The sequence below is a fragment of the Vibrio ezurae NBRC 102218 genome (genome assembly GCF_000467185.1).
GTDB lineage: Bacteria > Pseudomonadota > Gammaproteobacteria > Enterobacterales > Vibrionaceae > Vibrio > Vibrio ezurae.
Genome location: NZ_BATM01000045.1, coordinates 1 through 112,764, shown reverse-complemented (window position 1 = coordinate 112,764; position 112,764 = coordinate 1). Strand labels below are relative to the sequence as shown.

Sequence of the window (112,764 nt, the reverse complement as noted above, 5' to 3'; positions counted from 1 at the left end):
GTGATTGGTATGACTGTCAAACGGAGATAGGGCGGTGCTAGCACTAGGCGAGCAGATAAGCAGCTATGAATATTTTATAGGGATACTCAGTTCGTAAGGAAACCTAGGAGGCCATGAGCTTCCTAGGTTCTTAGTAAGGGACTTTACGCACCAGGTGGGATTGCTAGGCTATCAGCGATCAGTTTTATCAGTAGATCTTCTACTTCAAACCTAAGCTCAAGTACTTCGCCAACCTTCGACATATCACTTTCAAAATCATGTAGGTCGTCATCACTAATTTCTGCGTATTTATCAGTAAAGCTCAGCAAAGGCTCTGTAGTGAGTACAATCTTCGCGTAGGTCTGGCTGATTTCTTCTGTGGACTGAAACCCAGTAGAGCTCCATTTGTCCATGACCATATCATAAATCTTAAAATGGCCTTCAGAGATGTAATCGACGAGATGTTGAGAAAACTCGTGAAGCTCTTCTTTAGACGGCAAGGTAACAACATTTGATGACGCTGAAGCAGGCTGTAATGCGGCAAGTTTCACGTACTGAACGAGCAACGCTTGTCGAGTTTCTAACCAATGGTCAATGACTTCACTTGAGCCACCCCATTCTTCTTGTACTTGTCTGAATTTATTTAGCATGACCATGTCCTCATGATCCTTTACCGGTCAGGTAAAGCTCTCGAATACTCCGAGAGGGTTCCATGTTAATAGCAAAATTATGTGTAACACCAATAGCTTTGAATCAATTCACTGTGCGACTGGTATAGATTTAGATTGCCAGTAAAATGGTAGAACTGCAAGCAAAGAGATGATGAGATGTTAAAAAAAAGTAAGCGTCAGGTAACGGCTTATTGGCTGGTGGTTAATGGTAGCGACGTGTGGATACAAGATAAGTGTATTCCATTTGGATGTGCGGATTCCCTTGGGCACGGACTTGAACAAGCCATTGATAGTGCTATCAGAATCGGTTGGTATGAAGGGCACCCAGTATATTGGTTGAATGATAGCGACATTGATAGTGAATTGCCGATGTTGTCATTGCGAGCGCTATTATACCTCCCAGAAGCATTATTTCTGTTAGTAAGCAAAGCCGTTCAATATGGTCATATGACTCAAACGATGAGGTTCTGTGGTTGTTGCGGTGGCCGAAACAGTTTCAATCACAATCAATTGGCTATGCAATGTCAGCAATGTCGTACTTTGCATTATCCGCGCATCTTCCCCTGCATTATTGTCGCAGTCCGAAAAGAGAACCAGATTCTCTTAGCTCAACATCCTCGTCATAAAGGGAATATGTACACTGTGATTGCAGGGTTTCTTGAGGTGGGAGAAACACTGGAGCAATGTGTCGCTCGAGAAGTGAAGGAAGAAACGGGCATTGATATTCAAAATATTCAATATTTTGGTAGCCAGCCATGGGCATTCCCTAGCAGCATGATGATGGGGTTTGTGGCTGAGTATCAAGGGGGAGACATAAAGCCGGATTACAATGAACTGAGTGACGCTAAATGGTGCGATTACGATGATCTACCAGAGGTTGCTCCACATGGCACTATCGCTCGATCCCTTATTGATGCAACGGTAGAGACGATAAAGGATAGCAATAGCTAACCTTCAGTTTTTAGTACTGATAACATGATCAACTGCTCAATCCTTCGTTACAGGTGAGAAGTGAAAAGTGCTAATATAACGCTTTCGTAGTTAGGGATTAAGCAAGGCTTAGAAATGACTGAATTAAAAAATGATCGTTACCTGCGAGCTTTATTGAAGCAGCCGGTTGATTACACGCCTGTATGGATGATGCGTCAAGCAGGTCGTTACCTACCAGAGTACCGAGCAACAAGATCAGTTGCGGGTGACTTCATGTCTCTGTGTAAGAATGCTGAGTTGGCCTCAGAGGTAACATTACAACCTTTACGTCGTTTTCCTTTGGACGCCGCAATCCTATTTTCGGATATTTTGACTATTCCTGATGCAATGGGATTGGGCTTGTATTTTGAAACGGGTGAAGGTCCAAAATTTGAGCGCCCAATTACTTGTAAAGCGGATGTCGACAAAATTGGTCTACCTGATCCTGAAGGTGAACTGCAATACGTGATGAATGCCGTTCGACAAATTCGTAAAGACCTACAAGGTGAAGTGCCACTGATTGGTTTTTCAGGAAGCCCTTGGACTCTTGCTACATACATGGTTGAAGGTGGAAGCTCTAAGGCATTCACCAAAATCAAAAAAATGATGTATGCAGAACCTGCGACATTACACTTGTTGCTCGATAAGCTGGCAGACAGTGTGATTGAGTACCTAAATGCCCAAATTAAAGCGGGTGCGCAGTCAGTAATGGTCTTTGATACATGGGGTGGCGTACTGACTCCTCGTGATTACAATGAGTTCTCATTACGTTACATGCATAAAATTGTCGACGGTCTGATTCGTGAGAATGAAGGACGCCGCGTGCCTGTGACCTTGTTTACTAAAAATGGTGGAATGTGGTTAGAGTCTATTGCTGCAACAGGTTGTGATGCCGTTGGGCTTGATTGGACCATTAACATTGCCGATGCGAAGAAGCGCATTGGTGACAAAGTTGCTCTGCAAGGCAATATGGACCCATCCATCTTATATGCTCAACCAGAACGTATTCGTCAAGAAGTGGGTACTATCCTTGAAGGATTTGGTGAAGGTACAGGTCATGTGTTTAACCTTGGTCATGGTATTCATTTGGATGTGCCACCTGAAAATGCCGGTGTGTTTGTCGAAGCGGTACATGATTTATCTAAGCCGTATCACAAGTAAAAACGCATAGAATAAAATAAGGGTCGGAACTTGCGATGGCAGGCTCCGACCCTTTTTATATTGTGTCAAGCAAACAGGTGTTTTTATGACTCGCTTACTTATATAAAAGCCCTTTGGCTTGGTTTTCATCTTTGGGTGTTTTAAAGCGCTTATGTAACCACATCCATTGTTCTAACTTACGTAAGATGGCTTTCTCTATGGCTTTATTCATGTAGGTCGCACCCGCCTCTACATCATCCTTAGGGAAGTTTTCATGGATAGGGTCATCAAAGTACAACTCCCACTTTCTATCGCTGTCACGATAGCCTGTCATTGGGATTATCGCGCAATCGGTAGCTCGAGCGAGAATATTAGCCCCTGTTACCGTACATGCTTCTTTTACCGCAAAGAAAGGCACAAATACCGCTTTTTTACGGCCATAGTCATGATCCCCTAAATAAAAAAGGCGCTCACCCGTTTTTAAGGTGCGAATCATTTCTTTTAAATTCTTTCGGTCAATGACTTTATTGCCGTTATGAGTGCGTCCCCAATATTGAATTAAGTTATACGCTGGATTGGAGTGGGGGCGATAGACGCCATGTCCGGGATAACCCAAAATGGCAAAAGCTCGCGCACTGACTTCTAAATTGAGAGCATGAGGATGGCATACCAGCACCCCTTTCTTTTGTTTAGCGCATTCAATAATGGGCTCAGCATTGTGCACTTTAATATGACGTTTTAGTCGCCAAGTTGGCCAAAACCAAGTAATCCCCGTTTCAAACAGCGCAAAGCCAGTGTTCTTAAAATTCTCTAAGACAATTCGCTCAATCTCATGTTGAGGCATGTCAGGGAAGGCGAGCTCAAGGTTTCGTTTTGCTACTTTGACTCGGCTTTTGGCAAATGGCATTGCCATTTGGCCTAAAGAACGCCCTAAAGGAAGTAGCAGAGCCAGTGGCAAGATATTGACAATGAAGGCCAGTAGACCAAACCCGAACCAAACTCCCCAATAGGCAGGGTGTAGCAATTTAATGCTAAAGGTGGGGTTATCATATTTACTCATAAGATCCTAATGGGGGGATAAGTGCAAGCTGACTAGACTGGCGAATAGGTCACTTAGTGACAAAAATTAAGTGGCTCTATGTAGAGAGCCACTTACGTTAGACGTTCTGATTCAGCTTAACACTTTTGAGTAGGTAGCCGTACTAATTATGTGGGAAAACTTACGTTAAAGCGTGATTTGGTCGCTATTTGTAGCGAACTCCTCTAGGCTGGTTTTCATCTTGCATGGTTTTATAGCGCTTATGTACCCACATCCATTGATCAACTTGGCGTAAGATGACTTTTTCATACGCCTGATTCATCAAGATAGCACCCGCCTCTACATCATCCTTAGGGAACTGCTCATGAATTGAGTCTGCAAGATTCAGTTCGTATTGCCCCTTTTCATATCGGAATCCAGTCACCGGAATCATGGCGCAATTTGTCGCTTTAAACAGCAGGTTAGCTCCCGTTGTCGTACAGGCATCGGGCACGCCAAAAAAGGGAACAAAAACAGACTTATTACGTCCATAATCATGATCTCCCAAGTAAAACAAACGTTCACCACGGTTGAGAGTACGAATCATCTCTTTGAGATTCTTACGATCGATGAGTTTATTTCCATTGTGTGTTCGACCCCAGTATTGGACTAAGTCATAGGCTGGGTTGTTGTTTGGTCGATATACACCACTGCCCGGATAGCCTAAAACAGCAAACGCTCTTGCGCTAATTTCTAGATTAAGAGTGTGAGGGTGGCAGAGTAGAACACCTTTACCTTCATTCTCAAAATCGATCGCTTGTTGTAAGTTGACGGTGCGGATATGGCGCTTTAGGCGCCACGTAGGCCAAAACCAAGTCATTCCCATTTCCATAAAGGCAAGACCGGTATTTTTGATGTTTTCTTCGACTAAAGGGTCGAGTTCCTCAGCCGATTTTTCTGGAAAGGCGAGTTCCAAATTACGTCGTGCAACTTTAACTCGGCTCTTTGCCAGCACCATGCCTAGTTTGCCTAAACCATGACCTGCCTTAAGCAAAATGAAATAAGGCATTAGGTTTACAAACAAAGCGAGAACACCAAAACTAAACCAAACTAACCAATACCTAGGGTGAAGCAGTTTGATTGAAAACTTAGGTGGGGCGTATTTATTCATATTCCTTCCAACAGATTAAGCTAGTTGCTGACTTAGCATGCTCCAATATTCATCAAAATCAGCGGATGGTTTAATTACAAAATCACTACGAACAAAGCGATTTAAGCGGCCTTCGGCATAGCTTAGTACTATGGATGCCAGTATCTTTTCATCAGTTGCAAAAGCTTGGCCTTCACGAAGTACGCGCTCTCGTAAAATCTGCTTTATTTGGCTTTCTATTTTGCTAAATAATTGATTGATACGATCTCTTAGTCGCTCATTCTCAAACATTAGTGCATGACCTGAAAGGATGCGAGAAAGTCCTTTGTTATGTTCAGTAAATAACAAAATAAAGCGCAGTACTTCGTATAAACGCACCATGGTATCTTTTTCTTGATCCATGATTTGATTGATGCGAGATAAAATGGATTGCTCGATAAATTCAATCAAGCCTTCAAACATACGAGCTTTACTAGGGAAGTGGCGATAAAGAGCCGCCTCTGACACCCCCACTTGTTGCGCTAATTTAGCCGTAGTAATTCTGGACGTTCCATCACTGGATTCCAGCATCAAAGCAAGAGCTTGCAAAATCTCATCACGACGATTTGAACTACGTTTGCCTGTCATTTATTACGTCCTTTTTGTTTATTCTTTCGCTGTAGAAATAGGTCTAAATTACTGTTTACCAGAGTGACCAAAACCGCCTTCACCTCGTTCGGAGGCATCAAAATCATCCACAAGGTTGAATTTGGCTTGCACGACAGGCACAAAAACCAGTTGTGCGATGCGATCGCCTGGCTCAATAGTGAAGGTATCTTGACCACGGTTCCATACTGAAACCATTAGCTGTCCTTGATAGTCAGAATCAATTAGGCCGACCAAGTTACCTAATACGATACCGTGCTTATGCCCAAGACCTGAGCGAGGAAGAATCGTCGCGGCTAGACTTGTGTCACCAATGTGGATAGCAAGGCCTGTGGGAACTAAATGAGTTTGCCCTGGAGTGACAATTAATGCTTCATCTAAACACGCTCGAAGATCTAAGCCTGCAGAGCCTTCGGTTGCATATGCAGGCAGCGGAAATTGCTGACCAATACGAGAATCTAGAATCTTTAAATCAATTTCTTTCATTACGTTACGCTTATTGAGTAAGTTCGTTAATTTGCTCTAGGATGTTCTTAGCGAGCGTTTGCTTGCTGGCTAGAGAAAAGTGCTGCTGTCCATTTGCCCAATAAAGGCTAACAACATTATCGTTAGAATTAAAACCAATACCAGTTTGCGAAACATCGTTTGCACAGATTAGGTCTAGTTTTTTTCTAGTCAGTTTGTCCATTGCATAGCGTTCAACATCTTGTGTTTCAGCAGCAAAGCCAACGGTAAAAGGTCTGTTTTCGGATAGGCTTGCAACAGTGGCAATAATATCTGGGTTTTTCACCATACGAATAACCAGCTCATCAGTGCCAGCCACTTTCTTCATTTTTTGTTCTGCAACTTCGGCCGCACGATAATCCGCAACCGCGGCACAACCAATAAAGATATCGTGCTCAGTTGCTTGCTCAACTGCGGCTTGGTGCATTTGCTGGGCACTCAATACATCAATACGTTTGACATTGCTTGGCGTAGGCAGGTTAACTGGACCACTAATTAGGGTAACTTCAGCGCCAAGTTTTGCCGCTTGGTCGGCTAACGCAAAGCCCATTTTTCCTGAGCTATGGTTTGAGATAAATCGAACTGGGTCGATTGCTTCTTGGGTTGGACCAGCGGTAATTGCAATCTTTTTACCTTGCAGAATCTTCGGTTGAAAATGGCTAATGCATAAGTCGACCAATTGCATGGGTTCCAACATACGGCCAGCGCCTATATCACCACAAGCTTGTTCACCAGAAGCAGGGCCCCAAATTAACATCCCACGACGACGTAAAGTGGCGATGTTTTCTTGCGTGGCAATGTTGCTGTACATCTGTTGATTCATAGCAGGAGAAACCGCAACAGGTGCATCAGTAGCAAGTACAAAAGTGCTTAACAGATCATTGCCCATTCCCGCAGCCATACGTGCGATAAGATCCGCTGTGGCTGGAGCAAGAAGTACAAGGTCTGCCCACTTTGCGATTTCGATGTGTCCCATAGAAGCTTCTGCTGCGGGGTCTAACAGGCTTTCTGCAACAGGATGCCCCGACACGGCTTGCATGGTTAATGGAGTAATAAATTCTTTTGCGGCTCTAGTCATAACCACTTTGACTTGAGCGCCTCGTTCAGATAAGCGTCGAGTCAATTCCGCACATTTATACGCTGCGATACCACCGCTGATACCGAGAACTATTTTTTTACCTTCAAGAGGTTGCATGCTCATTTTCTCAATTAAATTAATAAGGTAACCATACCATATATTGCACTGGAGTTAGAGTTTGACGCATCGACGGATGCTCTGCGATCTTGATACCAACTTTGTTCCATATACAGTTCAATGGATTCATTCTGCGTCAATACTACCTGTCTGAATAGGTTCAGCAAGGAGTAGAGATGACATTAAAAGATTTGCCAAAGGAGTCTCTCCCCCGGGAAAAACTCATCAACCAAGGCCCCGGTTCATTAACGGATGCGGAACTATTAGCGATTTTTTTGCGTACGGGTTGCCAAGGCATGAATGTATTAGAGCTGGCCGATTATTTACTAAAATCGTTTGGTTCACTCAGGCATTTGTTAACGGCATCAGAAGCATTGTTTTGTCAGCACAAAGGATTAGGGCAAGCAAAATATGTGCAACTACAAGCGTTTATAGAGATGACGCAACGTTACTTAGCGGAAACATTAGAAAAAGGCGATGCCTTAACCAGCCCTCAGCAAACGAAATTGTTTTTGCTGAGCTTGTTGCGAGATAAACAGCGAGAAGTGTTCTACGTGTTATTTTTAGATAATCAGCATCGAGTAATTAATCATGAATCTATGTTTGAAGGGACCATAGATGCGGCCAATGTCTACCCTAGAGAAGTGGTTAAGCGCTCTTTACAACACAATGCATGCGCACTGATTTTGGCACACAATCACCCTTCCGGAGTCGCTGAGCCTAGCCAAGCGGACAAACGAATAACACGACGTCTCATTGATGCACTGGCGCTGGTGGATATACGAGTATTGGACCACTTTGTCGTCGGAGATGGTGAAGTCGTATCGTTTGCAGAAAGAGGTTGGATGTAAAAGGGAGCCCGTATGAAGTGATACGCTATTTACGTTGCATTTCTGCCCACCAATGCGGGTCAGCCATAATTTGCCCTGCATCATCAAGAGGCGGATACGGCAAGTTTTTACGTTTGGCGACTTTAGCAAGAACAGGGTGACCACGCTCAAATAACGTTTTTTGGATCACTTGCTCTGGCAGTTTTACTGGAGGGTTGTTATACATGTCTTTGTTGTGACGTTGACGTTGCGCTTCAAATAAAATCAAAGCACTTGCCACTGAAACATTCAATGACTGGACCATTCCAAGCATAGGGATCACGATATCTTGATCGGCCATTTCTATAGCGATATCACTGGTGCCGTATTTTTCTCCGCCAAGTACGATAGCGGTAGGGATAGTGTAATCGACTTCTCTAAAGTCAACGGCTTTATCGGAAAGGTTGGTGACCAGTATTTGCATGCCTTGAGCTTTTAGACTCTGATAGGCCTGTTGAGTCGTCTCATGAGTTTCTACTTCAACCCAGTTTCTTGCACCTGCTGAAGTGTGGCCTAAGGTTTGCATTCTTTCATTTGGCCACACCGCATGAATCTTATGCAAACCTACCGCATCTGCAGTACGAACCACTGCAGACACGTTATTAGGCTTATGGACTTGCTCTAAACAAAGAGTAAGGTCGGCCTGACGAGAATTAAGAACCGAAACAATTTTTTGATAACGTTCTGGACTCATTACTACCTACGGCGACGACGTACTCTTAATACTTGTGGCATAACACGAATCTTCTTCATGATGCCAGCAAGATCCACTCTATCTTTTGTCGTTAAAGAAAGCGTAATCATATACAAACGACCGTCTTTCTCTTCGGTTGAGATACCGTGGATATTGGACCCTGTGCGAGAAATAACATTGGTTAATCCAGCGAGCGCACCTTGGGTGTTTTGCATATCAATTTGCAGAGCAGTAATAAACTCTTGCTCATGGCTATCGGCCCATTCAACCGCCATATATTTATCAGGTTCTTTCTGATAACCGCGAATGTTTGGACACGTTTCTCTATGAATGACCAGACCTCTACCCGGAGAGACATGCGCCAAAATATGGTCACCAGGGATCGGGTGACAACAGTTAGCGTAAGTCAGCAGAATACCATCAGCCCCTTTGATAGAGAGTTTCTTCTCTGAACGAGGTTCTACTGAACTGGTTTCTGTGAGGGAGTCGGCATCGCCAAGCAATCTACGCGCTGCGATAATACTCATTAACTCACCAAGACCAATCGCCGCTAACATATCGTCAACGCTTTCTAGTTTTAGATCGCTAAGGACTTGAGTGACGTTTTCTGGGTAAATCGTTTCAATAGAGTGACGACCAAGCGCATGATTCAGAAGTCTACGGCCTAGAGCCACAGAATCTTCTCGGCGCATCGTTTTAAGAACCTGACGGATCTTGGTACGTGCACGTGAGGTAACCACATAGTTTAACCATGCGGCATTAGGTCTTGCCCCCGGCGCACTAATGATCTCTATGGTTTGTCCACTTTTCAGCGCTTTGCTTAAAGGATACGGATTACGGTTTACACGTGTACCAACACAAGTATTACCGACATCAGTATGTACTGCGTATGCAAAATCGACCGCAGTCGCACCAACAGGGAGCTCTACAATACGGCCTTTTGGCGTAAATACGTAGATTTCATCAGGGAACAGATCGGACTTAACGTTTTCGATAAATTCGAATGAGTTACCCGCGCTTTGCTGTAGCTCAAGCAAACTTTGCATCCAACGTTGAGCTTTCACCTGCGCTGTCGTACCAGAGCGTTGACCGTTGCTCTTATATGACCAGTGCGCTGCAACCCCTTTATCGGCCATTTGGTCCATGTCTTCTGTACGAATTTGTACTTCAACAGGAACGCCGTGTGGGCCAACCATCGAGGTGTGCAGTGATTGATAGCCATTGGCTTTCGGTACCGCTATATAGTCTTTCATCTTACCAGGGCGTGGTTTGTACAAGCTGTGTGCTTGACCCAATACGCGATAGCAAGTATCTACATCATCAACGATCACTCGGAACGCGTAAATATCCATAATGGTATGGAAACGCTGCTCTTTGGTTTTCATTTTGTTGTAGATGGAATAGAGGTTTTTCTCGCGACCCAATACCTTAAATTTGATACCACACTCTTCCATACGTCCCTCAATTTCTGAGTGGATACGTTGGATCATCTCTTTACGGTTACCACGAGCATTCTTAACCACTTCTTTTAAAACACGATAGCGGTTTGGATAGAGGGCTTCAAAGCCAAGCTCTTCAAGCTCTGTTTTGATATTGTGGATACCCAGACGATGGGCAAGAGGTGAGTAGATCTCTAATGTTTCTCGAGCAATGCGGCGGCGTTTATCTGGACGAAGTGCTCCGAGGGTGCGCATATTGTGCGTACGGTCAGAAAGCTTAATCAAGATAACGCGAATATCCTGAACCATAGCCAGCACCATTTTACGGAAGTTTTCCGCTTGGGCTTCTTTACGGTCTCGGAATTTCAATTTGTCGAGTTTAGAAACACCATCAACCAGCTCTGCTACAGCAGTACCAAAGAGGTTTTCAAGTTCTTCTTTGGTGACTTCGGTATCTTCAATCACATCATGAAGAAGAGCCGCTTGGAGGGTCTCGAGATCAAGGCGCATTTCAGCGAGAATTCTTGCAACAGCCACAGGGTGGATGATGTAAGGTTCACCGCTTGAGCGAGTCTGCCCTTCATGGGCATCTTTTGCTACCGAATAAGAATGTCGTAGAGCCTCAATTTGAGGCTCTGTTAGATATTCTTTGGCAACGTCTTTAAGGCTATCAAATAGATACAAATTACGGGCCTAAAAGGTTACGAAATGTTGTGCAGATTAGCGAGTGTGAGCGATGCTGCTTACGGCTGCTAGTTCTGCGGCTTCCTGCTCTTGTTGCTCTTGACGATCTTTAGCGTCCAAGATTTCCTTAGTAATCAAACCTTCTTCGATTTCACGAAGAGCGATTACTGTTTGCTTATCGTTCTCTTCTGGCACTAGGGCATCTTTGCCGCCAGTTTGCATTTGACGTGCGCGACGAGCCGAAATTAGAACAAGGTCGAAACGGTTACCAACTTTTTCAACAGCATCTTGTACAGTTACGCGTGCCATGAGGACTCCAATTACTAAATTACATTTTAAATGACGGGAAATTATACAGCTTTCTAGATTACTCTGCTAGTAAAGCTGATAGCATTCCACTGTATTTTGCTGTTTGTTTGTCTTGTTTAAGGCGTTCTGCTCGCAGAATGGCCCTAAAATCCATCAAAGCAGCGTCAAAATCATCGTTCACTATGATGTAGTCATATTCATCATAGTGCGACATTTCTGATTTCGCCTCACTCATTCGTTTGGCGATAACTTCTGAACTATCTTGACCACGCACATTTAGGCGACGCTCCAGCTCACCATTTGATGGTGGTAGGATGAAAACACTTTTTGCGTGTGGCATCTGTGCACGAATTTGACGCGCACCTTGCCAATCAATATCTAAGAATACATCGATACCTTTATTTAGATTTTCTTCAATCCAAATACGAGAGGTGCCGTAGTAATTGCCAAAGACCTCAGCGTGCTCTAAGAAAACACCGTCTTCAATCAGGCTTTCAAATTCACTTCGCTCTACAAAATGATAATGAACGCCATTTTCCTCACCAGGACGCACTTTACGCGTAGTATGAGACACAGAAACCTTCATTGCGTATACCGGATTTTTTTCCAGCATCGCTGATATCAGGCTAGATTTTCCCGCTCCGCTAGGTGCAGAAACGATATAAAGGGTGCCTTTTCCCATTCGTAGAGCTCCGAGATAGTGATTAACAGTGTTATTGAGCAAGTGATTGTTGCGCAAGTCCAATAATGATAGCACTAGGGCTTACATAGAAGTAACCCTAGAAAAATGGTTGCGAAGAATAGCATGGAAATGCATCAATTCTCAATATTACTTTTGTACAGATAAAGCTGCCAGAAATGAAAGAGCGAGTTTTTATGCAAAACTCGCTGCTGCCCAAGCCAGTATGAACGCTGGAAACTGGAAAGAGTTATGGCATGTTACGCACTGCGCGAGCGTAGTTTTCAATTCGGATAACATCACCTTGGGGGCCAAAACCGTTCGGGTAGTCTTTAGCATCTCCCTGTTTAGGTTCTGCTCGTTGTGCTCCTGCGCCATGAACATCAAGTAATGTTCGCTGGCTTGATTTAGGACGTTTCATATAGCCAAGGCACTCACCAAAGCAAAAATACGCGGCTTGTGATTGAGATTTGCGACCGGTTTTCTGATGAGTTGTACTGCTCCAAAAGGCAGGGTAGTTGTCATTCCCTTGCTCATCTTTGATGGTAGTGATGGAAAATATAGGGTCAATCGCTGCTGACTGCGTCGCTTGCGGTGAGCGATCATAGTTAACAATAGTCTGTAGCTCTTTAATATCTGGTAGACGCCAATCGTTATAACCTAAGTACTTCTCTTTATTGAGCTTAGCCACCCATTGTTTGGCATCAGACCAGTCCAACCCCATTTGACTGTCTTGCTTAGACCACATTAGTTGAGTGGCTGAATCACTAATTGTGCCGTCGTTGTTATCTGTAAAATGGTTTTTGCTGTAGTCAGGATTACCTCGTACTAAGCGCACAGTAAATTGATTGTCTTCTTTCGTGCGAGGTTGCACCAACGGATAACCTTTAATGCGCCCATCGGCAAAGTTGACGCCAAATACCGCTTTGTCTTTGCCCATCACTTTACCTGAGTAAATAGAGGTAGAAAGGTATTGTGAGTCAATCACGCGCTTGCCATTAGTGCCGTAGGCGAAATCGAATACATCAGTATCAATAAATGGTTTAGAACCATTAGGAACCTTGTACATATCGCGACTACTGGCATCAACACCAGTAAATAAAATCAGCGAATACAACTCTTTGATATTGGGTACGCGCCAGTCATTGTGCCCACCAATTTTTGCTGATTTAGCGTATTTTATCGCTTCGTTAAAACTCATCACCTTATAGTCTTTTTGCCACATTAAACCGGTAGTTTTATCGGTGATGGTATCGTCGTTGTTGTCTTGATAGTGCCCTTGCTCTACAGAGATCACCGGATAGTTGTGAGTAGTTGCTGCATTCGCCACGGGTAGCATTGCCGAGCAGCAGCTGATTGCGACAGTGAGATTTCGGAGTAGGGAAGACATAGGTATCCTTATTGCTTAACGTATTTTTATTGATGGATTCTAAGCTTGATTCTTCGTTTATCTCACCACGTTCAAAATAGGTATAAGCCAGTTTATCGGCATTGATAAATTAATCAGTTCAGTGAGCTTAGTTGAGGTAAACGATAGCAACTCAAATAATAAAAGGTATGAGCTTTACTTGAATTTACAGAACGCTGAGAGTTGGGTCTTAAACTGTGTCCTCAGATTCTAAGTAGGAAGAAGGGGGACGCTTGAAATACACACTTCCTTACATTTGCTGGGGCGATAATTGAAATAAAAACATGAGGTTATAGGTCTCATTAAGCGGACGTCACAAGACTCACTTACTCTAGCTCTTTTATTATTGAGCGATTTAAATAGGTATCTCAATGGACCGAAAACTGCAAACCAAGCTATCCATTAGCTTGTTATCACTACGAATTACCGTCTTTATCGTATTCTTATTCTGGGGGTTGGATAAGATAGTTGTGCCTGAACACGCTGTTAGAGTGATGTCTGGGTTTTATGGCCTGAATGTCTCTATTAATGCCATGATTGTATTAGGTATTGCGCAAATGCTGTTTTTAGCGGCGTTTGTATTGGGTATGTGGAAAAAGGTGACTTACGGAGCGGTATTTATCCTGCATGGCGCTTCAACTTTGTCTTCATTTGCAAAGTACTTTGACCCATTCAACAATCTACTGTTCTTTACCGCTTGGCCAATGTTGGCTGCCTGTTTGGTACTTTTCTTATTGCGTGACTACGACACTTACACCATAGGGAAAAAGTAAGCGACCAAAAACACGGTAACTTAAGTCAAATAATGAGGGGCAGATCAGGATATTTGTCCCTCGTTTTTTGTGTGGATTACTGGGTAGCTAATACAGAGGGTAGTCTTAAAGGATAGAAAAATAAGGCATAATGGATGGACAGATTATGCCTTATTTTCGATGGTGATAATTTTAATTTGCGCTTTTTTTATAGTGCGGCTTTTTTCTTTTGATTACGTTTGGCAACCCAAGTCGTCAACAACGGAACTGTGAGCGCTGTTATAATTGTTGATGCAGCAACTTGTGCTGTTGCAATAGCGGCAAGATGGTGCAAGCTTGGATCGACTAAAGCAATTGCTGCTGGTGTGGCTACAGCGTTCCCTGACGTTGAGGAAACAGCAGCCCCCGCAATTCCAGACCCCCCCGATGCTTTATCTGCAAGGATATTGAAAAAACCACCTAGAAGTAGCGTTAAAAGACCAAGCAATATACCTGATGCACCAGAGGTAAGAAGCATATGGAAGTTAATGCCAACACCTAAACCAAATGCAAAAAATGGGATAAGCATATTTGCGCCAGTACGTAAAAAGTCGCGCATTTCTTCGTCAAGGTTACCAAGGATCATACCAATAATGATCGGCACAATAACACCAACAAGATTCATAAATGGGATTGAAACTAATCCTGCAGAACCTAATGCAACAAGTGTTAAGAATGGACCATCATTCAGAGATACAATGGCAATTGCGCCTACGTCAGTTTCTGAACCGTATTGACCCGTTAGTGCTGCATACAAGCCACCATTACTATTAGTCATACCTGAAATAATAGCTAATGCGGATAGGCCAAATAAACCATCAGGACCAAAGCATTTAGCGATGACTAAGCCAAGTACGGTACCAATAATAAACTTAGACAGTGTGATCGTAACACCGGTACGGATTGCCTTCGGTGCTGCATTTAAACGAATGTCAGCCCCCATACAAACAAGGAATACCCCAAGTATAGCCATTGCCCCATGAGAGATTGAGGTTACAAACCCTCCAATTTCAAGTGCTTGTGGTGCAAATGTTTTAAAAAGAGCCCCAAGAAGTAGAGGAATAACCATCATTCCACCAGGAAATTGCTCTATTTTCTGTTTTATTTTCATTATTTTATTCACCCTGAAATATCTAAGCTGAACGGTGTCAGCTTAGATAGGTTTTATTTTTATTAGAATGTTGGTGCAGTTTTATAAATGCAGAACTCTTTGTGACCAAGCGTTTCTGATTTAGTTGGTTTACCGTTCGCTACTGCGATAATTTCTTTAAGTAGCACTTCACCCATATCTTTGATTGATGAATCACCATCCATGATTGGAGAAACATCTAAATCGATGTTGCCTGGCATTTTGTTGTATGTTGTCTTATTACCAGTGATTTTGATTACTGGTGAAATTGCGTTACCTGTTGGTGAACCACGACCTGTGGTAAATGCCATTAGGTGAGCACCGCCAGCGGCCATACCGGTCATAGATTCTACATCCTGTCCTGGGCTATCCATAATGAATAGACCTTTGGCTTCAGGAATATCAGCATATTGAAGAACGCCTGTGATAGGTGCGTGACCCGATTTATGGATGCAACCAAGAGATTTTTCTTCGATTGTGGTCAAGCCACCTTCGATGTTACCTGGTGTTGGCTGGCCACCACGGATGTCTTCACCTAGAGCGATAGCGCGAGCTTCACAACTGCGAACTAGTTCAAGAATCGCTTCAGAACCTTCTTCTGTTACTGCTCGGCCTGCTACAACATGCTCAGCACCGATAAATTCAGTTGTTTCAGAAAGCATTGATGTGCCACCGTTATTTACGATGAAGTCAGATGCTTCACCAACGGTTGGGTTTGATGCAAGACCAGATGTTGTATCTGAACCACCACATTCCATACCTAAGATCAGTTCACTAATATCACATTCTTCGCGAACCTGTTGAGAGAGTTCTTGAGCAAAAACACGTGCATATTCAGCACCCTTAGCAAATGCACCTAATGTGCCACCGTCACCTTGGATGGTAACCATTTCAACAGGCTTACCTGTTTTTTTAATTTCGTCATAAACGTGTGTTGGCTCAGTACCTTCACAGCCAAGACCAACCACAACAACGGCACCAATATTGCCATTTAATGCGGTATTGATAACGGTTTTAGTGGTTAAGCGTGCATCAGAGCCAATTTGGCAGCAACCAAAAGTGTTATTGATGTGTGTACAACCTTGTACTTTTTCTGCAATTTCACGTGCAACCAGATTAGAGCAAACACTTGTTGCTAGGATAAGAACGTGGTTACGAATACCAACTTGTCCGTTCGGACGACGATAGCCCATAAATTTCATGATAAATTCTCCTATTAATTCTTATTATTGTTGGTCGCCACGACCACGAGCACTTTCTACATTGTGCACATGAACCCATTCACCAACTTTGATATCTTGTGTTGCTAAACCGATTGATTCGCCGTATTTAATAACGTGCTCACCCTTTGCGACGGGTGAAATGGCAATCTTGTGACCAAATGAAATGTCATCTATTAACGTCACTTCTTTTTCTGAGTCACCAATAAACATACTTGCGATGTCACCCGCTTTTAGTTCAACCGTAGCAACAGCGATAGAGTCTTTTGTCGTAATAACGACTGCATTCTTTTTCATATTTAATGTCCGTTTTAGATTTCTGTTCTTAGTAGGGCAATTAGCGTGCCAACTTTTAAATCCTTGTATTTACTAAGGTGAAAGGAATTCAGGACTTTAAAACAAATAGAAATTGATGTATTTTGCATCACTCGCTACAGCAATTTGCATCACCTAGGTGGGGAAGAAGATGAATAACAGTGAAAAAATGTGTTTGGTTGCACCCTATGAAGAACTCGCCATCGCCGCAGAACGTTTACAAGCTATTTTTCCTGTACCTGTAGATATCTATAGAACGGATTTAACGCATGTCACATCCGATATTGCCTATTTAGAAGATAAAAATTATGGGATGCTGATTAGCCGTGGTGGGTGTGCAGAGATTTTAAGAACTCGCTCTTTATTACCTGTGATGGAAATAAAAATTTCATTGTTTGATCTCTTTGACGCTTTATCACCTTTTATGAACACGTCAATGCGGATCGCTATCATAGGCTTTCGTAGTGTAATTTATAGTTGTATGGCCGTTGCAGAAAAACTCAATGTAAATTGTGAGTTATTAATTATTGAAGACGATAATGTTAATAATATCGACCAGCAAATAATGCAAATTAAATCTCAGCTAAGTAATAATAAGTTTGACTGGATTATTGGCGATGCAGTGTATAAGGATTATTTTGAATCTAGTTTTTCAAAATACACCATTATAGAGTCAAGTGATGATTCTATTTTACGGGCGATTGAAGATGCAAATGAACTGTGCAAAAGTATAGTTTCAAGAAATAAAGAAAGTACATATTATCAAACTTTATTTGACCATTACCATAATGGATTAATTTCTATTGATACAGCAGGCGAAGTTATTCACATTAATACGCAGGCAATGGAAATTCTAGGGTTTGAAAGTACAACTTATCGTACTTTGAGCTGTATTCATCAAGATTTTCACTCAGCTATCGATTGGGATAAACTTAATCAAGGTTTAAAGGTGATTGGTAAAATAGTAGAAACAAGCAAAGGATCTATTATTGTTAGCCAAATACCGATGTTAAGTAATGGTCGTCTTTATCGAGTATTGTTAAATATTCAGACCACGGGTGATATTCAAGGCATGGAATATAATGTCCGCCGGCATGAAATAGCGAAACGTGGCCTAGCAACACGTTATACATTTGATGATATTTTAACGAACAATTCAGAGGTGAAACGTCGCTTAAAAATGGTGAAGGAATACGCAAAAACAGATGCCACTATAATGATTTATGGTGAGAGTGGCACGGGCAAGGAAATGGTTGCGCAAAGTATTCATGGTGCAAGTAACCGCTGTCACGGACCTTTTGTTGCCGTCAACTGCGGTGCATTGGCATCACAAATATTAGAAAGTGAGCTATTTGGTTATGTTTCAGGAGCGTTTACCGGCGCTTCAGCAAAAGGCAAAGTGGGATTGTTTGAACTTGCTCATGGCGGCACTATTTTCTTAGATGAAATTAGTGAATTAGACATGAACCTTCAATCTCGTCTATTACGAGTGTTGCAAGAGCGTCAAATTATGCGCCTAGGTTCAACACAAGTTATTCCGGTTGATATTAGAATTATTTCAGCAAGTAATAACCAATTAAAAATGCTAGTGAAAGAAAATAAATTCAGAGAAGATTTATATTATCGATTGAATATACTTAAAGCTTCGCCATTACCCTTAAGAGAAAGAATAGAGGATATTGAGTTTATTGGACGACATTTATTGAAGTCCTTTGCTAAAAAATATAATAAACCTCAAATTGAGTTAAGCAGAGAGCTTTGGGGGAAACTACGTCAATTTCAATGGTCAGGGAATGTTCGTCAGCTTAGTAATATTATTGAGAGAATTGTTTTATCTAGCAACTTAAGCCCCGTCCCTTTAGAAGAAGCCAGCTTACTTTTAGAAGATATTGATTATAATGAAGAAGTTGAAGTTAATGACTGTAATCAATCTTGTCCTTTAACACAGGGTACTTTTAAAGAAATTCGACATGAAATTTTGGAGCGAGTATTAGCAGAAGAAAACTTCAATAAATCCAAAGCATCGAAACGTTTAGAGGTTGACCGAACTTCTATAAATCGCTGGCTTAAAAAGAATCAGGACTAAAATTTTCACATTATGCTGTGTGAATGGGGACGTGACCTATGAAATGAGATCGTCCATAAACAACGGTCTCAGATTCAGCTTTATGGTCATTTAACTTTCAATAATTTATACACCTTTATGCTTTCTATAGGACAGCTTTCGAAATTTGCATAGAGTTTCAAAGCCTGTTCCTTTGCCTTGCGGATAACCGCGAACTTTTGGAATCCACATCTCACAATATCAAACCTGCCACTTTGGCATGCTTCATACACTGACTAGCAAATCAAAGGATGGATTGAGTTGGTAGAGCATGAAAAAGTGGTTTGGATTATGGGTTGTTTTTTTCTTACTGGTGTATTCAGGTAAGCACGCGTATGCCGTAGAAATATCGGTTTTAACGGAATGTCAGGGGGCATTATCGTGTGATGGTCCCAATGAACCCAATATCCCCGACAACGATGATGACGATACTACTGGCGGTGATCATGATGTTGATCCTACCCCCGACCCCGTTGAGGCTGATGTCTCGGCGATTCAATCTGAAGTTTCTGATATTAAAGCCAATACAGTTGACGCCGCTGAGGCAGCTGGACTAGAAGCCGATAAAAATGCACTCGCTGCGGATGCCCAAACAGATGAGTCGCAAACTGCTCATGAGCAACAGCAACAACAAGCTAGCGAAGCAAGTGCAGAAGGCGATGAGAGTGATTGTCCTGTTGAATTATATTCTGGGTGCAAGATAACGCGTGAGATTGATTATTCCCACCCTGTATTTTCTTTGGTTAGACAGCATCGTATCAGTCAAGGATCAGCTTGGTCTTTGGGGGCGGGGTGGCATACATCTTTAGATAGCCGAATTATTTGGGGGGTGGATGTTGAACTACAGCCCTTGATCGAACTTAACCAAAATTCAGTCAATCAATATCAGCTGATTATCGATGGCATTGAGCAAGGCATCGATAAGTTAACTTACTCATTTAAAGACCGCCTTGCTTACAATGAGCAGCAGGTACAACAACAGATATCAGCAGCGATTGCTGAACTGGAAACACAGCAAGCCGTTTATATTGCGAGCAGAGATCAAGCTCAAGCGAAGTTAGAAGCGTTAACAAAGCGAAATCAAACCTCCCATAACTATCGAGAGCGTAATCGCTACGTGGTAGATAAGGCGTATTCATTTGAATATGAAATTGGCCTAAATAAGTTAAAGTGGATCGCCCCAAATGGCAGTCGAAAGTTATTTAGTATTGATGCCACAACCTCTAGCATTGCACCGATTCAAGGGCACAATGCGCATTTACAGATTGATGAAAACGGGGCGTTTATCGTCTCTACTCCTGAGGGAGTAACCTATAAATACAATTCCCAAGGCTTGTTAGTCACCGTTGAGCAAAACAATGGGCGCAGCGTGACAATTTTTCGAGACAGTCAACAGCAAGCAGTCCGTATGAGTGATGAGCTGGGGCGTTCTGTGTCTTTCACTTACGTTGACGGGCGCTTAACGGAAATAATCGATCAAGCAGGTCGAACCGTTAGCTATGCATATCAACAAGGAAAACTCAGTGATGTTATTCAATTTGATGGCGCTAAGCATCACTATCAATACCAGTATCAAGATCATCCTTTAGCTCTAACTTTGAAATCAGACGCTGAAGGAAATACTGCTTTTTATCTTTATCGACAACAAGACAATAAAACGGTGGTAGATACGCAGATCGACCCTTCTGGGAATTTGTTTCGCTATCAGTATGACTTTCCAAATCGAACGACTACGGTGATAAACCGAAATCATACCCGCACTCGATATCAGTACAGCATCAACAACCAAATCTTATCCAAAGTGTATGAATCCGATGGTAGCGAAATCAACAATGTTTATGACGACAACGGCAACTTAATGGTTGAGTACGATGAGTTAGGGCAAACAACACAATATCGTTATGACCTATATGGCCGAGTGCTATCGAAAACAGACTCTATGGGGCGCACTATAGACTACGAGAGAGATGAGGCGGGCAGAGTTGTCTCTATGATCAACAATGCCGGTGATGAAACTCAGTTTGTCTATGATCAGAGCGGCCGAGTAGAAACAATTGAATTAGCCGATGGTTCAGTGGTTGAAGAGCATTGGGTTAATGATGTACTCATCCGACGTATCGATGAAGAAGGTCATTATACAGAATATCAGTACAACGATTTAGGGTATCCCACCCGCGTAGAACAGTTCGACTCGGAAACGCCGATAGAGCAAAGGTATGTTCGAGACACCGAGTTTGACCAAATAGGTCGAGTATTAACGGTTTCTGAAGGGACCCGCGCTCTTCCTTCAGCGCAATGGCGAGTGACACATTATGAGTATCTCAGTGATGATGGTCGAGATTTAGACTCTCCAACACGCATCATTGACCCGTTAGGCCGTGAAGCGATTATGCGCTATGACTCCAATAGCTTGCTGACCTACCGACAAGATTTCTCGGGCGTTAAAACCTACTTAACTTATACCCCAAGAAAGAAGATTGCGACTAAGAAAGTGCTCATGCCTTCTTTAAAGGGGGAGGTCGAATATTTTACTCAATATCATTATGACTCAGAAAATAATTTAGTGTCAGTAACGCTTCCGCATGGCGCAGTGTGGCAATACCAATATGACTCACGTAATCGGTTGATTCACTCTTCGATTGAAGGTACCGAGATCAGTCGATCATACACTTATGACGCTGCGGGTAATCGTATTGCGGAAGTCGATAGTCATGGCAGTACAACTTATTTTCAGTATCACCCTGATCGACAACTGCAATCCATAGCCAATCCTTTAGGGAATGTGGTTGAGCACTATTACGATGATGTAGGACGGCATAATGCCACGTACGATCATGAAAGAGGATCGTATGTAGAGCACTATCTATATAACGCGCTAGGACATGTGATTCAAAGCCGTGATGGTAATGGTAACGACACATATTTTACACTCAATGCGTTGGGTAATCCGCTGTCAGTCTCGTTGCCAAATAGCACACAAGCTCGTGTATCCAGTGAATACAACTGGCAAGGGGAGCTCATCCATTACAACGATGCGAGTGGTGGTGAAATACACTTGCAATATGATGCGTTTGGTCAAGTCGTTTTAGTGACGGATTCAGAAGAAGGGGTTGAGCAATATCAATACGATGCATTAGGTAGAAAAACCTTACACATCAACAAATCAGGGCTACTCACTCAATGGCAATACGATCAGCAAGCCAATCAGCTGGTGGTCACGCAAACTCAATCTGATACAGACAAAAGCATTCTATTGATTGGTAACCATCGCCAAAGTAGTAAAATTTATGATTTGCTAGGACGCTTGATTGAATACCATGATGCGGCTGAGCAACGTTGGCGGTTTGAATATAATCAGCAGGGATTATTGTCTTCCATCCACTTTCCTGACGGTAGTCAAACATCTCGGCAGTATAGCCTGGCAGGGTTTATGACGGCAGAAATCATCACTCATGCTCAGCAGTCGAGAGAAAGCTATTTTACCTATGATGGCGAAGGACGATTATTGACTGAGCAACTGCCTTATTATCGCCTTGGTAGCGTGAATCGATATCGTTACAACGATTTAGGCTTACTAAGTTCAGTGACAATGCCTGATGGTACGTCTTATCAGTTTTACTATGATAGGGCAGGGCGAAAGGTTTCCCAAGTTAACCCTCTTGGGTACCAAGAATCTTGGCAGTATGACGCGAATGACAACGTGGTCAGTTACACCGATGCAGATGGCTATAGTTGGCACTATTCCTATAATGCCGATAATCAAATTGTCCAAGTAATTGATCCTGAAAATGGGCACCATGCAGCCACTCAATATACCTATGATGCAATGGGACGATTAACATCCAGTACCAATCAACTTGGTCATACCCAGCATAGGCTATTAGATTCACTCGGTCGCCTGATTGGCTCTCAAGATGCATCTGGCAATACGACCCGTATTCAGTTAGATAGTGCAGGTCGGGCAATCGCGATAACTGATCGTTTGGGAGAAGCCAGATATCAACAATATGATGCTTTTGATCAATTGATTTCACAAACCAACCCTCTAGGCCACACCACCACTTTTGAATATGATGCACTTGGGCGGACATCCCATCAAACAGGCGCGCTCAACGGTAGTCAGCATTGGGGATACAATTTCCGCAATCAGGTGACGAGTTATTCCGATCCACTCCATCAGACAACCCGTTATCAATATGATGGCTTCGGTAATGTCTCAGAAATAGAGCAGGCAAATAGCACCGTTACTCGCTACTCCTATAACGCTGCAAATAAGTTGATAGAGATTACTTCAGCGACAGGCTCACAGCAGTCATTTACTTATGATGATATGGCAAGGCTAACGACATTTACTAACGAATTAGGTGAGCAGTGGCACTACGACTATGACTTAGCTGGGCAGGTAACACACGCTTATCAGCCTGAACAAAATACCAATATTCAGTTTCAATATGATCAGCGAGGTCATCTTACTGAGCGTCAGTACGTCCATCAAGGGCAGTGGCATAGTGAGGTATTGAACTACGATGGGTTAGGGCGCCTTGCTAATATTGATAGTCCTGAGTTAGCGGAAAATTATCATTATGATCCGGCAGGTCGACTCATTCAGGTTGATAATCTCAAACTGGGGCAAAGTTTTAGTTATGAATACAACACTCTTGGAGAAAGAACGTATAGCCAAGTGGGCACTGATGAAGGTGTGTATTATCATCGTGATGCAGAGGGGAGAGTAGTCAGCCTTGAACGTAATACAGCTGATGGCACCCTTTCATTTGAGCTTAGCTATGATGCAAGTGGTCAGCTTTTACAGATCGATTACCCAAACCGAAGTCGCCGAAGTTTAGAATACGATGCCGTCGGTCGAATTATCCGTATTGTTATCGAACAGCAGGAATATAAAGGTAATCGCTGGCGAGACAGTTGGAGCACCATCGAGGTTCTGACTTACCAATACGATGGGGCTGGCAATGTTATTGCACAGAACAGAAAGTCTGAACACGGCGATAGCGATCAATGGGCGTACTTTGAATATGATCAAGTAAATCGAATTATCAGCGCCGATTACCCGAATCAAGATGATATCGAATTTAGTTGGGATGATGTAGGGAATCTTACGCAAAAACAGACTAAAACAACCACGTATACATACAGCTATAACCAAGCCAATCAGCTAGTAGAGATGCAAGGGCATAGACTACCGGGTTTCTCTTGTGACGATAATAGCTGTGAAAATGACGAATCAATCGACTCTCATAACTTTGTTTATCAATACGATGCCAATGGCAACCTGGCGAGTGTTAGCAATGGCAATGAAGTGCAGATCTATCAGCATGATCCGCTAAATCGAATGACTGAAGTGATAAACCCCGATGGGTCAAGTGTTCAGTATGGATATGATGCGAGATCTCGCCGAGTGAAGACGGTGCGTACAGTCCAAACTACCATCAAACAAAACGGGAACTCTAATCAGTCAGCTCAACTCAATCAAACCACTTTATATAGTCATTATGATGGTCGCCAAGAGCAAGGACAGTGGCAAGATAACGATGCAGGGCTTACTCCATTTAGATCTCTGACTCTATTGCCTGATTCAAATCACCCCTATGGAAAAGTCCTACATCAAACCCTATACGAATCAACCTCAAGCCTAGTACAAGCCAGTGGCACTAAGGGCGCAGATACCAGACACCTTTACAATCATCATGATCGCTTAGGTAGCACTATCCAAGTGTTAGACAGCACTGGCACTTCAGCGATGCGACTAGGCTACAGTCCATTCGGCCAGACCTATCGTAAGCACAATGATAAAACCTTTTGGAAAGAAAACGCGGGTGTTAATGCGAACAAGCAGTTGGGCCAACTCATGCCATACCAATACACAGGCAAGTACACCGAAAGCAGTACAGGATTAGTCAACTTAGACGCCCGTTGGTACAACCCGCACAGCAGTCGTTTTATCCAACCTGACTACTGGAGTTTAAAGAACACATACCTCCCTACTGAAATTCAACATGAGCTAATAAAAGCAACCAGTCTTAATACCGACATGCTGCTACGTGATCCTAACCAACAAATGTCCTATGGTTATGTGAGTGGCAATCCGTTTTTCTGGGTGGATCCGTTTGGGTTGGCGGCTTATCACAATTATGGAGCCGTAAAAGAAACCAATTATAGTTACTCTACAGCTAAAGATTATATAGGGTTCCATACTATAAGGGATGATGAAACCAGAGAGCGCTTACGAGAGATATATGATTCTGCTGGGTTCAACTTAAGTACTTTAGGTGTTGTCATCTCATTTTTTCCCGGAGGAGCTGTAGTTGGTGTCGCGGTTAGTGGTGTTGGATTTGCTTCTAGTATTGGCGCTGCACTTTTAAGTGATGACCCAAGTGAAGCTTTATCGAAAGAGATATTTTCCGCTATCGTACCTACTAAAGCTATTGAGCGACCAGTGGCTTTTTATAAGGGAGCTAAATCTCTTTCAGAATCTATTGGGCGTTGGTTTGACGGTGGTGTTGAGCTAGTAAAGCATGTATTTAGTGAAGGGTTATCTCTAGTACTAGATAAGGAGCCTGACTGTTGAAAATCGAAAGAATTTATTTAAGTCCTATTGCAGCATATTTGTTTAGACTAATTTTATTATTGCTTGTTGGGTGGTCTTCATATGTTGTTATTGACCTTGTTGTGAATGAATTTGAGCAGCCACAGACAATCAAATGGGGCATTGAAATTGATTTCTATAGCTACTTGATGCGACATGTAGCTGTAGACTTAATAGGGTTATATATGTTGTTTTTTGTAGTAAAGGTCAAGAGGTAGGGTTATGTCTCCTTCTAAGAAGGAAACAGTACTTAATTTGAAATATTATTAATCCCTATTTTTTATGATAGATATAATTACATGTTTATACTTTAATAAACAATGGTTTTAAATATGAAACTAACGATAATTTATTTAAACAAAAATAAGTTGATATTTGTAAAGATTGCTCTTTTTTTTGTATTTTGTCATTTAGCAATCAACTATATGAATCAGTAGTTACAGGGATTACACCTAATATAGATAGGTACGAAGCATGGAGCTTGGGTGATACAGGGTATGTATTAAAATATTCAACATTCGTATTTGTATCCTGTTATTTTTTGATATTAGGTTTTCGTTCTAAATAGAATTACTATTTAAAAATGAGCCTTACACTTGAAGATAAAGAAACTGTATTTGACGCTTAAATTTGCTTTCATACAGAGAGATTGTTTAAAACTCTAATAGAGTGATTTATCTTAAAAGAATATGGAATATTTTAGAGTTTAGCCAGGCTGAGGGAGTTTTAGTGTGTTATTAAACAGATTTTTATTCACGCTCTTGTTATTTTGGTTTTCTGGAAACGGGCAAGCTGATGACTCAATAGAAAATTATATCAATGGCCAAATGAATAACTTTGTTGGAGTTCCTTTACTTCAAGCAAGTGAAAAGGTTTTTGGAAGCGCACCTCCTGAATTTAATCAATACATTAAAGGTCTGGAGGATACTTTTGGTAGGTATGAAGAACACAGTATTGTATTGGTTAAAAAGATCTCTAATCGCTCAAACTACATATATATTGAAATGAACTTAGAGAAAGGTGCTGCATATTTAAAGCTACTAGTTTATAAGGAGAAGAATGCACAATGGAGGATTAACTTAGCAACAGTAGATAAAGTTCCTGAAAATGTAATTAATGATCTTGATTTGTTGAATTGTAAATGATTTTTCTATTACTACTAAAGGTTATTTTGACGATATGAAACTTACTGTAATTTATGTATCAGCTAATAAATTGGTGTTAATTAGAATGTTGTTAGTTTTAATAACATGCTTTACTGCTTCTCAGTTATATGAATTAATTGTTACTGGTGAAACCTTGGGTCGAAGTAAATATAAAGCTTGGGAAATGCCATACATAGCTTCTTTTATTCAATATATAACCTTTATTATTATGAGTTGTTATTTTCTGTTTTATGGTTGTAAGCGTAAGTGATAATATTTATATTTTGTACTATTAATAGTGCAGGTGTATAACTTACTGATTATTAAAAAGGCTATAGTGTTTTTACTATTCGCTTGGTTGAGACTATTTAGTATAAGAAAAAGTAAATATTACTTTGTTAGATTAAATATAGGATTCATATGTTATTAAGAGTAATCACATTATTATTAATCATAAATTTTTCTCCTTTCACCCTTGCTTCTGATTCGGTAAAAGAATTAGTCAATGATAAAGTGAGTTATTACTTCACCCATTCAGCTGAAAAGACAGCAAAGTATTGGTCTCCATTCAGCGATGCACCTGCACCCGTTATTGATGCTTTAAAGCGCTATGAGTCACGATACGGGAAGCCAACTTCTTACGATACGATAGCAATAGAGGAGGTAACTCCTAGAGTTTCTATAGCCTTTGTGGCGATTAATTATGAGAAAGGGGCAAGCTTTCTTCGACTACAAGTATATCTAGATAACAATAATAAGTGGTCTTTGATGTTTGTCAGTCTAAATCCTGAACCGTTTGGGTTAGTGCCAAACGTGATTACTTTTAGTAAGAGATTTAGTCACTAGGGGTCAGACCCTTCCCCTATCATATGATGGTTTTTATTTATAATGGACATTATTGTATCCATAATTAAGAGTTAAACGCTATAATGGGTGTTATTGTGTCCATTTTTGGTTGCTTATGAACTTTTTGCTTTTAGATGATGCCGATGTAAGTCAAGCCTTTGCTATTCACCTGCGTAGATTACGTAAGCAAGCGAAGCTATCGCGAGAGGCACTTGCCCTACGTAGTTGTGTACCAGCTTCGACAATTAAAAAATTTGAACTCACTGGGCAAATCTCATTTCGCCAACTATTGCTTTTATGGCAATCGTTGGATTCATTAGACAGGCTTTATCAACTGACACAAGCAACTACTGATCGTGCCACTTTACCAACCAGTATAGAAGAGGTACTTAAAGATGAGTTTTAAATCCATTTAAAAGCTGAATGTGGAACGAACTCTCACAACGGGAGAAATCGTATCGGTGGGTGTACTAGCACAAAACCATCAAGGTGTTTTCTTTCAGTATGATAAAAGCTATCTAAGTAGATTTGGCAATTTATCACGATATGTCATGAGATTAGATTCGCTTCTTCGATTACAACCTGGTGTAATAAATCAAAATATCGAGATAGAAGTAACGCATGCAACAGATTGGCATTTATGAACAACTCATTACTCAATTGATAGAAAATAGAGTAGATCGTGAACGTTATTATGTTGGTGAACGCGCGTTAGATGGAGCAGAGGCATCGGTTTGGCTTTCGCGTTTTTTATCGCAAATTATTGAATATGCGATTGATGCAGTGCCTGCTAGTGATGACAGATTACACCATCAAATAGCACTCTCTAATCAACTGCTTTTGTGGCTAAAAGAGCAGATTCAAGACAAAGATCTGATAGAAGATAACTTACTCAATAGTCAGGGAAAAATCTTAACGGCTCTGTATGAACTAGAGAACCCTGTTTCTGCGGATCTAAAGAACTACATTGACGATATATTCCCTTTGACTGGGCTAACTCAAAGTGAGCTTTTCTGTGGGAGTAATGCGGGTTTATCTCTAGAGTCTGAGATAAAAAGAGAAATCTTATCTGCGAACAAAATTTATTGGTTGGTCTCATTTATCAAATGGACAGGGATACGCATTTTTCGCAAAGAGTTGGAAGCATTTACCAATAGTGGTGGTGAACTTAAAATTATCACTACTTCGTACATGGGGGCGACAGATGCCAAAGCGGTAGAGTATTTGGCGAGCCTACCTAATACCGAGGTTAAGCTCAGCTACAATACTACTCGCGAACGTTTGCATGCGAAAAGCTATCTATTTTTGCGCGATACAGGTTATCACACCGGTTATATAGGCTCTTCTAATTTATCTCATTCGGCTTTAACCAATGGATTAGAATGGAACTTAAAAATCACCTCACAAGAGATACCTCATATCATTCAAAAGTCTTTAAGTACCTTTGAAACGTACTGGGCATCCCATGATTTTGAAGTTTTTACTGGTGATACGGTAAGTGTCGAAAAACTTAGGCATGCTTTAAAGCAGGAGAGAGGCGAAACCCATAAAGAAGTCTCTCACTTTTTTGATATCACCCCTTTTCCTCATCAAAACGATATATTAGAACAATTAGCTGTCGAACGAAGCATTCATAAACGGTTTAGGAACCTTGTCGTGGCGGCTACAGGGACAGGAAAAACCTTAATCTCTGCATTTGACTTCGCTCGTTTTAGAAAACAAAACCCCAATGCTACTTTTTTGTTTATTGCCCATAGAGAAGAGATTCTAAAGCAAGCTTGCTCTGCCTATCGTGGTGTACTGAGAAACAGTGATTTTGGTGAGCTTTGGGTTGGCAATTATAAACCTGAACACTATCGACAGTTATTTGTGTCAGTACAAACATTTAACCGAAATATTGAACAGTTAAATCTCACCTCAGATTACTATGATTATATCGTTGTCGATGAAGTGCATCACATCGCGGCTCGTAGTTATCGAGCCATCTTAAAGCTCTTTCAACCTCATGTTTTACTTGGATTAACCGCTACTCCTGAGCGCCATGATGGCGGTGATATTTTAAGTGACTTTGGTGGCGTGATAGCCGCTGAATTGCGCTTACCCGAAGCCATAAATCAACGTCACCTTTGTCCATTTCAATACTTTGGGATCGATGACGATACAGATTTAAGAACAATCCCTTGGAGTCGTGGTCGCTACGATATTGCACAACTTACCAATGTCTATACTCACAATCAAAGTCGCTTTAATAAGATATTACTGAGCCTACAAGAGATCATTACAGACTTAAGCGGTATGAGAGCATTAGCTTTCTGTGCAAGCCGTGAGCATGCTCAATATATGACTCAGCAATTCCTATTGAAGGGAATTAAAGCCGATATCTTAACAAGCGATAATAGTGATGAGCGCCAACAAAAGCAGCAAAGTCTACGTATTGGTGACATTAATGTGCTTTGCGTTGTTGATATATTTAATGAAGGTGTCGATATTCCAGAAGTGGATACTTTGCTTTTTTTAAGACCTACCGAGAGTTTGACTATATTTTTGCAACAGCTTGGTCGAGGTTTGAGACTAGCAGATGGAAAAGAGTGTTGTACGGTTTTAGATTTTGTGGGTAATTCTCGTCCTGAATATGATTTTGCCAATAAATTTAGAGCTCTCGTAGGAAAAAGTAAACGCGCGATTACTGATGAGATTAAGCAAGGATTTCCTGATGCACCTCTGGGTTGTCGTATCGAATTGACTAAACAAACTCAAGCGATGGTATTGCGAAATATTCGACAAGCATCCATGACGCTAGCTCGTTTGGTGAGCATGATAAGGCAGTACCCGCAACACTCAGAGTTACCTTTGACTCTATCTAACTTTTTAATCCAACACCCTCATGTTGATTTGAACGATATGTATAAAAAGGGTTGTTGGGAGGAGCTAGTTGATAAATCGCAAGATAAAGTGAGTGAGTCATCATCAAATAACCTACATTGGAAGATGTTCCAAAAAGCGGTTTTTAATCGTATTTTAGCTTGTGATGATCATGATTATTTGAGCTTTTTAAAACATCTCTGTCTTACCAATTTTGAGTTAGCTGAAAGTAATAATCGGCAGGCACTTATGTGTCACTACGATTTCTGGCAAAACACAGGGCCTACTGTAGGGTTTGATTCATTAGCCGAGAGCTTCTCTTCTTTGCGAAAGCTAGATATCGCGTCTGAGCTTGCGAGTGTTTTAGATTGGTTGTTGAGCAAAACCAAATATCAACAATTAACTATTTCTGATTTGCCAAGTGTGCCTTTGAAGCTGCATGCTCGGTATGCGCGCGACCAAATTTTGGTGGCTTTTGGCGCAACAACGTTTGAACGAAAATCTCCGGCAAGAGAGGGAGTGCTTGTTCTTCAAGATCAAAATATTGAATTACTATTTGTGACGTTGGAAAAAGATGGAAAGCAGTTTTCACCTACAACTATGTATCATGATTATGCGATTAATGAGCACTTATTCCACTGGCAATCTCAAAATAGTGCCCGCCCGGATCGTGGTAAAGGGTTAAGCTATATACAGCACAGACAGAATAAAAAACGCTTGTTCTTATTCGTGCGTGAGCAAACAAAAGATCAGTACGGTCGTACCATGGGTTTCGTGAATTATGGGGAAGTTGACTATGTCAGTCACACAGGTTCACAACCTATGAGTATCACATGGAAATTAAGGCATGCCATGCCAAACTTCATGTGGCAACAAGCTGCAAAATTAGCGGTGGGATAATTTAAAAATAAAAAGCGGGGTCAGGTCTTGAAATTTGCAGATGCAAATTTCAAGACCTGACCCCGCTTTAGCTATTAATTAGATTCATACTTGCTTTTTTATTCTCTGGGTTGTGATGTCTTGAGAGGTGAATTCGGGCTGTTAATAGTCCCTATTTGATTTGTACAACTTATCAAAATGCTTATTTGCTTCTTCAGCATTGAGACGTTGCCGTTCTTCCAGTAGCCGAGTGTTGTATTCCAGCAACTTTTGAATAAATACATCAAAGAAGCCGAGTGGTAACACTAGGCAGGTCAGCAGAGCAATGATCATTAATTCAGGAAGCCACTCAAAGCCACTGAAATAAGCTGTGGCGATAGCGAAAGCGAGTATGACCTTAAGCCATTTAACGTAGCGACAGAGTTTTAGTGCTTGCTGAATGTTGTCTTTATGGTGTTGTTCTTCATTAGGGTTCACGGACTTTCCCTCATTTTATTCTTTTGCTTGGTGGGATGATCTTGTTGTCACCATTAACTATTGGTGCCAGCTTTTCAGAGAGCTTGTTTAATGCTTTTCTGCGCCTGTCCAGATAATCATGGCGGTTGTAGATTCCTTCCACGCCTTTGAGCTTGTGGTTGAGGCAGCGTTCAGCAATATGCCCCGGTGTCCCGACTGCCGCTAACAGGCTTCGACAAGTGCGGCGAAGATCGTGAATAGTGAAGTGTGTGACCCCTGCTTTGCCAAGTGGGTTGTCATAAGGTTGTTTATTGCTATCGACTTTCTGCCCAAAGAGCTTTGCCAGTGCGTGATTCAGTGTGTCATCAGAGATATAGGCACGGCGCTTACTTGCTCGTCTTGATGGAAATAGATAATCGGAACCACAGGCGCGAATGTTTAATTCCTCAAACCACGGAATTGTTGCTTGGGGTAGAGGGGTAGTAGTCACTAAGGGGTCAGGTCTTGAAATTTGCATCTGCAAATTTCAAGACCTGACCCCGCTTTTAGCAATTAATTCAATTACTCAATGTTCTGGATCTGCTCACGCATCTGCTCAATCAACACCTTCAGTTCAACGCCAGAAGCGGTGATATCTGTGCTAATAGATTTAGACGCTAGCGTGTTCGACTCACGGTTGAATTCTTGCATCATGAAGTCTAGACGGCGGCCTACTGCGCCACCTTTTTTCATAATGCTGGTGGTTTCTTTTACGTGAGAGTCTAGGCGGTCTAGTTCTTCTGCTACGTCAGATTTTTGTGCTAGAACGATAAGTTCTTGCTCAACGCGAGATGAGTCTAGTTCGATAGAGGCTTCTTCAAATTTGTTGAGTAGACGGTCACGTTGCCATTGTAGGATTTCTGGCATGCGAGCGCGCACTTTAACCACTTCGTCGGTGATGGCGGCTAAGCGTTGGTCGATTAACGCTTTCATGTTTTCGCCTTCACTTGCACGAGCGTCAAGGAAGTCAGCTATGGCACCTTCAAAGCCCGCTAACAGATCTTTGTTTACGCTGTCCATGTCTTGCTCTGGTGTTTCCATCACGCCTTGCCATTGCATCACTTGGAATGGGTTGATGCGGTTGTCTTCACCGGTCATTTCCATTACTTGTTTAGCGGCATTGATGACTTGTTGTGCTAGGTCTTCATTGATGCTTAGCTCACCTTTAGCGCTTGGGTTTGCTTCGAAGCGTAGGTGACATTCCACCTTACCGCGAGCTAAACGCTTACGAAAGCGGTCGCGAAGGATAGGCTCAAGGCCACGGAACTGCTCAGGTAAACGGAAATAGGTTTCTAAATAACGTTGGTTCACAGAGCGGATTTCCCATACTGCGTTACCCCAATCGCCTTTCACTTCTTTACGCGCGTAAGCGGTCATGCTGTAGATCATTGAATTACCTTTATTCATCACATCGGTGTGCGTCTATATTGCGGGCAATCTTAGCACAAAACCTAGCGACTCCCTAAAGTCGCATCCTGTTTCATGATGCTATATAATCTCGAACAATTTCATACCCAATAATTTAGGTGACTTTCAATGCGTCCAAACGATCGTGCAGTAGATCAGGTTCGTCCTATTAAAATGACTCGCAACTACACCGCTTATGCAGAAGGTTCTGTATTGGTGGAGTTTGGCAATACCAAGGTATTGTGTAATGCCTCTGTTGAAGAGAATGTCCCTCGTTGGTTGAAAGGCAAAGGTAAAGGTTGGGTAACTGCGGAATACGGTATGTTACCTCGCGCGACGCACACTCGTAACCGTCGTGAAGCGGCCAGTGGCAAGCAAGGCGGCCGCACTATGGAAATCCAACGTCTGATCGCTCGCAGCCTACGTGCTGTGGTTGATTTAGAAGCGATGGGCGAAATCATGGTCACCGTGGATTGTGATGTAATCCAAGCTGATGGCGGTACACGTACTGCATCAATTTCTGGTGCTAGTGTAGCTATGGCGGATGCGTTCCAAAAATTGGTTGCAGCAGGCAAGCTAAAAGCGAACCCTATGAAAGGCCATGTATCAGCATCTGTGGGTATTGTTGAAGGTGAGGGTCGTTGTGACCTTGAGTATGTTGAAGATTCAGCCGCTGACACTGATATGAACGTCGTTATGACCGAAGAAGGTAAAATGATTGAAGTTCAAGGTACAGCCGAAGGCGAACCGTTCTCGCACGAAGAGTTGATGGAACTATTGGCTCTGGCGCAAAAGGGCATCGCTGATATCATCGAAGTGCAAAAAGCGGCACTGGCAGAATAGTTTTTTTAAATAGCTCCTAGCGGGGCTATTTTTTTGTCTCCGTTTGGAGATGCGTTAATCCAGTATAGAAATACCGAAATATTTAGATCCTATAAGAGAGAAAAGAATGAAAGCATACCAGCGTGAATTTATTGAGTTTGCACTTGAGAAACAAGTTCTTAAGTTTGGAGAGTTTACTCTAAAATCGGGCCGTACGAGCCCTTACTTCTTTAACGCTGGCCTGTTTAACACTGGTCGTGATTTGGCACGTTTAGGCCGTTTTTACGCCGCTGCATTAGCTGATTCTGCAATTGATTATGATGTGCTATTTGGCCCTGCGTACAAAGGCATCCCAATTGCTACAACGACTGCAGTTGCACTAGCGGATCATCATGATACCGATAAGCCATACTGTTTTAACCGTAAAGAAGCCAAAGATCACGGCGAAGGTGGCAACCTTGTCGGTAGCCCACTAGAAGGCCGTATTATGCTGGTGGACGATGTAATCACGGCAGGCACTGCTATCCGTGAATCTATGGAAATCATCCAAGCTAACGGTGCAGATCTGGCTGGCGTATTAGTTGCCATTGACCGTCAAGAAAAAGGCAAAGGCGAGCTTTCAGCTATCCAAGAAGTGGAACGTGATTTTAACTGTTCAATCATCTCTATCGTTAGCCTAACTGACCTTATTACCTTCCTAGAAGAGAAGGGTGATAATGCTGAGCAACTTGAATCAGTAAAAGCTTACCGCGCGCAATACGGCGTATAAGTTTTCGCTTAAAGCATAAAGAACTAATAAAAAACGCCACTACTGTGGCGTTTTTTTCGTTTTAATAACCTTTCTTAAAATCGACCATCGCCCGCAAAGGCTTTTCTTCTAACCAGCGTTGATAATTGTCTTTAAACAGCCCCATAACCTGAGGTGGAAAACTGTGCGCGGCATTGTGCGGAGTGACTGTGACTTTTGGGTTTTGCCAATATGGGCATTGCTGAGAAATTGGTTCATTCACGAACACATCCAAAAAGGCATGCTCTAGGTGCTCTTCCTCTAAAGCACTCAGTAGCCCTTGTGCATCAATAGCATCGCCGCGCCCCACATTAAATAGTAGCGCTTGTTTACAGTGGCTTAAACTCTGTTTATTGAGTATTCCTTTAGTTTGCGCGGTATTGGGTAATACTGACACTACAATATCCGCCAAGCTCAAAGCACGATTCAGCTCAGAAATAGGCAGTACTTCATCAAATTGTCCATCCGCCGGTGTGTTTCCACTAGAGTTTACGCCGATCGTCGTTAAACCTAACGCTTTAGCAGAAACGGAAAGGTGCGTACCGATAGAGCCTGTTCCTAATATCACCATGCTCTTTTCATTGAGACAGACATATGGATGTGGTTGCCATAATTGTTGCTTTTGTTGTTGCTGATAAAGGTCAAAGTGGCGAAAGTGTGCGATAGAGTACCCCAGTACATACTCACTGATTGGTTGGCCAAATATGCCTTTTACATTGGTGAGCAGATAGTCTTTACGTGGTGCTGGTTGAGTCAGAGGGTCGACACCCGCATAAATTGATTGCAGCCATTCTAGTTTGGGAAACTGATGAATTACTTCAGCGGCCATGGGTGGAGAGGCTAATAATATATTCGCTATTGATGGATCTTCAGTAATTTCAAGTTGCGGTAAATCCGCGTTTTTCAGTAGTTGAAGATATTCTGCCTTGTTTTTCGACAGGACATAGAGGTATTGAATAGCAGTTTTCATCGAAAGCGCGTCCCTGTTTCTTTGTTATTTGGGTGTTATCAAGTACACTTTTGCTGTTTTCCCACAATTGTGAGTCGTTATGTTACAGAATCCTCTTCAGGTTCGTATTGAGAAACTAGAACCTTGGCAACAAATCACTTTTATGGTCAGTTTGTGTGAACGTATGTACCCAAACTATGCCATGTTTTGTCAAACAACGGAATTTGCCGAGGCACGAATCTACCGAGATATTCTCGATAGCATTTGGGAGCTACTGACCGTCAAAAGTGCGAAGGTAAATTTTGAGCGCCAATTAGAGAAGCTTGAGGAGTTGGTGCCAAACGCTGATGAATTTGAGTTTTACGGTGTTTATCCAGCTATCGATGCCTGTATGGGGCTTGCTGAGTTAATACATGCGTTATTGGATCGCGATCTTTTGTCTGAAGCGGTACAAAACATTAGCCAACAGTCAGTGATGACAGTAGCTGACCTTGAAGTTGCGCAAGGTAGTGATGAAATTACTAACGACAATCAAAAACAAAACGAAGCCGTTTGTGAAGAGTGGGATGTACAGTGGGCAATTGCCCGTCCGCTACGTGAATGCACTGAGCGTGATATCGAATTGATTAAAGATTTGCGTGCAGAATTACGCGATGACGGCATTAGTAACATTGGTGTGCAGCTTTAACCTGCCTGCCCAATGAAGTGAAAAATAAAACGGGAGCCTATTAAGGCTCCCGTTTTGCTTATTTACTGTTGGAACCTGAGTGTGGGTCGGTCTCGCTATTTGGGTTTTTATCCGTATTGGGCACTTCATCGTCATTGCTGATAATCACGCCGTGTTTTTTGGTCCATTGCTCCCAGCGCTCGTGAGCGACTTGTTGCATGTCTCGATTTTTATCAGCCTCATCAACAATCTCTTGTCCTAATAAAAACTCAAAAATATCTTCTAGTGTGACAATACCTTGCACCGTTCCGTATTCATCAACGACTAACGCAATGTGCAGTCTTTGCGCCAGCATATTGGCAAATACTTTGGGCAAAGTGCTGTTGTTCAAAAATACATGAATGGGACGCATCACATTGCCTAATAGCTCAGTCCCTTTATGTTGCTGTTGAAGTTTGAATAATTCTAATCGATGCACAAAACCACAAATATTGTCTTTTTGCTCGACATACACCAAAGGTCTAGAGAAGGGAGTGTCTTGATGTTTCTCTAAAAACTCATCAATAGACAATGAGGCGTTGACACGAAAAACGACGGGGCGAGGTGTCATGGCTTTAGTGACTGATACATTTGGCAGGTTGAGTAAATTATTCAGAATGCGTGTTTCGTCTTCACCAAATTCATCCGATTCTTCTGCCAAAATCGCCATAGCTGACATTTCTTCACGCAGTTTAGGTTCAACATTACCACGAGAAAGGCGTTTGGTGATTTGCTCAGAAAACCACACAAAAGGTCTTAGCCCCCAAACCATCCAATTTAAAATATTGGCCGATAACGGCGCAAGTTGACGCCAGTAAGTTGCACCTATGGTTTTTGGCACAATTTCAGAGAGTACTAAAATACCCAAAGTCAGTACCGCAGAGAAAACGCCAAGCCATTCGCTACCAAACACAATGGAGGCTTGAGCGCCGGCACTGGCAGCCCCTATGGTGTGTGCAATTGTATTGAGCGTGAGTATGGAAGCAAGAGGGCGATCGATATCTGACTTTAGGTTGCTCAATCGGCTCGCCGCAGGGTGGCCTTGTTGTCTTAATTGCGCAATGTAACTGGGGGAGATGCTTAGCAGAACAGCCTCTAACACCGAACAGATGAACGAAACTCCAATGGCGATAGAAACATAAATTGTAAGAAGTAACATAGTACCTTATGTGAACATTTAGTGAACAAATTGGCTGTATTCAAAGTGGTGACAGCCAATAATAGATAGTTTGTAAGTAGGTGCTTAGTGTTGAAAATTCAAGCATCAAGCACGTTGATGCTGGTGAATTTGTGAGTTGAATTGCAGAATGAGTTAAAAAATGTTCGCTTGAACCGAAAGATCACCCGCAACCCTTTGCCAGATGGAGCCTTTATGATTTAGAGTGGCTTTGTTCTCAAACATTTTAGAAGGGAAACCCTAATGAACAAGACCCAATTAATCGATGCAATTGCAGAAAAAGCAGATTTGTCAAAAGCTCAAGCAAAAGCAGCTCTTGAAGCGACTTTAGAAGGCGTAACTGGTGCTCTTAAAGAAGGCGACCAAGTTCAACTAATTGGTTTTGGTACATTTAAAGTATCTCATCGTAACGCACGCACTGGTCGTAACCCTAAGACTGGTGAAGAGATTCAAATTGCAGCGGCAAATGTTCCTGCATTTACCGCAGGGAAAGCGCTGAAAGATTCAGTGAATTAATGTAAAATACGCCGAGTGTCATCGCTCGGCGTATTTTTTATGAAACACCTCATTACTTCTGCTTTAGCTATTTTAACCCTAGCGGGTTGTTCTTCTGCTACTACTCCATTGCGTCAAGCAAGTTCACTTACTGAATACTCAGGCGGTTACGCCGACGATTCTAAAACTGCTCTATATTGGTTAACACAACGTGTTGATTCCCCAGAGACCAGTGCCGATAGTGTGACTTTTAAAGATAAGACTTGGTACAAGAGCCACTACATTTGGGGTGACAATAATCTCCAAGAAATTATCCGCACTGGCGAAAAACTCTCAAGCTCCGACAAACTCGTGCCTTATCAAATGAGATTGCGTTTTAGTGGCAACGGCGAGGCGGTTTATCAACGCTTGCGTCTCAACGGCAAAGTTATCCCAATGGATAAAAACCAGATTGCGGAAGTGAAACAACAAGCGAACGACTTAGTGAGTACCGGTAAGGTGCAACAAAAACAAGGGGTCGAGTTGATTCAAGGTTACTGGGAGCGTGGAGTCTTTATGACTTGTGAAGGTCGTGCATTCAACAATATTGAATTGAAAGACAAATTACCTACAGTCGTGATTGACCGCTTAAAAGATGAAGAAAACTTTGCTGCCTTTGTGGGAGAGTATCAAAGCAAAAAAATCGTAGTCGATAAATTGCTGATACTGAAACATGGCAATGTAGATTGTATCGAAAAGCCGAACTTAAAAAGCTAACCGTTAGCGTCACGAATTTTTAAGTACGCTTGATTGCAAAGCATCATTTATTAAAAAAGCCACTTCAATGAAGTGGCTTTTGTCGTTTTAGCGTCGCGAGACTATTTTTGCTGTTCGCGAGCAATCGCGCGGTAGCCAATATCGTTGCGATGGAACATGCCATCCCAAGAGACTTGTTTAGTTAGCTCGTAAGCGCGCTGTTGAGCTTCAGAAACGCTATTACCCAGCGCTGTAGCACAAAGTACGCGTCCGCCGTTAGTCACTACATCGCCCGCTTCGTTGTTTGCCGTACCTGCATGGAAGATCTTTTGACCTTCAACTTCAGTGCTAGGTAGAGAAATTACATCGCCTTTTGCGTAGTCAGCAGGGTATCCGCCAGCGGCAAGAACCACACCGATAGAAGCGCGAGGGTCCCATTTAGATTCGGCTTCATCCAGTTTCTCGTCAATTGCCATTAGGCAAAGTTCAACAAGATCCGATTCCATACGCATCATGATAGGTTGAGTTTCTGGGTCACCAAAGCGGCAGTTGTACTCGATTACTTTTGGTGTACCGTCAGCATCAATCATTAGACCTGCGTATAGGAAACCTGTGTAAGGAGCGCCTTCTGCATCCATACCGCGTACGGTAGGGTAGATGACTTCTTCAAGAATGCGATTGTGGATTTCTGGAGTGACTACTGGCGCAGGAGAGTAAGCACCCATACCGCCAGTGTTAGGACCTGTATCCTTGTCACCCACGCGTTTGTGGTCTTGGCTAGTCGCCATAGGCAGTACGCTAGAGCCATCAACCATAACGATGAAGCTGGCTTCTTCGCCTTCTAGGAATTCTTCGATCACTACGCGGCTGCCAGCATCGCCAAAGGCATTACCGGCTAGCATGTCTTTGATTGCGTCTTCAGCTTCAGTAAGAGTCATCGCAACGATAACGCCTTTACCTGCCGCAAGGCCGTCAGCTTTCACTACGATTGGCGCGCCTTGCTCACGTACGTAAGCAAGTGCTGGTTCAATTTCAGTGAAGTTAGCGTAAGAACCCGTAGGGATCTTATGGCGAGCTAGGAAATCTTTAGTGAACGCTTTTGAACCTTCAAGCTGAGCTGCTGCTTGAGTTGGGCCAAAGATAGGAAGACCGGCTTCACGGAAGGCATCAACCACACCGATAACCAATGGTGCTTCAGGGCCAACGATAGTTAGCTCGATGCTTTTTTCTTTGGCAAAAGCCACTAAAGCTGCGATATCTTCAACGCCAATGTTTACGTTTTCAAGTTTTGGTTCTAGCGCTGTACCTGCATTACCTGGTGCAACAAAAACAGTTTCAACATTTGGGTTTTGCGCGGCTTTCCAGCCTAGAGCGTGCTCACGACCGCCAGCACCGATGATTAATACGTTCATGTTTAATCCTCAACTTTTAAATTCTTAAAAGCCTCTCAAATCTGAGAGGCTAATTTTAATTGCATTGCTAATCGTCTAGAAAACTCAGAACAATTAGTGACGGAAGTGACGCATACCAGTGAAGATCATCGCCATGCCGTGTTCATCAGCAGCATCGATAACTTCTTGGTCACGCATAGAGCCACCCGGTTGGATAACACATTTAATGCCAGCTTCTGCCGCCGCGTCGATACCGTCGCGGAATGGGAAGAATGCATCCGATGCCATTACGCAACCTTCAACTTGTAGACCTTCGTCTGCGGCTTTAATACCTGCGATTTTCGCAGAGTAAACGCGGCTCATTTGGCCTGCGCCCACACCGATAGTCATGTCACCTTTCGAGTAAACAATCGCGTTAGATTTCACGTATTTTGCTACTTTCCAGCAGAACAGTGCATCTTTTAGCTCTTCAGCCGTTGGCTGGCGTTTTGATACCACTTTAAGGTCAGCTTCAGACACCATGCCTTGGTCGCGGTCTTGCACCAACAAACCACCGTTAACGCGTTTCACGTCAAAGCCAGTTGTCTTAGTTGTCCACTCACCACACTCTAGAAGGCGTAGGTTTTTCTTCGCCGCTACGATGGCTACTGCTTCAGCAGAAACAGAAGGCGCAATAATCACTTCAACAAATTGACGTTCAGTGATTGCGGTTGCAGTCGCTGCATCAAGTTCGCGGTTGAAGGCGATGATGCCACCAAATGCAGATGTTGGGTCTGTTTTGAATGCACGGTCATAAGCTTCTAGGATATTTTCGCCTAGTGCTACACCACAAGGGTTAGCGTGCTTAACAATTACACATGCCGGTTGGTCGAACTCTTTCACACACTCAAGCGCAGCATCTGTATCTGCAATGTTGTTGTAAGAAAGTGCTTTACCTTGAATTTGACGCGCTGTAGAAACAGAGGCTTCTTCAGGGTTTGCTTCAACATAGAATGCGGCTGCTTGGTGGCTGTTTTCACCGTAGCGCATGTCTTGTTTTTTCTCGAACTGTTGGTTGAACGTACGAGGGAATTTAGACTCTTGGTCACCTTCTTTGTTCTCACCGTAAGATGGAACCATAGTGCCGAAGTAGTTTGCGATCATGCCGTCGTAAGAAGCAGTGTGCTCAAAGGCTGCGATAGCGAGGTCGAAACGAGTTTCTAGAGTAAGAGACTTGTCGTTTGCGTCCATTTCAGTAATCACGCGCTCGTAATCATGAGCGTTTACTACGATAGTCACGTCTTTGTGGTTTTTAGCCGCAGAACGAACCATTGTTGGGCCACCGATATCGATGTTCTCAACAGCGTCAGCCAGAGTACAACCTTCTTTTGCTACTGTTTCAGCAAAAGGGTATAGGTTAACAACAACCATATCGATAGGGTTGATACCATGTTTTTCCATGATGTCATCATCTTGGCCACGACGACCTAGTACACCACCGTGTACTTTAGGGTGAAGGGTCTTAACACGACCGTCCATCATTTCTGGGAAGCCAGTATAGTCAGACACTTCAGTCACAGCTAGGCCTTGCTCAGCAAGCAGGCGAGCGGTGCCACCAGTTGAAAGAAGTTCAACATTGCGTTCAGCTAGGGCTTTAGCAAATTCTACGATGCCAGTTTTATCAGATACGCTGATAAGAGCGCGGCGAATTGGGCGAGCGTTACTCATGCTTCCATATTCCTCAAGTACTTAAATGTATCCGCTATCGACAGAGTAAAAAGAAGCTCTGAATCATAAATTTGATTACAGGGTGCATCTTCATAGCCACTGCTGATTTTGGAATCAAGTTGGATGAAAAGATGTTTGTTAAAGTCGAGTCTGGATGAAGACTGTTAAACCACTTTGACAAAAACCTTTCGCGAGTAAAAATTCATCAATTTGAATGGCGCGTATTTTATCGAATAATTTACTAAAAAGCTCGCGCAATCGTTTGGCATTTGCATTTTATTGTCAAAAAACTGTCTCTTTGCCGTTATTGCTGTTCAGAGTGAAGAAAAAATAACTTAAACATTATTGCAAATTATGATGCAGTCTTTTCTTGACCTTGGAGTTATATCTAAGGTTTATACTTATAGCGTTAATCGGAAATTTGGTGAGTGAAAGGATGTACAAAATAGGCGAACTGGCAAAGTTATTTGATATCAAGTCAGACACATTACGCTTTTATGAAAAGCACGGCATCTTAAAGCCAAGCTCGCGCAATGCCAGTGGCTATCGAGTCTATACCGAGTTGGATGCCAATAGACTGGGCTTTATCATACGCGCTAAGAAAATTGGTTTCACCTTAACCGAAATAGCCGATTTGCTCTCTATTCAAATTGATCGTGATAGCTACAGTTGCCATGAAGCCAAAGACATAGTGGATCTTAAACTAGCTAACGTAGAAGAGAAGATTAAAGAGCTGCAAGTCTTTCAAAGCTCACTAAGTAAGTTGAGCGCATCTTGTTGTGGTGGCGACGAGCCAGCCACTCACTGTTGTATCTTAGAGGCGCTAGACAGCGCTGATTGTGATGTAAATGAGGAAGCGAAGTGAGTTTATTCAATAACTTTATTGATTTGTTTATCGAGTCCGGCTTTTGGATGCTATTGGGCTTATTGGTGGCAGGTCTGTTAAAAGAGTGGGTTCCTACTGATTTGCTGGCTAAGCATTTGGGAGGCAAGGGGGCTAAGACAACAATTAAAGCGGCGTTCATTGGCGCACCTTTACCGCTTTGTTCGTGTGGCGTGATTCCTGCCGCTCTTGGCTTACGTCGTAGCGGTGCATCGAAAAGCGCAACTACTTCATTTTTGGTAGCAACCCCTGAAACGGGCATTGATTCTGTTTCGGTGTCTTACGCTTTATTAGGGCCATTTATGGCGATCATTCGCCCTATCGCGGCCATTTGCAGTGCGATTGTGGCGGGGCTGTTGGTGGGTAAGGAAGATCAGCACGCTGATAAAGTACCACCGACCTTGAGCGCTAGTAATTTAAAACCTGTGGCAAATAAAGGTGCGGGCTTTGCGGTGAATGCGATAAAACCAAAAGTGGCGAAAGTATCGACCTCTAGCACGTCATCATGTTGTTCTGCTAAATCTGAACCCGTAAAGACTGAGTTCGTTACATCATCTTGTTGCTCTTCTAAACCTAAGTCAGTAGAGCCTATACCTGCCACATCATCTTGTTGTTCGACACAGCAAAGCGCTTGCTGTTCTAAATCGCCAGCGTCTTCATCGGCATTAGGTAAATTGAAATCAGGAATGAGCTTTGCGGCAACTGACTTAGTGAAAGACATTAGCACTTGGCTATTAATCGGTTTGTTTTTTGCAGCATTAATTGAAACCTATATAGAAACTGATTTTCTAGCACAATGGGGCGGCACTATTTGGAGCATGTTGTTGATGGTGGTTATTAGTGTGCCTATGTATATTTGTGCCACAGCATCTACGCCTATTGCCGCAGGTCTACTGATGTCAGGTATCAGTCCGGGCGCGGTACTGGTGTTTATGTTGGCAGGGCCTGCAACCAATATTGCGACATTAGGTGTGGTCGGAAAAGAGCTAGGTAAGCGTTCTTTATTTGCCTACGTGGTCGGTGTCGTGGGAACAGCGATAGTGTTTGGTTTGGCTACGGACTATTTGGTTTCAGCATACGGCTTTTCTGTGCAACCGTTAAGTGCTGGTGAACATGAAGTGCTACCGCATTGGTTAAGCATTTCATCAGCGGTGGTGTTGGCGCTGTTGATGTTGCGTCATTACTTCAATAAAGCCAAAAGCACTTTGTTAAATCGCTCTCTGGCGCATTAATTTAGCTATCCCCGTTAATAAGGTCTGCACATACATGCAGGCCTTTTTTATGCTTGGTGATTTATGCTGGCAGTCGTATCAAGATTGATTAAGATACTGACTCAAATAATGAGGATGAATTTTGCAAGCACATAAGTACACCCTATACGGTATTGCCGCCATTTTGTTATGGAGCTGTGTTATTGGTATTGCCCGTAAGGTGGCAGAGCTACTAGGGCCTATTGGCGGCGCGGCCAGTATCTACACGGTGGCGACGCTAGTGTTGATTTGTGTCGTTGGAAGCCCGCAGCTAAAAACCTTATCAAAGCGGTATGTGCTGGTGGCGGGGGGTTTATTTGCCGCGTATGAAGTGTGCTTGTCTTTAGCGATAGGGATGGCAAATAGCCGACAACAAGCGCTAGATATGGCCGTAATTAATTATTTATGGCCTGCGTTAACGGTTTTGATTGCAGTAATAAGCAACAGTAAGAAAACCAATCCTTGGGTGTACCCTAGTGTGGCGTTGGCATTTATTGGCGTGGCATGGGCGATAACGGGTGATCAATCTTTGTCGCTTTCGCAACTGGCGCAGAATGTACAAAGTAATCCTGCCACTTACGCGATGGCTTTGATTGGTGCGTTCTTATGGGCGATTTATTGCAACATCACTAAACGGCTATCACAGGGGAAAAATGCGATCACCTTATTCTTTGCTATGACGGCAAGCGTATTATGGATTCGCTATGCATTTTCTAGTGAGCCTGCATTATCGTTTAATCTCGAATCGACTTTTTACTTATTGCTCGCCGCGGTCATTATGGCCAGTGGTTATGGTTTGTGGAACAGCGGTATTATGCAAGGCAACATGTTGTTGCTTGCCACTTTGTCGTACTTTACCCCGATTTTCTCGACTTTGTTTTCCTCGATCATTCTCGGGGTCGCGTTATCGGCGAGCTTTTGGCAAGGTGTCGTGATGGTCGTTATTGGGTCTTTGATTTGCTGGCGAGTAACCCAATAAACCTTACTGAATTAAGCTAGCTAACTTATCCATATCTAAGTGATCTTCTAGGACGTCAGCCAAGCGTTCCAGTTGTTGCTCTCGAATGAGGTTAATATCTATGGTTTGAGCTTGTTTTAAACCGGCCCATTTCAGCAGTAACTGGCAGGCTTGCGGTGAGTCAAATATGCCGTGCACATAGGTGGCTAAGATGCGTTTGTCGGTTGTGAGCATGCCATCCTTCATTCCTGATTCAAAGCGAATAGGGGAATGCTCTGAGAGTACATGTGCATTCTCTAATAAGCTCGTTTCGCCACAGTGGATCTCATAGCCTTGGAAAGGTGCCGTGTCTGAACCAATCTGCAATTGTCCCTGTACTTGGGATAGGGTTTTATCGGCTTTTAGCTGCGTGTAGGCGGGTAATAGCCCTAACCCCTGTGAACAACCTGCAATATCTTCGATACCGTCGGGATCATCAATTTCTTGCCCTAGCATTTGATAGCCACCACAGATGCCCATGACTTTACCGCCATACCGTAAATGACGGTTGATGGCTTCATCCCAACCTTGCTCTCGCATAAAGGCTAAGTCTGCGCGTACATTTTTACTGCCCGGAACAATAATCAAATCCGCACCTTGAACAGCTTGGTTAATGTCGTCGTTTAGGGTGATGTAGTTGAAATTGACTTGAGGGTGCAAGCGCAGAGGATCAAAGTCGGTGTGGTTGCTGATGCGAGGAAAGACCAGAACTAGGACATTTAAAGTATTGTTCTTACTAAGGTCCGCTTGATTGATTTCATCATCGATTAACGCATCTTCGGCATCCAGATGTAAATCGTGTAAATAGGGCAACACGCCCAGCACTGGCTTTTGCGTGTAGTTTTCAAGCCAATCTATTCCCGGTTGAAGCAAGCTAACGTCGCCTCTAAAGCGATTAATGACAAAGCCTTTTACTCTGGCTTGTTCTGATTCACTTAATAGGGCAACTGTGCCTACAAGGTGAGCGAATACGCCGCCTTTATCAATATCAGCCACGATGATGACTGGGCAATCTGCTTTTTCGGCAAAGCCCATATTAGCGATATCACCTTCGCGTAAATTAATTTCTGCTGGGCTGCCAGCACCTTCAATTAAGACCATGTCATATTGCTGTTGCAAGCGCGAATAAGAGTCCATAACGGCCGCCATCGCTTTGGCTTTGTAATCCTGACTTTCTGGTCCAAAAAATGACTTGGCTTCTAAGGTGGTGAGTGCTTTTCCTTGCAGGATGACTTGCGATCCAGTATCTGAGCTTGGTTTTAGCAGTACAGGGTTAAAATCGGTGTGCAGCGGTAATTTACAGGCGATCGCCTGCAAAGCTTGAGCACGGCCTATTTCGCCACCGTCAGCGGTAACGGCACTATTTAACGCCATGTTTTGTGGCTTAAAAGGAGCAACATTGTAGTTCAAGCGAGTAAACAAACGACACAACCCAGCCACTAAGGTGCTTTTACCAGCATCGGATGTGGTGCCTTGCACCATTAAAGAACCATGAATAGAAGGTCGGGACTTAAGAGAATGTGAATGACTCATTGGATTAGTGAGTGTCCTTTAATGTCATAGGAAGACCAGCCACAACCAATGTGACTTTGTCGGCAACTTCGGCAACGGCTTGGTTTAACCAGCCCGCTTCATCGACAAACTCTCGGCTAAGTTCGCCCATTGGCACAATTCCTGAACCGATTTCGTTGCTGATGAGTATGATATTGCTTTGTAGTTTGGGTAAAGCCTCTAGCAGACGTTGCTTTTGTTCTTGCCAATGCAGACTCAATGGTATTGATGCTTCTCGCAATGGCGGAGCGAGGGGAGGCTCTATAAAATTAATCTGCTGAGAGTCGCGACATAAATGCTGCGTCAGATATAAGGTTAAGCAATCAATGAAAATCGTTTGATTAGGTTTATCCAGAGCCAGTAAAGCCTCTGCCACATACAGTGGCTGCTCAATCAGTTGCCAGTGAATGGGTGAGCGTGTTGGGTGAGTCGTGGTGCGATCCCGTTGATGTCGTTCAATTCGATTTTGCATTTCTTGGTCGAAGGCGAGAGCCGTTGCTAAGTACACGCACTCTTGTCCTTGCTCAGAATATGTCGCCACTAACGCTTCACCGTAACGACTTTTACCGCTACGAGCTCCCCCAATCACTAACTGAATCATTAACTTAATCCAACGCTTAAAATGACGATATAGCAGACAATTTCGCTTATCTGTTGTGTTGCACCGAGCGTATCACCAGTGTAACCGCCAATTTGTTTTTTAAAGAATAGACAAAGCGCGTAGCGGACGCACAGTAGGCTTATGCTCGCAATCATAGCGACCATAATGCTGTTCAGTCCAAGTAGTGCGACAGCTCCTGTAAACAATAAGATGCTTAAATCTTTGCTGTGTTGCTCATTCGCTAAAGGTTTCACTTTGCTGACGTCAGTGTCTTGAACGTATTTTTCGCTGAAAATCATACTGGATGCGACAACGCGGCTGAGTACATGACTACACACGAGTGCACTGCACACGACATAAGGACCAAGAGCGGAAAGCTCGACAAGCAATTGCCATTTTAGAAACAGCGTCAGAGCAAGTGTCAAAGCGCCATATGTACCTAGACGTGAATCTTTCATAATGGCGAGTTTCTTTTCGACGGTCCAACCGCCACCTAAGCCATCTGCGGTATCCGCTAAGCCGTCTTCGTGAAAGCACCCAGTGAGTAGAGCGCTGGCGATCATGGCAAGGATAATGGCCGCTGAAGTGGGTAGGATCAGTTGCGCTAAATAAAAGACAATCGCACTGACACCACCAACGAGCACACCAACAGCCCCGAAGTAGCGACTGGCACGATTTAAATGATCAGCACCATAATCAACCCAATGCGGGACGGGAACTCGAGTGAAAAAACTGACGGCAACGAGAAGTAGATTTAACTGGCGATATTTATTAGCAAGTACCGACATTGGTTTTCCTTTTTCTTATTTTTATTGTGCAGCCTATGTTGGAATAAGCTGCACAATATGGCATCAAGCACTACTTTTTTGTACCGACACGTAATAGTGAATGGCGGTAGTGCTTAAGTTTTGTATAACAATAGTTTTGCGGTTTATTTAGGTTACGTTGCTGACGCCAGCATCACCAAAGCTTGCCATATCGTTATAAAAGTTAGTTGCCGCTTGAATCAAAGGTAAAGCCAATGCTCCGCCAGTACCTTCACCCAGTCTTAGGTCTAGATGCAGTAGTGGGGTTGCCTCTAAATGCTTAAGCATTAATTTGTGACCACTTTCATTCGATTGATGCGCAAAGATCAGATAATCACGTGCTTCAGGGTGCAGTTCAACAGCCACTAGTGCCGCTGCTGTGGCAATAAAGCCGTCAATGACCACGAGCATTTTTCTCTGGGCCGCGGCAAGAATAGCTCCTGTCATTTGGACGATTTCGAAGCCACCCAAGTGAGCCAAAATCTGCTTAGGAGAGGTGAGTTGATCGCGATGTAGCTCTATCGCTTGATTAAGTAGTGTTGTTTTTAACTGCAAAGCGTCGTCGTCAATGCCTGTACCACGTCCCACACACTGGCTTACTTCTACATTTAATAGTGCTGACATTATAGCGGTCGCTGATGAGGTATTGCCTATCCCCATTTCGCCAAGAGCTATTAAATTACAGCCAGACTGTTGATGGCGCTGAATAAGTTCATTCGCGTAGCTAAAACCTTGCTCAACTTGTTCAAGGCTCATCGCAGGAGCTTTGTGAATAGGAGCGGTTCCTGTGCCTAGGCGTTGTTGTGTCACCCCTGTAGGGTCTGCCAATGGCTCTAGAATCCCGCAATCAATGACTTCAAGATTAAACCCAGTTTGACGACTGAACACATTGATAGCAGCACCGCCAGCAACGAAGTTGTACACCATTTGTGTGGTGACAGCACTTGGCGCAATCGATACGCCGTATTCAGCAATACCATGATCAGCGGCAAATACCAGCATTGCGGGTTTGGTGATGGTTAATCGGCTCAGGCTGTCGGTACCTGTCGCTTGAACTCGAGCAATTTGCGCTGCAAGAGCTTCAAGTTGGCCTAAGGCACCCAATGGTTTAGTTTTTTGATCAATGATATGACGGATTTGTTCATCTAGCGTGTGGTTTACTGGGTCTACAGAAAACATTGCAACTCCTATGCTATGCGATGGCGAGTGTATATTTCATATTGTTGTGTGAGCCTGCAGTACAAAGGCGCTGACAACGGAGTCTCATACTGGCAGGTTATTCTTTGTGGTTCAATATGTTGCAATAAAGAGACTTCTTCTTTAAGCAACAGGTTATGATGCCAAGAAGTGTTCTGCTTATTGTCAATTTAATGCGAGTAATGTTAAGGGCCTTTATATACTCGGCCAGTGAACATTGAATTGATACCTTTGTAGCTGCTGCCTTACGGAGTCTATGCTGACAGGTTCGGTTTGTTCCGTAGGTGGCTGGGTTGGGGTATCAGGAAAATAAACATCCACTTCGAGTCGCGCCGCATAGGGTAAAGTCAGTTGGCTAAAGAGTTGATTACTTTGTTGGGCGTTTAATATGTGCCCTAAAATAACTTTAATCACACCGCCATGAGTCACCAATAGCAGAGAGTTCGGTGTATCCGTTGCGGTGCCTTGATGAGTGTGCTGGCTCAGCAGTTGTGATAATCCATTTAACACTCTCAATTCAAAGTTCGCTAAAGTTTCACCATTTGGCGGGCTGTTCTGTTTATCCCAAGGGTTACGCCAAAAAGCATCCATTTTTTCAGCTGAGTTCTGATAAAGCTCATCAAAGGTTTTGCCATCCCAGTCACCAAAGTTCATTTCAGTAAAGGCATTATTGGTGTTCATCGTTAGCTGCTTGTCTAAGGCGGTGTTGTTGCTCCAAATCGCGCATCGTTGCAAAGGTGAGCTGATGATCTCAGTTGGCAATTGAGGCAGAGTAGAGAATGCGTTGTCCATTTGTGAATGTCCTGCTTGGCTGAGCAATACGTCCACTTGTCCTCTTAAGATATTGCCACCTTCACACTGCCCGTGACGTAATACCCACAATTTTAGGTGCTTCATTGTTCTCTACCTTGGTTCAATTTTGATTTCTTTTTTATTATGAGGAATCTATTCAACAGGGGAAACCACAGAAAGTCACTCATATTCATTAATAGAGGTGTGCATGCGTACTGGCTTTTTGATTGTTTGAACCCAATAACTATATAAATGAAATAATAAGTGATCATTTATGGTGTTTTAGGCGGGAAAGTAAACGGATTTATGGTTGTGTCAGCGGTACTAGCTTTTTATAGGTTTCAACTCAATAACTATATAAATGAAAAGATGTGTGATCATTTTTGAGGTGATAGAGGGTTTTGGAGAGAGTACATATATAAAAAAAGCTTACCAAATTTGGTAAGCTTTATCATTCTAGCGACTAAAACTAATGCGTAGTAATGCTTAGTTCATGCCGTATTTTTTAAGTTTCTTACGAAGTGTACCACGGTTGATACCCATCATAGATGCAGCGCGAGTTTGGTTGCCGCGAGTGTATTGCATGATCATGTCTAGTAGTGGTTGTTCAACCTCAGCTAGCACTAGCTCATAAAGGTCGTCTACATCCTGACCATTTAATTGTGCAAGATAGTTTTTAACTGAAACTTTTACTGAGTCGCGAAGTGGTTTTTGCGCGATTTGGTCTTGAGCAGTTACTGTAGTAACTGTTAGTGCTTCAGAAGTCAGGTTTTGTTCGAACATATTCAATCTAGCTCTTCTCGTAATTATAATGCAACCATATCCCTATCAATGATAGGAATTGAAATACTCTTCTAATGCGTCTAATTGCGCAGGGGCAACTTCGATAGCATTGAAGACACGGCGAAACTCACGTGCTTGTTCGTGCTCTTTTAGGTACCAACCCACATGCTTTCTTGCAATGCGCGGACCTAAGAATTCACCATAAAATTGATGAAGTTCGTGAACGTGACCAAGCATGATGTCTTTTACTTCCTGCATAGGAGGCTCGGGCATCGTGGTGCCGTTTTCTAAATAATGTTGGATTTCTTGAAAAATCCAAGGACGACCTTGGGCAGGGCGACCAATCATCAAGGCGTCTGCACCGGTAAATTCCAGTACATGCTTTGCTTTTTCGGGGCTATCTATATCGCCATTGGCAATCACAGGTATCGAAATAGCTTGCTTAACCGCTTTGATGCTTTCGTATTCGGCCTCTCCTTTGTACATACAGGTCCGCGTTCTACCATGTAGAGCGAGGGCTTGTATGCCGCAGTCTTCGGCTATTTTAGCGATTTCGACACAGTTCTTATGTTCTGTATCCCAACCGGTTCTGGTTTTTAATGTCACAGGGACATCGACCGCATCTACTACCGCTTTCAGAATTTGTTGAATAATATCTGGATGCTTTAGTAGCGCTGAACCCGCTAGTTTCTTGTTCACTTTTTTAGCTGGGCAACCCATGTTGATATCGATGATTTGCGCACCGCTCTCTACATTAAATTGCGCAGCTTCTGCCATTAATTGTGGATCTGATCCTGCAATCTGTACTGAGCGAATGCCCGATTCGGCTTCATGTACTCTTCGTTGCAGTGATTTTGATGTATTCCATGTCTTAGGGTTGGCTAGCATCATTTCACTGACCGCCATACCAGCACCGTATCGAAGACACAACTCTCGAAAGGGTCTGTCTGTAACGCCAGCCATAGGTGCTACAATCAAATTATTCTTAAGTTCGTATTTACCGATTTTCAAATCATGGTCACATTATTAACAGCAAGGGCGCGCATTTTACGCATTTTTTGCGCGCGTGAAAAGCCTAATATTTGAGCATTTCAAAAAATATTCGCTAACTTGCCTGTTTTTTGCTCAATATTTGATATGACTCAACTAGAGTGCTTTTTTCCAGAGATGCGACACCACTCTTGCATCTCTACAATTGGGGCAATATCAAACTGATCACGGTAGTAGTTTGCAACGTCTTCAGCTTGAGTATCCAGTACACCAGACATTGCAAGTTCACCGTTTTCTTTAACTAATGACTTGATGACAGCAGAAAGGTCACGCAATGGGCCTGCTAAAATATTCGCTACGACCACATCGGCAATCAGACCTTCAGGCTGATCTTGAGGTAGGTAGAGTTCCAGTTGCTCTTTTACACCATTGCGCTCTGCATTGGCGGTAGACGCTAAGATCGCTTGTGGATCGATATCGATCCCGATGACTTTTTTAGCCCCCAGTTTGATCGCGGCGATCGCAAGAATGCCTGAACCACAGCCAAAATCGACCACGGTTTTATCGGTAAGGTCTAGCCCTTCTAGCCACTCTAAACACAGTGATGTAGTGGGATGTGTGCCTGTGCCAAATGCTAGACCTGGGTCAAGCATTACATTCACAGCATCAGGCTCAGGGATTTCACGCCAGCTTGGACATACCCACAAACGCTCACCAAATTTCATTGGGTGGAAATTATCCATCCACTCACGTTCCCAGTCTTTGTCTTCAAGCTGCTCTACTTTATGAGCAAAGCCTTGTTCAAGAAGTTGGCTCGCTTCGATTTGCTGTAAAATCCACTGAGTGTCGGCTTCTGCGTCATATAGGGCAAGAATATCTGTTTCACCCCATAAGCGTGTTTCACCCGGTAGTGGCTCAAATACAGGCGTATCTTTAGCATCAAGGAAAGTAACAGAAAGGGCACCAGTTTGTTCCATCAACATATCACCGATTTGCTCAGCGTTTTTGTCAGTGGCGTTAAGTTTGATTTGAATCCAAGGCATGGAGTTCACTCTAAGTATTGATAATTGGCGTGGATTTTAGCAGTAAATTTAACCAACTTCATCTATACAAAGAAAAAGGGTCGCCGCTAATAGAATTAGCAGCGACCCTTAAATGGCACTGTATACTAACCAAATGACGGTGACGTCATTGTTGATTAATACTTATTGTAGCCCCAGCTTCTTCTCAAGATAGTGGATGTTTGCACCACCATGTTGGAAGTTCTCGTCATTCATAATGTCGAGCTGTAGAGGGACGTTAGTTTTAATGCCTTCAATGATCATTTCGCTGAGTGCATTTTTCATGCGTGCGATAGCAACATCACGGTTCTCACCAAAGGTGATCAGTTTGCCAACCATTGAATCGTAATGAGGTGGCACTGTGTAACCTGAGTAGATGTGAGATTCCCAACGAACACCCATGCCACCAGGAGCATGGAAACGTTCGATTTTGCCTGGGCAAGGTAGGAAACGCTCTGGATCTTCAGCATTGATACGACATTCAACAGCATGGCCACGAAGTTTGATGTCATCTTGGGTGAATGATAGAGGTTGACCTGCGGCAACACGAAGCTGCTCTTTAATTAGGTCAACGCCAGTGACCATTTCAGTTACTGGGTGCTCTACTTGAATACGGGTGTTCATTTCAATGAAGTAGAACTCGCCGTTTTCGTATAGGAACTCAAAAGTACCTGCACCGCGGTAGTTGATTTCAAGACAAGCACGAGTACAACGCTCACCGATGTACTTACGCATATCGTCAGTAATACCTGGCGCTGGTGCTTCTTCAACGACTTTTTGGTGACGACGTTGCATAGAACAGTCACGTTCGCCTAAGTGGATTGCGCCACCTTGACCATCAGCAATAACTTGAACTTCAACGTGACGAGGGTTTTCTAGGTATTTCTCCATGTAAACCATGTCGTTGTTGAAGGCTGCTTTTGCTTCTGCGCGAGTCATAGCGATAGCTTCTACTAGTTCACCTTCAGAGCGAACGACACGCATGCCACGACCGCCGCCGCCGCCAGATGCTTTGATGATAACAGGGAAGCCAATGCGCTTAGCATGAGCTTTGTTTGTTGCATCGTTGTCATCAAGAGGGCCGTCAGAACCAGGAACACAAGGTACGCCCGCTTTTTTCATCGCGTTGATAGCAGCAACTTTGTCACCCATGATACGGATGGTTTCAGCTTTAGGACCCACAAAAATGAAGCCTGATTTTTCTACTTGTTCTGCAAAATCTGCATTTTCAGAAAGGAAACCATAGCCTGGGTGGATCGCTACAGCACCAGAAACTTCTGCTGCTGAAATGATGCGTGGGATATTTAGGTAGCTGTCGATACCGCGAGCAGGACCGATACAGATTGACTCATCAGCAAGTAGAACGTGTTTAAGATCACGGTCAGCTGTTGAGTGAACAGCTACGGTTTTAATACCTAGCTCTTTACATGCGCGAAGAATACGAAGCGCAATTTCGCCTCGGTTCGCGATGACTAATTTGTCTAGCATAATATCGACCTCTATTATTCGATAACGATCAGAGCTTGGTCGAATTCTACCGGAGCACCATCTTCAACAAGAATTGCAGTAACTACGCCAGATTTATCGGCTTCAATTTGGTTCATCATTTTCATTGCTTCAACGATACAGATAGTGTCGCCAGCAGAAACAGATTGGCCTACTTCTACAAATGATTTTGTATCTGGACCAGGAGCGCGGTAGAAAGTACCGACCATTGGAGAAAGAACTTTATGGCCAGCATCAACTGGTGCTGCCGCAGGTGCTTCTGCCACTGGTGCAGCTGCTGGAGCCGCAACAGGAGCGGGTGCTGCTACAGGAGCAGGTGCTGCTGCATATTGGATTGGTGCAACAGGTGCATTGCCGTGACGGCTGATGCGTACTGATTCTTCACCTTCAGAAATCTCAAGTTCTGCAATTCCAGACTCTTCTACTAGTTCGATTAACTTCTTTATTTTGCGAATGTCCATGATTCTTCTCTTGTCTTGTGTGTGGCCTCTCGTGGTCATCGAGATGGCTCAGATTTATTTTGCCTGCAGGTGTTGTTTCGCTGCCGACAATGCGAAGTTGTATCCCTGTGCGCCTAGCCCACATATCACCCCAACCGCTTTATCGGATAGATAGGAGTGATGACGAAATGGCTCTCTGGCGTGTACATTGGATAGGTGTATTTCAATAAACGGAATATTGACACCGAGCAGTGCGTCTCTTAGCGCGACACTGGTGTGAGTGAATGCAGCTGGGTTGATGATGATGAAATCAATCTCTCCCATCGCATTGTGGATAGCTTCTATAAGTTCGTATTCACGATTAGACTGAACGTGGGTCAGTTCTATTCCAGCTTGATCGGCTTGTTGTTGCAGATCATTGATAATGTCATTTAACGTCGCATAACCATAAACTTCTGGCTCTCGTTTGCCGAGCAGGTTTAAGTTTGGACCGTTTAGGAGTAGAACACGTGATTTTGTCGTCATCTTGTCGCTATCTTCCGTTAATGTGAGTTATTCACTGTTGCCTTTAATTATTTTACGAATTCTGAATAATTTCCAGTCAGAATTATGTCAAAAGACAAATTAGCGCATGATTATAGCTAATTCAGCGAAATTAACAGCAATTTACTGGTCTAATCACCCAAGAGAGGCTGAAAGTTAGTCTAGATTTGCCATTATTCAACTATGAAGAATGCTGATTTTATAAGCATAGGTTAACTATTTAATTTTATTATGGTTAATTTGTAAGCGTATTTAAATGAAAAAGCCGTCACGATGTGACGGCTATTGGCAGGAGGATAGGTCGTTATACCAGTTCACCTTTCTCTGAGATCAATTTTTCTACCACGCTTGGGTCGGCCAGTGTTGAGGTATCACCAAGATTGCTGGTATCTCCGGTGGCAATTTTGCGCAAAATACGGCGCATGATCTTACCGGAACGGGTTTTGGGTAGCGAATCTGTCCAGTGCAAAGTATCCGGAACGGCAATCGGGCCAATTTCTTTTCTTACCCATTCTTTCACTTCTTTGTGCAGTTCCGCACTTGGGTATTCATCGGCATTGAGAGTGATGTAAGCGTAAATGGCTTGGCCTTTAATATCGTGTGGAACGCCCACAATAGCGGCTTCAGCAATTTTATCGTGCGCGACTAATGCCGATTCTAGTTCGGCGGTCCCCATGCGGTGACCGGATACATTCAGTACATCGTCCACACGTCCTGTTATCCAGTAGTAACCGTCTTCATCTCGTCGTGCGCCATCTCCAGTAAAGTACATGCCTTGGAAGGTAGAGAAATAGGTTTGTTCAAATCGGTCATGATCGCCATAAACAGTGCGCATTTGGCCCGGCCATGAATCCAGAATCACCAAGTTGCCTGACGCTTCACCTTCAATCAGATTCCCCATGTTATCCACCAGCGCAGGTTGCACGCCAAAGAATGGACGAGTGGCAGAGCCCGGTTTTAGGTCTGTTGCCCCCGGAAGTGGTGAGATGAGGATTCCACCGGTTTCGGTTTGCCACCAAGTATCCACAATTGGCGATTTTGCATCACCGATAGTGTTGTAATACCACTCCCACGCTTCTGGGTTAATCGGTTCACCCACTGAGCCCATAATGCGCAAGCTGTCGCGGCTGGTGCCTTGAATGGCTTCATCACCTTTTGCCATTAACGCGCGGATAGCGGTCGGCGCTGTATAGAGAAGCGTGACTTGGTGCTTATCGACCACTTCACTCATGCGGCTAGTGTTGGGATAATTAGGGACACCTTCAAATAAGATGGTGGTCGCGCCATTGGCAAGAGGGCCATACACTAGGTATGAGTGACCGGTTATCCAGCCTACATCAGCGGTACACCAGAATATGTCATCAGGCTGGTAATCAAAGATGTATTTAAAGGTCATAGTGGCATACACAAGGTAGCCGCCAGTGGTGTGCAGTACCCCTTTAGGTTTGCCCGTTGAACCAGAGGTGTAAAGGATAAATAGGGGATCTTCGGCGTTCATTTCTTCAGGAGGACAATCCGCGTCTACATTGGCGATAGCGTCATGCCACCAAACATCCACATCGGCATTCCAAGCCACATCCGCGCCAGTGCGCTGAAAAACAATCACTTTATTTATGGTTGTGACATTGGGGTTGCTCAACGCTTGGTCTACGTTTTTCTTGAGTGGCACCGCGCGTCCACCACGCACACCTTCGTCGGCGGTAATCACGACTGTTGCATCTGAATCGTCAATGCGTCCTGCCAGTGCTTCAGGTGAGAAACCACCAAACACTACAGTATGCACCGCGCCAATGCGGGTACATGCCAGCATCGCGACGGCCGCTTCGGGAACCATTGGCATATACAGGCAGACAACATCGCCTTTTTTTACACCTTCGGCTTTTAGTGCATTAGAAAATAAACACACTTGTTGGTGCAGTTCATTAAAGGTGAGGGTTTTATCGTCGGCGGGGTCATCGCCTTCCCAAATAATCGCTACTTCGTCGCCGCGCGTCGCAAGGTGACGGTCAATACAGTTGGCCGATACGTTCAAGGTGCCATCTTCAAACCATTTGATACCTACATGCCCAGTGTCAAAAGAGGTTTCTTTGACTTTAGTGAAGGGCTTAATCCAGTCGACAATTTTGCCATGCTCCGCCCAAAATGCTTCTGGGTTACTGACGGACTGCTGATACATGCTCAAGTAGGTATCGTTGTCTGCATGGGTGACAGATTTTATGTTCTGTTTTACTGGATAGATGTGGGTTTCACTCATTGCTGATCTCCTTGTGAATACGGCTATTTTTTTAACTGCGCTGGCTTAACCGCTGTTTCGCTATCTGACGATTGGTATAAGTAATAGATATCACTTTCTATTACCTAGGCTATTTCCACAATTAGACTTTAGGATGAGATGAGCGTTATCACCGTGAAAATTAACCGTTATTTTGTAAGTTGAGAGGCTGATCTTTACTTGATATGAGGCATGTTAAGACTGGGCAGATCACCTTTGGTGAGGCGCACAAAAACCAAGGCGGCGGTGATCGCATCTTGCAGTGCGTTGTGATGATCTCGTATCGGCAATTCTAAATGACGGCAAATGGCTTCAAGGCTTAGGTCGAAGTAGGCGTTTTGCAGGTGTCTTTCGAGCTTTTGTTGGTAGATGTGGCTGACTTCAATAATGCTGTTGGGCAATGGAAAGCCAAAATGCTTTTTAAACGCAATATCCAAAATGCGTTTATCGTAACGAATGTGATAGCCCACAATAGGGCGCTGGCCGATAAAATCGAGCAACTGCTGTAGCGCTTCTTTTTCATCTAAGCCATCACCAAGGTCTTGATGGCGTATTTGATGCACCTTTATTGAACTTTCGTCTAATGACTGCGGGGCTTTGAGTTTGATGTGCAATGGGGCGCTAGTGATGACTCGATTATCAATAATCTTAGTGGCGGCAATGGTGACAAGCTCCGCTCGGGTGGGCTCTAAGCTGGTGGTCTCACAATCAATGGAGACGTATTCGTTATTGTCACTATCGCTGTGTGTAAATAATGACTGAAAAGGGGAGCCTTGCAGTTTCCAATGCCAGTATTGTTTCAGTAAACAGTTCATAATTAATCCCTTATCTGATAGTGATAGCTAAGGAATTGCTTAAATTTTTTCACCACATGCAAGCTATGTCTGAGCAGGTCTCGTTCGGTTCTGTCTAAGGCGTTGAGGTCGAGATTATTTGACGCATCTTGATGTGCTAGTTGTTGAGCTAGACGCAGTTTACAAAAGAGTTTTAAGGCTTCACTGAGGTTATCGGCAGTGTCACTTTCAAGACAACCAAGTTGATGCAGAGCTTGGATTCGATCAAAGGTATTACGCTGACGAATATCATGCTCTAACGCTAGTGCTCGAATGCCATGCACAATAGAAAAAATGCCACCTTGCTTGATGTCTAAGCCATCTTTGCGCGCTTTTACTTTGCCAAATAGGGTTAATGGCACAGAGAATTGCAGCGCAGGTTTGACAAAGTCCGATAGGGTGAGCATTCGCCCTTTTAGGCTAGTATGCAAGGCGTCTAAAACTGGATCAACAAGCTGTTTATTGCCAGCTACAGGCAGGGCATCGGAGAATATGGCAAGTTGCATCACCGAGCCGGCATTACTCATGGCTATCCATTGCGTTACTTTGTGTTGCCATTGACTCTGGGTTGCCACCCAAAGCGGGTTATTCACCATGACTTGACCGGGGCACAGTGGGTAGCCAAGTTGCAATAAGGTTTCGGTGAGTTCGTTCATCACTGACTGGCACTGCGACCACTCATAACCCTCTTCAATAATTAGGGCATTGTCTTGATCGGTTTTTAGCACTTGTTCACCGCGCCCCTCAGAGCCTAATACCAGTAGACAGCAGTGCGGCTGAACTTCTTTAGGCACAATTAGCTGAAAGGCTTTCTCAATAATCTGCTCATTGAGTACCGAAATAAGCTCCATGATGAATCGAGTGCGTATGCCATTCACCAATAAGCTTTTTACAAAGTCATTTTGACGTTGTGAGGTTTGCGCTAGCTCTGCGATGCTTTTTGCTCGGGCAATACTCAGGCTTAAAACGTGAGAGTGCGAAGAGAATGAGCTGAGTATCTGGGTCAAATCCAACATGCCAACCGCTTGTTTGTCTTTAACCACCATGACTCGCTTCATTTTGTGGCGAGTCATGGTGAGCATAGCGTTAAATACAAAGTCACCTTGCTTGATTTCATAAACGGGGAAGGTAGAGATATCCGCTACAGGCGTGCTCATTGTTAGCTGTTGTAATACTAGAGAATGCAGCAGGTTAGTGCGGGTGACTATGGCATACGGAGAGGCGTTAGGTGCTTGCTGTAATCGGGGATCGTCTGCGGCAAGTTCAACTAATGCGGCATCAATATCATCATTGTTGAGCAGTACAGTTGCCTGTTGGATACTGGTGTCTGGCGTTAAAATTAATGGAGGATGATAGATAGACTCATCCACTTTAGTCAGAATAAATTCGGCAAGGTTTTGCTGTTTTTTGGCTTCGGTAATGAGTTGTTGGCGCTTAGATAAACGGCTATCAAAATAGTCAGCAAAGGATTGATTCTTGTTGAACAGCTCAAGAAAAACCTTACTGGGCAGTAGGTAACACAATACATCTTCTAGGGCGACGTATTGGTGGCGAACTTTTCCCTCAAACAGTGAGCGCACATCAAAAAGATCATCGTGTCCGTAGTGAGCAAACACTTCGCTTTGCTGCCTTTCTTCTACGGCGCCTTTAATTAGCACATATAAGTGGGTGCTGGATTGCCCGCTGTCTATCAAAATATCGCCAGCGCGGAAGTAGGCAATGTCTAACGAAGCCTTCAACTGCTTTATTTGCTGCGAGTTGAGGCGGTCAAAAGGGGGATGTTGGGTATTAAATTTCTCAGGCATGCAGACTTCATCCTTTGGCGACAAACCTTAATAGTGACTAGTGTGCCAAATTCTCCAATAAGCTCCAGACGACTTTGGTCTAATAGGGATTGGCCGAATAGGGAAAAGGTGAAATAACAGTTATCCCTTTTTATTCCACAAGGTTCACTTCATAATTGCGCCCTAAATCAGTTTATTGTTGGATTATGAATGTTGAAGCCATCACCTTATGCGTGGATTTCCCAGTATTTCTTGGGGTTCTTTTTTGCCTATGGCGTGTACCTGCCGTTTTGGGCGTTATGGTTTAAAGACCAAGGTATTTCTGCATCTGACATTGGCTTGTTGCTCGGTATTGCTTTTGCTACGCGTTGTGTCGCCAACCTAGTGATTACGCCTCGCATCCATAAGGTTGAGCATTTAATTCCGACCTTGCGCGTATTGAGTTTGGCCTCGCTGGCATTTATTGCCTTCCACTTTTTTACCGGTGGCAGTTTTTGGCTCATGGCGGTGGCGACCATTTTGTTTAACCTGTGTTGCGGGCCGATAGTGCCGCTGTCTGATGCAATGGCGAATCACTATGCACGCTTAAAAATGCTCGACTATGGTCGAACTCGTCTGTGGGGTTCGATTGCCTTTATTGTCGGCTCGACGGTGGTAGGTTTTCTGGTGGCGCACTTTGGCGTGGATTTCATTGTGTATACCGCTTTAGCCGGGATTGCATTTTCTATTTTAGTGTCGATGCGCAATCCTACGCCGATGCCAGTGACACAAGGCAATACTGAATCGAAGCGACCAAAACTGAGCCAGTTATTGCGTGAATGGCCAGTGATTAAGTTTATTGCTTTGATTGCGCTGATTCAGGGCAGTCACGCTGCTTACTATGGATTTAGCTCTATTCACTGGAAAGAAGCGGGCTACACTGCTGACATTATCGGCTATCTGTGGAGCTTAGGTGTGATTGCCGAAGTGGCGATTTTTGCCTTTAGCAATCGCTGGTTTGGTAAGTGGTCACTGCGCGCTCTGTTTTTAGTCGCTTCTGCCGGTGTGATCGTGCGTTGGGGCTTAACCGCTTCGACTACTATGTTGTTTGCGCTAGTGCTAATACAACTACTTCACGGCATCACTTTTGCTTTGGCGCATATTGCTGCTATTCGTTATATCCAAAACTCGCCAGCAAACAAAATGGTGGCGCTGCAGGCGCTATACAATGCCATTCCGCTTGGGGTGGTAATGGCTGCCATGACCGCCTTGAGTGGTTGGGGTTACGAGCTATGGGGAGCGAATGTATTTTGGGCGATGTCGGCGATGGGGGTTCTGGCTATGTTCATCAAACTGGATGCGCCAGCGAGCAATATTGAAGAAGTGAGCATTGAACCACAAAAACAAGCTAACTAACTGAACTATAAAGCGATCCTTGACTAGTCTTATAGCAATAAATCTACTTGCCGATGTTGTCGGTACTTTTCAATGCAGTGGATTTGCGAGTGAGATGAACGTTGATACGAGTTAAGGATGACTTATGCAAGGATGGGTAATTGTCCCCGCATCACTGCTTTATTTGGTGTTGCTCTTTTTAATCGCATGGTATGGGGATAAGCGACCACAATGGCTAGCCAATTGGCGTCCGTGGATTTATAGCCTGTCGATTGCGGTTTACTGCACCTCTTGGACCTTTTTTGGTACGGTAGGCCAAGCCGCCAATAACCCTTGGGCATTCCTGCCTGTTTATCTCGCTCCTATCATTGTCTTTGTGTTTTTCTGGCGCGTATTAGCGCGCATGATTTTGGTGGCAAAGCGGGAGCACATTAACTCCATCGCTGATTTTATTGCGGCTCGTTATGGCAAAGCGCAAGGCTTAGCGGTCTTTGTCACCTTGATCTCAGTGGTCGGTATCTTGCCTTACATCGCCTTGCAGATGCGCGGCATTATGATGGGCATTGAGCTGGCGGTACCTGAAGTATTGGGTGAAGCGGGCGCAGATAAATATCATGTTTCTTGGTTGATGGTGATTGCATTAGCCGCGTTTACTGCCTTGTTTGGTACGCGCCATATTGATAATACTGAGCATCACCGCGGCATGATGATGGCGATTGCGTTTGAGTCTATCGTCAAACTAGTGGCTTTTTTGTTTGTCGGTTTGTTTGTGGTGCTGGTGGTACTGCAACGCACAGACATTCAATTGTGGGAGGTGGCAAAGCAAACCTACGCCGCCCCCAATATTCCTACCTTATTGATTCACACCTTACTGACCATGATGGCAATTTTTTGTTTGCCTAGGCAGTTTCATACCATGGTGGTAGAAAACGAAAGAGCGCACGATTTACACACCGCGCGCCGCGTATTTCCGGCTTATTTAGGTTTGATGGGTTTGTTTGTATTGCCGATTGCGTGGGTCGGTTCCAGTTTATTGCCGGGCAGTTCAGCCGATAGTTATGTGATTAGTCTTCCCCTTGCCATGGGCGCGGATGGGGTAGCGTTACTGGCGTTTATTGGTGGCGTATCGGCGGCCAGTGGCATGGTGATTGTCTCGACTATTGCGTTAGCAATCATGGTGTCCAATGATTTAGTTATGCCACTGCTATTGCGCAGAATGAAACTGTCGCAACATAACTTCCGTCATTTCTCTGGGCGTCTCTTAGTGATTCGCCGCATCTTGATTGTGCTACTGATTGTTGGGGCGTGGTTCTTTTATCAGGTGCTCGATAGCATTGGCAGTTTGTCGGCGATTGGCTTTCTCTCTTTTGCCGCCGTAACTCAATTTGCCCCAGCATTACTCGGGGGTATGTATTGGCGACACGGTAATCGCAATGGCGTGTATGTGGGTTTAGTGGTGGGCTTTGTATTGTGGCTAGTAACGCTGATGAGCCAAACCGGTATTTTGGCCGGAGATGCACAAACTAATATCCTAATTTGGATTATTTCCCCGCCAGAGTTATTGGCAGATTTGCAGATCAAAAACTCCGATTGGGGCATGTTGCTCAGCATTAGCGCCAATAGCGCCTGTTATGTACTGGTCTCGATATTAACCCGTTCAAACATTAGTGAGCGCTTACAATCGGCGGCTTTTGTCGGCTCGCCACTTCCTGAATCGGATAATACTAGCCTTTACCAAAGCCGAGTCACAGTGGCAGAGCTTGAGCTGGTGGCATCCAAGTTTGTTGGCAGGCAAAGAGTGCGCAGTGCCTTTAACCAGTTTTGGAGTCAGCAAGAACAGGTGCTGATGCCAAATCAATACGCACCTTCAACCCTGATAAGACATACCGAGCGAGTATTGGCGGGCGTATTTGGTGCCTCTTCGGCAAAGTTAGTGCTTACTTCTGCCTTGCAGGGTAAGAACATGCAGTTGGAAGAAGTGGCTACCATAGTGGATGAAGCCTCCGAGCTGTACGATTTTAGCCGTAGCTTATTGCAAGGGGCGATTGAACACATAGAACAAGGTATTGCGGTAGTAGATAAACAGCTTAGGCTGGTGGCTTGGAATCAGCGTTACATTGAGCTGTTTGATTTTCCGGTGGGCTTGATTCAGGTGGGTAGACCGATTGCCGATATTATTCGTCACAATGCTGAACAAGGGCTTTGTGGCCCCGGTGATCCCGAGGTTCATGTACAGCGCCGAATCGAGCATTTACAGCGCGGCAGTCACCATACCTCTTCTCGTCAAAGAGCCGATGGGCGAGTGATTGAAGTGCAAGGCAACCCGATGCCTAGTGGCGGTTTTGCGATGAGCTTTAGTGATATTACTGTGTATCGTCAGGCGGAGCAGGCGTTAAAAGATGCAAATGTGACTCTTGAGGAAAGAGTGCAAGAGCGAACCTATGAGCTAGAGCAATTAAACCGTCAGTTGACGATTGCCACGCAACGCTCTGAGCAAGAGTCACAATCTAAATCTCGCTTTTTGGCGGCGGTGAGCCATGACTTGATGCAACCGTTAAATGCGGCGCGACTGTTTACCTCCTCATTATCAGAAATAGCCAAAGATGATGAAACTCAGCGCGTGGCTCGGCATATTGAAAGTGCCATGGAAGCGGCGGAAGAGCTGATCAGTGATTTATTGGATATCTCACGCTTAGAGTCTGGTAAGTTACCCACCAAAGTGCAGGCTTTTGCTTTGAGCGAAATGCTATTAAATCTGGACGCTGAATTTGGCGTGATTGCAGAACAGCAAGGCATCAATTTTAGAACCATTCCTACCCAACAATTTGTTGAGTCCGACCCTAAGTTACTGCGTCGAGTGTTACAAAACTTCTTAACCAATGCCTTTCGTTATAGTCCGCAAGGCAAAGTGTTATTGGGCGTGCGACGAGAAGGTGACTCTCTTTCTATTCAGGTGTGGGACAACGGCGTTGGGGTTGAAGAAGACAAACAGCAACTGATATTTGAAGAGTTTACTCGCACCAATCAAATTCGCTCAGACAAAGGCTTGGGCTTAGGGCTTGCCATATCTAAAGGAATTGCGCAGTTATTAGGACATCGCATTTCATTGCGCTCTTGGCCGAGCAAAGGAAGTGTCTTTTCGGTGACCGTCCCTCTAGCAGAAAAAGCGCTGTTATCCACGCCTTCATCCACACCTGTTGCGCCAATAGTGACCCCATTGAGTGGTTTGCGCGTGTTATGTGTTGATGATGAAACCTCGATATTGGAAGGCATGGAAAACCTATTACAGCGTTGGGGCTGTGATGTCAGGTTAGCCACTGATTTGCAGTTGAGTTTGCTTAGATTGGAGCATGATTGGCAACCTGATGTGATTTTGTCAGATTATCGATTAGAAGATGGCAAGACAGGATTACAAGTACTGCAACGTTTTCGCCAGCTATTAGGCGGCAGTTTTCATGGGGTGATCATCAGTGCTGATCGCACCCCTGATATTATTGAACAAGTAAAAAACGAAGGCTTTGATTTTCTGGCAAAACCAGTCAAGCCATTAAAACTTCGAACCCTTTTGAATAACGCTGAGCGTTATTTGTCTTCGGTAAACAGCGTCTCATAAACCACGAAGGTGGTGTCGGTTTCGCCAAAGTAATAGGTGTTGTCGGCTTGAGCGACCACGCGCAACTGTTTAGTGTCGAGATCACTTGCCGGTAATGAGACAGCCCAGTTGCGTTTATCTGCACTGGTAGCGGTCATGTTTACTGGCTTAGTATTGCCGTTTTCATCCAGTGAGACTTTGATGCCTTGCAGAGGGAATTTCGCTTTTAGAGTGAGATCTAAGGTATTTTCAGTGAGCTTTTCTGAGCGAAATTGAATCTTGAATTCACCGTTTTCAAAGTCACATAGACCACTGGTGTAACGGCAATTTGATTTGCTGATGAGCTTGTAGCTTTCGCCTTGTTTGGCGGCGTGAGGTTTCTCACTGACGGCCATATCGATGCCAAAATAGGTAATTACAGCCAAGATGGGTGCAACTATTAAAGCAACGATAAAGTGTTTGTTTTTGAACATTTTTGCATCCTAGCGTCAATGTAAAAGAGTTGGTATAAAGTATAGGGACAGCATTGCATATCCATCTTCTTACCATACTCGACTTATGCTATTAAAAAAGCCCCCTAAGGGGCTTTTGTGGACTAGATTGGATAGAATCTATTAATGGTCTTGAGCGGAGCCAGCGCCTGCTGGTACGCGTACATGCTCAACAAGATCTTTAACTTCTTGCGGCGTTTCAGCGGTGACTTTAGACACAGCAAATGCCACGATAAAGTTAAACAGCGCACCAATCGCACCAAACGCATTAGGTTCAATACCTAGGAACCAGTTGCTTCCCCAACTTTGCAAGTAAGTCCAATCCGCGACAAACAAGATGCCTTTGTGTTGGAATACATAGAACAAGGTGATACTGATACCTGCAATCATCCCTGCAATCGCGCCTTCTTTGTTGATGCCTTTACTAAAGATACCCATCATCAAGGCCGGGAAGATGGAGGAGGCGGCGAGACCAAAGGCGAGTGCCACCGTCCCCGCAGCAAAGCCCGGTGGGTTGAGTCCCAGATACCCCGCGACCCCAATTGCCACTGCCATGGCTATCCGACTGGAAAGTAACTCTTTTTTCTCCGATATATTGGGGTTTATGACCCCTTTGATTAAGTCATGGGATATGGCGGAGGAGATGGCCAGTAGTAACCCCGCTGCGGTAGAAAGTGCCGCCGCTAGTCCACCCGCTGCCACTAAGGCAATTACCCAGTTTGGTAGTTTAGCGATCTCAGGGTTCGCCAATACCATGATGTCTCTATCTACTTTCAGCTCATTAGTTTCTGCACTCGAAGTGTACTGAATCTGTCCATCAGCGTTCTTATCATCAAACCCGAGTAAGCCTGTTGTTTCCCAGTTTTTAAACCATGCTGGACGTTCGTCATACACCAAGTGTTGCCCTGATGCCGGGTTCACTGTGTCCATTAGATTCAAGCGAGCCATCGCTGCAACAGCAGGTGCTGTAGTGTAAAGGATCGCAATAAAGACCAGTGCCCAACCTGCTGAGGTTCGAGCATCACGTACTTTAGGTACAGTGAAGAAACGAATAATTACGTGTGGCAGACCTGCGGTACCGATCATCAGTGACATGGTGTACACGAACATATTGAGCGTATCTCCCCGCACATGGGTCGTGTATTCACTAAAGCCGAGTTCGGTCACCACTTGGTCAAGCCTATCCAGTAGATAGACATCGGTTCCGGTCATGGTGCTCCCTAAGCCAATTTGCGGAAGGGCGTGACCTGTCAGTTGAAGTGAGATAAATACTGCTGGAATAGTGTATGCAAGAATGAGGACGCAGTATTGAGCGATCTGGGTGTAAGTAATACCTTTCATACCACCCATAACGGCGTAGATGAATACGATACACATACCTATGCCAAGCCCGGTTGAGTAATCCACCTCTAGGAAACGCCCAAATGCGACGCCAACGCCTTTCATCTGACCGATTACATAAGTAACCGAGGCAATGATAAGACAGGCAACCGCCACCACTCGCGCTGTTTTAGAGTAGAAGCGTTCGCCAACAAATTCTGGAACGGTAAACTTACCAAACTTACGTAAGTAAGGTGCGAGCAGTAGTGCTAGCAGTACATAACCGCCGGTCCAACCCATCAGGAATACCGAGCCGCCATAACCCATAAAGGCAATCAGACCTGCCATTGAGATAAACGAAGCCGCTGACATCCAGTCGGCAGCAGTTGCCATACCATTGGCAATCGGGTGTACGCCACCTCCGGCTACATAGAACTCTTTAGTGGTACCTGCGCGAGCCCATATTGCGATACCTATGTAGAGCAAGAAAGTTGCCCCGACCACTAGGTAGGTAATTGTCTTAAGATCCATCTTTATTGCTCCCTATTCTTCTACGTTAAATTCGCGGTCAATTCGACGCATTTTCCACGCATAGTAGAAAATAATGCCCAAGAAACAGTAGATGGAACCTTGCTGTGCAAACCAGAATCCGAGTTTGTAACCACCAAGTTGGAATTGATTGAGTTCGTCTACAAATAAAATACCGCAGCCAAATGACACAACAAACCAGATCACCATTAGGCTGATCATGAGTCGAACATTCTTGCTCCAGTAGGCTTTGGCTCGTTCTTCATTTTCAAACGCCATTACCGTCTCCTTACGTTCGTTTGTTAATAAAATGTTTCAAACATACGATAGCAGTGGGAGGTTAATAACTCATTTGAACTTTGGTCTTGAGTGAGTGAGATGGAAAACACATTAAAATCAGTGGTTTATTGTGGTGTGCTAGCAAAGTGTGAACTGGGATTTGCTGGATATTAGCCAAAGGTCTAATAAGGGCAGAGATCAGGAAACGGATTTATCTCCTAATCAAAGGGATAGAAGCAGCTTAGGATTCAATATCAGATTGCTGTAATAAGATTACTGCTTGAGTGCGGTTAGTGACCCCTAGTTTGCGGAAAATAGCCGTCATGTGGGCTTTGATTGTGGCAACGGATACATCCAGTTCGTAGGCAATTTGTTTATTGAGCAGACCGTCAGCAAGCATTGCCAATACTTTATATTGTTGTGGGGTGAGTGATGCCAGCTTATCGGTAATGTCGCTATAGCGTTCTGCTTGTTTGGCTAATTCCGCCGGGAAAAATTGGTCGCCATTTAATACTTGGTTGAGAGCACTGATCAGGCTACGCATATCGGTAGACTTGGGAATAAAACCAAAGGCGCCGTGGCTTTTTACTTGGCTCACCACTGACGGTTCTTCACTGGCGGAGATCACCACCACCGCGATGTCTGGAAATTCACTGCGCAATTGCATTAAACCAGACATGCCATTCGCCCCTGGCATTTTTAGGTCTAACAGAATCAGATCCACATCGTCTTGTTTACGCAGTAAATCGAGCAGGCTATTCAGAGAGTCCGCTTCCAGTAGGTTTGCGCCACTAATAGCCATGTGTACCGACTGAAATAATGCATTTCGGAAGAGGGGGTGATCGTCAGCAATCACAATCGTGTAAGTGGCATCCATATCACTTGTACTCATGTATAAAATGGGAGTCTTAGTGATTATTGATAGTTTTATATTGATGAACAAGAATCGGTCACTAAAACTCTGGCTCAGCTCTATATTTATTTGCGCTAGAAGTAACAACGCCCACTTAATGAGTCAGTGGGCGTCGCTTTTTGAGTGGCTAATCTGCTTATAGATTAAAGCATTTATAGATTAAAACGTTGTAGATGACTTAGGAAAGGTTCGGCCTTAACAAAACCGGTCAATCTAGCGGCTGGTAGGTGCTGACCTTGCGCATCCCAAAACTCGATAGTCGGCAGACCTAACACGCGCATATGTTTTAATAGCTCGATGTCTTGCGGCTGATTTTTGGTGACATCCGCTTGCAGCAGTACAAATCCGCTGAGCTTTTGTTCCACATTCGCCTCATGGAAAGTGTATTTCTCAAACTCTTTACAAGCCACGCACCAATCGGCGTAGAAGTCGAATAGTACGGGTTTACCTGCCAGTTTCGCTTTGGCTAACTCTTGTTGCAGGTCTTGAACTGTGGTGACGCGAATAAACTCAATTTGCGATTGTGGCGCTTCGACTTGGCTATCTAGCCCTAGCAGTTTGTTCCAGACCGGTTGTGCTGAGCCGACTAAGCCAAGTACAGCAATAACACCGATTAGACTTTGCTTCCAACTGCCAAACGGCAGATGATTTTTAGAATGATACAGCCAAGCAAAGAAGCTAATACCTAAAATAGACCAAAGTGCTGTGATCCATTGCTCAGTTAAGATGCGCTCTAAGAAAAACAGCGGTGCGGCCAATAGCACAAAGCCAAATAGCACTTTAACTTTATCCATCCACAAGCCCGCTTTTGGCAAGAAGCGATTGCCAAATACAGCCAGGCCAATCAGAGGTATGCCCATACCTAATGCCAGCGCATACAAGGTGACGGCTCCGGTGAATAAATCGCCTGTTTGTGCCACATACAATAGCGCGCCAGAAAGCGGGGCAGTGGTGCAAGGTGAGCACACTAAACCGGATATTACGCCCATTGCAAATGCGCCCAACCAACGTCCGCCGGTTTGTTTATTACTGATTTCGTTGAGTTTGGTTTGCAGGCTACTTGGCAATTGCAGGTTGTATAAGCCGAACATAGATAACGACAGCAATACAAACAGCACGCTAATGGTGATCAATACCGCAGGGTGTTGCAACGCCGCCTGAAACTGCATGCCTGCCGAGGCGACAACAAGCCCGAGCAAGGTGTAAGTCAGTGCCATCCCTTGTACGTAAATGAAAGACAGTGACAGCGCTCTAGCAGGAGACAGTTTGCCGTTGCCTAATACGATACTGGTTAAAATTGGATACATCGGCAGTACACATGGCGTAAATGCCAAGCCAATGCCGAGCACTAAGAAGATAAGCGGTGTCCAGATGGAATCACCGAGCATCGCCGCCATATCACTTTCACTTTTAGGGAGTGAGCCTTGAGTCGTCGCGGGCGAAGTGGTGTTTGCCGTAGGCTGTGCTGAGTTCAGTTGTGTAATGTTATCGATAGGTTGAAGGTCGATGACTTTAGTTTCTGGCGGGTAGCAAAAGCCTGCTTTGGCACAGCCTTGATATTGTACGATAAGTTGCGAGTGCTCACCTTGTTCTGTGATGGGAACAGTAATGGTCACAGGTTCCGTGTAGATATTGACTAGACCAAAAAACTCATCTTTATAAGGCGTGCCATCACGCAATGCTACCTCACCTAATGTGGCATTTTCTGCGCTGACATTAAAGCGAGATTGATAAAGATAGTAACCATCTCGAACTTGCCAATTGAGTTGAACGTGATTGCCCTGCTGGACAAAATCAAATGGGAAGGCTTGATCAACACGCACAAAGCTCGGTTGTCCAAAGCTTGCTTGTTCAAAGTTGTTTTCAGCCGCAGGACCAGATTCGCTGTTGAAAGCGGCTAGCGTGGTCTGCGAGAAACACAGTAGCAAAAGAGAGAGAAAAACGGCGCGCATAGTATGGTATCAATTTGGTATCAGATAATGAGTAGACCCGATAGTAGCGAATTAAGTTTCATTCGCCTACCGACTATCATTAGCTTGTTGATTTTCTGCGTTGTTTGGCAGGGTTTTATAACGTTAGGCGTATTTCGAAGGCAAAAAAGGGGGCATGTGAAGCCCCCTTTGAAGGGTTACTTGGTATGGTTATTCGCGTTTAGATAAAGAAGCTACCAAACAGAAAGCCTAGTGTTACAGACGTCGCGATAGTGGCCACACCTGGGATAAAGAAAGGGTGGTTAAATACGTACTTTCCGATTCGCGTTGAGCCCGTATCATCCATTTCGACTGCCGCCAAAAGTGTTGGGTAAGTCGGCAATACAAACAGTGCACTAACCGCAGCAAAAGAAGCCACGGCCGTTAATGGCGCGACACCAATAGCCAGTGCTGCTGGCATTAGGGCTACTGTCGTTGCACCTTGTGAATACAACAACATGGAAGCAAAAAATAACACCAATGCCAACATCCAAGGGTAGTCAGTCAACAGTGAACTAGAAAACTCTTTGATGTCATCAACATGGGCGTTGACGAAGGTTGAACCTAACCAAGCGACACCTAATACACACACACATGCGGTCATACCTGAGCGGAAGGTAGCGGCTGATGGGATCAACGCAGCATCAATCTTAGTGGTGAGAACGATGACAGCGGCTGCGCCTAGCATGACAGCCATAATCGCTTCGTTGCGACCAATGCTTGGGTTTTCAATTAGGCCGACAGAGCTTGAAATTGCTGCGGCATAGGAAACCACTAATGCAATCGCACCGAGGAAAATATACGTTGCACGTTTGGCAGTGGCTGGGATTTCGCGCGTTGTGCCGTGGCTAGAGTGGTCGGTATTGAGCTTGATCAGTCCTTGCTCAAGGCGTTCTTGGTATACAGGGTCATCTTTAAGCGGGCACCCCATAAAGTTCGCGACGAAAGCTCCTACCATACAGGCAATGAAGGTTGTCGGAATGCAGATGGCCAGCAAAGTGAGGTAGCCCACACCATGCGGTTCTAGCATCACAGCAAAAGCGACAACTGCCGCTGAAATAGGAGAAGCAGTAATAGCAATTTGAGAGGCGACAACGGCAATAGAAAGTGGTCGAGAAGGGCGTATGCCTTGGCCTTTAGCTACTTCTGCAATAACAGGAAGTGTAGAGAAAGCCGTGTGTCCAGTTCCGGCCATAAGAGTCATCAAAAACGTTACAATGGGGGCGTAAAAAGTAATTCGTTCTGGATTTTTACGTAAAAAGTCTTCTGCTATCTGCACTAACCAGTTCATGCCACCAGCCACTTGCATTGCAGCAATTGCCGTAATCACCGACATGATAATTAAAATAACATCGATAGGGATATAGCTTTGACTTGTGGGTACGCCGAGCCCAATAGAAAGGGCGATGACACCGAGACCACCAGCAAGGCCAATACCGATACCGCCAATCCTGGCACCTAGGTATATAAATACTAGGACGACCAGAAGTTCTACTATTAACATTATATTTTTCCTTTGATTAAATTTGAGTTTAAGAAAAAGAGCTCAAAGCCAAAGCATTGAGCTCAAAATGGTTTTATTTGAACAATGGGAACCTAGAGGCGTGTCCTAAGGGAAAAACACGCTTCTAAGTGGTTAAAGTGAGGGTAGAGCTTAACTAAAGCGCTTTGCTCGGTATTGAGGGCTCATTAAGTTTTCGACTGAGAAGATATCTTCTAACTCAGCTTCTGTGAGTAAGCCTCTTTCCAATACCACTTCGCGTACGTTTCGGCCGGTTTCAGCACAAATTTTACCGACAATATCCCCTTCATGGTGCCCAATGTATGGGTTGAGGTAGGTGACGATGCCGATAGAGTTGAACACATGGCTTTCACATACTTCTTTGTTCACTGTGATGCCTTCAATGCATTTATCTCGTAAATTCACACATGCGTTGCTCAGAATATCCAGTGACTCAAACATGCTTTGTGCAATCACGGGCTCCATCACGTTTAGTTGTAATTGTCCGCCTTCTGCGGCAAACGAGATGGTGTTGTCATTGCCTAAGACCTTAAAGCACACTTGGTTGACGACTTCTGGAACTACGGGATTCACTTTGGCTGGCATAATGGAAGAACCCGCTTGCAGTTCTGGTAGGTTAATTTCATTGAGACCTGCACGAGGTCCTGATGACAATAAACGTAAGTCATTGCAAATTTTGGATAATTTAACCGCTAGGCGTTTCAGTGCGCCGTGCATCATTACGTATGCACCACAGTCTGAGGTGGCTTCAATTAAGTCTTCAGCTGGTACGCAGTCAAGGCCGGTGACTTCTGCTAGCGCTTTTACCGCAAGCTCTTGATAGCCTTCAGCGGCGTTTAAACCGGTGCCGATGGCTGTTGCCCCTAAGTTGACTTCGAGCAGTAGTTTGGCGGTATATTGCAGGTTGCGAATTTCTTCTGCTAGCGTTACAGACCAAGCTCTAAATTCTTGCCCTACCGTCATAGGGACCGCATCTTGTAGCTGAGTACGCCCCATTTTTAAAATGGAGTTAAACTCACTGCTTTTTGCATCAAAGGCACCTTTAAGGTATTCAATAGAAGTGATCAGTTTGACTACGCTGTTGTACACCGCAATTCGAAAGCCCGTCGGGTATGAACAGTTAGTCGATTGGCTCTTATTGACATCATCATTTGGGTTGATGATATCGTATTGACCTTTTTCTTTGCCCATTAACTCCAGTGCCAAATTGGCGATCACTTCATTGGCATTCATATTGACAGAAGTGCCTGCGCCTCCTTGAAAAACATCGGATGGGAATTGATCCATACAGCGACCTGTATCTAGAATCTCATCACAGGCTTTAATAATGTATTGTGCAACTTCGGGTTGAATCACACTCAGTTCACGGTTGGCGATAGCCGCGGCTTTTTTAGTCATGACCATGCCACGAACAAATTCGGGCACATCAGAAATGGTCACATTAGAAATATTGAAGTTTTCGATCGCACGTAAAGTATGGATGCCGTAGTAAGCCTCAGCGGGAACATGACGTTGGCCAAGGAGATCTTCTTCTATACGAGTGGCTGGCTGAATAGGAGTTGTCGTCATAGCATGGACCTTTTTCTCGGAAATGTTGAATATTTGACAGCACAATTTGCAAGGTGCTGAGCAATTTTGATGAGTCCATTCGAGCGTTTTTTTAGTATTAAAATCAGACTAGATTTTATGAAACTTAATGATACTAAACTGTGTTGAAAAAACTCTTAAACGGATCACTTTTGGCACCTAAACTTGATAAGTTTATGAGAGATTGAGGCTGAAATGCTCTAGGAGTGAGGTGACTCACACATGCAGCCCCTTAAGCGCGATATAACAATTGAGCTTGCCCCCTGTTTGGTCTTAAACTGAGCCCCTAATTTTGAGGAGGATATGTGTTTCCTATTTTATTGTTGTTATTTATATTGGTGCCAATAGTAGAGATTGGCCTATTTATTCAAGTAGGTGGATTTCTTGGCTTTTGGACGACAATATTCCTTGTCATCTTTACCGCTTTGATTGGCGCGTCTTTAGTACGAAGTCAGGGGATTGCGACATTGCTTTCGGTGCAGTCTCGTTTGCAACAGGGTGAATTGCCTGCTCAGCAAATCGTTGAGGGTGTGATGTTGGCGGTTGCAGGTGTGTTGTTACTGACTCCAGGGTTTATGACCGACACATTGGGCATGATCGTATTATTGCCCAAACCACGAGCGATTATTGCCAAGCAATTAATGAAAAGAGTGCAAGTAAATGGCATGCATTCTGGTTTTCATACCAATGCAGGTCAGGGTGGTCCGTTTCAGGGCAATCCATTCCAAAACCAAGAGAAAGGTGATGGAAATGTATTTGAAGGTGAGTATGAGAAAAAAGACGACCAAGATAAAGATCGTCTAAATTAATCTCTTATTTATAGTGGTGCTGTTTATTCAGCGCCACCAAAGTCCATTTGACGCCACGCCTCAAATGCAATGATGGCAACGGCATTAGACAGGTTCAATGAACGACTATCCGCCACCATAGGGATACGAATACGTTGTTCCATTGGCATAGATTCAATCAACTCAGCAGGAAGCCCTCGAGTTTCTGGTCCAAATAACAGTACATCGCCTTGTTGATACTGAGGATCAATATGATGGCCTGTGGTTTTTGTCGTACAGGAAAAAATTCGGTAATCCCCATCTCTTTCATTTAAAAAGTCGATAAAGGCTTGATAGTTCTTGTGGCGAGTGACTCGAGCAAGATCGTGATAATCAAGGCCAGCACGTCTGACTTTTTTCTCTTCAAGATCAAAGCCTAAAGGCTCAATAAGGTGCAAATTGGCACCACAATTTGCACAAAGGCGAATGATATTGCCCGTGTTAGGGGCAATTTCAGGTTCGAATAAAGCGATATCAAACATAAGTAGTCACGTTGGTAAATAGTCTATCGGGGCAGTATATACCCAAATAGGCATCAGGTGCACAACTCAGCGACTGGCCCCTTGTTCACGGTGCAATTCTATGCCTGAATCGGAAGATGTATGGTCATTTTTAACCCGCCAAGTGCGGTACTTTTACTGGCTTCAATCGTACCATTGTGTTGTAAAACGGCATTTTCAGTAATCGCCAAGCCTAAACCTGTACCACCACTGTCTCGGTCTCTGGCTGTTGAAACTCGGTAGAAAGGACGGAATATACTTTCTAGCTCTTCTTCGGGTACACCGGGACCATCGTCTTCGACGGTGAAAGTCAGTTGCTCTGCTGATACGGAAAATAGTACGTTGACGTGTGATTGACCATAGCGGATCGCATTGCGCACAATGTTTTCAAATGCACTGATTAATAGCTTCTGGTTTCCGACTAAAAAGACATTAGGCACAGGCTCAAAAGTCAGTGCTATTTGGTTTTGTTCTGCTTCAAATTGTGCGTCCAACAACATATCGTCCCACAATGAAGGGGCATCAATACGCAGACGATTATGATGACTGTCTATCTGCATGCGCGATAAACCCAACAGATCTTTGATCATCTGCTCTAATCTTTCTGCTTCGGTTTCAATGCGCTCTAGTTCTTTAGATGTGCCTTGTTTTCTGGTCGCGAGTGCATTGGCCATTCTTAAGCGGGTTAATGGTGAGCGCAGTTCGTGGGAAATATCAGAAAGGAGTTTTTGCTGACCCGAGACCATTTGATTGATGGACAACACCATCTGGTTGAAGCTTTCTCCTGTTTGCTTAAATTCTGTCGTGCCTTGCTCAAGGCTAGGGTCTACTTCAAATTCACCACGAGTGACACGCTTTGCCGCTTCTTCTAAGCGACGAGCAGGCAAGCTTAAGCTCCATGCGCTTAGTAGCAACAAAGGAGTGCTGATCACCATGATAAAGAGCATCAATTTAAAGGGGGCATCGAGCAGAATATACAACAAGGGTGGCGAACGTTTAGCGGTAAACCCAGCGTAGATTCGATAATTTTCGCCGTTTACATAAATCGGAAAGGGCCCAGCAACCATATGGCGACCAAATAGTTTTTGACTTGGTTTTTGGGTATTACTGTATTCCGCGGCCATCGCTTGTAGGGCTTGACGTCGAGTACCGTGTTCCTTGCTGATTAATACCCCTTCTGTATTGACGAGATAAAGACGAAAATCTTTACTGCCAAAACGTCGGCGCTCTAATGATTTTAGGGCGCTAGCGGGGCTAGAGCTATGATTGAGCTCTAGCTCTACAGTACTGACTAGATGAGTGATTTTATTTAATGCAGAGGTATTTATAGAGTGAGACTTACGTGGGTCCAGTTTCTGTAGACCAATCACCGCCAGTAGCACCATTAAAATAGTGAACCAGAAAATGGCAAAGATACGCCCATAAAAACTGTTGAACTTAGGCAGTTTCATTGGCTTGTCTCTACAAATAGGTATCCTTTACCTCGCAATGTTTTGATGCGAGGTTTTCCATCTTCTCTTTCTGGAAGCTTTTTACGTAAATTAGATACGTGCATATCAACGGCGCGATCAAAGGCGGCAAGGCGTTTGCCAAGCACTTCTACGCTAATATTTTCTTTGGTTAGCGTCGTGCCAGGGTGGCGTAAGAACAGCTCTAATAGTGAAAACTCGGTACTGGTGAGATCGAGTAAGGTATCTTGGCAGTAAGCTTCTTGCGCGCCAATATTGAGAACGATGTCGTTGTTTGACTCATTTGTCGTTTGGCTAGAAGACGCTCCTTGGGTGCGGCGTAATATCGCTCGGATACGCGCCAATAATTCTCGATCACTAAATGGTTTAGGTAAAAAATCGTCCGCTCCAAGTTCTAAGCCGATAACTCTATCTATTTCTTCTCCCTTAGCCGTTAAAAAAAGAACCGGAGTTTGCCACTTTTCGCGTAGAAGTTTGAGCATCTCCATGCCACTCATTTTAGGCATCATGATATCGAGTAATATCAGATCTATACTGTCATTGACCGCTTCTAATCCCTCAACACCGTTGTTGGCTTGAGAAACTGTAAACCCTTCATAGGTGAGTATATCTTCAAGCAGAGCGGTTAATTCGGTGTCGTCATCGACTAATAAAATGTGTGGCATAAATGTAATCTCACTCTACTGGATATCTGTTGATACCTAGATTGTACGAGGATTGTAAAGTGGGTGGGAGTGATTTACTTATCTTTACGTTTCGCATACCGCACTTTACATAGGGTCTATTATTCTAAAGTCATCTACTAAAAACAGTAGTGAAAACATTTTAAACTATCGAGGTATCTCTCATGGCAATGAATAAGAAATGGTTGGCTGTAGCAATGATGGTTCCGTTGACGTTGGGTAGCACCGCGGTAATGGCTAATGGTAAGAAAGGTGGCGATAAGGGCGCAAAAGAGTGTCGCGTTCAAATGCAGGGCAAACAGGCATTTCGTGGATTGGATTTAACCGATGCACAAAAAACCGAACTGAAAACCATTCGTGAAGAAGTGCGTGCTTCGAAGAAAGCGAACGGCGAAAACAAGCGTCAACAAATGAAAGCAATGAAGGATCAAGAGCAACAATTGGTTCTAGCAGCGAATTTTGACGAAGCCAAAGCTAAAGAACTGGCCTCTTCAATGGTAGCAGAGCGTACGGCGATGAAGGTTGAACAAATGCGCACAACACATCGCATGATGAACGTTCTTACGGCTGAGCAAAAGCAAAAACTGGTCGAAAAGAGAGCAGAAAAAGCTCAAAAATGTGAGCAGAAAATGCAGAAAAAAATGGAAAAGAAAATGTCTAAACAAGACAGCTAATTCTCTGCATTAAGACAATCTAGATTTTCCTTTTTATCGAAGAAGCGCAGCTATTATGAGTTGCGCTTTTTGTTTGTTGTTTCAGTTTTAATGCTTGCCGGATCGCGGCGGTATGGGGTGCAACTGCGTTTGTTTTCTGGCGTGAGCCCTAAACTTTCGCACCACGCGTCGTATTTTTCTATGAGTTTCAGCAACCGTTTTTTCATCCGTTTTCCCTCTCACTTATCCCTAGCATAGGATTACATCGATGTTATGTTTCGGTGTATACTTTGTGTAAATTTACTGCAATAACAATTATGAACCCACGATATAAGAAATTAGTAACGATTGCTGCGTGGTCAGCCACATTGGTCGCAACTTTACTCTTGATAGTTAAAATTGCCATTTGGTGGGTAACGGGCTCGGTGAGCTTATTGGCCTCGGTGGTGGATTCTTTGCTTGATATCGCCGCCTCTACCATCAATTTAGTGGTCCTTAAATACGCACTGCAACCCGCCGATGATGAGCATACGTTTGGTCATGGCAAGGCGGAGTCGTTAGCGGCTTTAGCTCAGTCTATGTTTATTTCTGGCTCCGCATTTTTCTTGATTCTCAGTGGCTTTGATCGTTTCTTCCGCCCGCAAGAGCTTCATCAACCTGAGTTGGGTATCTATGTCAGCTTATTTGCTATGGTGATTACTTTTGGGTTGGTGCTCTTTCAGAAGCACGTTGTTCGACAAACGGGTAGCCAAGCCATCGCCGCTGATTCTCTGCACTATCAAACGGACCTTTATATGAATGCGGCCATTTTATTGGCTTTGGCTTTGAGTATGTTTGGTTTCTCCCAAGCCGATGCTATTTTTGCCATAGGCATTGGTGTGTTCATATTGGTTAGCGCGTTTAAAATGATTGCTGAAGCCGTGCAAGTGTTGCTGGATCGTCAGTTGCCTGATTCTGAATTGCAGGAAATTGAACAGATCGTCAATTCAGTCGATAGGGTACATGGTATTCATGATTTGAGAACTCGCCAATCGGGGCCAACTCGTTTTATCCAGTTACATCTAGAGCTTGATGATCAGCTGCCTTTGATAGATGCTCACCACATCGCAGACGAAGTAGAGCATAGGCTAAATCAGCATTTTGATAGTTGTGATGTGCTTATTCATCAAGATCCACTTTCTGTAATTGAAAAATACGAGATGCAGCACAAATAACGGTACAGGTCGGCGACGAATTGTTTATGAAAGTTAGTCAAAGTTAGCTATCTTGGAAGGTGAAAGTTAAGTTTTCGTATTCTGATTTGAATCAACCTTAACTTTGAAGGAAACTGTAATACTCTAATTAAGAGAAAGATTTAGAGTTTTGCTCAATTGAGTCAGAAGGGGACTCGAGCGAAACGAATAGAATTCTTGCCGATGACAAGGCAATTAAAATTAAAATATAAATTAGATCTATCCCAATAATTGAGGGGCAACATGATTAAAAAAATTGGTGTACTAACAAGTGGTGGTGACGCACCAGGTATGAATGCTGCGGTACGAGGGGTTGTACGTACAGCGTTGTCAAAAGGTGTTGAGGTATATGGCATCTACGATGGCTACCAAGGCTTGTATGAAAACCGTATTGAAAAATTAGGTCGTTCGAGTGTCTCGGATGTGATTAACAAAGGCGGTACATTCCTAGGTTCAGCTCGTTTTCCTGAGTTTAAAGACGAAGAAGTACGTGCCAAAGCGATTGAAAACCTTAAAGAGCATGGCATCGAAGCGTTAGTCGTTGTTGGTGGTGATGGTTCTTACATGGGGGCGAAGAAGCTCACTGAAATGGGTTATCCATGTATTGGTCTGCCAGGCACTATTGATAACGATATCGCAGGTACTGACTACACGATTGGTTATTTAACGGCGCTTAATACTGTTATTGACGCGATTGACCGTCTACGTGATACCTCATCTTCTCATCAGCGTATCTCTATTGTTGAAATCATGGGACGCCATTGTGGTGATCTGACATTGATGTCAGCGATTGCGGGTGGTTGTGAATACATCATTACTCCTGAGCGCCAGTGGAGCAAAGAAGAGCTGATTGCCAATATTGAAGAAGGCATCAAAAAAGGCAAAAAGCACGCTATTATTGCGTTGACTGAGCTTATGTTTGACGCCAATGAGTTGGCTAAAGATATTGAAACGGCCACTGGACGTGAGACTCGTGCAACGGTTCTTGGTCATATCCAACGTGGCGGTCGCCCTACGGCATTTGACCGTATCTTGGCCTCTCGCATGGGTAACTACGCTGTACACCTTCTTCTAGAAGGTCATGGTGGACGTTGTGTGGGTATCCAAAAAGAAGAGTTGGTTCATCACGACATCATTGATGCAATTGAAAACATGCGTCGCCCGGTTCGCAATGATCTTTATACCGTTGCGGATGAGCTTTTCTAAGCTCATTACATAGCAACTGTTGAATAAAAAACGCTGCCTTTGGTAGCGTTTTTTTGTTTTTGTTTTTGTTTTTGTTTTTGTACCCTAAAAACAAAAAAGGCCAGCCGAAGCTGACCTTTATTCACTGTCATTTAAGACGGATTATTGTGCTTTAGCTACTGCGGCTGCTTTAGCGATAGCGGCAAAGCTCTTCGCATCAAGCGCAGCACCGCCCACAAGAGCACCATCGATGTCTGGTTGGGCAAAGTAAGCGGCTGCATTTTCTGGCTTCACAGAACCGCCGTATTGAATCACGATGTTCTTAGCGACATCTGCGTTCTTTTCAGCGATGTGAGCACGAATAGATGCGTGGATGCGTTGAGCATCATCAGCTGTTGCTGCTTTACCTGTGCCGATAGCCCAGATTGGTTCATAGGCAATGATTGCACCGTTAAGTGCTTCAGCACCGAGTAGGTTGATGACAGCGTCAATTTGACGTGCACATACTGCTTCAGTTTCACCCGCTTCGTTTTGTGCTTCAGACTCACCAATACAAAGTACAGGTGTTAAGTCATTTTCTTTTAGGAAAGCGAATTTTTGTGCTACGAACTCGTCTGACTCTTTGTGGTATTCACGACGTTCTGAGTGACCAATGATGATGTGAGTTGCCCCAAACTCTTTTAGCATCGCTGGTGAAGTGTCGCCTGTGAAAGCACCTTGGTTATTAATATCTGTGTTTTGTGCACCAAGGATGATTGCACTACCTGCATCCGTCAAAGTACGTTCTGCTAGGTCAATGAACAGTGCTGGTGGAGCCACTGCAACATCAACACCCGTTACGCCTTCTAACTCAGCATTTAAGCCAGTCAGTAGATCTACTACCATTTCTTTGGAACCGTTTAGTTTCCAGTTTCCCATAACTACAGGATGACGCATAAAATACTCCCTTCTAAATTAGTAAAAAATATACGCTGTAAATGAATATAACAGATAAAAGTCTATAGATCATGAAAGCAATGATTTCTTATTCAGTTCAGTTTGTAAGCAAAAATCGCTAGGTGATCTCATTGGCAAAAATATTCAGAAATTGACATCCATATGCGCTGTTTAGTGTATGGTCTATATCCATCAGGATGAGTATTTGTTTCAAGGAAGTGTTTGTTATGCCTAACTTAATTATGGAGTACAGTGATGCTCTAGAAGGGCGGTTGAATATTCATAGCATGCTGCAAGACATGCATCAGATCATGATAGACAGTGATCTATTTGAGTGTAATTCAATTCGGTCGCGTACCTTACGTACCCATTTGTGGTTGATCGGCGAAAGTGAAGACCAGCACAATTTTATTCATATCAGTATTGAGCTCATTGAAGGGCGCACTCCAGAGCAGAAGAAAGCATTGTCTGACCGCATTTTCCAGTTGCTAGTAGAGCAAGCAAATTGGGTGGGAAGCTTGAGTGTTGATGTTAGGGATATGGATCAAGAATGCTTTAATAGGCGATGTAATACCAATCTTACTAAATAACGGGTCATTCTAGCTTGTTAACATACTCGATAACGGCGTTAGAATTTTTGATCACGTACTTAGCGTGATGAGTATCATCTTTAGGAATTCAGCATGGACTATAAATTTTTATTATTTTCATTTGATGGACGCATAGGGCGCAAGCAGTTCTGGATTTGGAATATTAGCTACTATCTTTTTCTTTCGACGGTTGGGTCTATATTAGCCCATTTTTCGCCGGGTCTTGCGCTGTACGCTATTCCGTTTTTATCTCTGATTTTGTTTTATCCAGATTTAGCGATGACCGCAAAACGTTGGCATGATCGCAATAAATCAAATCGCTTTTTGCTGCTTAGCATCCCCCTCATAATTGGCCGCCTATTAGTACCATTTTCAGCGCAGGCAGAAACGGGCGATGGCGTATCTCGTATATTGTCATTGATTGCTTTGGTCTGCGGTGTATGGATCTTTGTTGAATGTGGCTGCTTAAAGGGTAATGACGGCAAGAATGATTACGGGGATGTTTACAAGTAATAAAAAACGCAGCTAATGCTGCGTTTTTTTAAGCATAAATTACGGATTAAAGGATGTGTCCTTTCACGTCATCGTCTTTGCGTTCTAGGTAATGAATCGACTTAATACGACGAATTGTGCGACAACGGCCTCTGATTAATAGCGTTTCTGTAGTGGCGATATTGCCTTGGCGAGTGATGCCCTCTAGCAAATCACCTTTAGTGATTCCCGTTGCGGCAAACAACACATTGTCACTGCTTGCCATATCGGACATTTCTAAAATCACATTTGCTTCAACGCCCATCTCAGCACAGCGTTTCAACTCTTCTTCGCCGTGAATACGATTTTCTTCATCGTCTCCTTTAACCTCATGGCGAGGAAGAAGGCGACCGTGCATATCACCATCTAGAGCGCGGATTACGGCAGCCGAAACAACACCTTCTGGTGCACCACCAATGCAGTACATCATGTCTACTTCACTGTCTGGCATACAAGTCAAAATAGAAGCGGCTACATCGCCGTCTGGCACAGCAAATACTCGAACACCCATAGCTTGCATTTCAGCAATCACTTGGTCGTGACGAGGTTTTGCTAGTGTAATGACAGTCAATTCATTAAGAGACTTACCCAGAGCTTGAGCGACATTGACGAGGTTTTCAGCTAATGGTTTAGCAAGATCGATGTGACCTTTTGCGCCTGGGCCAACAACCAGTTTTTCCATGTACATATCTGGTGCTTTAAGGAAGCTTCCTTTTTCACCAGCTGCAAGTACCGCTAAGGCATTGGATTGCCCCATAGCCGTCATGCGAGTTCCCTCTATTGGATCCACTGCGATATCGACAGCATCACCGCCAACGCCGACCATTTCGCCAATATACAGCATAGGTGCATCATCGATTTCACCTTCACCAATAACAATTTCACCGCTAATTTCAGTTTTATTCAGCAGGGTACGCATAACTTCAACAGCTGCGCCATCAGCTGCGTTTTTATCTCCGCGTCCAAGCCATTTATAACCGGCTAGAGCTGCGCCTTCTGTTACACGAGAAAATGCCATTGCCAAATCGCGTTTCATATCGACTCCAATTAAGAGGGTTCAAAAAAAGGGTTCAAAAAATCGCCGAGATTCTACCATACCTTCACGAAAACGTTTGCGTGATTTGCTCAAGTTTATTCCTCTTCTTGAATATTTATCGATTTTGTCTCATAGAGAATGCTCATCAGGACTGGGAAGGGCAAGTGATTGTCAAAATTTGATTAGAATCGTGTTTTTTTTGTCCATTTAGACTGAAATTAAATTTTTAGGTGTGTTTATATACATACGTGTGGGTAGAATGGTTAAAGAAGTCAGTCTTTATATATGGATAACGAATTAGGTAGGCCAACATGTCTTTAGAAGTGTTAGAAAAACTAGAAGCCAAAGTGCAGACAGCGGTAGATACAATTACTCTGCTACAAATGGAAGTTGAAGAACTGAAAGAGCAAAAGCAAAGCCTTGCTAATGAAGCTGAGCAATTACGCAACGAGAAAGTTGAAACTGAACAGCGTGCACAACAAGTACAAGCTGAGCATGATGCGTGGCAAGAACGCATTCGTAGCATGCTAGGCAAAATGGAAGAAGTAGAATAAGTTTTACTTTTCCAATTGCTAAAGACAGAAACGCCAGCTTTAAGCTGGCGTTTCTGTCTTTAGTGCTTCAACCAATAGCGAGGGTTTTGTGTTTTGCTATTGCGTCTTAATTCAAAGTAGACGGAAGGGGTTGAACGTCCTCCAGTATCACCGGCAAGTGCGATAGTCTCGCCTGCGGTCACCTTATCACCTTCTTTTTTCGTTAGTACTTGGTTATAACCATAGAGCGTCATGTCACCTTTACCGTGATCAAGTAGCAGTACTAAGCCATAGCCACGTAGATAGTCGGCAAAGACGACAGTGCCGGGATAAACCGCTTTAACAGGCTCTTCGTATTGAGCGCTAATGACCAGACCTTTCCAGTGCACTTGACCACTTTGTCTAGTGCCATAGCTGTGCAGTATCTTGCCTTTGATTGGCCAAGGTAGTCGGCCTTTACGTTTGGACAAGCCATCCATAGGGACAGAGTTACGCTTAGCGGCTTTTGCGATTTCTGCTTTGAGTCTCGCTTCATTACGTTTCAGCTCATTGAGATAAGCGTTGTCGCCCGCGATACCACGCTTGATTTTTGCGACAGTGGTTTTTCTGTTGGCCTGAGATGAGCGTAGCTTTTTAAGCTGTTGGGTTTGCTTATTGAGCAACGCTTCAATTTGTTCTTGCTCTGCAACCAATTGTTGGTTTTTTTGCTCCAACTGAGCGTTGGTGTGTTGGAGCTCAGTGATGGTCGCCGTGCGTTGTTTTGCTAAATGTTGATAGTACTGGCTGATACGATCTTTTTCTTGAGTGCTCTCGTGACTCAGAAAACTCTCAATTTTAGCGCTGGTGTGCATCATGTAGTAAGACTTCACCAGTTTTTGTAAAGCCTCAGCTTGTGACTGAGTTTTATCTAATAATTCTTGGTGCTGCTTATCATAAATTTTCAGATTGGCTTCAGAGCGTCTTAATGATGAGCGGGTTTGCGTCAAGCTCTTACTCGCGTTTGCGATAGAGAGTTCGTCAGTTTTCAAGCGTTTTTGCAATTTATCGAGTTCTTTCTGCTGATGAGAAAGGCTTTTTTGCTGACGAGTGATCTCACCTTTTACCCCTTTTAATTCTTCAGGGTTGGCATTGGCTGCTGGCGAGAAAAAGAGTGTAGACGACAGGTATAACAAAACGCCAGCGCATAGCACACTGGCGTTTAATTTTTTCGAGAATGGTGCTTTCTGAGGAATGAGATTCATCCTAAATCTTTATCTTGGCTTCTTTGCTACAGTGTACACTGTAGCAAAGGTTTCTTAGCAAAGATTATTTCAGATTTACAAGAACCTGACCAGACATCTCTGCTGGGATCTTGGTATCAGATAGCTCTAGCATAGTAGGTGCTAGATCTGAAAGTTTACCGCCTTCTTTGAATTCTAGGTCTTTACCACCCACATAGATCAAAGGAACAGGAAGGTTAGTGTGTGCAGTGTGAATGCCACCTGTTTCAGGGTTAACCATCATTTCTGCGTTGCCGTGGTCCGCGGTAATGAGCAATTGACCATCCACTTCATTGATCGCCTCAACTACGCGACCGATACACTCATCTAGAGCTTCACTTGCTTTAACTGCTGCATCGTAAACGCCAGTGTGGCCAACCATGTCACAGTTAGGGTAGTTACAAACGATCGCGTCGTATTTGCCAGATTTAATCGCTGCAACAAGCTTGTCAGTCAGTTCTGGTGCACTCATTTCAGGTTGTAGGTCATAAGTCGCTACTTTTGGAGATGCAACAAGTTGACGCTCTTCACCTTCAAATTCGTTTTCAATGCCACCATTGAAGAAGAATGTAACGTGTGCGTACTTCTCTGTTTCAGAGATACGTAGCTGAGTTTTACCTTCTTTAGATAACCACTCACCGTAAGTGTTCTCTAGAGATGCTGGTGGGAATGCACATAGTAGAGGGATGTCTGCTGCGTATTGAGTCAGCATGACAAAGTCTACTTGTGGGAATACGTTACGTTCGAAGTTATCAAATGAAGGTACGAAAGTACGAGTAATCTCACGCGCACGGTCAGCACGGTAGTTCATGAAGATAACGGCATCGCCATCAACGATCGCTGCTGATTCTTCAGATTCAGCTTTGATTTCTGTTGGTTTAACAAATTCATCGTTTTCATCACGAGAGTAAGCCGCTTCAAGGCCAGCAACAGCACTATCAAAAGTGAAGTCAGATTTTGCTTCACTTAGTAGGTCATAAGCTTGTTGAACGCGATCCCAGTTGTTGTCACGATCCATTGCGTAGTAACGACCCACAAGAGAGGCGATACGACCTTTGCCTAGTTGAGTAAATAGCGCTTGGAAGCGTTGTAGCGAACCTTCAGCAGAGCGAGGTGGAGTATCGCGTCCGTCTAGGAAACAGTGTAGGTAGATTTTTTCTGCGCCACGTTCAGCTGCCATTTCAATGGCTGCATAGATATGGTCTTCGTGGCTGTGAACGCCACCTGGAGACATAAGACCTAGGATGTGGACAGCGTTACCAGATTTGATTGCTTTATCCATTGCATTCACTAGAGTTTCATTTTGTTGGAACTCTTTGTCAGCGATAGATTTAGTAATACGAGTAAGGTCTTGGTAAACCACACGACCAGCACCAATGTTGGTGTGACCTACTTCAGAGTTACCCATTTGACCGTCAGGTAGACCAACGTCGATACCAGAAGCAGAGATAAGAGTGTTTGGCTGAGTAGCAATCAGGTTATCTAAAACTGGTGTGTTTGCATTTGCGATAGCGTTATCGGCTTTATCTTTGCGGTATCCGTAACCGTCAAGGATCACTAGAGCCATTGGCTTCTTAGCTGACATAGTTTGACCTCGTTGTTTAATTTTGAATAACTTTCACTCACGTGATTTTACTACAGATTACCTCAATTGAAGCACTTTCAGGTTAAATAAATTTTCAGTTTCGACTGAGGAAAGGAAAATATGAGTGTTTTTCATACTGGATGAGTGGTTAAATTTCAAAAAAGGTGTGAAATTACGATCAATTTGGTTGCGCTCAGGTTTCAATTATAAAACTTAGCCGTGAATAGTGCTGTATTCGTGATCTATGTTTCCTTTTTAAAAAGCGATCACACTCGGCTCAATCTCGCATCCTACGTTGGTAATGGTATACTGCCTGCTAATTTTTCGGTTTATGAATTAAAAAGAGTATCTGACGATGCAAGAAATTTTCGATTTTGCTCACCAGAACATGATTCTGTGTGTTGTTTGGGTTGGTATTATTGTCGCCCTAGTGATGAATATCTTCAAATCTTCCACCGCTGGATATACTGAAGTTGATACTCAGGCTATGACCATGCTAATTAACCGTGAAAGTGGTGTAGTAGCAGACGTTCGCTCTAAAGAAGAGTTCAAAAAAGGTCATATTACTGACTCAGTTCACATTTTACCTTCTGAAATTAAAGAAGGGACATTCGGTTCGCTTGAAAACAGAAAAAGCGACCCAATCATTGTGGTATGTAAGACAGGTCAAACTGCAATTGAGAATGCCAACCTACTAGCTAAAGCTGGTTTTGAAAAAGTATTCGTGTTGAAACATGGCTTATCTTCTTGGAGTGATGCAAATCTACCTTTAGTGCGTGCTAAAAAAGAACCACGTAAGAAGAAAAAGCAAAAAGCTCTAGCTGAATAAAAATAATTAATGGGTACATAAGCGTGCCCAATACCAAGGTATATAAATTAAGGATTAAAAAATGTCTGAAGCAGCAGCGACTCAAGCACCACAACAGAATTTCACTATTCAACGTATTTTCCTGAAAGATCTTTCTTTCGAAGCGCCAAACTCTCCAGCAATGTTTCAAAAAGAATGGCAACCAGATGTAAACCTAGACCTAGACACTAAAAGTGCTCAACTAGGTGAAGGCGTTTACGAAGTTGTTCTTCGTCTAACTGTAACGGTTAAGAACGCTGAAGAAACAGCTTTCCTATGCGAAATTCAACAAGGTGGTATCTTTACTGCTGAAGATATGGAACCAGGTCAACTAGCTCATTGCCTAGGTGCATTCTGCCCGAACATCCTGTTCCCATATGCTCGTGAAACTATCTCAAGCCTAGTTGTTAAGGGTACTTTCCCTCAACTAAACCTTGCGCCTGTTAACTTTGATGCGTTGTTCATGAACTATCTACAAAGCCAGCAACAACAGCAAGAAGAACAGCCTCAAGCTGACGCATAATTTCAGTTAGATTTAATCTTTTTTGATTGAATTCACTTGAAAATATTAATGCACACCGCATCTAGTTATTTGATACGGTGTGCATTTTTTATTTACACTATCTTTTAAAGTTCAGTAGATTTTAATCTCAAGGGTTTGTAGCCCTTTCACAACATATTATGGATTTGAATATGGCAGCATCAAATTGTGAGTTTCAAGGCACATCAATGACAGTGATTGGCGCCGGTTCTTATGGCACTTCACTGGCTATCTCGCTCGCTCGTAATGGCGCTGAAGTCGTTATTTGGGGCCATGAACGTGAACACATGCAGAAGCTACAAGCGGATAGAATGAACAAAGAGTTCTTACCGGATGTGCCTTTTCCTGATTCGCTGATTGTGGAATGTGATTTAGAAAAAGCCGTTGCTGCTAGTCGAGATCTATTGGTGGTAGTACCAAGCCATGTGTTTGGTATTGTACTGGACAGCTTAAAGCCACACTTAAAAGCAGACTCTCGTATCTGTTGGGCAACCAAAGGCTTAGAGCCAGAAACTGGACGCTTATTAAAAGATGTTGCTCAAGAGAAACTTGGTGATCAGTATCCGCTAGCGGTATTGTCTGGCCCAACATTTGCTAAAGAATTAGCGATGGGTTTGCCAACAGCAATTGCGGTTGCCTCTTCTGAGCCTCAATTTGCCACTGAACTACAAAATAAAATTCACTGTAGTAAATCTTTCCGTGTGTATGCTAACGATGACTTTATCGGTATGCAGTTGGGCGGTGCGGTAAAAAATGTCATTGCCATTGGCGCTGGTATGTCTGATGGTATTGGCTTTGGTGCGAATGCTCGTACCGCGTTGATCACTCGTGGGCTTGCTGAAATGACTCGCCTAGGCGTAGCATTAGGTGCTAAACCTGAAACCTTTATGGGGATGGCAGGATTGGGTGATTTGGTGCTAACGTGTACCGATAACCAATCTCGTAATCGCCGTTTTGGCTTAGCATTGGGTAAAGGTCAGGATGTTGATAGTGCTCAACAAGAAATTGGGCAAGTAGTTGAAGGCTACCGAAACACCAAAGAAGTATGGGTACTTGCAAATCGAGAAGGCATTGAAATGCCAATCGTAGATCAAATTTATCAAGTGTTGTATCAAGGTAAAGACGCAAATGCCGCTGCGCAGGACCTGTTGTCTCGTGCTAAAAAAGCCGAACGATAATAACCGCTTTTAGTAGAAAGGATGTTTAAAATGGATGAGTGTGAAGCTAACGATGTATGGCAATGCATTGTTAATGAGGCCCGTGAGCAAGCAGAACAAGAGCCTATGCTGGCTAGCTTCTATCATGCGACCATTATTAACCACGATAGTTTTGCTGCGGCATTGAGCTACATCCTAGCAAATAAGCTAAAAACGGCCAGTATGCCTGCAATGGGAGTTCGTGACGTAATAGAGGAAGCTCTGGCCGCCGATCCGGGCATCACTGACTCTGCGGCTTGTGACATTTGTGCGACAGTAAGCCGTGACCCTGCGGTGGCGATGTATTCTGCCCCCTTGCTCTATCTAAAGGGGTATCACGCTTTACAAGGCTACCGTATTGCCAATTGGCTTTGGAAGCAGGGGCGAATTGCGTTAGCGACGTATCTACAAAACCAAATCTCAGTAGCTTGTCAGGTGGATATTCACCCTGCGGCTAAAATTGGTAAAGCTATCATGCTTGACCATGCTACGGGGATCGTGATTGGTGAAACGGCAGTGATTGAGAATGATGTTTCGATTCTGCAAGACGTTACTTTGGGCGGCACAGGTAAAGAATGTGGCGATCGTCACCCTAAAATTCGTGAAGGGGTTATGATTGGGGCTGGGGCTAAAGTTCTGGGTAATATCGAAGTAGGTGAAGGTGCCAAAATTGGCTCATGCTCTGTCGTATTGCAAAACGTTGCTCCGCACACTACCGTTGCCGGTGTTCCTGCTAAAATCACTGGAAAGCCTAAGTCTGATAAACCGGCTGAGGATATGGACCAAAACTTTAATGGTCGAACACAGCATTTTATTCATGGTGATGGCATATAAGACTAACACCATGATGCAGTCAATAAGCTCAACCTAGTGTTGGGCTTATTTCGTTTAGGGTGTTGCTACGCAGTCTGTGAGCGTATAGATACCCCATCAGTCCACCCAGAATATTACCGACACTCACACCGATAAACAGTCCTTGAATACCTAACCATTGGCTGCCTAACCACGCGCAAGGTAAGGTAAAGACAAATAAGCGCAAACAGCTCCAGATAAAAGCGGATAAAGGCTTATGCATGGCATTTAAACTGCTGATCAGTAGCATCACCACACCTTGAAACCCATAGCTAATGGGCACGCAAACCAGGTATAACCAAAGCAAGTGGCGGACACTTTCTTCTTGGCTGAATAAACTGGCAAAAGGCGTGCTCAGTGGCACCATTACTACAAAGACAAACAGCTGAAATAGAACCGAGAAACGCATGCACATAAACAGTGCTTTGAAGCTTCGTTGTGGGTTATTTGCGCCCAGGTTTTGCGACATAAAGGGGGTTAAAACCGAGGTCAGTGCCATGAGTACGATTAATAACAAAGACTCAATCCTTTGCGCTGCGCCATAGGCGGCAACCGCCGCTGTACCGTGACTGGCCAGTATCATCATTAAAATAGCGGCGCTGATCGGATTAAGCGCATTTGATAACGCGGCCGGAGTGCCGATTTTAAGAATGTTTTTCCAGTCACTGAGCAGTTGTTTTGGCTTTGGTTTAGCCAGTAATTTAACGCGCACTACCAGAATATAAAACGAGGCTAGCATAGCGACAAACCAACTGATCCCGGTTGCAATTGCCGCCCCTTGAATGCCAAGCTCAGGAAACGGGCCAATACCGAAAATAAGAAATGGGTCTAATACGCCATTAATCACCCCTGCGGTAATCATGATTTTGGCCGGGGTTTTCGTGTCCCCATAGGCTCGAATAGCCGCGTTGCCACTCATCGGAATGACCAGCAATGGAATAGCCAGATACCACACCGCCATATATTGCTCGATAAGAGGCAATAGTTTTGGTTCTGCTCCCAGATGAGTAAACAAAGGCTCGATAGTGCATAGGCCAATGAGTGAGGTAATGCTAATTAACAGTACCGCCAACAAAATACCGTGACTGGAAAATCGCGCCGCTTGCTCTGGTTGTTTTTGCCCTAAGAAGCGCCCCACATGAGTGGATAGCCCCATACCGATCCCCATAGTGATGCAGTTCATGGCAAAGGTGACAGGGAAGGTAAAACTGATCGCGGCTAATGCATCGGTACCAAGTAGAGAAATAAAGAAGGTATCTACCAGATTGAACATTAAAATGGCAACGATACCCAACACCATAGGCAACGTCATTTGACGTAATACTTTGTCGATGGGAGCGGTTAATAGTCCGTGTTTATCGTGCATCTAGATTCTGCTGGTTTGATTGGAGGCATAGAATACCCTGTAAGTGCACTTTCAACCAGAGGGGGAAACAAAGCGATTAGGTAATCAAAGCGCACATTAATATGAAGTTTTTGTAAAAAACTCCGTTTTTACCCTTGGGATCACCCGTATTGTCCCCAACATATTCTTCACTAGCCAAGAAACGGCATTTTATCATTTGTTAGAAATACAATTTAGGAGAATCAATCGATGAATATTCGTCCATTACATGATCGAGTTATCGTTGAGCGTCAAGAAGTTGAATCAAAATCTGCTGGCGGCATCGTACTAACTGGTTCTGCTGCTGAGAAATCTACTCGCGGTAAAATCCTTGCTGTCGGTAAAGGTCGCATCCTAGAGAACGGCACAGTGCAACCTCTAGACGTTCAAGTTGGTGACACAGTAATCTTCGCTGAAGGCTACGGCACTAAAACTGAAAAGATTGATGGCAAAGAAGTGCTCATCATGTCTGAAAACGACATCATGGCAATTGTTGAATAAGTAACCATTATCTGAATCAACAACTAAAAAATAGAATCGAATTTAGAAAGGAATATAAAAATGGCTGCTAAAGACGTTAAATTTGGTAATGACGCACGAATCAAAATGCTAGAAGGTGTCAACGTTCTAGCTGACGCAGTAAAAGTTACATTAGGTCCTAAAGGCCGTAACGTAGTATTAGACAAATCTTTTGGTGCACCAACAATCACTAAAGATGGTGTATCTGTAGCGCGTGAAATTGAGCTTGAAGACAAGTTCCAAAACATGGGCGCGCAAATGGTTAAAGAAGTGGCCTCTCAAGCAAACGATGCTGCGGGCGACGGAACAACCACTGCTACTGTACTAGCACAATCTATCATCACTGAAGGTCTTAAAGCGGTAGCTGCGGGTATGAACCCAATGGATCTTAAGCGCGGTATCGACAAAGCAGTTGTGGCTGCGGTTGAAGAGCTAAAAGCACTGTCTCAACCATGTGCTGACACTAAAGCTATCGCACAAGTGGGTACTATCTCTGCAAACTCTGATGCGACGGTAGGTAACATCATTGCTGAAGCAATGGAAAAAGTAGGCCGTGACGGCGTTATCACTGTTGAAGAAGGTCAAGCTCTACAAGATGAGCTAGACGTAGTTGAAGGCATGCAGTTTGACCGCGGCTACCTATCTCCTTACTTCGTGAACAACCAAGAAGCAGGCAGTGTTGACCTAGACAGCCCATTCATCCTTCTTATCGATAAGAAAGTATCAAACATCCGTGAGCTACTTCCTACTCTAGAAGCAGTGGCTAAAGCATCTCGTCCACTGCTTATCATTGCAGAAGACGTTGAAGGTGAAGCACTAGCGACTCTAGTTGTGAATAATATGCGTGGCATCGTTAAAGTTGCGGCTGTTAAAGCTCCGGGCTTTGGTGACCGTCGTAAGTCAATGCTACAAGACATCGCTATCCTAACTGGCGGTACTGTGATTTCTGAAGAAATCGGTCTAGACCTTGAGAAAGTGACTCTAGAAGACCTAGGTCAAGCGAAACGCGTGACAGTCACCAAAGAAAACTCAACCATCATCGATGGTGCGGGTGATGAAGTGGCTATCAACGGTCGCGTTGCTCAGATTCGTCAACAAGTTGAAGACGCAACGTCTGACTACGACAAAGAGAAACTTCAAGAGCGCGTAGCAAAGCTTGCTGGCGGTGTTGCAGTAATCAAAGTTGGCGCAGCTACTGAAATTGAAATGAAAGAGAAAAAAGACCGCGTAGAAGATGCACTACAAGCGACTCGCGCCGCGGTTGAAGAAGGTGTTGTTGCAGGTGGTGGTGTTGCACTAATCCGCGCTGCTTCAAAACTAACTGCGCTAACTGGCGACAACGAAGAGCAAAACGTCGGTATCCGCGTAGCTCTACGTGCAATGGAATCTCCAATTCGTCAAATTACTACTAACGCAGGTGACGAAGAGTCTGTTGTGGCTAACAACGTTAAAGCAGGCGAAGGTAGCTACGGCTACAACGCCGCTACTGGCGAATACGGCGATATGCTAGAGATGGGTATCCTTGACCCAACTAAAGTAACTCGTAGCGCACTTCAGTTCGCAGCCTCTGTAGCCGGTCTTATGATCACTACCGAAGCTATGGTCACTGACAAGCCACAAGGCGATGCTCCTGCAATGCCTGACATGGGTGGCATGGGTGGAATGGGCGGCATGCCTGGCATGATGTAATGTGAAAGCATTGCATTAGCTTTCCATTCTTGTAATCCAAGAGAGCTAAATCGCGTATTAAACGTCACTCATTTGAGTGGCGTTTTTTTATGGGCGTAATATCTGCAAAATTAGATCCACTAGTTTTCTCTGCCAATATCTTGCACACTTAGTTTATCTGAACAGTTAGAGAAAAAAGATGCATATACAGAAATTGAAGTACAAGGATGGCATGGCGGAGCTGTCTATCGCCGATTGGCAAATTGATGCTGGCCAACATTGGGGAATATTTTCTTCACAAAGCCAGTGTTCAGCGCTAATTGTTCAGCTATTAAGTGGTGAGCTTGAGCCAAATTCTGGAGATGTGTCGGATAGAGTGTCACGCATAGCATGTGTTTCTTTGCTTCATCAGCAACGCTTGTTAGAAGAAGAGATCGCAAAAGACGAAACTGACTTTCAAGACAGCATTGATTACGGTTCAACGGTTGAGCAACTGATCTTAAACATGGGCTGTACTCAAGCCGAGTTGGAAGAGGTGATTGAGAAAACGGATCTGGGTGAACTACGTCAGCGTCCTTTCCGTCAACTTTCTACGGGCGAAACACGTCGCGCTATGCTTGCTCGCGCTTTAGTGACTAAGCCGCAACTATTGATTTTGGATGAACCTTATACAGGGTTAGATACTGCGCACCGACTGGCTCTAAGTCAGCTACTCAACGTGTGCGCCGAGCAAATGCAACTGATTGTCATTACTTCTCGTGAAGATGAATTGCCAACTTGTATCAGCCATGTGGCTTTGTTTGACCATCACTCTTTGACCCAAACCATGACCTTAGAAGAGTGGCACAACCATCCTATCAAGCAACACATCAAGAAGCTGTCACAACAAAAGAGTGGCGGTGTGTTTGAACTTCTTGAGTCTTACCATGAGCAGAAGCAGCTGCTTGATCCTTTAATTGATATGCAAAACGTCAAAGTGGAATATCTGGATGGGGTCATTTTCAAAGACTTTACTTGGCAAGCTAAAATAGGTCAGCACTGGCAAATCCGCGGGCCAAATGGTTGTGGTAAAAGTACCTTGTTAGGCTTGATCATGGGTGACCATCCGCAGTGCTACAGCAATGATATTTCTGTGCTAGGTATGAAGCGCGGCTCTGGCGAAAGCATTTGGGATATCAAGAAGCAAATCGGCATAGTGTCGTCAGCACTGCATTTGCAGTACCGCGTAAATTGCAGCGCCTTAGATGTATTGCTGTCGGGTTTCTTTGATAGCATCGGTTTGTATGAAAAACCGAGTAAGAAACAGATTCAACTTGCTCAGCAATGGCTAAAAGTGCTGGAAATGAGCGAGTTTGAGAAGATTGGCTTTAAGAGTTTAGATTACGGACAGCAGCGACTATTACTGATAGGTCGCGCCTTAATTAAGCAACCTGCATTACTCGTGCTAGATGAACCGTACCAAGGGCTTGATTACATTAACCGTAAGTTGGTGTTCTTTGTGCTAAATCGCATCGCTAAAACCAACATGAGCCAACTGCTGTACGTGACTCACTACGCAGAAGATGCCTTAGAAGCCATCGACCACTTCATTGACTTTGAACCTGTCGCCGAAGGCCATCAACTGGTGATTAGCTAGTCGTTATAGCCGAACCCTTTAAGTAGATGCTCAGCTTGCTGAGCACTTACTTAGAGGGCATAAATGATGTGAATGTATCTGAATAAGCGATTTATCCCTTCCTACGAGTGTTATAACCGAATAAACCTGTGCTCTAGCTCAAACTTTACTGGCTATTTTTCCCGCAAACGAGTACCTTTGCGCGGTTAAAAATATTCAACGCATAAGGGTCTGATTTGATTTCCACAGCTAACATCACTCAACAATTTGGCGCTAAGCCTTTATTTGAAAATATCTCGGTTAAATTTGGCGAGGGCAATCGCTACGGTCTGATCGGTGCAAATGGTTGTGGTAAGTCCACTTTCATGAAGATCTTGAGCGGCGAACTTGAGCCTTCTGGTGGTAATGTTAGTTACGATCCTAATGAACGCGTGGCTAAGCTAAATCAGGACCAGTTTGCCTACGAAGAATTTACTGTAATCGATACCGTTGTTATGGGTTACAAAGAGCTTTGGGCAGTAAAGCAAGAGCGTGACCGCATCTACTCATTGGCAGAAATGAGTGAAGAAGACGGCATGAAAGTGGCTGACCTTGAGGTTGAGTTCGCGGAAATGGACGGTTACATGGCGGAAGCGAAAGCGGGCGAATTATTGCTTGCGGTCGGTATTCCTGAAGAACAGCATTACGGCTTGATGAGCGAAGTGGCTCCAGGTTGGAAATTGCGTGTGCTATTGGCACAGGTGCTATTTGCTGACCCGCACATCATGCTACTTGATGAACCTACCAACAACTTGGATATGGATACTATTCGTTGGTTGGAAGAGACGTTGAACCAACGTAACTGCACCATGATTATCATCTCGCATGACCGTCACTTCTTAAACTCAGTATGTACTCACATGGCTGATTTAGACTACGGTGAGTTGCGTCTATACCCTGGCAACTACGACGAATACATGACTGCGGCGACTCAAGCTCGTGAGCGTCTATTGTCTGATAACGCTAAGAAAAAAGCGCAAATTGCTGAACTGCAAACTTTCGTTTCTCGCTTCTCAGCGAATGCTTCAAAAGCGAAACAAGCCACTTCTCGTGCTAAGCAGATTGATAAGATCCAATTGGATGAAGTGAAAGCATCAAGCCGTCAAAACCCATTCATTCGTTTTGAGCAATCTAAAGAGTTGTTCCGTAATGCCTTGGTGATTGAAAACCTAACGCAAGGTTTTGAAGACGACTTATATGCTGACTTTAATGCCATTTTTGAAGTGGGCGAGCGCGTTGCGATCATCGGTGAAAACGGCGTGGGTAAAACAACGCTGCTGAACACATTAGCGGGTTCACTAGCGCCTCGTAGCGGTGAGTACAAGTGGTCTGAAAACTCAAACATTGGTTACTACGCTCAAGATCATGCGCACGACTTTGAAGAAGACTTGAAAGTGTTTGACTGGATGGCGCAATGGCGTCAAGAAGGCGACGATGAGCAAGTGGTACGTAGCTTCCTAGGCCGTATGCTGTTTGGTCAAGACGATATCAAGAAGCCCGTTCAAGTGCTGTCTGGTGGTGAGCAAGGTCGTATGCTGTTAGGCAAGATCATGATGCACAAGCCAAACATCTTATTGATGGATGAACCCACCAACCACATGGATATGGAATCTATCGAATCGCTAAACTTAGCACTTGAGAACTACAAAGGCACTTTGTTCTTCGTTTCTCACGACCGTGTATTTGTTGATTCGTTGGCAACGCGCATTCTTGAAATTAAAGACGGTAAGATCAACGACTTCCGTGGTACTTACGCTGAGTTCTTGAAAAATCGTGGTATTGATAGCTAAGTAAAGCCAAGCCTAATGATTGATGATAGCCCTTGCGATTGCAGGGGCTTTTTTATGGGTAAATACATGAAATAATTATATTTCATATGCAATTAGTTTATTTTGTTTTATGCTTTATTGGTGACGGTTTGAGACCCAAGCCAAATAGAGTTGTAATCAATAAGATGGATTTTAAAATGAAAAAACGACTATTAGCAGTAACAGCGACACTGGCCCTTGCTTCACCTTTTGCAATGGCTGAAAGTACTCCGGTAATGTTCTCATCTCTAAATGGTTTTAATGCGCCAAATGCAGACTCTGTGGGCGGTGTTCGTCTATCTGTATTACATGGTCAAGTTCGTGAAGTTAAAGGACTGGATATCTCAGTGCTCGGTATGTCTGAACGCGATAATATGACCGGGGTTAACTTAAGCTTTTTCTTTGGCGGTTCTAAAGTTAATAAACAAATGACCGGTGCGGCGTTTGGTCTATTTAACTGGAACCCAGGTAATACGACAGGTGCTAATATTAGTGCGGTTAACATTACGAACAATGTGAAAGGCTTAAACTTGGGTGTAGCAAACATCTCCAAAGGTAAAACCATCGCTGATGTTGCTGTTGTGAGCTTATCTAAGGAATCTAACTTCCAGCTAGGTATCTTCAACAAAACAGAGAAGATTGACGGCGTACAGATTGGTCTTATCAACTGTGCTGACAATGGTTTCTTTAAGTGTTTCCCTATCGTGAACTTTGCTAAGTAGCCGATAGCTCACTCGTTCTATATTCTTAAACCTCGCGAACGCTATAGCTCAGCGAGGTTTTTTTATTCTAAATGCAGATCTAAAGGGGTTTTACTGGCTCTGCCACCAATTTCTCGGGTAAGAGAGGGGATTAGGTAGCCAGAGACTTCTTTCATTAAGTCGGCGATTAAGGTTCTCGCTTGATCATCGCTAATATGAAAATGTGCAGCGCCTTGCACTTTATCTAATACGTGCATGTAATACGGTAAAATTCCAGCATCAAACAGCTTCTCGCTGAGGGCTTTCAGTACAGACACGTCATCATTCACGCCTTTTAACATGACCCCTTGATTGAGTAACGTTACCTGACTTTGTTTTAGCTTAAACATAGCTGCGGCAAACTCAGCGTTAATTTCGTTAGGGTGATTAATATGGGTGACCAAAACGATGTTTAAAGCGCTTTCGTTAAACATACGACACAGAGAGTCGGTAATGCGATCTGGAATCACTACCGGCAATCGAGAGTGGATACGTAAAGTGCGTACATGCTCAATTTGCTGTAATTGGGTGATGAACCATTGCAACTCATGATCTTTGGCCATTAAAGGGTCACCTCCAGAGAGGATCACTTCATTGATCTCTGGATGTTGGGCAATATAGTCTAAGTTGTTTTGCCAAACAGACTTACCACCTTTGTTGTCTGCGTATGGGAAATGGCGGCGGAAACAGTAGCGACAATTGATAGCGCAGCTGCCTTTAAATACCAGTAGCACACGGTTTTTATATTTGTGCAGTAAGCTTGGTTGTTCGTTGTCTTGCTCTAATAATGGATCAGTGCTGTATCCTGCCACCTCATTAAATTCCGCATCTACAGGTAACACTTGTCGTAAAAGAGGGTCGTTGATGTTGCCTTTTTCCATTCTCTCAACAAAGCTTACAGGCACTCGCTGTGCAAAAAGTTTACGAGCCGATAAACGGTTTTCATCATCTTGAGGGTCAATATCCAGCATTGAGAGCAGTTCGGTCGGATCTGAGATCCCATTCGCCAGTTGTTGCAACCAGTTTTTTTCAACAGATACCGATTTTTGGGTTATTATATGCGACATTAAAACTTACTCTAAGAATAAAAAGAGGAAAAAATGGCTACTGTAAGCACCAATGAATTCAAGGGCGGTTTAAAGTTCATGCTCGATAACGAGCCATGTTCAATTCTAGAAAACGAATATGTAAAACCGGGTAAAGGCCAAGCATTTAACCGCGTTAAAGTTCGTAAACTACTATCAGGCAAGGTTCTAGAGAAAACATTTAAGTCTGGTGAATCTGTTGAGCTTGCTGACGTTCTAGATATCGACCTAGATTATCTATATTCAGACGGCGAATTCTACCACTTTATGAACAACGAAACATTTGAGCAAATTGCAGCTGACGTGAAAGCGGTTGGTGATAGCGCTAAATGGCTTGTTGAAAACAACACTTGTATGATCACGCTTTGGAACGGTAATCCAATTGTAGTGACTCCACCAAACTTTGTTGAGCTTGAAGTTGTTGAAACAGATCCAGGTCTGAAAGGCGATACTCAAGGTACTGGCGGTAAGCCTGCAACACTATCAACAGGTGCTGTTGTTCGTGTTCCTCTATTCATCCAAATTGGTGAAGTGGTTAAGTGTGATACTCGCTCTGGCGAATACGTTGGACGTGTAAAGTAATCCACTGACAATCAAACATTAAAAAGGCCGCTGTTTTCACAGCGGCCTTTTGTTTGTCTCCAATCTAGGTTTACACCATGAAGACAAATACCACCGCTAAGCCACTAAAAAATGCAGCGGTAAAATACACAGCAACTTTGCCAGCCACGCCGGTATGCAGTTTAAGATCGTGCATACCGTGGTGAACACGGTGCATGGCATGCCACATCGGAAGCGCGATTGTGGCAATCACAAACAGTGCACCGATAATGGTTTTTACAAACGCCGAGACGCGCTCATAGCTCATGGCATTGGCATCGATAATCCCAAGTGGTACCAGAATACCGAGAACAAAAATGGTGACGGGAGTGATCATGGCAAACCATGAACCACCCGCACCAAATAGCCCCCACCATACGGGCTCGTCAGAACGTTTAGGGTGTTTATTGATCACATTCGACTCCTTAGACAATGATGAGAACAATTAAAGAAATAAAGGCAACTACTGCCCATTGCGCCAGCACGATAGTCTTAGCATCGATAGGCTTTCCTTTGAAGCGTAAAGGCATCACTTGCGGCATCATATTAAAGAAGGTAAACGCATGGAACAAACTGCCAAGTAATGCCAAAATATTAATAATGATGACGACAGGTGAGCTCATAAACTCAAGCCAACTTGCCCAAGCCTCAGGACCTTTTACCAGCGCCCCTAAACCGATAGTGATAAATAGGGTGAACAAAATCAAAGGAAGTACAGTGGCTTCTCGTAGCATGTAGGTGCGATAGAATGGATGGTTCTTCCACCATGTACGCTTCATGTCACGTACGTAAGGTTTACGATTACTCATTACGCATCCTCCGGTTTCAGCATTGCAATTACAAAATCTTTAGAAGATTCGATCTTGCCTTGGTTTACTGCGCCAGCAGGATCAACACTCTTTGGACATACCACAGAGCAGTAGCCGACAAATGTACAGCCCCAAGCTCCATTTTCGCCGTTGATCAGCTCCATACGTTCTTGTTTGCCGTTGTCTCGACTGTCTAGGTTATAGCGATGCGCTAGGGTTAGCGCCGCTGGACCTAGGAAATCAGGATTTAAGCCAAACTGAGGACAGGCTGCATAGCAAAGACCACAGTTAATACACGCAGCAAACTGCTTATAGCGTGCCATTTGCTCTGGTGTCTGTAGGTTGGTGCCATCTTCTGGAGTGCGATCATTGCCAATGATGTAAGGCTTGATGGCTTCTAGGCGTTCAATAAACGGCGTCATGTCCACAATCAGATCTTTTTCGATTGGGAAATTTGCTAATGGCTCAATGGTGAGTCCATTCGGGTATTCACGCAGAAAGGTCTTGCAGGCCAGTTTAGGTACATTGTTGACCATGAGACCACATGAACCACAGATCGCCATACGGCAAGACCAGCGATAGGCAAGGTCTTTGTCTAGATGATCTTTGATGTAACCAATCGCATCCAGTACCGACATGGTTTCATCAAACGGTACTTCAAAGGTTTGCATGTACGGTTCTGAATCTTTTTCAGGGTCGTAACGCAGAATGTCTACTTTTTGAATTCGAGCTGGCATTACTGTTGCTCCTTCGCGTTGTGCGTCGCTTTCTCTTCATCAGCGGCGGCCGCTTCTGCCGCAGCGCCATAGAGGCGAGCTTTAGGTTGCGATTTAGTGATTTTGACTGAGCTATAGTCGATGCTAGGGGCTTTGTTTGGGGCATAGAATGCAAGTGAGTGTTTTAAGAAGTTCTCATCATCACGTTCTGTACAACCTTCATCAAGACGCTGGTGCGCACCACGAGATTCTTTACGTAGTAGCGCTGAATGAGCCATTGCCTCAGCGACTTCTAGGCCGTAACCCACTTCGATAGCGTATAGTAGATCAGTGTTGAAGACTTTGCCTTTGTCTTTGATACTGATGTTTTTATAGCGTTTTTTAAGCTCTGTCAGTTTATCAATGGTTTGCTGCATCAGCGCTTCACTGCGATAGATACCACAGCCCGCTTCCATAGTGTGTCCCATTTCGGTACGAATAGTCGCCCAGTTTTCATCACCCTCTTGATTTAATAAGGCTTGAATACGTGCTTCAACCAATTCAACTTGAGAGTGAATAGCGTCGTCGTCCCACCCTTCAAACTCAGCGGCACGTTGCACAGCGTGTTCACCCGCAACACGACCAAATACGACAAATTCTGCTAAAGAGTTCGAACCTAAGCGGTTCGCGCCGTGTAGGCCAACAGACGCACATTCACCAACTGCAAATAGACCTTTAATACGAGTTTCACAACTTTGGTTGGTTTCAATACCGCCCATGGTGTAGTGAACAGTAGGACGGATAGGGATTGGCTCTTTTGCTGGGTCCACGTTGACATAGGCTTTTGCCAGTTCACAAATGAAAGGCAGGCGCTCTTGTAGATACTCTTCGCCTAAGTGACGAAGGTCTAGGTGCACCACATCACCCAGTGGGTGCTTGATGGTATTGCCTTTTTGTTGCTCGTGCCAGAACGCTTGCGATACTTTATCGCGAGGGCCTAGCTCCATGTATTTATTCTTTGGCTGACCAACGGGGGTTTCAGGGCCCATACCGTAGTCTTGTAGATAGCGATAGCCGTCTTTGTTGACGATAATACCGCCTTCACCACGACAGCCTTCGGTCATCAAAATACCGGTGCCGGGTAAGCCTGTTGGGTGGTATTGCACAAACTCCATGTCACGAAGAGGCACGCCATGACGATAAGCCATTGCCATACCGTCGCCGGTCACGATACCGCCGTTGGTATTGGTGTGATAGACACGGCCTGCGCCGCCAGTGGCAAGAACCACCGATTTTGCTTTGATAGTGACTAACTCACCCTCTGCCATATGAATGGCAATTAAGCCTTGCACTTCATTGTCTACAACCAACAGGTCAACTACAAAGTACTCGTCAAAACGTTTGATTTGTGGGTATTTTATCGAAGTTTGAAAAAGAGTATGCAACATATGGAAGCCGGTTTTATCAGCCGCAAACCAAGTGCGCTCAACTTTCATACCGCCAAAACGACGAACGTTGACTTCACCATTTTCTTTACGGCTCCACGGGCAACCCCATTGCTCCATTTGGATCATTTCACGGGTGGCATTTTCGACAAAGTATTCAACAACGTCTTGCTCACAAAGCCAGTCACCACCACCAACAGTATCATTGAAATGGTTGTCTAAGCTGTCTTCTTCTTTGACTACGGCTGCAGATCCACCTTCAGCCGCTACTGTGTGTGAGCGCATTGGGTAAACTTTGGAAATTAGAGCCACTTCCAATTCAGGGTTCGCTTCTGCTGCTGCGATAGCAGTTCGAAGACCGGCACCCCCCGCGCCGATGACCGCGATATCTGTGTGTAATACTTTCACAGTTATCCTCCAGAGTGTAGGCAGTGTTACCTGCTTGTGATTATCGAGATATTAAAAATGCTATCAACCATTTTAGGGTATACGCATCCGGAAAAAATTGATTTATCTAGTTATTTCACCCAAGTAGAACATAAAAAGCACAAAAAGAGTGGGGACTGTGATCATTATCATGCGAAAATAGAGATTGATTCGATGAACCAAATTCCAGTTATCTCAAAGGGCGTTATATGACTACTTCTAATTGGCAGCCTTCCGCTAGTATCCAGTCTTTAAAGCAAAGGGCAGAAATCGTCTCTAAAATCAGACAGTTCTTTGCCCAGAGAAATGTTCTAGAGGTTGATACGCCTGCCATGAGCCATGCTACCGTGACGGACATTCACTTACATACTTTTCAAACTGAGTTTGTAGGACCGGGGTACGCTGATGGCAAAAAACTGTACTTCATGACAAGCCCTGAGTTTCATATGAAACGTCTGCTTGCGGCGGGAAGTGGTTGCATCTATCAAATAGCGAAAGCGTTTCGCAATGAAGAAGCGGGTCGTTATCATAATCCTGAATTTACTCTTTTAGAGTGGTATCGCGTAGGGTTTGATCACCATGATCTTATGGATGAAATGGACCTGTTACTGCAGATGGTTCTTGGGTGTCATCAAGCCCATAGAATGACCTATCAACAAGCTTTTATGTCGGTATTGAATGTGTGTCCGCTAGAAGCGAGCATGCAAGAACTCAAAATGGTCGCAGGCTCCCTGGGCTTATCCGATATTGCTGAGTCAGAATCAGATAGAGATACCTTACTACAGTTGTTATTTAGTGTGGGAGTCGAAGCTAACATAGGGCAAGAGGTGCCAGCCTTTGTGTATGACTTTCCTGCGTCACAAGCGGCGCTGGCGAAGATTAATCGTCATGATGACCGTGTAGCCGATCGTTTTGAAGTGTATTTTAAAGGTATTGAGTTAGCGAATGGATTCCATGAACTCGATGATGCAGAAGAGCAGCTTCAGCGCTTTGAAGACGACAATGCAAAGCGCCAGCAAATGGGGTTAGCCTCACAACCGATTGATCACCACCTAATTGAAGCACTGCGTCATGGCTTACCGCAGTGCTCAGGTGTTGCTTTAGGCATAGATAGATTGATTATGCTGGCCTGTCAGCAAGCACATATCAACGATGTTACCGCATTTACGTTTGATCGTGCTTAATCAATGCATCGCTAACCGACAATTAAACCTGTTCCGACGACGGCTAAAATCGCGCCATACCATGCATAGCGATTAGGTCGTTGTTTGGTAATCATCCATAACAGCGGCAATATCATAATAGGTGTGGTGGATGAGAGCAGTGCCACCATACCCACATTGCCTTCTTGCAGTGCATACAAGATCAGGGTCATACCGACTGCCATCGCTAAAAAACCATTTAGCGCTGTAATAGCAAAAATTCTTAAATTAATACGGTTAACGGCTTTTGCTTGTTTGGCTCCGCAAGCTAGAAACAGAGAATGAGCAACAAAAGCGGTAATCATGCGAATCGCTGAGGCAGCGACAGGGTCGATATCGGTTTGCATTACCGGCTTAGCAATAATGCCACCTAAAGCTTGGCACAGCGCTGCTAGCAGACCAATGCCAATGCTGATATTCATTTTGCCCTGTAAGGCTTCCCAATCATGCTGCTCAGTTTGCTTACGCCCAAAAAAGATCGCGATGACGACGCCAGAGAACACTAAAATGGCGCCAAGCAACTCCAGCCCCTGCCATTTGTCATTAAACAGCCAGTAACCGATCACCGCAGAGAACACGGCATGGCAAGAAAACAGTAATCCGGCGCGTCTAGGTCCCATACGGTTCATACAGGCAAACAATGCCGTATCACCAACAAAGATACCAATCAGTCCAGAGAGGGCCATAGGCGTGACATGTACACTGGTTACTGTGCTCCACCCACCAGTAATAAATGCCATCGTAGTAAGCATGACGGCGGTACAGCCCATTCGCCATCGACTATAGGCAAAAGGCCCTAAGTGGCGAGCAGGTTTGACTGATATTAGGCTAGATATTGCCCATAAGAAGGCCGCAGCAAGGGCCAACCATTCGAATCCCATGGTCATTATTGAAGTTGCTTAGAAGATAGCGTCAATATGCCCCATATCGTATCGATTAGAAACCCTTGTCTGTTATTCACACTTTGGCCAGATGGGATATTGAGTGGTGCTTGGAGAAAAATAATCGACAGCACGACTTGGGTCATCACAAAAAATGCCATCGACTTCCATGCTATGCAGGCGTTGCCAATCTTGTGGGCGATTGACGGTATACACAAACACTTTTAAACCGCGCATTTTGGCATCTTGCACCATTTCACTGTCGATAACGTCGATATCCACATTGATGCTATAAGCATTTAACTGCTGAGCAAATTGACATAAACCTATTGGCTTGTTGGCTGTCAGAGCGGCTAATTTGATCGCAGGATGTAGGCGCTTTAGCTCTGCTAACCAATGATGATTAAATGAGGAAACCAGTAACTGCTCATGAGTGAAGTGGCAGTGCGTAATAGCATAGTCCAAATGCTCCAGTAACAGTGCGATATCATCCATGCCTTTGAGTTCTATATTTAAGGCGCAGCGACCAGATAAATAGCGCAAGGTTTCTTTGAGCGTAGGGATGTGTTCACCTTGCCCTGCATCGAGTTTTTTTAGTTTATCTGCTGAAAACCAGCTGAGAGGGCCTGATCCATTGGTGGTGCGATTGACCCAACTGTCATGGATGACCCACAGCTCTCCTTGATGCTGGTGGACATCCAGTTCAATGGCGGTAGCTCCACCGGCTAAAGCTTGTTCAAAGGCCAGTAAGGTGTTTTCTGGGTGAGTCTCTCTCGCCCCTCGATGTGCAATAACAAGCATGATCTTTCCTTTAGGTCAGTAGGAACATAGCGACATAAACTAACAATAAACCGACGATACCGAGAATGATCCCTGTTTTAGCCATGTCTTTACTTTCAATTAAACCAGTAGAGTAGGCCAATGAGTTCGGCGGGGTAGACACTGGTAAAATCATGCCAAGTGATGCTGAGAAGGCGACCACAACCAATAGCCCTTGTAAGCCACCGACCGCAACAAGACTTGGCATTGATGTACCAATGGCCGCTGCAATAGGCATTAATAAGTTAGCCGTCGCCGTATTGGACATAAAGTTCGCCATGAGCCAACAGATAATGGATAAGGTGATGACGACAGCAACTGGAGATAGGCTTTGATAATCAATGGAGTGCGCCAAAGCATTTGCCAGCCCCGTTTTATCTAGGGCTAAACCAATCGCGATACCCCCAGCCACTAACCAAAGAACGTCCCAGTTGATCTGCTTAATTTCAGCTTTGCCCATGATGCCCGTTAGGGTAAATACCGCCAGTGGGATAACAGAAACAACGTAAGTATTCATGCCGTGTAGCTTAGTGGTCATCCAAAGAATGATGGTTAAGGCGAAGGTGATGTACACCACGATGGCCTTCCATGATTTTAGAAACTTACCTTCTAAGGCGAGCACCATTTTATCTTCAGATGATGGGAAGAGCTTTTGTAACAGTACCCATGCAATCGCCAGCTGTACAATGACAAACGGTAAACCAAACAGCATCCAACTTAAAAAGTCGATACTGTTTTCGCCAGTCAGATACTGTAAAGCAATGGCATTGGGTGGTGTACCAATTGGCGTCGCTATCCCGCCTGTATTGGCTGCGATTGGAATACATAATACTAAGGCTTTAATACCCAGATCGCCGGGTTTAGCCGACGCTACGATAGGCCCCAACAGCGCCAGCATCATGACTGTCGTGGCGGTGTTGGACATAAACATCGAGAATACTGCCGTGATCAACATGAGCCCTAACATGATGTATTTGGGTTTTGTACCAAAGGGCTTTAACAACACCCGTGCAAGGTTGTTATCCAGCTGATATTTTGAAGCGGCAATCGCGAGGGCAAATCCCCCCATAAATAGAATGATAATAGGGGAGGAGAATGAGCCTAATATATCGGTATAAGGGATCAGAGTGCCAAAGGCTTCATTGGCATGGTCGATTCTTAAAAAAGTCAGTCCTTTATCGGATAAGAAAATCAGCTCAAGAGTAATGATCAATATTGAGGTTGCGAACACCGGGACAGGTTCAAGCACCCACAGTAGTGCCGACATGACAAAGATGGCGAGTAGACGTTGCTGTACGACAGTAATGTCTTGGATTGGGATCCAAGTACTGGGCATCGCTAATATGAGAATAGGTATTAAGAGGCAAAAACCTATTTTAGCCATTTGATTTGAGTTTTCTTTGTTCATCCCATCACTTCCTTTTTCTGTGAAGTTGCAGGTTATCGAAAACTTGTTGCAAGTGTTTGGGTTTCTTGCGTGTTTCTGGTGTATTGTGCTGTTTATTTGTAACTATTTTGCTTTTAATCAAAAAAAAGCAGCTCGATTGTCTCGAACTGCTTCCTTGTCAGATAAGGTTTAAGAAGTGCGTTTAGGCGACGTCTTCATCCTCTATCTCAAAATTTGTGTCTAGTGCTTCTTGCGACAAGATGATGCCAGTGTTATCGGCATAGATGTAGTCTTCGGGTAAGAAGCTCACCCCACCAAAATTCACCGGCACATCCACTTCACCGACGTCTGTTTGGCTTGCACCTACAGGGATAGAGGCGAGTGCTTGGATACCAATATTCATGTCTTCTAGTTCGTCGACTTCACGAACAGAGCCATATACTACAATGCCTTCCCATTCATTTTCTTCGGCTAGAGAGGCAATCTCAGCATCAATCAAGGCACGTCGTAGTGAACCACCGCCATCGATAAGTAATACTCTACCTTGCCCACTTTGATCGAGAACTTCGCGTATCAGTCCATTGTCTTCAAAGCATTTTATAGTGGTTACTTGACCTGCAAATGAGGCACTACCACCAAAGTTGCTAAACATTGGCTCTACGACATCAACCTGATCTAAGTAAACATCACACAGGGCTGAAGTATTGTATTCCATAATCGGTGTCACCTTCTAAGTTAGTATTCCCAAACTAGAGTATATCTTGCAATAGCAATGGATAATTGACGCAAGTTAACCTTTTTCCTAAACAATAATAGCTAAGGAAAATAATATGTTGGCTATTAATGCTAGTTTTACCACTCCCGCCATCAATGGGGCAATAGCTAAACTGTCTTTTGCCTGATTGAGTGCGCGCAGATGCAATACACTAGGGATTAAAATAGCAACAGTCAGTAATAAGCTCAATGGGTTGCAGTGGCTGTTTATCACAAAGGTAAAATACGCCAACCATGCCAGAGAGATTAAAAGGGCATGGTACTGTTTAGCTTTAGTGAGGCCCAAGCGTACAGCGACGGTGGTTTTGCCGTGGGTTTGGTCATTATCTATATCACGCATATTGTTGACATTGAGCACAGCAACCGCCAATAAGCCCGTTGCAGTTGCAGGTAGCAACACATCCGCAGTGATACTTAGCGCATGCAGATAATAGGTTCCACCAACGCCAAGTAGGCCAAAGAAAACATAGACGGCGAGATCACCCAATCCCATATATCCGTATGGTCTTTTACCTACGGTATAAGCAATGGCGCAGAATATGGCTAAAATGCCTAAGCCGATGAATATCGCTATATCTACTATGGTGGTTAATGATGATAGAATTAGCGCCAATCCAGAGAGTAAGCTCAACAGTGAACAAACAACCATTGCTATCTTCATTTGCGTAGGGCTTATTTCACCCGATTGTATGGCTCTTGTTGGCCCCAACCTATCTTGATTGTCGGTTCCTTGTTGAGAATCACCGTAATCATTGGCTAGATTTGATAAAATTTGCAGTAAAGTGGCAGTCAATAAAGCCAGTAGACTCACACTCCATGAGAAGTGCTGGTGGGTATAAGCTAAGCAGCTTCCGGTGACAATGGAAGTGAGAGCTAATGGTAATGTTTTAGGTCGAGCGGCTGATAACCAATGAGAAGCAGACAAAGTAATATAGCTTTTTACGTTAAAATGAGAGTGATTGAGTATAGCAAATCTATTTTCTATTTGATCAAATTAACAATGACCTAAGTACGGTATTGAGAAGCAGAATGAAAACAAAGCAGAGAATTGTGTATGGAGCGTTAGAATTATTTAACCAACATGGTGAACGTAATATCACGACCAATCATATCTCAGAACATCTTGGTATTAGCCCCGGCAACCTTTATTACCATTACTCGAACAAACAAGAGATTATTCGAGCGATCTTCAAAGATTACACCTCGGAACTCCTGGATAGATTTCGCCCTTATGAGAGTCAAGAGCAAAGCTTAGTGCTGTTAAAGCATTATGTGAATTCTACGTTTTCTTTAATGTGGAAATATCGTTTTTTTTACGCCAACCTGGCCGATATTGTCAGTCGAGATCCACAGTTACATCATGCGTACTGTAAAGTACAAGAGAAGCTTAGAATCAATTTAGTGGCGATTGTTGAATCTTTTCGTACGCTCAATTTAATTGTGGTTGAACCGAGTAATATGTCCCGTTTCGTGACCAATGTGCACTTTGTGGCTACGGGATGGCTGGGTTATCAATCAGCGATGAATGCGAATCAAAAAGTAACAGAATCGATGATAATGCAAGGCATGTTGCAGATTTTAGCTATGGTAAAGCCCGTTGCGACTCAATTAGGCAGAGAGCAGCTGCTGCTGCTTGAAGAAGGATTAGAAATGACTTGTAGCGCAGAAGCGGAATCATAAATGAGATAACAAAAAAGGAGCGAACGCTCCTTTTTTTGTATTATCACAGCGATAAATTATCGTTTGTGTGCGTAAGCTGTGCCTAGACGAGTGGTCGCCTCAAGTTGCATGCTGGCGTCAAACTCAATGGCCTCTTTCGGGAATAAGTTGATGACCGTTGAGCCTAGCTTAAAGCGGCCCATCTCATCTCCTTTTTTGAAGTGAATGGCTTTTTCACCTTCAGTAGGGTAGTTCCAACGATAGACAGTATTACCGCGTGGTGGTGTGACTGTACCTTCCCAAGTCAGCTCGATGCTGCCCACAATAGTGGCACCTACGAGTACCTGTGCCATAGGGCCAAATTCAGTATCAAAAATACATACGACACGTTCGTTTCGTGCAAATAGGTTTTCTACGTTTTCAGCCGTAAGAGGGTTCACCGAGAAGAGGTCACCGGGTACATAGATCATTTGTCTTAATGTACCGTCGCATGGCATGTGCACGCGGTGGTAGTCGCTTGGTGAAAGGTATAATGTAGCAAAACTGCCGTCGGCAAAAGACTCGGCTAGATCATGATCGCCGCCAAGTAGTTCACGCGCAGAATAGTCGTGATTTTTAGCTTGAATTAATTTGCCATCTTCAATTGGGCCGAATTGACTGACGCAAGCATCTGCTGGGTGAGTAATCACACTGTCGCCTTCAGCGATAGGTCTAAGTCCTGGCTTTAGTTCACGCACGAAAAAGTCATTAAAAGTCGCGAAGTGAGCAGGATCTGAGTGCAACGCCTCATCCATGTTAATTTTGTATTGCTTAATGAAGCCACGAATAATTGACGTGGTTACTACGCCAAGTTTTGCTGACGCGAGTTTTCCAACTAGGCGCGTAAGGCCATGTTGTGGCATCCAGTATTGGGCACCGACTTTGATTTTATCAATCACAATAAGGTCCATTATTCCTAAATTGGGGCAGAATGTTACTTAAACTCAGGGTGTTTGTCTAAGTAAACTACTGATCCAGTTTCTTATTTTTTGAGTATTGTCGGTTGGCTTTGTTTTCCACCATACTTTCAATAATACGCTGGTAATTCTCGAAGCGATTAGGGTGTATTTTTCTATCGCTGATCGCTTGTTGTAACGCACAGCCTGGGTCATCAGCGTGCTTACAATCACGGAATTTACACAAGCCTAAAAACTCTCGAAACTCCACAAATGCAGTAGTGACTTCATCGGCTTCAAGATGCCACAAGCCAAACTCACGCACTCCTGGAGAATCAATTAAATCACCGCCAGCAGGGAAGTGGTACAAACGCGCTGCTGTTGTGGTGTGTTGACCTAGGCCAGAGTTACTTGAAATAAGGCCTTCTTCAACGTCTAATTCAGGCATTAACGCATTAACTAAGCTCGACTTACCGACACCGGATTGCCCAACAAAAATGTTAATTTTACCTGCCAATTCAGCTTCTAACGCTTCAATACCTTCTTTTGTTTCCTTGCTGACCAACAATACTTTATAGCCAATATCACTATAAATTTTTAATTGTTCTTTCAGGATAGGTAATTGTTCATCGGTAGCTAAATCAATTTTATTGAGCACTAATAACGGCGCAATGCTTAACGTCTCAGAGGCCACTAAATAACGGTCGATAATAGACAGTGACAACTCAGGCAGTACCGATGATACGATCACCATCTGCTCAACGTTGGCTGCGACAGGTTTTAAGCCATCGTAGTAGTCCGGTCTGGTGAGCATAGAGGTTCTAGGCTCTACCGCTTCAACAACGCCAGAAATACCGGCCATAGACTCTAATCCGATGCGCCAAAGCACGCGATCACCAGAGACTAAACTTTCGATACCACGACGTAAGTTACAGCGATGAATTTCACCTGTCTCAGTGTCCTCAATATCAGCATGTTGCCCAAATCGAGTGATGACCAAGCCTTTTTTGGTTTCACCGAGCATTTGCTCATCCCATTGAACAGAGTTGTCTTGTTGCAGTCGCTTTTTCTGATTTCCGCGTACACGACGTACTTGTCCTTTGGTTAGCTTTTTCTTTTTAGCCATGTATTCTTTAGTGTCCGGTTGGCTTTCTATAATTGACGGGTATGATATACCTAATTGACCTCAAGATGCGAGATTAAGCAGTATCTGCTCACAATTAAGCGAATCTATTTTTTGCATTTCAGTAAGACTACTGAGGTTTCCTTTACCACAATAATAGGCAATTTAATCCATGGTGTTGAACGATAAAAATTTGATTTGGGTTGATCTTGAAATGACAGGGCTTGATCCTGAAACTCATAAAGTCATCGAGATCGCCTCTATCGTAACGGATAGTGAACTCAATATTTTAGCTGAAGGGCCAGTGATTGCCATTCATCAGTCTGATGCAGAACTGGCGAAAATGGACGATTGGTGCACCAATACCCACACCAACAGTGGTTTAGTTGAACGCGTTAAAAACAGCGATATCAACGAAGATCAAGCTGTAGCGTTGACGATTGAATTCCTAGAAAAATGGGTACCCAAAGGCGCGTCACCGATTTGTGGTAACAGCATTGGGCAAGACCGACGCTTCTTATACAAGCACATGCCAGAGCTAGAGCAGTACTTCCACTATCGTTATGTGGATGTCAGCACCTTAAAAGAACTGACTCGTCGCTGGAAACCCGAAGTTTTAGAGGGCTTTACGAAACAAGGCGTGCACCTTGCGTTGGATGACATTCGTGAGTCTATAGCAGAGCTTCGTTACTACAGAAAGACAATCATGAATATCTAGTGTGATTATTTTTTGCGCACTTAAAGCGAAACTACAAAGAAAAGTAAAATTAAGGCTTGCATCACAGAAATAACCTCTTATAATTCGCACCCCTAAACGAATTAAACACGTTTACGAAGCGACACTAGCTCAGTTGGTAGAGCGCAACCTTGCCAAGGTTGAGGTCACGAGTTCGAACCTCGTGTGTCGCTCCAAAT

The 112,764-nt window shown here is 43.9% G+C and carries 102 protein-coding genes, 1 tRNA gene and 1 pseudogene; 41 read left to right on the top strand and 63 right to left on the bottom strand.

Translation table 11 applies throughout. From position 1 onward, the window contains the following. Nucleotides 1-143 precede the first annotated feature (143 nt). Nucleotides 144-635 carry an Rsd/AlgQ family anti-sigma factor gene (locus VEZ01S_RS13825; RefSeq protein WP_021714671.1) on the bottom strand — a complete coding sequence of 164 codons (492 nt, stop codon included), beginning with the start codon at nt 633-635 and terminating at the stop codon, nt 144-146. A 171-nt stretch (nt 636-806) separates the two neighbouring features. Between VEZ01S_RS13825 and nudC the strand changes: the two genes are divergently transcribed. Next, nucleotides 807-1,601, top strand: coding sequence for an NAD(+) diphosphatase (gene nudC / locus VEZ01S_RS13820; RefSeq protein WP_021714670.1), 795 nt, complete (start codon nt 807-809; stop codon nt 1,599-1,601). 114 nt (nt 1,602-1,715) lie between these two features. Then, the gene (hemE, locus tag VEZ01S_RS13815) at nt 1,716-2,780 is read left to right on the top strand and encodes a uroporphyrinogen decarboxylase (protein ID WP_021714669.1); all 1,065 of its coding nucleotides are present in this window, start codon (nt 1,716-1,718) and stop codon (nt 2,778-2,780) included. Between the two features lie 94 nt (nt 2,781-2,874). On the opposite strand, the gene lpxL (VEZ01S_RS13810) is transcribed toward hemE, so the two are convergent. From lpxL (VEZ01S_RS13810) to coaBC, 5 genes are all read right to left on the bottom strand, one after another. Further along, complete coding sequence (gene lpxL / locus VEZ01S_RS13810) at nt 2,875-3,819, bottom strand: LpxL/LpxP family Kdo(2)-lipid IV(A) lauroyl/palmitoleoyl acyltransferase (protein WP_021714668.1); 945 nt, start codon at nt 3,817-3,819, stop codon at nt 2,875-2,877. A gap of 184 nt (nt 3,820-4,003) precedes the next feature. Then, entirely contained in the window at nt 4,004-4,948 is a 945-nt protein-coding gene (gene lpxL / locus VEZ01S_RS13805; protein WP_021714667.1) for an LpxL/LpxP family Kdo(2)-lipid IV(A) lauroyl/palmitoleoyl acyltransferase, read from the bottom strand. Between the two features lie 15 nt (nt 4,949-4,963). Further along, complete coding sequence (gene slmA, locus VEZ01S_RS13800; protein WP_021714666.1) at nt 4,964-5,554, bottom strand: nucleoid occlusion factor SlmA; 591 nt, start codon at nt 5,552-5,554, stop codon at nt 4,964-4,966. A 48-nt stretch (nt 5,555-5,602) separates the two neighbouring features. Beyond that, nucleotides 5,603-6,058 carry a dUTP diphosphatase gene (dut, locus tag VEZ01S_RS13795; protein ID WP_021714665.1) on the bottom strand — a complete coding sequence of 152 codons (456 nt, stop codon included), beginning with the start codon at nt 6,056-6,058 and terminating at the stop codon, nt 5,603-5,605. Between the two features lie 10 nt (nt 6,059-6,068). Next, nucleotides 6,069-7,271 carry a bifunctional phosphopantothenoylcysteine decarboxylase/phosphopantothenate--cysteine ligase CoaBC gene (coaBC, locus tag VEZ01S_RS13790; RefSeq protein WP_021714664.1) on the bottom strand — a complete coding sequence of 401 codons (1,203 nt, stop codon included), beginning with the start codon at nt 7,269-7,271 and terminating at the stop codon, nt 6,069-6,071. A 176-nt stretch (nt 7,272-7,447) separates the two neighbouring features. On the opposite strand from coaBC, the gene radC reads away from it, so the two are divergent. Continuing rightward, nucleotides 7,448-8,122 (top strand): RadC family protein, encoded by a 675-nt coding sequence (radC, locus tag VEZ01S_RS13785; RefSeq protein ID WP_021714663.1) that lies wholly within the window; start codon nt 7,448-7,450, stop codon nt 8,120-8,122. Between the two features lie 25 nt (nt 8,123-8,147). On the opposite strand, the gene trmH is transcribed toward radC, so the two are convergent. The 5 genes from trmH to VEZ01S_RS13760 all read right to left on the bottom strand — a co-directional run bounded on the left by trmH (nt 8,148) and on the right by VEZ01S_RS13760 (nt 13,335). Next, nucleotides 8,148-8,834 (bottom strand): tRNA (guanosine(18)-2'-O)-methyltransferase TrmH, encoded by a 687-nt coding sequence (gene trmH / locus VEZ01S_RS13780; RefSeq protein WP_021714662.1) that lies wholly within the window; start codon nt 8,832-8,834, stop codon nt 8,148-8,150. Between the two features lie 2 nt (nt 8,835-8,836). Further along, the gene (gene spoT / locus VEZ01S_RS13775; RefSeq protein ID WP_021714661.1) at nt 8,837-10,957 is read right to left on the bottom strand and encodes a bifunctional GTP diphosphokinase/guanosine-3',5'-bis pyrophosphate 3'-pyrophosphohydrolase; all 2,121 of its coding nucleotides are present in this window, start codon (nt 10,955-10,957) and stop codon (nt 8,837-8,839) included. 36 nt (nt 10,958-10,993) lie between these two features. Then, nucleotides 10,994-11,266 carry a DNA-directed RNA polymerase subunit omega gene (gene rpoZ, locus VEZ01S_RS13770; RefSeq protein WP_017027279.1) on the bottom strand — a complete coding sequence of 91 codons (273 nt, stop codon included), beginning with the start codon at nt 11,264-11,266 and terminating at the stop codon, nt 10,994-10,996. Nucleotides 11,267-11,324: 58 nt separating this feature from the next. Continuing rightward, nucleotides 11,325-11,948, bottom strand: coding sequence for a guanylate kinase (gene gmk / locus VEZ01S_RS13765; RefSeq protein ID WP_021714660.1), 624 nt, complete (start codon nt 11,946-11,948; stop codon nt 11,325-11,327). Nucleotides 11,949-12,195: 247 nt separating this feature from the next. After that, nucleotides 12,196-13,335, bottom strand: coding sequence for an Lcl C-terminal domain-containing protein (locus VEZ01S_RS13760; protein WP_021714659.1), 1,140 nt, complete (start codon nt 13,333-13,335; stop codon nt 12,196-12,198). 389 nt (nt 13,336-13,724) lie between these two features. On the opposite strand from VEZ01S_RS13760, the gene VEZ01S_RS13755 reads away from it, so the two are divergent. Beyond that, entirely contained in the window at nt 13,725-14,126 is a 402-nt protein-coding gene (locus VEZ01S_RS13755) for a hypothetical protein (RefSeq protein WP_021714658.1), read from the top strand. Nucleotides 14,127-14,313: 187 nt separating this feature from the next. Here the strand turns inward: VEZ01S_RS13755 and VEZ01S_RS13750 are convergent, their stop codons facing one another. The 3 genes from VEZ01S_RS13750 to VEZ01S_RS13740 form a co-directional block, all read right to left on the bottom strand. Next, the gene (locus tag VEZ01S_RS13750; protein WP_021714657.1) at nt 14,314-15,255 is read right to left on the bottom strand and encodes a 2-keto-3-deoxygluconate permease; all 942 of its coding nucleotides are present in this window, start codon (nt 15,253-15,255) and stop codon (nt 14,314-14,316) included. Nucleotides 15,256-15,317: 62 nt separating this feature from the next. After that, the gene (locus VEZ01S_RS13745; protein ID WP_021714656.1) at nt 15,318-16,475 is read right to left on the bottom strand and encodes a UxaA family hydrolase; all 1,158 of its coding nucleotides are present in this window, start codon (nt 16,473-16,475) and stop codon (nt 15,318-15,320) included. 24 nt (nt 16,476-16,499) lie between these two features. Beyond that, the gene (locus VEZ01S_RS13740; protein ID WP_021714655.1) at nt 16,500-16,790 is read right to left on the bottom strand and encodes a UxaA family hydrolase; all 291 of its coding nucleotides are present in this window, start codon (nt 16,788-16,790) and stop codon (nt 16,500-16,502) included. 169 nt (nt 16,791-16,959) lie between these two features. Between VEZ01S_RS13740 and VEZ01S_RS13735 the strand changes: the two genes are divergently transcribed. From VEZ01S_RS13735 to VEZ01S_RS13705, 6 genes are all read left to right on the top strand, one after another. Further along, on the top strand, nt 16,960-18,894 hold the full coding sequence (locus VEZ01S_RS13735) for a sigma 54-interacting transcriptional regulator (RefSeq protein WP_021714654.1): 1,935 nt from the start codon (nt 16,960-16,962) through the stop codon (nt 18,892-18,894). A gap of 289 nt (nt 18,895-19,183) precedes the next feature. After that, the gene (locus tag VEZ01S_RS13730) at nt 19,184-25,495 is read left to right on the top strand and encodes an RHS repeat-associated core domain-containing protein (RefSeq protein ID WP_021714653.1); all 6,312 of its coding nucleotides are present in this window, start codon (nt 19,184-19,186) and stop codon (nt 25,493-25,495) included. A 749-nt stretch (nt 25,496-26,244) separates the two neighbouring features. Further along, on the top strand, nt 26,245-26,658 hold the full coding sequence (locus VEZ01S_RS13720; protein WP_021714651.1) for a hypothetical protein: 414 nt from the start codon (nt 26,245-26,247) through the stop codon (nt 26,656-26,658). Nucleotides 26,659-27,078: 420 nt separating this feature from the next. Further along, nucleotides 27,079-27,504 carry a hypothetical protein gene (locus tag VEZ01S_RS13715; protein WP_021714649.1) on the top strand — a complete coding sequence of 142 codons (426 nt, stop codon included), beginning with the start codon at nt 27,079-27,081 and terminating at the stop codon, nt 27,502-27,504. 115 nt (nt 27,505-27,619) lie between these two features. Beyond that, nucleotides 27,620-27,910 carry a helix-turn-helix domain-containing protein gene (locus VEZ01S_RS13710; RefSeq protein WP_021714648.1) on the top strand — a complete coding sequence of 97 codons (291 nt, stop codon included), beginning with the start codon at nt 27,620-27,622 and terminating at the stop codon, nt 27,908-27,910. Between the two features lie 215 nt (nt 27,911-28,125). After that, nucleotides 28,126-31,266, top strand: coding sequence for a DEAD/DEAH box helicase (locus VEZ01S_RS13705; protein WP_021714646.1), 3,141 nt, complete (start codon nt 28,126-28,128; stop codon nt 31,264-31,266). A gap of 141 nt (nt 31,267-31,407) precedes the next feature. On the opposite strand, the gene VEZ01S_RS13700 is transcribed toward VEZ01S_RS13705, so the two are convergent. The 3 genes from VEZ01S_RS13700 to VEZ01S_RS13690 all read right to left on the bottom strand — a co-directional run bounded on the left by VEZ01S_RS13700 (nt 31,408) and on the right by VEZ01S_RS13690 (nt 33,129). Further along, nucleotides 31,408-31,722: a hypothetical protein gene (locus VEZ01S_RS13700; RefSeq protein WP_021714645.1), complete on the bottom strand. Its 315-nt coding sequence runs from the start codon at nt 31,720-31,722 to the stop codon at nt 31,408-31,410. Nucleotides 31,723-31,732: 10 nt separating this feature from the next. Then, on the bottom strand, nt 31,733-32,191 hold the full coding sequence (locus VEZ01S_RS13695) for a tyrosine-type recombinase/integrase (protein WP_235868511.1): 459 nt from the start codon (nt 32,189-32,191) through the stop codon (nt 31,733-31,735). Nucleotides 32,192-32,262: 71 nt separating this feature from the next. Continuing rightward, on the bottom strand, nt 32,263-33,129 hold the full coding sequence (locus tag VEZ01S_RS13690) for a YicC/YloC family endoribonuclease (protein WP_021714643.1): 867 nt from the start codon (nt 33,127-33,129) through the stop codon (nt 32,263-32,265). Between the two features lie 147 nt (nt 33,130-33,276). On the opposite strand from VEZ01S_RS13690, the gene rph reads away from it, so the two are divergent. Further along, a complete protein-coding gene (rph, locus tag VEZ01S_RS13685) occupies nt 33,277-33,990 on the top strand; it encodes a ribonuclease PH (RefSeq protein ID WP_021714642.1) in 714 nt (237 codons plus the stop codon). 106 nt (nt 33,991-34,096) lie between these two features. Next, on the top strand, nt 34,097-34,738 hold the full coding sequence (gene pyrE, locus VEZ01S_RS13680) for an orotate phosphoribosyltransferase (protein WP_021714641.1): 642 nt from the start codon (nt 34,097-34,099) through the stop codon (nt 34,736-34,738). A gap of 61 nt (nt 34,739-34,799) precedes the next feature. On the opposite strand, the gene VEZ01S_RS13675 is transcribed toward pyrE, so the two are convergent. Continuing rightward, nucleotides 34,800-35,726: a D-2-hydroxyacid dehydrogenase gene (locus VEZ01S_RS13675; RefSeq protein WP_021714640.1), complete on the bottom strand. Its 927-nt coding sequence runs from the start codon at nt 35,724-35,726 to the stop codon at nt 34,800-34,802. Nucleotides 35,727-35,805: 79 nt separating this feature from the next. On the opposite strand from VEZ01S_RS13675, the gene VEZ01S_RS13670 reads away from it, so the two are divergent. Continuing rightward, nucleotides 35,806-36,393 (top strand): YjaG family protein, encoded by a 588-nt coding sequence (locus VEZ01S_RS13670; RefSeq protein WP_021714639.1) that lies wholly within the window; start codon nt 35,806-35,808, stop codon nt 36,391-36,393. A gap of 58 nt (nt 36,394-36,451) precedes the next feature. On the opposite strand, the gene VEZ01S_RS13665 is transcribed toward VEZ01S_RS13670, so the two are convergent. Next, on the bottom strand, nt 36,452-37,570 hold the full coding sequence (locus VEZ01S_RS13665) for a CNNM domain-containing protein (protein WP_021714638.1): 1,119 nt from the start codon (nt 37,568-37,570) through the stop codon (nt 36,452-36,454). A gap of 261 nt (nt 37,571-37,831) precedes the next feature. Here VEZ01S_RS13665 and hbs point away from each other — a divergent pair, with 261 nt between their 5' ends. Both hbs and VEZ01S_RS13655 read left to right on the top strand, forming a co-directional pair. Beyond that, nucleotides 37,832-38,104, top strand: a complete 273-nt coding sequence (gene hbs, locus VEZ01S_RS13660) for a non-specific DNA-binding protein Hbs (RefSeq protein WP_021714637.1) — start codon at nt 37,832-37,834, stop codon at nt 38,102-38,104. Between the two features lie 39 nt (nt 38,105-38,143). Continuing rightward, nucleotides 38,144-38,839, top strand: coding sequence for a DUF1481 domain-containing protein (locus VEZ01S_RS13655; RefSeq protein ID WP_021714636.1), 696 nt, complete (start codon nt 38,144-38,146; stop codon nt 38,837-38,839). 101 nt (nt 38,840-38,940) lie between these two features. On the opposite strand, the gene purD is transcribed toward VEZ01S_RS13655, so the two are convergent. Continuing rightward, a complete protein-coding gene (gene purD / locus VEZ01S_RS13650) occupies nt 38,941-40,230 on the bottom strand; it encodes a phosphoribosylamine--glycine ligase (protein ID WP_021714635.1) in 1,290 nt (429 codons plus the stop codon). Between the two features lie 93 nt (nt 40,231-40,323). Continuing rightward, entirely contained in the window at nt 40,324-41,916 is a 1,593-nt protein-coding gene (gene purH / locus VEZ01S_RS13645; RefSeq protein WP_021714634.1) for a bifunctional phosphoribosylaminoimidazolecarboxamide formyltransferase/IMP cyclohydrolase, read from the bottom strand. A 436-nt stretch (nt 41,917-42,352) separates the two neighbouring features. Here purH and zntR point away from each other — a divergent pair, with 436 nt between their 5' ends. The 3 genes from zntR (at nt 42,353) to yddG (ending at nt 45,028) form a co-directional block, all read left to right on the top strand. Then, nucleotides 42,353-42,781, top strand: a complete 429-nt coding sequence (zntR, locus tag VEZ01S_RS13640; RefSeq protein ID WP_021714633.1) for a Zn(2+)-responsive transcriptional regulator — start codon at nt 42,353-42,355, stop codon at nt 42,779-42,781. Then, nucleotides 42,778-44,031, top strand: a complete 1,254-nt coding sequence (locus tag VEZ01S_RS13635) for an SO_0444 family Cu/Zn efflux transporter (RefSeq protein WP_021714632.1) — start codon at nt 42,778-42,780, stop codon at nt 44,029-44,031. The genes zntR and VEZ01S_RS13635 overlap by 4 nt, the downstream gene beginning before the upstream one ends. Before the next feature lie 118 nt (nt 44,032-44,149). Then, entirely contained in the window at nt 44,150-45,028 is an 879-nt protein-coding gene (yddG, locus tag VEZ01S_RS13630) for an aromatic amino acid DMT transporter YddG (protein WP_040891047.1), read from the top strand. A gap of 3 nt (nt 45,029-45,031) precedes the next feature. Here the strand turns inward: yddG and VEZ01S_RS13625 are convergent, their stop codons facing one another. The 14 genes from VEZ01S_RS13625 to VEZ01S_RS13560 all read right to left on the bottom strand — a co-directional run bounded on the left by VEZ01S_RS13625 (nt 45,032) and on the right by VEZ01S_RS13560 (nt 60,226). Beyond that, nucleotides 45,032-46,579: a cobyric acid synthase gene (locus VEZ01S_RS13625; RefSeq protein ID WP_021714630.1), complete on the bottom strand. Its 1,548-nt coding sequence runs from the start codon at nt 46,577-46,579 to the stop codon at nt 45,032-45,034. A 4-nt stretch (nt 46,580-46,583) separates the two neighbouring features. Next, nucleotides 46,584-47,198 (bottom strand): bifunctional adenosylcobinamide kinase/adenosylcobinamide-phosphate guanylyltransferase, encoded by a 615-nt coding sequence (cobU, locus tag VEZ01S_RS13620; protein WP_021714629.1) that lies wholly within the window; start codon nt 47,196-47,198, stop codon nt 46,584-46,586. Continuing rightward, nucleotides 47,198-47,986, bottom strand: a complete 789-nt coding sequence (locus VEZ01S_RS13615) for an adenosylcobinamide-GDP ribazoletransferase (RefSeq protein WP_021714628.1) — start codon at nt 47,984-47,986, stop codon at nt 47,198-47,200. Before VEZ01S_RS13615 ends, cobU begins: the two co-directional genes overlap by 1 nt. A gap of 147 nt (nt 47,987-48,133) precedes the next feature. Further along, a complete protein-coding gene (cobT, locus tag VEZ01S_RS13610; protein WP_021714627.1) occupies nt 48,134-49,183 on the bottom strand; it encodes a nicotinate-nucleotide--dimethylbenzimidazole phosphoribosyltransferase in 1,050 nt (349 codons plus the stop codon). Between the two features lie 213 nt (nt 49,184-49,396). Then, nucleotides 49,397-50,098: a histidine phosphatase family protein gene (locus tag VEZ01S_RS13605; RefSeq protein ID WP_021714626.1), complete on the bottom strand. Its 702-nt coding sequence runs from the start codon at nt 50,096-50,098 to the stop codon at nt 49,397-49,399. A 381-nt stretch (nt 50,099-50,479) separates the two neighbouring features. Then, nucleotides 50,480-50,776, bottom strand: a complete 297-nt coding sequence (gene fis, locus VEZ01S_RS13600) for a DNA-binding transcriptional regulator Fis (RefSeq protein ID WP_017027299.1) — start codon at nt 50,774-50,776, stop codon at nt 50,480-50,482. 45 nt (nt 50,777-50,821) lie between these two features. After that, nucleotides 50,822-51,787, bottom strand: coding sequence for a tRNA dihydrouridine synthase DusB (dusB, locus tag VEZ01S_RS13595; RefSeq protein ID WP_021714625.1), 966 nt, complete (start codon nt 51,785-51,787; stop codon nt 50,822-50,824). Nucleotides 51,788-51,918: 131 nt separating this feature from the next. Further along, a complete protein-coding gene (gene prmA / locus VEZ01S_RS13590) occupies nt 51,919-52,809 on the bottom strand; it encodes a 50S ribosomal protein L11 methyltransferase (RefSeq protein ID WP_021714624.1) in 891 nt (296 codons plus the stop codon). A 162-nt stretch (nt 52,810-52,971) separates the two neighbouring features. Further along, nucleotides 52,972-54,315 carry an acetyl-CoA carboxylase biotin carboxylase subunit gene (gene accC, locus VEZ01S_RS13585; protein ID WP_021714623.1) on the bottom strand — a complete coding sequence of 448 codons (1,344 nt, stop codon included), beginning with the start codon at nt 54,313-54,315 and terminating at the stop codon, nt 52,972-52,974. Between the two features lie 14 nt (nt 54,316-54,329). After that, nucleotides 54,330-54,794 (bottom strand): acetyl-CoA carboxylase biotin carboxyl carrier protein, encoded by a 465-nt coding sequence (gene accB / locus VEZ01S_RS13580; RefSeq protein WP_021714622.1) that lies wholly within the window; start codon nt 54,792-54,794, stop codon nt 54,330-54,332. 54 nt (nt 54,795-54,848) lie between these two features. Continuing rightward, nucleotides 54,849-55,298 carry a type II 3-dehydroquinate dehydratase gene (aroQ, locus tag VEZ01S_RS13575; protein ID WP_021714621.1) on the bottom strand — a complete coding sequence of 150 codons (450 nt, stop codon included), beginning with the start codon at nt 55,296-55,298 and terminating at the stop codon, nt 54,849-54,851. Between the two features lie 322 nt (nt 55,299-55,620). Beyond that, on the bottom strand, nt 55,621-57,570 hold the full coding sequence (gene acs / locus VEZ01S_RS13570) for an acetate--CoA ligase (RefSeq protein ID WP_021714620.1): 1,950 nt from the start codon (nt 57,568-57,570) through the stop codon (nt 55,621-55,623). Nucleotides 57,571-57,764: 194 nt separating this feature from the next. Then, on the bottom strand, nt 57,765-58,403 hold the full coding sequence (locus tag VEZ01S_RS13565) for a 3'-5' exonuclease (RefSeq protein WP_021714619.1): 639 nt from the start codon (nt 58,401-58,403) through the stop codon (nt 57,765-57,767). Between the two features lie 2 nt (nt 58,404-58,405). Then, the gene (locus tag VEZ01S_RS13560) at nt 58,406-60,226 is read right to left on the bottom strand and encodes a DUF294 nucleotidyltransferase-like domain-containing protein (RefSeq protein WP_021714618.1); all 1,821 of its coding nucleotides are present in this window, start codon (nt 60,224-60,226) and stop codon (nt 58,406-58,408) included. Between the two features lie 189 nt (nt 60,227-60,415). Here VEZ01S_RS13560 and VEZ01S_RS13555 point away from each other — a divergent pair, with 189 nt between their 5' ends. After that, nucleotides 60,416-61,600 carry a 3-phenylpropionate MFS transporter gene (locus VEZ01S_RS13555; RefSeq protein WP_021714617.1) on the top strand — a complete coding sequence of 395 codons (1,185 nt, stop codon included), beginning with the start codon at nt 60,416-60,418 and terminating at the stop codon, nt 61,598-61,600. A gap of 124 nt (nt 61,601-61,724) precedes the next feature. Then, nucleotides 61,725-65,192 (top strand): PAS domain-containing hybrid sensor histidine kinase/response regulator, encoded by a 3,468-nt coding sequence (locus VEZ01S_RS13550; protein WP_021714616.1) that lies wholly within the window; start codon nt 61,725-61,727, stop codon nt 65,190-65,192. Here the strand turns inward: VEZ01S_RS13550 and VEZ01S_RS13545 are convergent. From VEZ01S_RS13545 to aspA, 7 genes are all read right to left on the bottom strand, one after another. Then, on the bottom strand, nt 65,162-65,644 hold the full coding sequence (locus VEZ01S_RS13545) for a hypothetical protein (protein WP_021714615.1): 483 nt from the start codon (nt 65,642-65,644) through the stop codon (nt 65,162-65,164). The genes VEZ01S_RS13550 and VEZ01S_RS13545 overlap by 31 nt on opposite strands. Nucleotides 65,645-65,785: 141 nt before the next feature. Next, the gene (locus VEZ01S_RS13540; protein ID WP_021714614.1) at nt 65,786-67,513 is read right to left on the bottom strand and encodes a sodium:solute symporter family protein; all 1,728 of its coding nucleotides are present in this window, start codon (nt 67,511-67,513) and stop codon (nt 65,786-65,788) included. A 12-nt stretch (nt 67,514-67,525) separates the two neighbouring features. Continuing rightward, nucleotides 67,526-67,789, bottom strand: a complete 264-nt coding sequence (locus tag VEZ01S_RS13535; RefSeq protein WP_021714613.1) for a DUF4212 domain-containing protein — start codon at nt 67,787-67,789, stop codon at nt 67,526-67,528. 241 nt (nt 67,790-68,030) lie between these two features. Next, the gene (locus tag VEZ01S_RS13530) at nt 68,031-68,666 is read right to left on the bottom strand and encodes a response regulator transcription factor (RefSeq protein WP_021714612.1); all 636 of its coding nucleotides are present in this window, start codon (nt 68,664-68,666) and stop codon (nt 68,031-68,033) included. 188 nt (nt 68,667-68,854) lie between these two features. Next, nucleotides 68,855-70,654, bottom strand: a complete 1,800-nt coding sequence (locus tag VEZ01S_RS13525; protein ID WP_021714611.1) for a protein-disulfide reductase DsbD — start codon at nt 70,652-70,654, stop codon at nt 68,855-68,857. A gap of 199 nt (nt 70,655-70,853) precedes the next feature. Next, nucleotides 70,854-72,176 (bottom strand): anaerobic C4-dicarboxylate transporter, encoded by a 1,323-nt coding sequence (locus tag VEZ01S_RS13520; protein ID WP_021714610.1) that lies wholly within the window; start codon nt 72,174-72,176, stop codon nt 70,854-70,856. Nucleotides 72,177-72,326: 150 nt separating this feature from the next. After that, a complete protein-coding gene (gene aspA, locus VEZ01S_RS13515; protein ID WP_021714609.1) occupies nt 72,327-73,763 on the bottom strand; it encodes an aspartate ammonia-lyase in 1,437 nt (478 codons plus the stop codon). A 323-nt stretch (nt 73,764-74,086) separates the two neighbouring features. Here aspA and VEZ01S_RS13510 point away from each other — a divergent pair, with 323 nt between their 5' ends. Continuing rightward, the gene (locus tag VEZ01S_RS13510) at nt 74,087-74,590 is read left to right on the top strand and encodes an FxsA family protein (RefSeq protein WP_021714608.1); all 504 of its coding nucleotides are present in this window, start codon (nt 74,087-74,089) and stop codon (nt 74,588-74,590) included. A 23-nt stretch (nt 74,591-74,613) separates the two neighbouring features. Here the strand turns inward: VEZ01S_RS13510 and trmL are convergent, their stop codons facing one another. From trmL to VEZ01S_RS13495, 3 genes are all read right to left on the bottom strand, one after another. Beyond that, a complete protein-coding gene (gene trmL, locus VEZ01S_RS13505) occupies nt 74,614-75,090 on the bottom strand; it encodes a tRNA (uridine(34)/cytosine(34)/5-carboxymethylaminomethyluridine(34)-2'-O)-methyltransferase TrmL (RefSeq protein ID WP_021714607.1) in 477 nt (158 codons plus the stop codon). A gap of 98 nt (nt 75,091-75,188) precedes the next feature. Next, on the bottom strand, nt 75,189-76,559 hold the full coding sequence (cpxA, locus tag VEZ01S_RS13500; RefSeq protein ID WP_021714606.1) for an envelope stress sensor histidine kinase CpxA: 1,371 nt from the start codon (nt 76,557-76,559) through the stop codon (nt 75,189-75,191). Then, complete coding sequence (locus VEZ01S_RS13495) at nt 76,556-77,242, bottom strand: response regulator (RefSeq protein WP_021714605.1); 687 nt, start codon at nt 77,240-77,242, stop codon at nt 76,556-76,558. Before VEZ01S_RS13495 ends, cpxA begins: the two co-directional genes overlap by 4 nt. 182 nt (nt 77,243-77,424) lie before the next feature. On the opposite strand from VEZ01S_RS13495, the gene VEZ01S_RS13490 reads away from it, so the two are divergent. Next, the gene (locus VEZ01S_RS13490; RefSeq protein ID WP_021714604.1) at nt 77,425-77,934 is read left to right on the top strand and encodes a Spy/CpxP family protein refolding chaperone; all 510 of its coding nucleotides are present in this window, start codon (nt 77,425-77,427) and stop codon (nt 77,932-77,934) included. Between the two features lie 53 nt (nt 77,935-77,987). Here VEZ01S_RS13490 and VEZ01S_RS16860 read toward each other — a convergent pair whose 3' ends face one another. Next, a complete protein-coding gene (locus VEZ01S_RS16860) occupies nt 77,988-78,140 on the bottom strand; it encodes a DUF5363 family protein (protein ID WP_162889477.1) in 153 nt (50 codons plus the stop codon). Between the two features lie 90 nt (nt 78,141-78,230). Here VEZ01S_RS16860 and fieF point away from each other — a divergent pair, with 90 nt between their 5' ends. Then, entirely contained in the window at nt 78,231-79,127 is an 897-nt protein-coding gene (fieF, locus tag VEZ01S_RS13485; RefSeq protein ID WP_021714603.1) for a CDF family cation-efflux transporter FieF, read from the top strand. A gap of 261 nt (nt 79,128-79,388) precedes the next feature. Continuing rightward, nucleotides 79,389-80,351, top strand: a complete 963-nt coding sequence (pfkA, locus tag VEZ01S_RS13480) for a 6-phosphofructokinase (protein ID WP_021714602.1) — start codon at nt 79,389-79,391, stop codon at nt 80,349-80,351. Nucleotides 80,352-80,492: 141 nt separating this feature from the next. Here pfkA and tpiA read toward each other — a convergent pair whose 3' ends face one another. Next, nucleotides 80,493-81,266, bottom strand: a complete 774-nt coding sequence (gene tpiA, locus VEZ01S_RS13475) for a triose-phosphate isomerase (RefSeq protein WP_021714601.1) — start codon at nt 81,264-81,266, stop codon at nt 80,493-80,495. Nucleotides 81,267-81,493: 227 nt separating this feature from the next. Here tpiA and VEZ01S_RS13470 point away from each other — a divergent pair, with 227 nt between their 5' ends. Together VEZ01S_RS13470 and VEZ01S_RS13465 are read left to right on the top strand one after the other, a co-directional pair. Continuing rightward, nucleotides 81,494-81,856 (top strand): 5-carboxymethyl-2-hydroxymuconate Delta-isomerase, encoded by a 363-nt coding sequence (locus tag VEZ01S_RS13470; protein WP_021714600.1) that lies wholly within the window; start codon nt 81,494-81,496, stop codon nt 81,854-81,856. Between the two features lie 93 nt (nt 81,857-81,949). Then, nucleotides 81,950-82,369, top strand: a complete 420-nt coding sequence (locus VEZ01S_RS13465) for a DUF805 domain-containing protein (protein WP_021714599.1) — start codon at nt 81,950-81,952, stop codon at nt 82,367-82,369. 46 nt (nt 82,370-82,415) lie between these two features. On the opposite strand, the gene glpX is transcribed toward VEZ01S_RS13465, so the two are convergent. Further along, nucleotides 82,416-83,423: a class II fructose-bisphosphatase gene (gene glpX / locus VEZ01S_RS13460; RefSeq protein WP_021714598.1), complete on the bottom strand. Its 1,008-nt coding sequence runs from the start codon at nt 83,421-83,423 to the stop codon at nt 82,416-82,418. A 311-nt stretch (nt 83,424-83,734) separates the two neighbouring features. On the opposite strand from glpX, the gene zapB reads away from it, so the two are divergent. Next, nucleotides 83,735-83,977, top strand: coding sequence for a cell division protein ZapB (zapB, locus tag VEZ01S_RS13455; protein WP_021714597.1), 243 nt, complete (start codon nt 83,735-83,737; stop codon nt 83,975-83,977). Between the two features lie 59 nt (nt 83,978-84,036). Here zapB and VEZ01S_RS13450 read toward each other — a convergent pair whose 3' ends face one another. Further along, nucleotides 84,037-85,197, bottom strand: coding sequence for a murein hydrolase activator EnvC family protein (locus VEZ01S_RS13450; protein WP_021714596.1), 1,161 nt, complete (start codon nt 85,195-85,197; stop codon nt 84,037-84,039). 64 nt (nt 85,198-85,261) lie between these two features. Beyond that, complete coding sequence (gpmM, locus tag VEZ01S_RS13445) at nt 85,262-86,800, bottom strand: 2,3-bisphosphoglycerate-independent phosphoglycerate mutase (protein ID WP_021714595.1); 1,539 nt, start codon at nt 86,798-86,800, stop codon at nt 85,262-85,264. Nucleotides 86,801-87,155: 355 nt separating this feature from the next. Between gpmM and VEZ01S_RS13440 the strand changes: the two genes are divergently transcribed. The 4 genes from VEZ01S_RS13440 to cysE all read left to right on the top strand — a co-directional run bounded on the left by VEZ01S_RS13440 (nt 87,156) and on the right by cysE (nt 90,218). Then, on the top strand, nt 87,156-87,629 hold the full coding sequence (locus VEZ01S_RS13440; RefSeq protein WP_021714594.1) for a rhodanese-like domain-containing protein: 474 nt from the start codon (nt 87,156-87,158) through the stop codon (nt 87,627-87,629). A 61-nt stretch (nt 87,630-87,690) separates the two neighbouring features. Then, nucleotides 87,691-88,170, top strand: a complete 480-nt coding sequence (gene secB / locus VEZ01S_RS13435; RefSeq protein WP_021714593.1) for a protein-export chaperone SecB — start codon at nt 87,691-87,693, stop codon at nt 88,168-88,170. 170 nt (nt 88,171-88,340) lie between these two features. Next, nucleotides 88,341-89,366 (top strand): NAD(P)H-dependent glycerol-3-phosphate dehydrogenase, encoded by a 1,026-nt coding sequence (gene gpsA / locus VEZ01S_RS13430; RefSeq protein WP_040891044.1) that lies wholly within the window; start codon nt 88,341-88,343, stop codon nt 89,364-89,366. Between the two features lie 30 nt (nt 89,367-89,396). Beyond that, nucleotides 89,397-90,218 carry a serine O-acetyltransferase gene (gene cysE, locus VEZ01S_RS13425; RefSeq protein ID WP_021714591.1) on the top strand — a complete coding sequence of 274 codons (822 nt, stop codon included), beginning with the start codon at nt 89,397-89,399 and terminating at the stop codon, nt 90,216-90,218. A gap of 28 nt (nt 90,219-90,246) precedes the next feature. On the opposite strand, the gene VEZ01S_RS13420 is transcribed toward cysE, so the two are convergent. Next, the gene (locus VEZ01S_RS13420; protein ID WP_021714590.1) at nt 90,247-91,602 is read right to left on the bottom strand and encodes an MATE family efflux transporter; all 1,356 of its coding nucleotides are present in this window, start codon (nt 91,600-91,602) and stop codon (nt 90,247-90,249) included. Between the two features lie 228 nt (nt 91,603-91,830). On the opposite strand from VEZ01S_RS13420, the gene VEZ01S_RS13415 reads away from it, so the two are divergent. The 5 genes from VEZ01S_RS13415 to VEZ01S_RS13395 all read left to right on the top strand — a co-directional run bounded on the left by VEZ01S_RS13415 (nt 91,831) and on the right by VEZ01S_RS13395 (nt 97,991). Then, complete coding sequence (locus VEZ01S_RS13415; protein WP_021714589.1) at nt 91,831-92,121, top strand: co-chaperone GroES; 291 nt, start codon at nt 91,831-91,833, stop codon at nt 92,119-92,121. Nucleotides 92,122-92,181: 60 nt separating this feature from the next. Next, nucleotides 92,182-93,828 (top strand): chaperonin GroEL, encoded by a 1,647-nt coding sequence (gene groL / locus VEZ01S_RS13410; protein ID WP_021714588.1) that lies wholly within the window; start codon nt 92,182-92,184, stop codon nt 93,826-93,828. 178 nt (nt 93,829-94,006) lie between these two features. After that, nucleotides 94,007-95,443 carry an ATP-binding cassette domain-containing protein gene (locus tag VEZ01S_RS13405; RefSeq protein WP_021714587.1) on the top strand — a complete coding sequence of 479 codons (1,437 nt, stop codon included), beginning with the start codon at nt 94,007-94,009 and terminating at the stop codon, nt 95,441-95,443. Nucleotides 95,444-95,658: 215 nt separating this feature from the next. Beyond that, on the top strand, nt 95,659-97,251 hold the full coding sequence (locus tag VEZ01S_RS13400; protein WP_021714586.1) for an ABC-F family ATPase: 1,593 nt from the start codon (nt 95,659-95,661) through the stop codon (nt 97,249-97,251). Between the two features lie 176 nt (nt 97,252-97,427). Further along, the gene (locus VEZ01S_RS13395; protein ID WP_040891042.1) at nt 97,428-97,991 is read left to right on the top strand and encodes a VC2662 family protein; all 564 of its coding nucleotides are present in this window, start codon (nt 97,428-97,430) and stop codon (nt 97,989-97,991) included. 62 nt (nt 97,992-98,053) lie between these two features. On the opposite strand, the gene epmB is transcribed toward VEZ01S_RS13395, so the two are convergent. Further along, the gene (gene epmB / locus VEZ01S_RS13390; RefSeq protein WP_021714584.1) at nt 98,054-99,076 is read right to left on the bottom strand and encodes an EF-P beta-lysylation protein EpmB; all 1,023 of its coding nucleotides are present in this window, start codon (nt 99,074-99,076) and stop codon (nt 98,054-98,056) included. 33 nt (nt 99,077-99,109) lie between these two features. Between epmB and efp the strand changes: the two genes are divergently transcribed. After that, nucleotides 99,110-99,676: an elongation factor P gene (efp, locus tag VEZ01S_RS13385; RefSeq protein WP_021714583.1), complete on the top strand. Its 567-nt coding sequence runs from the start codon at nt 99,110-99,112 to the stop codon at nt 99,674-99,676. Between the two features lie 70 nt (nt 99,677-99,746). Here the strand turns inward: efp and frdD are convergent, their stop codons facing one another. Genes frdD through frdA form a run of 4 tightly spaced genes read right to left on the bottom strand, consistent with a single transcriptional unit; the run spans nt 99,747 to nt 103,051 of the window. Continuing rightward, a complete protein-coding gene (frdD, locus tag VEZ01S_RS13380; RefSeq protein ID WP_021714582.1) occupies nt 99,747-100,109 on the bottom strand; it encodes a fumarate reductase subunit FrdD in 363 nt (120 codons plus the stop codon). A gap of 10 nt (nt 100,110-100,119) precedes the next feature. Continuing rightward, nucleotides 100,120-100,503, bottom strand: a complete 384-nt coding sequence (frdC, locus tag VEZ01S_RS13375; protein WP_021714581.1) for a fumarate reductase subunit FrdC — start codon at nt 100,501-100,503, stop codon at nt 100,120-100,122. Beyond that, complete coding sequence (locus tag VEZ01S_RS13370; protein ID WP_021714580.1) at nt 100,503-101,240, bottom strand: succinate dehydrogenase/fumarate reductase iron-sulfur subunit; 738 nt, start codon at nt 101,238-101,240, stop codon at nt 100,503-100,505. Before VEZ01S_RS13370 ends, frdC begins: the two co-directional genes overlap by 1 nt. Next, on the bottom strand, nt 101,240-103,051 hold the full coding sequence (gene frdA / locus VEZ01S_RS13365; protein ID WP_021714579.1) for a fumarate reductase (quinol) flavoprotein subunit: 1,812 nt from the start codon (nt 103,049-103,051) through the stop codon (nt 101,240-101,242). The genes VEZ01S_RS13370 and frdA overlap by 1 nt, the downstream gene beginning before the upstream one ends. 221 nt (nt 103,052-103,272) lie before the next feature. On the opposite strand from frdA, the pseudogene epmA reads away from it, so the two are divergent. Further along, nucleotides 103,273-104,253: pseudogene (gene epmA, locus VEZ01S_RS13355) on the top strand (elongation factor P--(R)-beta-lysine ligase); the annotation flags it as partial. Nucleotides 104,254-104,264: 11 nt separating this feature from the next. Here the strand turns inward: epmA and VEZ01S_RS13350 are convergent. The 5 genes from VEZ01S_RS13350 to VEZ01S_RS13330 all read right to left on the bottom strand — a co-directional run bounded on the left by VEZ01S_RS13350 (nt 104,265) and on the right by VEZ01S_RS13330 (nt 109,063). Then, on the bottom strand, nt 104,265-105,152 hold the full coding sequence (locus VEZ01S_RS13350) for a DMT family transporter (protein ID WP_040891049.1): 888 nt from the start codon (nt 105,150-105,152) through the stop codon (nt 104,265-104,267). 72 nt (nt 105,153-105,224) lie between these two features. Beyond that, a complete protein-coding gene (locus VEZ01S_RS13345) occupies nt 105,225-105,953 on the bottom strand; it encodes a glycerophosphodiester phosphodiesterase (RefSeq protein ID WP_021714576.1) in 729 nt (242 codons plus the stop codon). A gap of 10 nt (nt 105,954-105,963) precedes the next feature. Continuing rightward, nucleotides 105,964-107,379 (bottom strand): SLC13 family permease, encoded by a 1,416-nt coding sequence (locus VEZ01S_RS13340; protein ID WP_021714575.1) that lies wholly within the window; start codon nt 107,377-107,379, stop codon nt 105,964-105,966. A 181-nt stretch (nt 107,380-107,560) separates the two neighbouring features. Continuing rightward, nucleotides 107,561-108,073, bottom strand: coding sequence for a ribonuclease E activity regulator RraA (gene rraA, locus VEZ01S_RS13335; protein WP_021714574.1), 513 nt, complete (start codon nt 108,071-108,073; stop codon nt 107,561-107,563). 87 nt (nt 108,074-108,160) lie between these two features. After that, complete coding sequence (locus VEZ01S_RS13330; protein WP_040891037.1) at nt 108,161-109,063, bottom strand: 1,4-dihydroxy-2-naphthoate polyprenyltransferase; 903 nt, start codon at nt 109,061-109,063, stop codon at nt 108,161-108,163. Between the two features lie 98 nt (nt 109,064-109,161). Between VEZ01S_RS13330 and VEZ01S_RS13325 the strand changes: the two genes are divergently transcribed. Continuing rightward, nucleotides 109,162-109,812 (top strand): TetR/AcrR family transcriptional regulator, encoded by a 651-nt coding sequence (locus VEZ01S_RS13325; protein WP_040891036.1) that lies wholly within the window; start codon nt 109,162-109,164, stop codon nt 109,810-109,812. Nucleotides 109,813-109,868: 56 nt separating this feature from the next. Here VEZ01S_RS13325 and asd read toward each other — a convergent pair whose 3' ends face one another. Further along, on the bottom strand, nt 109,869-110,726 hold the full coding sequence (gene asd, locus VEZ01S_RS13320; RefSeq protein WP_040891048.1) for an archaetidylserine decarboxylase: 858 nt from the start codon (nt 110,724-110,726) through the stop codon (nt 109,869-109,871). Nucleotides 110,727-110,796: 70 nt separating this feature from the next. Next, nucleotides 110,797-111,852, bottom strand: a complete 1,056-nt coding sequence (rsgA, locus tag VEZ01S_RS13315; protein ID WP_021714569.1) for a small ribosomal subunit biogenesis GTPase RsgA — start codon at nt 111,850-111,852, stop codon at nt 110,797-110,799. Between the two features lie 169 nt (nt 111,853-112,021). Here rsgA and orn point away from each other — a divergent pair, with 169 nt between their 5' ends. Then, the gene (orn, locus tag VEZ01S_RS13310; protein ID WP_021714568.1) at nt 112,022-112,567 is read left to right on the top strand and encodes an oligoribonuclease; all 546 of its coding nucleotides are present in this window, start codon (nt 112,022-112,024) and stop codon (nt 112,565-112,567) included. A gap of 118 nt (nt 112,568-112,685) precedes the next feature. Continuing rightward, nucleotides 112,686-112,761: transfer RNA gene (locus tag VEZ01S_RS13305), tRNA-Gly, on the top strand. The last annotated feature ends 3 nt before the right edge of the window (nt 112,762-112,764 follow it).

Excerpts from the sequence above, each read along its gene's own strand:
- rpoZ (WP_017027279.1), bottom strand. The coding sequence starts at position 11,266 with ATGGCACGCGTAACTGTACAAGATGCTGTTGAAAAAGTTGGTAACCGT.
- VEZ01S_RS13740 (WP_021714655.1), bottom strand. The coding sequence starts at position 16,790 with ATGAAAAAGAATGCAGTCGTTATTACGACAAAAGACTCTATCGCTGTT.
- VEZ01S_RS13350 (WP_040891049.1), bottom strand. The coding sequence starts at position 105,152 with ATGGGATTCGAATGGTTGGCCCTTGCTGCGGCCTTCTTATGGGCAATA.
- glpX (WP_021714598.1), bottom strand. The coding sequence starts at position 83,423 with ATGAAACGCGATTTGGCAATGGCATTTTCTCGTGTAACAGAAGGCGCA.
- trmH (WP_021714662.1), bottom strand. The coding sequence starts at position 8,834 with ATGAGTCCAGAACGTTATCAAAAAATTGTTTCGGTTCTTAATTCTCGT.
- VEZ01S_RS13625 (WP_021714630.1), bottom strand. The coding sequence starts at position 46,579 with ATGAGTCATTCACATTCTCTTAAGTCCCGACCTTCTATTCATGGTTCT.
- aspA (WP_021714609.1), bottom strand. The coding sequence starts at position 73,763 with ATGACGACAACTCCTATTCAGCCAGCCACTCGTATAGAAGAAGATCTC.
- rsgA (WP_021714569.1), bottom strand. The coding sequence starts at position 111,852 with ATGGCTAAAAAGAAAAAGCTAACCAAAGGACAAGTACGTCGTGTACGC.
- hbs (WP_021714637.1), top strand. The coding sequence starts at position 37,832 with ATGAACAAGACCCAATTAATCGATGCAATTGCAGAAAAAGCAGATTTG.
- VEZ01S_RS13325 (WP_040891036.1), top strand. The coding sequence starts at position 109,162 with ATGAAAACAAAGCAGAGAATTGTGTATGGAGCGTTAGAATTATTTAAC.
- tpiA (WP_021714601.1), bottom strand. The coding sequence starts at position 81,266 with ATGCGTCATCCTGTAGTTATGGGAAACTGGAAACTAAACGGTTCCAAA.
- gmk (WP_021714660.1), bottom strand. The coding sequence starts at position 11,948 with ATGGGAAAAGGCACCCTTTATATCGTTTCTGCACCTAGCGGAGCGGGA.
- cobT (WP_021714627.1), bottom strand. The coding sequence starts at position 49,183 with ATGTTTTCTGTAGACCCAGTAAACCACACGCTAGATGAACAAATCCGT.
- VEZ01S_RS13690 (WP_021714643.1), bottom strand. The coding sequence starts at position 33,129 with ATGATCTACAGCATGACCGCTTACGCGCGTAAAGAAGTGAAAGGCGAT.
- VEZ01S_RS13605 (WP_021714626.1), bottom strand. The coding sequence starts at position 50,098 with ATGAAGCACCTAAAATTGTGGGTATTACGTCACGGGCAGTGTGAAGGT.
- VEZ01S_RS13525 (WP_021714611.1), bottom strand. The coding sequence starts at position 70,654 with ATGCGCGCCGTTTTTCTCTCTCTTTTGCTACTGTGTTTCTCGCAGACC.
- VEZ01S_RS13370 (WP_021714580.1), bottom strand. The coding sequence starts at position 101,240 with ATGCCAGCTCGAATTCAAAAAGTAGACATTCTGCGTTACGACCCTGAA.
- VEZ01S_RS13675 (WP_021714640.1), bottom strand. The coding sequence starts at position 35,726 with ATGAAAACTGCTATTCAATACCTCTATGTCCTGTCGAAAAACAAGGCA.
- fis (WP_017027299.1), bottom strand. The coding sequence starts at position 50,776 with ATGTTCGAACAAAACCTGACTTCTGAAGCACTAACAGTTACTACAGTA.
- accB (WP_021714622.1), bottom strand. The coding sequence starts at position 54,794 with ATGGACATTCGCAAAATAAAGAAGTTAATCGAACTAGTAGAAGAGTCT.
- trmL (WP_021714607.1), bottom strand. The coding sequence starts at position 75,090 with ATGTTTGATATCGCTTTATTCGAACCTGAAATTGCCCCTAACACGGGC.
- frdC (WP_021714581.1), bottom strand. The coding sequence starts at position 100,503 with ATGAGTAATCGTAAACCTTACGTACGTGACATGAAGCGTACATGGTGG.
- VEZ01S_RS13715 (WP_021714649.1), top strand. The coding sequence starts at position 27,079 with ATGTTATTAAGAGTAATCACATTATTATTAATCATAAATTTTTCTCCT.
- accC (WP_021714623.1), bottom strand. The coding sequence starts at position 54,315 with ATGCTAGACAAATTAGTCATCGCGAACCGAGGCGAAATTGCGCTTCGT.
- dut (WP_021714665.1), bottom strand. The coding sequence starts at position 6,058 with ATGAAAGAAATTGATTTAAAGATTCTAGATTCTCGTATTGGTCAGCAA.
- epmB (WP_021714584.1), bottom strand. The coding sequence starts at position 99,076 with ATGTCGCATATAATAACCCAAAAATCGGTATCTGTTGAAAAAAACTGG.
- cpxA (WP_021714606.1), bottom strand. The coding sequence starts at position 76,559 with ATGAAACTGCCTAAGTTCAACAGTTTTTATGGGCGTATCTTTGCCATT.
- VEZ01S_RS13470 (WP_021714600.1), top strand. The coding sequence starts at position 81,494 with ATGCCTAACTTAATTATGGAGTACAGTGATGCTCTAGAAGGGCGGTTG.
- VEZ01S_RS13730 (WP_021714653.1), top strand. The coding sequence starts at position 19,184 with ATGAAAAAGTGGTTTGGATTATGGGTTGTTTTTTTCTTACTGGTGTAT.
- VEZ01S_RS13565 (WP_021714619.1), bottom strand. The coding sequence starts at position 58,403 with ATGAACTGTTTACTGAAACAATACTGGCATTGGAAACTGCAAGGCTCC.
- VEZ01S_RS13655 (WP_021714636.1), top strand. The coding sequence starts at position 38,144 with ATGAAACACCTCATTACTTCTGCTTTAGCTATTTTAACCCTAGCGGGT.
- purD (WP_021714635.1), bottom strand. The coding sequence starts at position 40,230 with ATGAACGTATTAATCATCGGTGCTGGCGGTCGTGAGCACGCTCTAGGC.
- VEZ01S_RS13340 (WP_021714575.1), bottom strand. The coding sequence starts at position 107,379 with ATGAACAAAGAAAACTCAAATCAAATGGCTAAAATAGGTTTTTGCCTC.
- lpxL (WP_021714668.1), bottom strand. The coding sequence starts at position 3,819 with ATGAGTAAATATGATAACCCCACCTTTAGCATTAAATTGCTACACCCT.
- nudC (WP_021714670.1), top strand. The coding sequence starts at position 807 with ATGTTAAAAAAAAGTAAGCGTCAGGTAACGGCTTATTGGCTGGTGGTT.
- pyrE (WP_021714641.1), top strand. The coding sequence starts at position 34,097 with ATGAAAGCATACCAGCGTGAATTTATTGAGTTTGCACTTGAGAAACAA.
- VEZ01S_RS13550 (WP_021714616.1), top strand. The coding sequence starts at position 61,725 with ATGCAAGGATGGGTAATTGTCCCCGCATCACTGCTTTATTTGGTGTTG.
- pfkA (WP_021714602.1), top strand. The coding sequence starts at position 79,389 with ATGATTAAAAAAATTGGTGTACTAACAAGTGGTGGTGACGCACCAGGT.
- VEZ01S_RS13405 (WP_021714587.1), top strand. The coding sequence starts at position 94,007 with ATGCATATACAGAAATTGAAGTACAAGGATGGCATGGCGGAGCTGTCT.
- zapB (WP_021714597.1), top strand. The coding sequence starts at position 83,735 with ATGTCTTTAGAAGTGTTAGAAAAACTAGAAGCCAAAGTGCAGACAGCG.
- hemE (WP_021714669.1), top strand. The coding sequence starts at position 1,716 with ATGACTGAATTAAAAAATGATCGTTACCTGCGAGCTTTATTGAAGCAG.
- lpxL (WP_021714667.1), bottom strand. The coding sequence starts at position 4,948 with ATGAATAAATACGCCCCACCTAAGTTTTCAATCAAACTGCTTCACCCT.
- VEZ01S_RS13545 (WP_021714615.1), bottom strand. The coding sequence starts at position 65,644 with ATGTTCAAAAACAAACACTTTATCGTTGCTTTAATAGTTGCACCCATC.
- gpsA (WP_040891044.1), top strand. The coding sequence starts at position 88,341 with ATGGCAGCATCAAATTGTGAGTTTCAAGGCACATCAATGACAGTGATT.
- VEZ01S_RS13555 (WP_021714617.1), top strand. The coding sequence starts at position 60,416 with ATGTTGAAGCCATCACCTTATGCGTGGATTTCCCAGTATTTCTTGGGG.
- VEZ01S_RS13420 (WP_021714590.1), bottom strand. The coding sequence starts at position 91,602 with ATGCACGATAAACACGGACTATTAACCGCTCCCATCGACAAAGTATTA.
- VEZ01S_RS13825 (WP_021714671.1), bottom strand. The coding sequence starts at position 635 with ATGGTCATGCTAAATAAATTCAGACAAGTACAAGAAGAATGGGGTGGC.
- VEZ01S_RS13670 (WP_021714639.1), top strand. The coding sequence starts at position 35,806 with ATGTTACAGAATCCTCTTCAGGTTCGTATTGAGAAACTAGAACCTTGG.
- VEZ01S_RS13615 (WP_021714628.1), bottom strand. The coding sequence starts at position 47,986 with ATGTCGGTACTTGCTAATAAATATCGCCAGTTAAATCTACTTCTCGTT.
- VEZ01S_RS13760 (WP_021714659.1), bottom strand. The coding sequence starts at position 13,335 with ATGTCTTCCCTACTCCGAAATCTCACTGTCGCAATCAGCTGCTGCTCG.
- slmA (WP_021714666.1), bottom strand. The coding sequence starts at position 5,554 with ATGACAGGCAAACGTAGTTCAAATCGTCGTGATGAGATTTTGCAAGCT.
- coaBC (WP_021714664.1), bottom strand. The coding sequence starts at position 7,271 with ATGCAACCTCTTGAAGGTAAAAAAATAGTTCTCGGTATCAGCGGTGGT.
- acs (WP_021714620.1), bottom strand. The coding sequence starts at position 57,570 with ATGAGTGAAACCCACATCTATCCAGTAAAACAGAACATAAAATCTGTC.
- VEZ01S_RS13530 (WP_021714612.1), bottom strand. The coding sequence starts at position 68,666 with ATGGATGCCACTTACACGATTGTGATTGCTGACGATCACCCCCTCTTC.
- VEZ01S_RS13535 (WP_021714613.1), bottom strand. The coding sequence starts at position 67,789 with ATGGCGTTTGAAAATGAAGAACGAGCCAAAGCCTACTGGAGCAAGAAT.
- aroQ (WP_021714621.1), bottom strand. The coding sequence starts at position 55,298 with ATGACGACAAAATCACGTGTTCTACTCCTAAACGGTCCAAACTTAAAC.
- purH (WP_021714634.1), bottom strand. The coding sequence starts at position 41,916 with ATGAGTAACGCTCGCCCAATTCGCCGCGCTCTTATCAGCGTATCTGAT.
- VEZ01S_RS13450 (WP_021714596.1), bottom strand. The coding sequence starts at position 85,197 with ATGAATCTCATTCCTCAGAAAGCACCATTCTCGAAAAAATTAAACGCC.
- fieF (WP_021714603.1), top strand. The coding sequence starts at position 78,231 with ATGAACCCACGATATAAGAAATTAGTAACGATTGCTGCGTGGTCAGCC.
- VEZ01S_RS13440 (WP_021714594.1), top strand. The coding sequence starts at position 87,156 with ATGCAAGAAATTTTCGATTTTGCTCACCAGAACATGATTCTGTGTGTT.
- VEZ01S_RS13710 (WP_021714648.1), top strand. The coding sequence starts at position 27,620 with ATGAACTTTTTGCTTTTAGATGATGCCGATGTAAGTCAAGCCTTTGCT.
- VEZ01S_RS13560 (WP_021714618.1), bottom strand. The coding sequence starts at position 60,226 with ATGCCTGAGAAATTTAATACCCAACATCCCCCTTTTGACCGCCTCAAC.
- VEZ01S_RS13750 (WP_021714657.1), bottom strand. The coding sequence starts at position 15,255 with ATGAAAATAAAACAGAAAATAGAGCAATTTCCTGGTGGAATGATGGTT.
- zntR (WP_021714633.1), top strand. The coding sequence starts at position 42,353 with ATGTACAAAATAGGCGAACTGGCAAAGTTATTTGATATCAAGTCAGAC.
- VEZ01S_RS13495 (WP_021714605.1), bottom strand. The coding sequence starts at position 77,242 with ATGCCACACATTTTATTAGTCGATGACGACACCGAATTAACCGCTCTG.
- cobU (WP_021714629.1), bottom strand. The coding sequence starts at position 47,198 with ATGATTCAGTTAGTGATTGGGGGAGCTCGTAGCGGTAAAAGTCGTTAC.
- VEZ01S_RS13490 (WP_021714604.1), top strand. The coding sequence starts at position 77,425 with ATGGCAATGAATAAGAAATGGTTGGCTGTAGCAATGATGGTTCCGTTG.
- rraA (WP_021714574.1), bottom strand. The coding sequence starts at position 108,073 with ATGGAATACAATACTTCAGCCCTGTGTGATGTTTACTTAGATCAGGTT.
- groL (WP_021714588.1), top strand. The coding sequence starts at position 92,182 with ATGGCTGCTAAAGACGTTAAATTTGGTAATGACGCACGAATCAAAATG.
- orn (WP_021714568.1), top strand. The coding sequence starts at position 112,022 with ATGGTGTTGAACGATAAAAATTTGATTTGGGTTGATCTTGAAATGACA.
- rph (WP_021714642.1), top strand. The coding sequence starts at position 33,277 with ATGCGTCCAAACGATCGTGCAGTAGATCAGGTTCGTCCTATTAAAATG.
- cysE (WP_021714591.1), top strand. The coding sequence starts at position 89,397 with ATGGATGAGTGTGAAGCTAACGATGTATGGCAATGCATTGTTAATGAG.
- VEZ01S_RS13465 (WP_021714599.1), top strand. The coding sequence starts at position 81,950 with ATGGACTATAAATTTTTATTATTTTCATTTGATGGACGCATAGGGCGC.
- VEZ01S_RS13665 (WP_021714638.1), bottom strand. The coding sequence starts at position 37,570 with ATGTTACTTCTTACAATTTATGTTTCTATCGCCATTGGAGTTTCGTTC.
- VEZ01S_RS13745 (WP_021714656.1), bottom strand. The coding sequence starts at position 16,475 with ATGAAATTTATGGGCTATCGTCGTCCGAACGGACAAGTTGGTATTCGT.
- prmA (WP_021714624.1), bottom strand. The coding sequence starts at position 52,809 with ATGCCTTGGATTCAAATCAAACTTAACGCCACTGACAAAAACGCTGAG.
- VEZ01S_RS13345 (WP_021714576.1), bottom strand. The coding sequence starts at position 105,953 with ATGCTTGTTATTGCACATCGAGGGGCGAGAGAGACTCACCCAGAAAAC.
- gpmM (WP_021714595.1), bottom strand. The coding sequence starts at position 86,800 with ATGTCAGCTAAGAAGCCAATGGCTCTAGTGATCCTTGACGGTTACGGA.
- VEZ01S_RS13705 (WP_021714646.1), top strand. The coding sequence starts at position 28,126 with ATGCAACAGATTGGCATTTATGAACAACTCATTACTCAATTGATAGAA.
- VEZ01S_RS13755 (WP_021714658.1), top strand. The coding sequence starts at position 13,725 with ATGGACCGAAAACTGCAAACCAAGCTATCCATTAGCTTGTTATCACTA.
- VEZ01S_RS13735 (WP_021714654.1), top strand. The coding sequence starts at position 16,960 with ATGAATAACAGTGAAAAAATGTGTTTGGTTGCACCCTATGAAGAACTC.
- VEZ01S_RS13415 (WP_021714589.1), top strand. The coding sequence starts at position 91,831 with ATGAATATTCGTCCATTACATGATCGAGTTATCGTTGAGCGTCAAGAA.
- VEZ01S_RS13395 (WP_040891042.1), top strand. The coding sequence starts at position 97,428 with ATGAAAAAACGACTATTAGCAGTAACAGCGACACTGGCCCTTGCTTCA.
- VEZ01S_RS16860 (WP_162889477.1), bottom strand. The coding sequence starts at position 78,140 with ATGAAAAAACGGTTGCTGAAACTCATAGAAAAATACGACGCGTGGTGC.
- efp (WP_021714583.1), top strand. The coding sequence starts at position 99,110 with ATGGCTACTGTAAGCACCAATGAATTCAAGGGCGGTTTAAAGTTCATG.
- secB (WP_021714593.1), top strand. The coding sequence starts at position 87,691 with ATGTCTGAAGCAGCAGCGACTCAAGCACCACAACAGAATTTCACTATT.
- radC (WP_021714663.1), top strand. The coding sequence starts at position 7,448 with ATGACATTAAAAGATTTGCCAAAGGAGTCTCTCCCCCGGGAAAAACTC.
- VEZ01S_RS13520 (WP_021714610.1), bottom strand. The coding sequence starts at position 72,176 with ATGTTAATAGTAGAACTTCTGGTCGTCCTAGTATTTATATACCTAGGT.
- VEZ01S_RS13540 (WP_021714614.1), bottom strand. The coding sequence starts at position 67,513 with ATGGATCTTAAGACAATTACCTACCTAGTGGTCGGGGCAACTTTCTTG.